This is a genomic window from Hyphomonas sp. L-53-1-40, assembly GCF_000682775.1.
GTDB lineage: Bacteria > Pseudomonadota > Alphaproteobacteria > Caulobacterales > Hyphomonadaceae > Hyphomonas.
Genome location: NZ_AWFI01000020.1, coordinates 1 through 110,097, shown reverse-complemented (window position 1 = coordinate 110,097; position 110,097 = coordinate 1). Strand labels below are relative to the sequence as shown.

Here is a 110,097-nt window from a genome sequence, read left to right as displayed (position 1 = left end):
AATTCCTGCTGCCTTGAAATGCCCGGCAATCCCCGCAGCATGGCGGTTTTCCTTCACCGCCTGCATCTCGTCGAGATAGTGCGCCTCACTCGCCACACCTTCCTTGCCATACTTGGCGTGCCAGTTTTCATCGTGGACGGACATTCCGGTTATGACTTCATCGCCCACGCAATACGCGGCAAGCTTGCGGAACAAGCCATCCTCAATAGGCTCGGCGCAATATTCCACAAACATCAGATCTGACAGGCAAAGCCCCGATCTGACGAGTTCGTCGAGCGCAGACCTAGCCTCTTCCGGTGTCGTCAGCAATTCGGTCTGCGTACCGCGATGGGCCGCGCGTGTGCGCAGGAATACCGGATACCGATCCGGCAAGCCATCCACCTCCGCGTCCCATACCGAAAAGCTGTTCAGGCCTTCGCCTTGGAGTTTCTTGAGCATTGGCAACCGGTTGCGCGCGCTGGCCGGATCATTCAGCGCCCTTGCATTGTTGGCCGTGAGGCAGCGATAGGCTTTGGCGGCCAGTTCGCGCGTCCAGAAATCAATGCGGTCAAAATCGGTGAAGACGTAGGTGGCGCGAGGCAAGGACTTCTTGCGAAGCAATTGGTTGTACGACATCAGATCGATCTTCGGCATGCCGGGAACGTCGCGCAGCTCGCGCACAGCGTATTTGTGCGATCCGGATGTGATAAAGCAGATCAATTATTCGTCCCCGTCTGTCAGATTTCAGATCGCGTCTTCAACGCTGTCATGATGGTTTCGGAACCAGGTCATCCCCTCCCGGATTTCCCTGACTTGCCGCGCTCCAATCAAAAACATGAGCGCACCATAGGCCACAATACCGGTCACAACCATCACGGCAATGACAACGGCATCGGGCCATCCGGCCAGCAGGAATTTCTGAACCATCCATACTGCACCGGCCATGCCGAGCGCGCTGAGCAGTGCCTGCCAGCCAACGATCAGCTGGTGCAGCGCCGAGTAGCCTGCGGCTCGCTGTACCAGCAAGGCCGAGAGCGGCCATGTGAGAAAAGTCCGCAGGGCGATCAGCGCCGCAATACCGACAACACCATATGGCATCAGGAAAGGTGCCATCGCGCCCAGAAGGACGATACCGATCGAAAGGATCAACAGAGGAGACTTGCTGTCGCCTACACCCCTCAGGATCGCAATATTGAAATTGCCTGTGGCGTCCCGGATCCCCAGAACAAGAAAAATCTGTATCGGCAACACCGCCGCCACCCATTCATCCCCCACGACAAGCGGCACAAGCAAAGGTGCCACCATTGCAAGGCCCAGGGTCGCCGGATAGATGGCTGCTGTCGTCATGGCGAATACACGGTCCAGCAGATCATGCACCGTCTTGCGACTGGACTGCAGACGCGCAACGACGTTCATCGCGATCTCATTGAATGGTCCCATCAACAATTCCGTCAGCATGCCGGATACATTGCCTGCCATCGCCAACAGGCCGACCGCGCGTTCGCCGCCGATCATGCTGAGCAGGAAGCGCGGAATGGCATCATCAACATAGCCGAGCAGATAGGTCAGTACGGTATCGCGATTGAACGCAAACAGTTCGCGAAAAGCGTTCCGGCTCACGGCAAATCCGGGTCGCCACTTCGCGGCATAGATGATGCCCGCTGCCGAGATCACCGTGCCAACCGCCATGCTGAGGACAAGCGCCCAAACGCCGAAGCCGAGAATTGCCAACACAAGTGCCGCGCCGGTTGAGACCACTTCCGAAACCGTCTCGATCAGAACCACTTTATCATTTTCCAGACGCCGCTGGAGCAGTGCTCCCGGCACCCCCTCAACGCTACCCAATACCATGAGCAGGCTGAGCGCAGGCAGGACATCCGCTACGGCGGGAGCGCCGATCAGGTTGGCGAGAGGTTTTGCCAGCAAGGCGATGATGAGGGAAAACAGAACCGTCAGACCTGAATTCAACCAGAAGGTCGTATCCAGGTGTGCATCACTGAGGTCTTCTCGTTGCTGCAGGCTTTCGGTCAAAGGCGGGCCGACAAAGATGCCCACCAGGCCAAATATCAGACTGGCGAGCGCCATGATGCCATACGGCTCCGGTCCCAGAATGCGCGCCATGATCGCGAAGCTGACAAGGCCGAAGATCGCCGAGCCCCAGGAATGCGCGAACATCCATACAAGGTTGCGCATGGCCCGGCGTATGATGAAGGAGGCCGTCATGTCAGACGGAAATCGGCAACTTGCCTGACCCATCCATGAAATCAGTCATCGCCTGCAGCACGCTCTTGCCCGTCTCGGTCAAACGTCCCTCGCGCCGGACAATGTCTGCAGAGTCCCGCTGGATGGCTTCGGCTTCCTTCAGGATTTTCCTGAGTCGGCGGCGCTCGAACCAACCGAATTCATCGCCAGCCAGCATGTGCTTCAACACCCAAATCATCCTTGCAGATACAAACGATGCGTGAAAAATACCTTCCAGCGGGCGTTCGGTTCGGCGGATGGGCGACCAGAACAATTCTGAATCCGGATTTTCCACAAGCATTTCATTCTTGCAGGCACCGAACAGGGCCGCATGGCCTTCCTCGTGTGCCAGTGTGACAATCAGATCGGCCACAGACGCCTTACGCTCTGCATTCAGGGCAATGGCACCCCAGAGGCGGAAACAGGTGCCGCCTTCAAACTCGAGCGAGCCTTCCGCCGGCCCCACCAGGATCAACTCCCCCAGCAGTGCATTCATCTCATCGTGCAACTCGGGCAGGTTGTGCTCTATCCAGCCAATTGCCTCTTCCAGCTTCGCGGAGAAGCGGTCGGCTTGCGACGGGTCTGGCTGAGTTACGCCTGCAGCGCCCGTTTCGGGAGCACCCATGAAAGTTTGAATTCGGCGACTGTCAGCGTCTGTATAGTCACGTCCCAAAACAGTGATCTTCGTGCTCCGCGCCACGGGATGTTCCGTTAGAATGCGCTGAATAAGCGCCACACCTGTGTCGGTGTCACCGGCTTGGAGAGCTTCCACAGCGTCGTAGTAGGTTCCGAATACCGCTGATGATACGCGCTGAGCTGGTCCGATTTTCTCGCGCCAGGCTTCAAATGCAGCGGGCAGTGTCGGCGCTTTGTCGCTCAGTTCGCCTGCCAGATATCGAAGGCTGTCATACAGGCCATCATGCATGGCCTGATTGGTCGTGATGGCGTCGCTGGAGTTCGGAATGAAGCGGAACGGCATTTTCAACGAATCTCCCGGCATACGCTGTTTGGGTGCACGTTCGCTAGCGCTGGTATACTACCAAAACTTGAAGAATTTTCTTCCGCCGCGCCGGCGTTTGTTGCGACCTCCCTTGCAGCCGACCATCGTGTCGTTTTTCGCGTCACGAAGGTTGCTGAAGCCGAGGAGCATATCTTTCTTGAGATTCATAAGAGTACTCCCTTGTTTCCCGCCGTCATTGACGGGACTACGCATCTTGCAGATTCCGTGCAACTTTCCAGCAGAATCTCGCTAGGCGCGAAAAAATTAATGAATCAAATAGCCACATTAATGGATGTACATCTGCATGGGACGAATCTCACGAATTCCCGCAGGAATGGGCCCCGTCTCCGCGCTGAGAGAGACCTGACACAGTTCTTGGAAAACTCGTAAAACGCCTGAAATTATGACGTAAATACGCGACTTGGCTCGAAACGCCCGGCGCGGACATCCCCCAAGGCCACAGCTTTTCCGTCGCAAACGGCGATCGCTGCCCGGTCGTCTGGATCGTCAGACGTTTCTTCCTTCCATCGCTCAATTATGTGCGGCAGTAGAACAATCGTCCGTCCGTGGCGGATGTTTCCTGCTTCCTCGCGTGTGATGTCCACACTTGGCACATTCTCGAGCATGGCATGGATCGGCTGAAGAAACCCCATCAGGGTTTCCATATCCTCAGCTTCCTCAATCATTGCCAGCGGGATCGCCGCAGGGGCGCCGAACTGGCCGACACGTGTGCGCCGCAACTGACTGATATGGCCTTCGCATTCGAGATCAAATGCCAGGTCCCGTGCCATGGCGCGGACATAGAATCCCTTGCCCGACGTGACATGGATCACGGTATGGTCTGCGTCCGGCATACCAATCACACTGGCCGTGAACACGTCGACTTCGCGCGAGGTAAGTTCGAACTCCTCCCCTTCCCGTGCGAGGTCATAAGCGCGCTGGCCATCGACTTTGATCGCAGAGAATTTCGGCGGCACCTGCTCAATGGTCCCCAGATAGCCTTTCAGAAGCTCTTCAACTTGCTCACGCGTTGGCCGCGCTTCGGAGGTTGCGGTCACTTCGCCTTCGGCATCCTGACTTTCCGTCGAGATGCCCCAGCGAATGGTAAAGACATATTCCTTCTGGGCATCCATCGCCCACTGCACCGTCTTGGTCGCCTCGCCGAAAGCAATTGGCAGGATACCGTCGGCCAGCGGGTCCAGTGTTCCGCCATGACCGACCTTTTGAGCATTGTACTTCCGCTTCAGGATCGCGACGGCCTGGGTTGATGTGATATCGACAGGTTTGAACAGGTTGAGCCACCCGTTGATCGGGTCGCCTTTGCGCTTTCTTTGACGGGCCAAGTTTCAGAACTCTCTGGTTGCGCCAGCACGCGGTTCGAACGCGGGCGGCGGTGTGTCGGAAAAGGATTAAGGCGCGGCCATACGCAGCCCGCTCATGTGCGTCAAGCCAGTGCGGCCAGCCCTGCGACAATCGAGGTCAGGACGCGTCGCGGACGATCTCGGGATCCTGATCGAACAGGACCTCGGTTTCGGTCTCGGAGGGTCCAGCCGGAACGACTGGCTCTCTTGGCGACGCAATCGTCTTTTGCGGCTCGGTCGGCAAGTTGAGGTTTACAAGATCCAGATCGAGATCAAACTCGCCGCGGATGGCACGCTCACCGGAATCCATCTTGTGACGGACAACGTCCCGAATACGCATCAACACGTCACGATTATTATCCACCAGCGGGATCTGCCGCCCATCCGATGCGCCGATCACGAGCCGGTAATAAGGCTGGCGCGTCTTCATGCGACGCGCGATCAACGCCGCGCGAATGCCAAGGATAAACCCCAGCAACGTCAGCACGCCGCCCACCAACAGCGCGACCATGCTGGAGCCGTTCCCCGGAAACAGGCCGCCCCAGGCGAGCGCCATCAGACCGAAGAACAGATTGATTACGAAGAAGGACGCATAAAGGCTCTGGGTTCGCTTGTTCGCGGGCGTCTCCCAAGGCGCAAACTCCTTGGACTCCACAGACATGGTGGCTATGCATTGGATGGCGATCGTGTCTTCGCCCATCTGAAGCGACGCCGCAGAAATCTCTCCCCGGCGAGCCCCTTCCATGTCGAGCGTCTGGCGATCCATCCGTGCGGGCCCCTGATTGCGATCAATCAACGCTCGCAATCTGGTGCAGGCGAGTCAACTTACAACCTGTCCAGAGACAGCTGACCAGATGCTATTCCTGGTCCAGATCGCGTCTCACGCGAGGATCTGCCAGCAAGCGGTCAATCGCGGTCGCCTCATCATAGGATTTGTCGGCAATGAAATGGAGCTGCGGCGTGAATTTCAGCTCAATTTCCCGGCCAAGTTTTCCTCTCAGGAAACTCGCCGCGCGGTTCAGGGCTTCCGCAAGTTTGGTACGCCCCTCTTCGCTGTCATTGCCCAAGGGTGACACAAAGATGTTTGCATGGCGCAGGTCGGGGGAACAGCGCACTTCGCCGACTGTCACAATGACGCCGATAAGGTCCGGGTCGCGAAAATCTTCTCGGGCAAGAATGTCCGAGATCGCATGACGCACAAGTTCGCCCGCGCGCAACTGGCGCTGGCTCGGAAGCCCCGGAGAGGATGATTTGCGTGCCATCAGACACCTGCTTTCTGTTTGAGGCGCTCCACGAAATTGCGGCGCGCCTGCTTGTCCTTGTTGAACCATTCGTCGGGAATGATCAGCGCATCTGCGCCTTGTATTTGTACCGATGTGAACCCGCGACCGGATTTGACGGCCGCAACGCTGGCCCAGTCTACTCGGGTTTCGATACCGCCTCGTCGGACTTTCAGATATTCGTCCATCACACTGATTTCGGTTTCCAGAGGCGAGGCTCCAAACACATCAACCGGAGACCGGTATGACCAGCGAATGAAAATGAGATACCATGAAATCCCAGCAAACGCGGCGACAAGCGCCGATAGGAACCATTGCCAATAAGGGCTGAGGCCGGCCATCTCAGTCGCATTGCGCATCATGACCGACATGCTGGCCGATATGATCGGCGCCGTCACACCCGCATAGTATATTGCGGTCGGCCCGACTGCGCCTCGCCTGGAAAGACGGATCAGGCGCTTCTGGTCTTTTTCACCCAGAAGGCCGGAGATTTGATCAGGCGCAGTCATCTGTTCCCGGCTTATTCAAGCGACCTTGCGATTTCCTCAACCTGGAAGCACTCGATCTTGTCGCCGACACGCATGTCGTCATAGCGCTCGAACGCCATACCGCACTCCATGCCAGAGCTGACCTCGATGACTTCATCCTTGAAGCGCTTCAGCGTTTTCAGCTTGCCTTCATGGATGACAACATCATCCCGCAGCAGGCGAACACCACAACCGCGAAGAACCTTGCCTTCGGACACACGGCAACCGGCAACCTTGCCGACTTTGGTGATGTTGAAGACTTCCAGAATTTCGGCATAGCCGATGAAGGTCTCGCGCTTCTCTGGGGCCAGCATGCCCGACAGCGTGGATTTCACATCGTCGATCAGGTCGTAGATCACCGAATAATAGCGGATCTCGACGCCTTCTTTCTCTGCGAGGTCACGCGCCTGCTTGTTTGCACGCACATTGAACGCAAAAATCGGAGCTTCGGAGGACTGGGCGAGCAGGACATCGCTTTCGGAAATACCGCCGACCGCACCGTGAATAACCCGTGCACGAACTTCGTCGGTTGATATCTTGTCCAGAGACTGGCTGATCGCCTCAACGGAGCCCTGAACGTCACCCTTGACGACCACTGGCAGTTCCGACGTCTCGACAGACCCGTCCTTCAACTTGCTGAGCAGCTGATCGAGCGATGCCCGTGCGGCTGCACCAGCTTTGCCGGAAACCTGACGCTTCTGGCGAACACGGTACTCGGTGACTTCACGAGCACGCGCTTCGGTATCGACCACAACGAACTGATCACCCGGGTCTGGCGCACCATCAAGGCCAAGCACCTCGACAGGCAGGGACGGACCAGCATCTTTCAATTGCTGGCCACGCTCGTCGACGAGCGCACGAACCTTGCCCCACTGAGCGCCGGCAACAACAATATCGCCGCGCTTGAGCGTGCCGCGCTTGACCAGAACCGTCGCGACCGGGCCGCGACCCTTGTCGAGTTGGCTTTCGATCACGGTACCGTCTGCAGGACGGGCCGGGTTGGCCTTCAATTCCAGAAGCTCAGCCTGAAGCGTGATGGCGTCCGTCAGCTCGTCCAGTCCGGCGCCAGTCAGCGCAGATACTTTCACGGCCTGGGTCGAACCACCCATGCTTTCAACCTGCACATCATGCTGAAGCAAATCGGTCAGCACCTTGTCGGCATTCGCATCCGGAAGGTCGCTCTTGTTGACGGCGACGATGATCGGAACGCCTGCAGCCTTGGCATGGTTGATGGATTCAATCGTCTGCGGCATCACCGAGTCATCGGCTGCGACCACAAGGATTGCGATGTCAGTTGCGGTCGCGCCGCGGGCACGCATCGCCGTGAAGGCTGCGTGGCCTGGCGTATCCAGGAAGGTGATCTTGTCACCGGATTTCAGCTTCACCTGATAGGCACCGATATGCTGCGTAATGCCGCCAGCTTCGCCTGCCACAACATCTGTCTTGCGCAAGGCATCCAGAAGCGACGTCTTGCCGTGATCAACATGGCCCATGATCGTCACGATCGGCGCGCGCGGCTTGAGGTCTTTTGCATCATCCTCGCCGCCTTCAAGGCCGATCTCGACGTCGGCTTCAGACACGCGCTTCACGGTGTGGCCGAATTCCTCGGCGATCAGTTCAGCCGTATCGGCATCGATAATATCGTTTCCGCGGAGCATTTCGCCCTGCTGGATCATGAACTTCACGACGTCTCCGACACGTTCGTTCATGCGCTGGGCAAGATCCTGCAGCGTGATGGTCTCTGGCAGAGTGACCTCAACGGACATCTTTTCGCGCTGGTCATTGCCGCCTGTACGGCGCTCACGTTCGCGCTCTCGGGCGCGGCGCAGCGAGGCGAGCGAGCGCTGGCGATCAGCGTCATCACCGAGCGCAGAAGAAATCGTTAACTTGCCACGGCGACGTTCGCCACCACCACCGCCACCGCGTGAACTGCGGTTCTGTGAGTCGCGGCTGGCACGATCACGGTCATCACGACCGGACTTGCCGCGCTTGGCACGTGCGGGGCTGTCATCAACGGGTGGGGTCGCCGCTGGCGCGGCTGCATCCGTCTTCCCGCGAGCCTTGGGCGCGCGATCCGCACGTTCTTTCGCGGCGGCTTCCTCGACCTTGCGGGCTTCTTCCTCAGCCTTGCGGCGAGCTTCAGCCTCTTCGCGTTCCTTGACTTCCTGGAGCTTCTTTTCCTGCTCCGAGCGCAAGCGATCCTGAGCGGCCTTCTGGGTCTGCTCTTCCTTGGCGCGGCTGGCCTCTTCCTGTTTGCGCTCATACAGCGCTTTCTGGCGGGCTTTCAGCTCGTTGACCGTGATACCAAGTTTCTTGGCGGTCGCGACGAGGCGGGCTTCGAGGGAGTCTGAAGCCGCTTTCGAAGCATCACCACCTGGCGCAGCAGCCGAACCGCTCGGTCCTACAGACCGGCGCTTCTTGGTTTCAACAACCACCTGCTTGGAGCGGCCGTGACTGAAGCTCTGCTTCACCGTGCCGGATGATTTCCGTGCAACAGTGAGCGGCTTGCGTCCGCCCGTATTACCACCAGTGTCTTTCGTATCGCTCATACGTTCTTCATACCACGTTTCTTACCGATCCGCGCCCATGCGCCTCGGCCTTGTTTTCCGCTACCGATCCTGATCCGGGAACCAGTCCAGTTCGGGCCTTGCTCGAAATCCGGCTAGCCGCTGATAAGCAAGCTCTGTCGCCTTCGCAATTGGACCCTTGCGGACGAGACCGTGTATCACACGCTCACGTCCAAAAGCCACGCCCAATTCCTCCGAACTGAGCGCACCGGCCATTTTCACGTTGCTATATAATGCTTTGGCGAGGAAATACACCTTTGAACGGCCATCTTCTGCACCATCAGCGGCTTCCAGAAGCAAGCCAGGCCGCTTCTTCTGCAACGCATCTCGCACCTGGTCGAAGCCAAGCACGATATCCCCTGCCTTCTTCCCCATGCCCAGCAGGCCGGTCAGCCTCTGCAGCAGCAAGGTCTCTACGGTGCCAGAAAGTCCTTCCGGGACAATGACCTGTTGCTTGAAGCCGCGCGCAAAGGCGCCCTTCTTCACGGCCGTTTCCAACGTCTCACGGTCCGAATGGACCCAGACGCCACGGCCAGGCAACTTGCCTGAAATATCCGGGGTCACAACATTGTCTGGCGACAGCGCAAATCGCACCATCGCATCCTGCGGAAGCTTTTCCCGGGTTACGGCGCATTGCCGGACGGGGCTCTCCCCGTCCGCAACACGACCTTCAGTAGCGGTTACCCGCGCTTCACTCTTGCGGTGCGGCCTCTTCGTCATCACCGCCCTCCGCTGCCAGGGCATCGAGATCAAACTCGAGCTCTTCAAGAGCTTCGTCCACCGCATCTGGTGAGGGGTTGTTACCCAGTTCACCGAGTGCCAGGAGCGCACGCTCTTCCTCGGTAAGTTCAGGGGCTTCCTCTTCGGCTTTCTCGGCCAGCATCTGCTCGATGGCGTCCGGCTCGATCCATCCTGCGGCAACCCGTGCGCGCATGATGAACATCTGCGCGTCATCCTTGCGCATCTCGCCCTTCTTCAGAACACCTTCGACCCAGACCGGCTTGCCGTCAGGGCCGGGCTCACGCCAACCGGTGATGTCGTCCGGCACAAGGCCCGCCACATCGTCCAGTGTCTGCACACCCTCTTCGCCGAGACGGACCGCGAAGGAAGGCGTCATGCCTTCCAATTCCATCACGGGGTCCTCAACACCGAGTTCCTTGCGCTTAGCATCATTCTCAGCGGCAAGACGCTCAAGGAATTCCCGGGCGCGCTCCTGAAGCTCTTCTGCCACGTCGGCGTCAAAGCCTTCGATCGTGATAAAGTCTTCCGGCGCAACATAGGCAATCTCTTCGACCGTCTCGAAGCCTTCAGATGCCAGCAGCTGGGCCAACGTCTCGTCGGCATCAAGCGCCTTCATGAAGAGGTCGGTACGCTCCTGGAACTCGCGCTGGTAACGCTCGGAATCGGCGCTCTCGGTCACGAGGTCGATCTGCCAGCCGGTCAGCTGGGAGGCGAGACGCACATTCTGTCCACGACGGCCAATGGCCAGCGGGAACTGATCGTCAGCCACCACGACTTCGACGCGGCGCTCTTCTTCGTCCAGCACCACTTTCGACACTTCGGCCGGCTGCAGCGCGTTCACGATGAAGGTCGCGTCGTCATAATTCCAAGGAATGATGTCGATCTTCTCACCCGACAATTCGCCGACCACCGCCTGGACACGCGCACCGCGCATACCCACACACGCACCGACCGGGTCGATAGAGGAATCATTGGAGATCACGCCGATCTTGGCGCGGCTGCCCGCATCGCGCGAACAGGCCTTGATCTCAATCACGCCTTCATAAACTTCCGGCACTTCCTGAGCGAACAGCTTGACCATGAAGTCTGGTGCAGAGCGCGACAGGAAGATTTGCGGACCCTTGGTCTCGCGGCTCACCTTGTAGAGATAGGCGCGGACACGATCATTGGTCTGGAAGTTCTCGCGCGGGATACCGTCATTGCGACGGATAATGCCTTCAGCGCGGCCGAGGTCCACGATGACATGGCCATATTCGACGCGCTTGACGACACCGGAGATGACTTCGCCGACACGGTCCTTGTACTCATTGTACTGGCGCTCGCGCTCGGCATCGCGAACCTTCTGCATGATGACCTGTTTGGCCGTCTGGGCAGCAACACGGCCGAAATCGAAAGGCGGAAGCTCTTCCTTCAGCTCGTCACCTGCCACCAGGTTCTCATCAATCTTCTTGGCCTCGGACAGGCGCAGTTCCTTCGACTCGTCCTCGAACTCCTCGTCCGCCACAACGGTCTGGATGCGCCACAGCGTCTGCTCGCCTGTCACAGAATCGATCTTCGCACGAATGTCGTGCTCCTGGCCGTATTTCGCTTTAGCGGCCTTCTCGATTGCTTCCTGCATGGCCTCGATGACAATCGACTGATCGATTGCCTTCTCTTCGGCGACCGCTTTCGCGATCTGCAGGATTTCCAGCCTGTTGGCTGAAACGCCGATGGTGTTCATGTGACGTCTCCCGTCTCTTCGTTTGTATCGGTGTCTTCGTCCGTCTCGTCGATCTCCAGATCGCCAAGGTCGTCTTCGTCTGGCTGCGGCGGCAGGGTGCCAGCCGCGCGCGCTGCATCAATCAATTCGTCGGTCAGGATCAGGCTGGCGCGGCTCATCTCATGGACATGGGCAACGAGTTCAGTCTCATCGTCCAGCTCGATATGCGCGCCATCCTCGTCCTCGCCCCGGATCACACCGGAAAACCGCCGACGGCCATCAATCGGCCGGGACAGTTCAATCTTTGCCGCATGGCCAATCCAGCGACCGAAATCCCCTTCCCGCGTCAGGGGACGGTCGATGCCAGGCGTGGACACTTCCAGCGTGTAGGCCTCGCTGATCGGGTCAGCCTCATCCATCAAGGGCGCGATTGCGCGCGACAAGCTGGCGCAATCCTCGACATTGGTTGGGGCGCCGCCGGCGCGCTCTGCCATGATCTGCAGCTGTGGGCGCCGCCCGCCCTGCACGCGCAGGCGAACGATTTCCATGCCAAGCGACTCTGCCACGGGCGTGACGAGCGCGAGAATCTGGCGTTCCTGTTCGGTCAGGGCAATCATCGGAGAAAGGGACTATTCCGGGTTGCCGGAACCGCCGCCGATATGTTTCGACTTGGGAGTGCATATACTCCCTGCAGTGCGGCGTGTCGAGAGATGGGGTGCGGTAAGCATAGAAAAACGGCGGTCCCGTTGCCGGAACCGCCGCCTTGAACCCAGAAAGGGTAATTCGTGCTTACAGAACCTTCAGGTCCACAGCCGAGGTCTTGCCACGGCGTTCGTCCTTGAAGAGTTCGTAAGATACTGCCTGGTCTTCAGCCAGCGTACGCAGGCCGGAGCGCTCAACGGCCGAAATGTGTACAAAAACGTCCGCGCCGCCCTCATCAGGTTTGATGAAGCCAAAGCCCTTCTGGTCGTTGAACCATTTCACTTTGCCAGTTGCCATTACTTGTAGTCCTTTACGTTAGATAGAAGCGTCCCGGCTCGGATTTGAACCAGGTCCACTTATCGAAACGGGTAGGAAGAAAGTCATGGCCGCCGGTCTGACGGGGTCTTGAAGTTTCAGACCGACCGAATTCGATGGCAATATAAACGCATGGGTGCGACAATCGGTCAAGTGAATGTCTTGTGTCAGCTGCGAACGAAGTCCAGCCAAACCGGGGCGCAATCGCCCAATTTCTTGCGCTCATAGCGCGTTGTGAGGTGATCTTCTGGCGGACGCCGCCAATCATCGGCACAGTTCACCCCCCAGTCGAATCCTCCATGTTCCAGAAACCGGGCAAGCGCTTCGTCAGCATAGCTCTTGACGTCAGTCGCGAAACGGATCTGCGCGCCGGGACGACAGATACGATACAGTTCATCCAGAAATTCCGGCTGGATCAGGCGGCGCTTTTGCTGCCGCTTTTTCGGCCACGGATCCGGGAAAAGGATAAAGGCGCGCGCAATGCTCTGATCCTTCAGCGCCGCCATAACCGGCCGCGCATCGTCCATGACGAGCCGAACATTGCCGAGGTCATGATCCTTGATACCCGTCAGCGCCTTGGCCATGCCCTCCACGAAGGGCTCACAACCGATGAACCCAACTTCCGGGTGCAATCCGGCCTGACCAACAAGATGCTCCCCGCCCCCGAAGCCGATCTCCAGCCAGATGTCACGATCACCCCCGAACATGCCTGACGGATTCAAGGCGCCCGGCTCCGCCGACGGGACTTCCAGCTCAGGCAGGAGATTGTCGATCAGGTCCTGCTGGCGTGCGGATAGCGCCCGCCCACCCGTTCGGCCAAACGTGCGCAATGGGCGTGATTTCAAGGAAGGGGTATCGTCGGTCATCGCGGCGTCTGATGCCTCAGTGATCGAAGGGGATCAATCCTCGTCCTGCTGCTTTCCGTCAAACGCGGTTGCAGCGGCCTGAATGGTTCCAAGCAGGGATTTGCGCAGCGACTGGTCTTCGATCTTCTGGAAGGCGGCAATCAGGTCCAGGATTTCCGACGTCATCACAGGCGCATGGATTGCGTCACCGTCTTCGGCGACATACCCGGCATCATGATCAAGAAAGGTCTCTGCGCCGTCGAAGAAGTAGGTGATGGGGACACCCATGGCGGTGGACATCTCAAACAGACGCCCCGCAGAAACCCGGTTCACCCCCTTTTCGTATTTCTGGACTTGTTGAAAGGTCAGGCCGAGCAGCTCTCCCAGCTTTTCCTGGGTCAGCTTCAGCTCCTTGCGCCGCCACCGGATACGCTGGCCGACGACGCGATCAATACCGCTGGGTAGCTTGTTGTCGGCCATGTCCCCCCCTGTTTCTGTATGTCGCTTGTACTTTTTCTATCTTCGCCACGTAAGGAAGGCCAGTCCGACGAACAGGAACAGGGACAGCCAGAACAGGATTAGGCCAATCCGGGTCTGGAACAGGGTAACAGGCTCGGGCAATGGAAGTCGTCCACGGCCAAAGCTGGTATTCCACCCACTCGGGGCGTCTGCGACCGGCGCCGCACGCAGCACTTCCCTGCCCAAACCATCGACAATGGCTGACGCCCCCCGGCTTGCAACACGTGCCATGGGCAAGCCTGTCTCGATCGATCGATACCGGTTTTGCGCATAGTGCTGGGCCGGGCCCATGCCACCCCCAAACCAGGCATCGTTCGAAATCAGGACCAGCCAGTCCGCCCGCGCCCCCAAATTGGCGTTTCGCGGGATCGATGGATAGAGCCCCTCATAGCAGATCATCGCGACGAAAGGCGGAATGTCATCGGCATAGATGACTGCCGGGCCAAGGCCGGGCCGGAACCCGTCACTGGCCATGCGCTGTATTGCGCCCGGCAAGATGCCGGACATGGCCTGCCCGAACGGAATGATGCGCGTGGCCGGCAGCTCTCCAAAAGGCACCAGGCGATGTTTGTCGTACAGCGCCACAGGGCCAGAGCGGATCGCATTCTCATCGATCACGGTCAGGCTGTTATAATAATCGCGCATGTCCTTGCCGGTGATCTCGTACCGGGTTGTGCCAGCGATCAGCTTGCGGGGGCCAAGATACGCGCCCACAGCGTCGAGGGCGTTCGCATCCTGTAACAAGGTCGTCGGCAACGCCCCTTCCGGCCAGAGGACAATGTCCCCTGCCTCCCCTTCCTGCGTCGACAACATGCGCAAGTATTCGATCAGGATCGGATCGGGGCCGATCTCCCATTTCTCACTCTGTGGCACACCGGAATCCATCAGCACCACAAACTGATCTGACTGGGCCGATGGCTGGGCGATGCGTTGGGCGCCCCAGGTCCAACCAAGCGCAATCAGGATCGCGGCGGCAAAGGACGGCGCCATACGCACCGCCAATTGGCGGGACTCTCGCGTGTCCACAAGCGCGGCCGGCGCCGACATGATGAAGACCGTCAACAGCGTCAGCCAGTAGACCCCTCCAATCGACGCCGTCTGGGACAAGGCGCCGCCCGGAATCCAGGTCGTACCGGGCAAGTTCCATGGGAACCCGCCGAACAGATGACCGCGCACGAACTCGGCGAGTGCAAAGAACAGCGCGAAAATGAAAATGCGTGAGGGTGAAGAAGACCAGAACGCGCCCGCCATCGCGCCGAAGACGCCCCAGATGATCGCCATCCCACCTGGCAACAGGATCAGCGGCATCCACAGGAAAATGGCGTGCTTTTCCGGCTCAACCAAGAAGGGCGCCGCCGTCCAATGCATGCTGATCAGGAAAAATCCGGCACCAAAAGCCCAACTGCGCAGGAAGATCGCCTTGCCCCACTTACGGTGACTGCGGGCCCCATCCAGCATCCAGATCAGACCGGTGAATGAAATCACCAGGACCACGCTGAAATGAAACGGCGCAAAAGCAACCGCCGAAAAAGCGCCCAGCAACAAGCTGGTGATCACTGCCGGCCAGCCGGTCAGGCGGGCAAAGGCTTCATGCAGGGGCCCAAGCGCTGTGAACCCGTGGCTTCGCACCGGATGAGTCATGACTTACTCCTGATGTGCAGGGGCAGGCATTTCCGGGGTGCGAAGGCGAACGCGGCGAATGCGCCGGGCGTCGGCTTCCATGATTTCGATCTCGACACCGGTCGGGTGCTCCAGCACTTCTCCGCGCACAGGGACTTTTCCGGCCAGCGCGAAGGCAACCCCGCCAAGCGTGTCGAAATCCGTGTCGTTGTCCTCAAGTGCGAGGTCAATGCCCGTTTCGTCTGCAAAATCGTCAATCTCCGTGCGGGCGTCCGCCTCCCAGATTCTCTGGCTTCGGCGCACGAACATGGCTTCTTCATCATCGTGTTCGTCTTCGATGTCACCGACGATTTCTTCGACAAGGTCTTCCAGGCTGACCAACCCATCCGTACCGCCATACTCGTCCACGACCAACGCCAGATGAATACGGGTCGACTGCATTTTCACAAGCAAATCGGTCAACTTCATGGATGGCGGCACATAGAGCACTTCACGATGCAGCCGTTCGAGCGGCCGCTTGGCTGGCTCTCCCCCCTTTGCCAGTTCGCTAACCACATCCTTCATGTGCACAAAGCCGATCGGATCATCGAGCGACTCCCTGAACACCGGCAGTCGTGAATGCGTGACCTCGGCGAAATATTTCAGAAGCTCCGGAAACTCGATCCCGACCTCTACGGCCTTGATCTCGGCGCGCGGGACCATGACGTCTTCCACACGCAAATCCTGGAATTCGGCAAGGCGCAGGCGCATCTCGTGCGGATTGTGCGGGGGCGTTTCCCCATTGGTGGCGGCGGACACCGGTTCCACAGGAGCTGGCTTCCGGCGGAAACCGAAAAAGCTACGTAATCGGCCGCTTGGCGGCGCGTCAGAAGGGTCAGGGTCGCTCATGGCCTCAGGTGATTCAGTTCATCAAATATGGATTATCAATGCCCAGCGATGCAAGCGCCTTTATTTCGAGGCCCTCCATCGTCTCGGCATCATGGGTGATTTCATGGTCGTGCCCCAACAAGTGGAGATAACCATGAATTAGAAGATGGGTCAGGTGATCGGCAAGCGACTTGCCTTGCGCTCTGGCATCAGCCTCGGCGACGCCAAAGGCCACCGCAATATCGCCCAGCAGGGGCCGGTCCATCGGATCGGCCGGGAATGAGAGCACATCCGTCGGCTTGTCCTTGGCCCGAAACTGCAGGTTCAGCGCCTGTAGCGCGTCATTATCAGCCAATAGCAGGGACACGACACCCTTCGCTGGCTCAACAGTCGCGCCAGCCTTGAACGCCGTCTGGCACACAGCTTCCAGATCAGGAATTGCCGACCAGCGATCCTCTTCGATGATAAGATCAAGTTCGATCATGCGCGCGGCGATCAACCCTCTCCGTGGGCGGCGTAGGCATCAATGATGCGGCTGACCAGCCCGTGACGGACAACATCCGCCGCGGTAAGCGTGTGGACATTGACACCTTCGACATCCGACAGGATTTGCAAGGCGTGCTTGAGGCCCGATGGCTGGCTGCCCGGCAAATCCACCTGGCCCGGATCGCCCGTAATCACCATGCGGCTGTCACGGCCCAGCCGCGTCAGCACCATCTTCATCTGCGGCACGGTTGTGTTCTGCGCTTCATCCACGATGACGAAGGCATTCTTCAGCGTACGTCCACGCATGAAGGCGAGCGGCGCAACTTCAATCTCGCCGCGCGCCATGCGGCGCTCCATCTGTTCCTGTCCCATCAACTCGCGCAGCGAGTCCCAGATCGGCAGCATGTAGGGATCAACTTTTTCTTCCAGCGTCCCCGGCAGGAAGCCGAGCTTCTCACCAGCCTCGACAGCGGGCCGTGTCACGATCAGGCGCTGGCGCGTGCCGGAAAGAAGTTCGGACACCCCCGCCGCGACCGCGAGAAAGGTCTTGCCCGTTCCGGCCGGACCGACCCCGAAGATCATCGCATTGTCAGGATTGGCCAACAGGTCGATATAGCGGGACTGGCCGCGCGTTTGTGGGGTGATCGGCTTCTTCAGCGAGCGGAAGGTTCCAAAGGTCTGCGACGGCGTCTGCGCGGCTTCCACAGCGCCATCGACATCCATATCGGAAATTTCCGCGCCCGTGCGCAATCGACGCTCGAGTTCTGCAAGCACCGCCTCGGCAATCGACACGCCCTCGGCCTTGCCGACAAGCAGGATGCCCCCGCCCTGACTTTCGGCCTTCAGGCCATAATCGGCCAGGCGTGTCTCCAAAAGCTGGAGGTGGCGGTGATGCGGGCCACAGATGTCCCGCAGCCATTCCGCATTGCGGACTTCGAAGATACGGCTGACAGGAGCTTCAGGCGAAGCGGACGGACGACGTTTCACGCTCAAAGCGCCACCTCATGTTGGCGCACAAGATCGCCGGTGAGCGAACTCATCGTTGCGCCATTCACTTTCACATCGACAATCTGACCCGTCAGTTCTTCCGGTCCCTGGAAGTGAACGGATTGCATCCACGGAGACCGCCCATGCGCCTGCCCTTCAAGGCGTCCACGCCCTGTGACAAGCACGGGCACGGTCTGGCCGATCTTGGACTCGTTGAACTCGGTCTGCTGGTCACGGAGCAGTTTCTGCAAGGCTTGCAGGCGCACATCCTTCACGTCTTCCGGCACCTGACCGAACATCTCTGCCGCCGGCGTGCCTGGTCGCTGCGAATATTTGAATGAATAGGCCACCGCATAATTCACATCGCGCACGAGTTGCATGGTCGCTTCGAAGTCCTCGTCGCTCTCTCCCGGAAAGCCGACAATGAAATCTGAAGCTATGGCGATATCTGGCTGGGCCGCGCGCACTTTGCGAATGATCTCCCTATACGCGTCTGCCGTGTGGCTACGGTTCATGGCCTTCAGGATACGGTCAGACCCCGACTGAACGGGCAAATGCAGGAAGGGTTGCATCTGTGGCGTGTCGCCATGTGCCGCGATCAGATCGTCTTCCATGTCGCGCGGATGGCTCGTCGTATAGCGGATACGTTCAATGCCGCCGATCTTCGCAATGTGGCGACAAAGCTGGCCCAGCGTCCAGTCGTCTCCCCCTTCAACGGCCGGCGCAGCACCATGGAATGCGTTCACATTCTGGCCCAGCAAAGTGATCTCCCGCACGCCCTGCGCGGCCAGATTGCGCGCCTCCATCACGATGTCGTCCACAGAGCGGGAAAGCTCAGCGCCACGCGTATAGGGCACGACACAGAAAGTGCAGAACTTGTCGCAACCTTCCTGCACCGAGAGGAAGGCGGTCGGGCCATCCGCCTCACGGACTTTGGGCAGCGCGTCGAACTTTTCGAGCGTGTCGAATTCGGTTTCCAGCCGGTCACCCACAGCGCGGCTGGCGCGGGCAATCATCTCCGGCAGCTTGTGATAGGCCTGCGGTCCCAGCACGAGGTCGACCAGCGGCTGGCGGCGCATGATCTCTTCGCCTTCGGCCTGCGCAACACAGCCAGCCACGGCGATTGTCATGTTGCGACCGGTCTTGCGCTTCATGCGCTTCAACTGGCCGAGTTCGGAATAGACTTTTTCGGTGGCCTTTTCACGAATATGGCACGTGTTCAGCACAACGAGGTCTGCCGCTTCCGGCGTATCAACCGGCGCATAGCCGAGCGGACGCAATACGTCCCGCATGCGCTCGGAGTCATAGACATTCATCTGGCACCCATAGGTCTTGATGAAGAGACCCTTGGTGTTCGGTTTCGCCTCTGGTGTGGTCATGCGCGGGCTTATGCCTGAAAATGACTGTCGCTGCCAGAACCTTGTGCGCCTCGCCTGCAGCCGCGGCAAAGGCGTGCCGAACCTGCGACAAAAGCTTCACAGCGCCGGAAAGCTAGCTAGGGTGCGCCCACGCAATCAAAGGAGCCGGGGAGGCCCATGGATATCATTAAGCTTATCGAGAACGTCTCAGGATTTATCTGGGGAGGAACTTGGGGAGATGCCGTCGTCATTCCGGGCCAGATCGGCCCGCTTGCCGTTGTCCTCCTGGGCACCGGCCTGTTCATGATGGTTCGCTTGGGCGCGCGCCCGGTGCGCCGGTTCGTGCCGGCGGTGGTCGAAGTCTGGCGAGGCCGCAAGGCACAAGGCGAAGACGGCGCCATCACACCCTGGCAGGCGCTCTCCACAGCCCTGTCCGGTCAGGTCGGCACGGGGAACCTCGCCGGTGTGGCCACGGCCATCACATTGGGCGGTCCCGGCGCGATTTTCTGGATGTGGGTGGTTGCCCTGTTCGGCATGGCGCTGGCCTTCTCGGAAAGCTCGCTTGCCATCAAGTATCGTGAGACCGACGAATATGGCCGCATCAATGGCGGTCCGATGTATTATATCAAGAACGGCCTGGGCAAAGGCTGGGGGTGGCTCGCCGTCATTTTCTGTCTCGGCACGCTGTTCTCCGCCATGGCAACCGGCTCGATGATCCAGGCCAATTCCATCACCGAAGCTGCGCTGGAAACCGGCTCCCATATGGGCGTCAGCATTCCGAACTGGAGCGTGGGCATTATCCTGTCTGTCCTGGTCTTCGCGGTCATTATCGGCGGCATCAAATCCATTGGCTCATTCGCCGGCAAGGTCGTGCCGGTCATGGCTGGCCTCTATGTGCTGGTCGCCTTCATTGTGCTCGTGATCAATGCGGACAAGGTGCCGGGTGCCTTCATGCAGATCATCGGCACAGCGTTTGGCTGGAAAGAAGCTGCCGGCGGCGCGGCTGGTTACGGCGTCATGCAGGCGGTTCGTTACGGTATCGCCCGGGGCCTGTTCTCGAACGAAGCCGGTCAGGGTTCCGCCCCGATTGCCCATGCTGCTGCCCAGACCAAAAACCCGGTCATGCAGGGCGAAATCGCCATGATCGGCGTGTTCATCGACACGATCATCATCTGCACCATGACTGCGCTGGTCATCCTGACAGTTCAGGGAGACTTCAAGAAAAGCCCTGCCCTGATGGCGGCCAATGCCTGTTTTGATGCAGGCATTGAAATGCCGGCGAATCCGGACGCGGCTGACGGCGCCAAATACGGTGTGGCGGACCTGTTCCCTTCTGCTTATGAAGATGGCCGCAAAGCGAAGATCGCTACTGTGGGACCGACAGCCCAGTCCTACCTACTGGCCTGCCAGGCATCTGGTCAGGTCGAAGTCACTCAGCAAGCGCTCGACTCGTCCGGTAATCCGGAAGTTCTGATGGATGTGGACCACGCCTGGGAAACAGATGCGAACTCGGCTGCCGTCACCACGCGCGCCTATGCCGCCGCCATTCCGGTGGTGGGCCCGTGGATCGTGCCAGTTGCACTGTTCTTCTTCGCCTTCACCACCATCATTGGCTGGTCCTACTATGGCGAACAGGCCGTGACGTATCTGATCGGCGAATGGGCGACACACCCGTTCCGCTATATCTGGGTCGTGGTCGTATTCCTCGGCTCGGTTGCCGCGGCTGACTGGCTCTGGCTGCTGGGGGACATCGCAAATGCCTCAATGGCGTTCCCGAACCTGATCGCCATCCTTGCCCTGTCAGGCGTCGTCGCCGCCATGCACAAATCGAATGGCGATCCGGACAAGGGTCATCCTGTGCATGACTACCGAGAGGAGGAGCGCCATCCTGAAAAGGAATAGGCGCTGACCCCACCGAAATGAAAAGCCCCGCCCGGTTTAGACCAGGCGGGGCTTTTTCTGTCCGGGTGTATTTGGACACAAAGCCCATATATGCGGGCACTTTATGGACAGTTTATGGGCTGGTTTATGGACCAGCGCTTCGGGACGGGGCCTACCAGGCGCCGATATTCTCTGCGCTCGCCCACGGCTCTTTCGGTGACAGCGGCTCACCCTTTTGCAGCAATTCGACCGAGATGCCGTCTGGCGAACGAATAAATGCCATACGCCCATCGCGCGGCGGCCGGTTGATGGTCACGCCAATTCCCTGCAGCCGCTCCACCGCGCCGTAAATGTCGTCGACCATATACGCCAGATGGCCGAAATTGCGGCCACCTGCATATTCTTCGGGGTCCCAATTATAGGTGAGCTCCACCATCGGAATGTCGGTCTGGGTCGGGCTGACGCCATCCGGCATGCCGCCCATACGCTCGACATCTTCCGGCGTGGCCAGAAAAACGAGCGTGAACCGCCCCGCTTCGCTGTCCATCCGGCTGACCTCTTTCAGGCCCAGGCCATCGCAGAAAAATTTCAGCGACGCGTCAATGTCACTGACGCGCACCATTGTGTGCAGATACTGAATGCTCATGACTGGCCTCCATTAAGGTCCCGAATGACATGTTTGAAACTAGGCGGCATCAGCGCGTAGTACCGCCGCATAGCGATGGCCAGCAGGCCGATCGATGCCAGCATGAAGGCGATGAAAACCGAAAATGTATGAATCAGTGTTCCTGTTTCGAAAACAGGTGACTGGCCGCTCAGCCGCCAGATCATTCGCCAGACCTGATTGAAGCCCGCCACGAAAGGCGCCAGCAGAACAAAAACGATCGCAGCGCAGACGAAGAAATAGGTCGCGGCGCGCGGACCCTCACTGCGCAGATAGAGATCCGTGAACTCGGCATCGCTGACATCTTCCGGCACTTCTCCGGCTGCCTTGCGCACCGCCAGAACTTCCGGCGCGAAGTCCCGCGTCTGCTTCCAGCGCCAGGCAAGGTGAGCCCCCCAGGCGACAAGACCAGCGAGTATGATCAGGAAAAGTATCATGGGCGGTGCGGAATCCAGCTTGGGCGGCGGGGGCCGACTGCCCACCGCCTGGTTCAGGCTGCGCAGGCGCGTTCAAGGGTCAGCATGGCACGCTTGCGCGCCACACCCCAATGATAATTATGGAGCCGGCCGTCCGCTGCAAGGGCACGGTGACAGGGAATGAACCAGCTAATCGGATTTGCGCCAACTGCAGCACCGACAGCGCGGGCCGCCTTCGGATTGCCGCTGGCCTTCGCCAAGGCCCCATAAGTCGACACCGAACCGACAGGAATTTCCAGCAAGGCCCGCCAGATCTGGCGGCGAAACGGCGTACCATAAAGCGCAACCGGGAGCGGCTCACCGGATTCAAACACCCGGCGCGCCAGAGTCTCGGCCTCGTGGTCATCCCGGCGAATGCTGGCATCCGGATACCGCGCCGCAAGATCGGCAAAGGCCTGCTCTTCATTGCGTCCCTGGTGTTCAAAACCGGTGCGTTCCGGGGCGTTCTCGTCAACAAAGCCTAGCGCCACCAAGCCGCGCGATGACATGAGCCAAGCCCCTTCCCCGAATGGAGTCGGTGCCCGGCCAAGCACCAGATCCGCCCCCTTGCCACCTGCCTTGGCTTCACCGGGAGAGAGGCCTTCATGCGCGACGAACAAATCATGCAAGCGTCCCGGCCCGGACAAGCCTGCCTCCAGGGTCGCGTCCAGAACACTTGCCCCCTCTCTCAACAGATCACCTGTCGCAGAATGGGCCAGTGCTGACTGGTACTGTTTTGGGCTGATCCCTGCCCAGCGGGTAAATTCTCGCTGAAAATGACTCGGCGACAGGCCCACGGCCCTTGCCGCAGTCGAAAGGTCCGGCCACTCCTGCCAGGTGTCCCCCAGATAAGACAGGGCATTGGCCATGCGCTCATAGGCGACAGCGCGTTCATCAAGGGGCGAAGCTAGATTGATCATGTAAGAATAATGCCGCGCCGCGGAGCCTGTCGCCACCCGTTTCTTGCGGCTTGTCAGACCAATTGAGGCTTTCCAGCGCCTGAAAAGCCCGGCAAGAATAGGGACCAATAAAAAGACGGCTGGGAGAAATAGAATGGCAGATGCGCGCAGTATTATCCTGCATGAATATCCCACGTCACCCTATGCAGAGAAAATCCGCCTCGCGCTGCGCCTGAAGAATCTCGCCTATAGCCGGGTCGAAATTCCAGTCATCATGCCTCGGCCAGACCTGATGCCGCTGACGGGGGGCTATCGCCGGACACCCGTCCTTCAGATCGGCGCTGACATTTTTTGCGATACCGCCATCATCCTGCGTGAACTCGAAGCCCGCTTCCCCATGCCGGCACTCAAATTGCCCGGTCATGAGGGCCTCGCCCAAATGGTCGCCGGCTGGACCGATGGGCGCTGGTTCCAAAGCTCGGTCGCGGTCATCTTTGGTGAGCGAGGCGACAGCGTACCGGATGCGTTCCGGAAGGACCGCGAAGCCTTGTCGGGTCGTCCCTTCGATACCAATGCAATGAAAGCTGTTGCCCCCATGATGCGCGACCAATGGCGGGCCCGACTCATGCTGCTGGAAGAGCGCCTGCAGGGCGGCAAGGGCGCTGGGTCCGGCATCTATCTCGTCGGTATGAAACCGGGGCTTGTGGACATTCACGCCTACATGAATGTCTGGTTCATGCACCAGAATTTGCCGGAGTTCGTTGAGAAATGTTTCGAAACCGCCGATCTCACAAAAGCGTGGTTTGAACGCCTGAAAGAGTTTGAAGGCCAGACTCCTGAAACGATCTCCTCCGCGCAAGCCCTCGAAATCGGCAAGAATGCAGCGCCACGCCTCGTCGCTGCGACCACGCGCAACGAATCGCAACAGTTCGCACCAGGAGAGAACGTAGCGGTCGCGCCCGACGATTATGGACAAGTCTGGGTCCAGGGCGAATTGGTTCACGCGGACTCCCAGCGCGTCATCCTGCAACGCACATCACCGGAAGCAGAAACTGTACATGTCCATTTCCCGCGCGCAGGCTTTCTTGTGCGGCGTGTCTAGTGTGCCTTGCATGGTAGGCCTGCCTCGGTAGTCTCGTCGACATCAGCAATTCGGACGGAGATGGCCATGGACCGGCGACTTTGCCTTATTACAGGCGCCTCAGCGGGCATTGGGGCTGAGTTTGCCCGCCAGTATGCCGCATTGGGCTGGGACGTTGCGCTCACCGCGCGCCGTGAAGATCGCCTGACGAACCTGGCCGCAGCGCTGGAAGAGACATATGGCGTTCACGCAATTTGCATCGTGCAAGATCTCGCCCGCGCAAATTCCGCCGACAAGATCATCTCGGCCCTGTCCGAACAGGGCCGCCACGTCGATGCTCTGATCAACAATGCCGGTTACGGCCTGCCGGGCACCTTCTTCAATACGAGTTGGAAGTCACAGGCAGAGTTCATTCGCGTGCTTTACACCGCGCCGATCGAGCTTGCGCACAAAGTGCTGCCGGGTATGGCGGATCGCGGCTATGGCCGGATCATCAATGTGGCATCCTTGGCGGGCTATGCCGCAGGCAGCACCGGGCACACGCTATATGCCAGTGTAAAGGCTGGCATGATCAAATTCTCCGAGAGCCTGAACTCTGAGTGTGACGCGTTTGAAGGCGCAGACATCCATTGTACGGCCCTCTGCCCGGGCTTCACCTATAGCGAGTTCCACGATGTCACAGGCACCCGCGAGCAAATGAACAAGATGAGCAAGCGCATGTGGATGGAGGCGGCCCCCGTGGTCAAAGCTGGCATAGATGCCGTCAATCGCGGCCAGCCGGTCGTGGTTCCTGGTCTCATCAATAAAGGCCTGGCTACATTAACCCGCATAATTCCCGAGCCGCTTGGCCGGGCCATGATCAGAGGCCAGAGCCGCAAATACCGTCGGCAGGACTAGTCGGAAGAAGCTGAAAACTCATCGCGAATGCGATCAGCCGTCGGCGTGGTGTCCGATTTCCGCCAATCCTTCGCGCCACGCTGACGCAGGATTTCGACTTTGCCGGATCGCTTGGCCTCTCCGGAATCGGACCTGTCGCTATCGCGGGCAATTGTCACAATTGGCCCCTCGAAAAAGGCCGACCAATATTTGGACAGTACGTCCCGACGGCCCTCAAGGGAGCGCAGCTGTCGGCGCTCTTTCCAGGATGTCAGCTTGATACCTTCTGTCTTGATGCGCTTGTCCACACCCGCCATTTGCAAGCAGCCGGCATACCGGCGCGGGGCGCCTCCGGTCAGATCAAACTGAATCTCACCAAAACCCTCGGCTTGTCGGCCCGAATCGGATGGCAAGGTTTCGCGGAACTTGAAGTCCAGCCTAGGCCAGCTGATTTGGTGGAATTCTGCATGCAGACCGCTCTCGATCTCGCCCATACGAGTCAGGCTGGAGGAGGTCACGAGGATGCCGTGGTATACAGGCTTCATTGAAACGATGGCCAGGCGTGGGCCATTTGGGCCACCGCGTTCAGCCTGAATCCAACTGCCTTCCACGAAAGCACGGCCAAGGACCCATCGACGTAACACCCCCATCTTTAGAATACCCGGAAGGAGGACACCCGACAGAACAGACCAGATCACGAGCAGCACCATACCCGAGCCTATCAGTCCGGCCCACTGTGCGACTTGGCTGGAACCGGCGGCGTCAACAATGGTCGGGCGCACAACCGGGCCGAATGCCACGACACTCGCGAGCACCACGCTGGACGCCAGGAAGCCCGACACAATGCGGAAACGTTCATAAGGGTTCATATGTGAGGCGGCTCCATTAGGAAGTGGCGGTAGAAAGGGCCATTTAGAAAGCCGGAACCGAAGTTTCGGTTAACGCAAGGATACCCGGTGTGATCCTTCATTTTTTTCATGACATCGAACCGAGACGTTTTGTTGCAGCGCACAAAATATATATGACTTGCCGCCACCTGCGCCCTATACTCAACAAAAATAAAGTCCAGTGGAGGAAATTCGAATGGATGGTGCTGTTGAGGGTCCGGCCCTGAATTCTGCGATAATTCCAAACCTTGTTGCCGTCATCAAGGATGCGAGCGCAGCCGTCGACGCCTATGTAGACGTCGCACGCGGCAAATGCCGCGAAGCGCTGACCAAGGCGGATGGCCGTCCTGACCGGGCTGCACTCGAACGCCAGCAACATATGGCCCACGGCCTGTCTTGGCTGGGCACATATGCTGAAACGCTACGCCAGACAGCCGAATGGGCCGCGCGTCTGGAGCAAGAGGGCAAATTCAGCACGACCGAAGCGCTCCTGACGCAAATTCTCTTTAGCGAATACTGCGCTCAACTGATTGGTGGAGTACCCATGAATCAGGGCGAAGTGATCCGCCCTCACGAATTGGGCATCGTTGCGGAAGCTGATGCCCTGTTCGCGACGCCGGTCGTCCAGCAGCTGATTATTGATGGAAAAACCCCTGCTGTGATGGCTGCTGCGGCTGAATGCCTACCTGACGCCCTAAGCCGGAACACGGTTGAAGAAACCGGTCTGGACGAAACCATGTCGATGGTTCGCGAACAATTTTCCAAATACGCGTCCGACAAGATCAAACCCCATGCCCATGAGTGGCACTTGAAGAATGAGTACATTCCGATGGAGGTCGTCAATGAAATGGCCGAGCTTGGTGTGTTTGGCCTGACCATCCCTGAGGAGTTTGGCGGGTTTGGCATGGGCAAGATTGCCATGTGTGTAGTCTCAGAGGAACTGTCTCGGGGATACATCGGCACCGGCTCTCTCGGCACCCGGTCAGAGATCGCGGCGGAGCTGATCCTGATTGGCGGAACGGACGACCAGAAGACCCATTGGTTGCCGCAAATAGCCAGCGGAGAAATCCTGCCAACGGCCGTCTTCACTGAACCTAATACCGGCTCTGACCTTGGCTCGCTGCGGACACGCGCCGTGAAGTCCGACGACGGCTCTCATTACAGTGTCACAGGCAACAAGACATGGATCACGCATCCCGTGCGAGCCGATCTGATGACACTGCTGGCTCGGACTGATCCCGCCACAAACAATTTCTCTGGTCTCTCCATGCTGCTTGCGGAGAAGCCGCGCGGAACAGACGACGCCCCCTTCCCTGCTGACGGCATGACCGGCGGCGAGATCGAAGTCCTCGGCTATCGCGGGATGAAGGAATACGAAATCGGCTTCGATGATTTCAAGGTAAAATCCGAAAACCTGCTCGGCGGCGTTGAAGGTCAAGGCTTCAAGCACCTGATGGCGACCTTTGAAAGCGCTCGCATCCAGACTGCCGCTCGCGCCATTGGAGTTGCGCAAAATGCGTTTGAAACCGGTCTTCAGTATGCGCTAGATCGCAACCAGTTTGGCAAACAGATCTTCGACTTCCCGCGCGTTTCAAACAAGCTGGTTATGATGGCCGCGGAACTGGTGGGTGTACGTCAGCTGACCTATTTCTCGGCGCGCCAGAAGGATGGCGGAAAGCGCTGCGACCTAGAAGCCGGCATGGCGAAACTTCTCGCGGCACGTATCGCCTGGGCTGCAGCTGACAATGCTCTCCAAATCCATGGCGGAAACGGATTTGCGTTGGAATACCCAATCAGCCGCATCCTGCAAGACGCACGCATCCTCAATATTTTCGAAGGGGCTGGCGAGGTTCAAGCGATGGTTATTGCCCGTCGCCTGATCGAAAGCGGAAACTAGAATACGCCATAGGGTGCCTCGCACCCTATGGCGTCTCCCGTTCATACACTCGGACCCAGTCGACCAGAAAGCGGTCAGGCAAGCGTTTGTTATCCGGTACGTTGGACCACCATTTGTGGGCCACTGTGGACTGTGTGCTTATCTCACCGGACAGCTTCACCCATAAGGGCACTTTCGACACGCCGCCCGCAGCGCTTTGCCAAACCTGCTCACCGTCCACGAACCATGTATACTCCGTCTCAGTCCATTCGAGCGCGAAGACGTGCCACCCACTCCGAATCCCCGGATGAAACTCGCGCTTGCTCTTGGTCTTGTGGCGTTTTCCGTACCCATCCCAATGAAGCGCATAGCTGATCTTGTCAGTCCAGCCAAAGGCTTCAACGATGTCGATCTCGGTACCGTCCTCACCTGACCCATCCACTCGGTGGACTTCGTCCGCAAACAGCCAGAAAGCGAGCCACCAGCCCGGATCCTGTGGTAACTTTATGCGGGCCTCATACCTGCCGAACGTCGTTTCGAACTTGCCTTCGGTCGACACCATGCCGGATGCGTAGTCATAGGGGTCGTCGTCCTCTTCAGGATTGCGGTTCGGGATTTGCGTCGCGCTGATTTCGAGCTGGCCCCATCCTGTCAGACTGACATTGTCCTTGAGCCACCAGCCATCCGGGCCGTCGGGATTTTTCTTGCGGTTATACTCCTGTGATATCCATTTTTCAGGATCAGGCTTTCCGTGTCCATTGAATTCATCCCGGAAAACCAGCGACCACCCCGAATTGGGCTGGTCCAGCGCCGAATAGGAATTGGTCGCAGTTGAGCACGACGCGACCATGACGATGGCCGCAACGATTGGAAACGACTTCAAACGAAATCTCACCGAATTTTACCTTCGAGGGGGTCAATGTCCGCAGGTTCATGCTGGATGATGACCTTTGCGCCCAGGGCATCCGCACGCGCCTCAAATGCCTCCATTGACGACACGGTCATGGCCTCGTCGGAGTTGAACCGGGGAACGCGCTTCAGCTCGCGGCTTTCAGCACGATGGTAGAGGTCTCCGGTCAGCAGGACCGGACCCGTTTCCGGCATCATCAATTGCAAGGATGTATGGCCCGGCGTGTGTCCGGGCGTTTCAAAGATCACAACGCTCCCATCACCAAAGACATCAAGTTCGCCTTCGAAGACTTTCTGCTCCATGGGGGCAAACAATGAAAACAGCGCCTGCTGCTCCTGGGCAATTTCGGTCCCTTCCCCAAACATGGCGTCGAGTTCTTTCTGGCTCACCAGCCAAGTCGAACCCGCGACCTGATCGGCCTGGCCGATATGATCGAAGTGGCTGTGCGAGATGGACACGTAGTCGATATCGCCCGGGGACATCCCCCTGTCTGCCAATTGTTCGGTAATTGTCTGCTCGAGCGAAACGGTGAAGATCTGCTGCGTTTGCGGGCCCGCAATCGCCAGCACTCCTGGCAAGCCAAGATCCCAGAGCAAATTGCCGTCGGGATGCCTCACGAGAAAACAGGAATCGGTGAACGTATCAGTCTCACCGGCATAGTCGCCCGCAGACGAAAATGCGTCGAGATCAGACACCTCAATCGTTCCGCAATCCAGCACATCGACTTCCAGCGCCGCTTCCTGCTGTGCTTCAGGTGACGATTCTGGTGTTGTCTCGGTTGATACAGGCGATTCTGACCCGCATGCGCTCGCGAGCACCAATACCGATACTGCCGCAGTTATAGTGATAAGACGCATGCCAGAGGCCCCCTTCTGTCTTCCAGCAAATTCAATCTCAAGTATCAGTTGTTGGCAACAGACAGACTGCGTCCATCTTGAGACAAAATCCTGTAGAAACAGCTGGGTCGCCCTGTATGGCACGCACCTCCTGTCTGGTTGACCTTCAGGAGGACAGCATCCTGATCGCAATCAATTCGGATCTCGATGACTTCCTGGACATGGCCGGAAGTCTCACCCTTGACCCACAGCGCGCCGCGCGAGCGAGACCAGTAGGTTGCCCGCCCGGTCTCAACCGTCGCCGCAAGCGCATCAGCATTCATCCAGGCGAGCATCAACACTTCGCCGCTTTCAGCATCCTGCGCGATGGCGGCAACCAGGCCGTCCGCATTGAATTTCGGGCGCAACTCAAGCGTCTCGTCCTGTGCACTGCCTGAAAGGGGATCGGGATAATCGGTCATGAGGGCGGCTTAATCGAAATGACGCCGGTGAGCCAGTGAAGATTCGCGCTAGATGACGCCCTGCACGCGCAGCGCCGCCTGCTGGTCCGCGCTGTAACCAAGCTGCGCTAGAACGTCTTCCGTATGTTCGCTCAGGCTGGGGGACGTGCCCTCCACGCCGCCGGGCGTATCCGACAGTTTCGGAAAGACGCCCTGCATCGGCACGTCTCCAAGCACAGGATGAGCCACGCGGATGATCGCATCTCGCGCGGCAATGTGCGCATCCTCAAGCATCTCCTTGGCGCGGTTCACCGGCCCGCAGGGAATGCCATTCTCTTCGCAAGTCGCCAGCACGTCGGCCATTTTGCGCTGTTTCGTCCAGTTCGAAATCATTTCATCCAGTTCCAACTGGTTCTCACCGCGTGCATCGTGCGTTGCATAGCGTGCATCATCTGACCATTTCGTTCCGCACATGGCCGAGAGGCGCCGAAACAGGGAGTCCTGATTGGCGCCGATGATGACCATGCCATCGGAACAGGGATAGACGCCCGACGGTGCAATGCGCGGCAGGATCGGCCCGCTGCGCTCGCGCGTATGCCCCATCAGGGCGTATTCGGGGATCAGGCTTTCCATGAAGGCCATGACGGTTTCGTAGATTGCCGCATCGACCACCTGCCCCTTCCCCGATTTCTCGCGGGCAAACAGTGCCATCATCGTGCCGAGCGCAGCGAATGTGCCCGTCATCGTGTCGCCGAGCGAAACTCCGGCCCGCGCCGGCAACCGGTCCGGTTCGCCGATCAGGTAGCGCAACCCGCCCTTGGCCTCGCCCACGCTGGCATAGCCCGCTTTGTGGCTTTCCGGTCCCGTCTGGCCGTATCCTGAGACACGCGTGATTACGAGACGCGGATTGAGTTCGTGCAGTACATCTGGCCCAAGCCCCCAACGTTCCAATGTGCCCGGCCGGAAATTCTCGACCAGAACATCGGCAGTTTTCACCAACTCGCGCAGAATCGCCTGCCCCTCCTCGACGCGGAGGTTCAGCGTTACGGATTTCTTGTTGCGACCAATGATTGGCCAGAACAGACCGATGTCTTCCTTCTTGACCGCGCCCCAGCCGCGGGCCGGATCCGGTAGGCCCGGCGCCTCGACCTTGATCACTTCGGCACCAAAGTCACCGAGCAATTGTCCGCAGAAAGGACCAGCAATCAGCTGGCCAAGTTCGATGACGCGCAGGCCATCCAGGGGGCGTTTTGAGTCTGTCATTCGTCCTCAATGCACACTACATAGGCATTATGACAAGACGTATCGACATTGTAGAAGTCGGCCCGCGCGACGGGCTGCAGAATGATCCCGCCGACCTGACGACCGAACAGAAGCTGGAATTCATCGCCCGCCTCGAAGAGGCTGGCGTTCGGCGCATGGAATCCGGCAGCTTTGTCAGCCCCAAGGCCGTGCCGAAGATGGCGGATTCTGCTGCGGTCTTTGCAGGGGTCGACCGATCAAAACCGACGCGCCACATTGCGCTGGCCCTCAACGAAAAAGGCGTGCGCCGCGCCATTGATGCCGGGGCCGACGAGATCAATTTTGTGCTCGTAGCCTCGGAAACCTTCGGCATGCGCAATCAGGGCATGACCCCGCAGGACAGCGCGGACGCCTTGCTGCAAATTGCCCCGCTCGCACTCGAAGCCGGCATCCCTCTGTCCGCCACGATATCGGTTGCCTTCGGTGATCCGTTCGACGGCGAAGTCGACAACAAGCTGGTCGGTAATCTCGCCGCGCAGGCCCAGCGCGCTGGCGTCAGCGAACTGGCGCTCGGCGACACGATTGGCGTGGCGGACCCGTGGGATGTCCGCAAACGGATAGAGCGTGTGCGCATGGAAGCACCGGATGTCTATTTGCGTATGCACTTCCACGACACACGTGGCGCAGCACTGGCCAATGTCGCGGCAGCCGTGGATTCGGGCGTCGATGTCATCGATGCCAGCTGTGGCGGCATCGGCGGCTGTCCGTTTGCACCAGCGGCAACAGGTAATGTGGCCACCGAAGATGTGGTCTATATGCTTGAGCGCGGTGGCTTCGAAACAGGACTGGACCTCAGCAAGCTGATCGAGACATCGCATTGGCTGGAAAAAGTGCTGGGCCACCCGATTGCGTCGTCACTCAGCAAGGCGGGCAAATTTCCCAATTGACCCTACTTCTTGGGGCCCTTCACTTCAGTAAGTGTCGTCGCCTTCACAGCACGACCGAGATCGACTTTCTTGCCATAACTTGGCGCGCCGCTGGTGGCGCCTGAGACGGCGCTGCCGCCGCGCACAGTCTTGTTCGTCAGAGGCGGAATGGCCATCGCCTTGGGCTCCGGCGCGTTCTCGTCGAACAAGCTGGCCAATTGTTCCGTCATCGCACCACCGAGCTGCTCGGCGTCCACGATGGTAACGGCGCGCTTGTAGTAGCGCGTCACATCATGGCCGATGCCGATGGCGATTAGTTCCACAGGGCTCTTGGTTTCGATCTCTTCGATCACCTGCCGCAAATGCCGTTCAAGATAGTTGCCAACATTAACGTTCAGCGTGGAATCATCCACCGGCGCGCCGTCAGAAATCACCATCAGGATCTTGCGCTGTTCTGGTCGCCCGAGCATCCGATCGTGCGCCCATAGCAAGGCCTCGCCGTCGATGTTTTCCTTCAGCAGACCCTCGCGCATCATCAGGCCGAGGTTCCGGCGCGCCCGGCGCCATGGGGCGTCAGCCTGTTTGTAAACGATATGGCGAATGTCATTCAGCCGCCCCGGTCCGGCGGGCTTACCGGCCTTGACCCAGTCCTCCCGCGAAAGGCCACCCTTCCACGCCTTTGTCGTAAAGCCGAGGATCTCCGTTTTCACGCCACAACGCTCCAGTGTGCGGGCCAGAATGTCCGCACACAGCGCCGCGACCATAATTGGTCGCCCGCGCATGGATCCGGAATTATCAAGCAATAGCGTTACAATCGTATCTCGGAACTCGGAATCATCTTCCTGCTTGAAAGACAACGGCGCGGTCGGATCGGTGATCACGCGTGTCAGGCGGGCCGTATCCAGCACACCTTCTTCGAGGTCAAAACTCCAGGAGCGATTTTGCTGCGCCATCAAACGGCGCTGCAGCTTGTTCGCAAGTTTCGAGACCGCGCCCTGCAGCCCCTGCAACTGGTGATCAAGGTAGGCGCGCAACCGCGTCAGTTCCTCGGCGTCACAGAGGTCTGGCGCATTGGCCACTTCATCATTCTCGCGCGTGAAGACATTATAGTTGAACCGGTTGCGATCATCGCCATCCTTGAAGTTCGGACGCAGCGGCTTGGTGCCGTCTTCCTCATCGTCGGGCGTATCATCGGCCTCGGCGTCGACATCCATGTCGACGCTGACATTGGACTCCTCGCCCTCCATTTCCTCGGTGTCGCCCGCATCCATCTGCTCGGCGGAAGAACCCATCTGCTCGTCGGACTCCATGTCCTGATCGCCTTCAGAGGGTTGCTCATTCTCTTCGGATTGTTCCGAATCGTCCTGTTCCTGCGTTTCCACGTCTTCACCCGGCGCATCGGAGGCAGTCAGGTCCCGGATCATGTCGCGTACCGTGCGCGCAAAGCCAGGCTGATCGTGCAATTGCGCGATCAGACGGTCAATTGCGCCCCCGGTTTCGGCTTCGACCCGTTCTCGCCAGACGTCGGCCACGCGTTTCGCGCTGTCGGGCAAGGCTCGTCCGGTCAGCTTCTCGCGCAGCAGAAATTCGAGCGCGGGCGCGAGCACCGCCTCTGCGTCTTCCGCGCCCATCGCGAATTCGCCGGACTGGCAGCGATAGTCCAGGACAGCGTCGAGATTGTCGGCCGTGCCGCGCATGGCATTGGCGCCAAGGCTTTCGATGCGCGCCTGTTCAGCCGCGTCATAGACCTTGCGAGGCAAATCCCCGCCGGGACGATGCGCGAAATGTGCCTCAGCATTGTGGTGCGCACGACGCAGGGCAATGGCGTCTGCCTCGCCGCGAATGCGCGCAGCGGTATGAGGTTCCAGCTGTAGCGGCGGCGTGCGCAGGGTGATTGTCTCACCGTCCCCGCCCACATCATTGCCAAAGCCGACCTCGACATCACGGTCTGCACTCATCGCTTTCGTGGTGGTGGCCAGCGCCTGCTTGAACAATTCCTGAGGAGAGGTGTCTTTGGACATGGCTGTGACTTAGCGCGGGGCTCCGGCTCAGGCGACCCTCACCATGAGGGCGCTTTCAGGCAGTTCCTCAGCGAAGCAGCGCTGGTACATTTCCGCCACCAGAGGCCGCTCCAGCTCGTCGCACTTGTTCAGGAACGTCATCCGGAACGCATGGCCAAGATCACCAAAGATGGCGAAGTTTTCAGCCCAGGTGATCACGGTCCGCGGGCTCATCACCGTAGAGAGGTCGCCGCTCATGAACGCGTTCCGGGTCAGGTCGGCCAGCGTCACCATCTTGGCGAGCGTGTCATCATCCACGCCGGTCGCCTTGGACTTCACGATTTCCACTTCAGCATCATGTTCCAGATAGTTCAGCGTGGTTACGATGCTCCACCGGTCCATCTGGCCCTGGTTCAGCTGTTGCGTGCCGTGATAGAGGCCCGTCGTGTCGCCCAAACCAACCGTATTGGTCGTGGCGAACAGGCGGAAATACGGATTTGGCTCGATGACGCGGTTCTGGTCGAGCAGGGTCAGCTTGCCGCTGGCCTCCAGCACGCGCTGGATCACGAACATCACGTCCGGCCGGCCGGCATCATACTCGTCGAACGTGATCGCAACCGGGCGCTGCAGCGCCCATGGCAGGATGCCTTCGCGGAATTCGGTGATCTGCGCGCCATCCTTCAGGACAATGGCATCCTTGCCGACCATGTCGATCCGGCTGACATGGCTGTCGAGATTGACCCGGATCATCGGCCAGTTCAAGCGCGCGGCAACTTGCTCGATATGCGTCGATTTCCCTGTGCCGTGATAGCCTTGCACCATGACGCGGCGATTGTGCTGGAACCCCGCCAGGATCGCCATCGTCGTCTGAGGGTCGAAGCGATAGGCCTCGTCAATCGCTGGCACATATTCTGTGCGTGTCTTGAACCCATGTACGACCATGTCCGTGTCGAGGCCGAAAACCTCGCGGACATTGATTTCTACAGTCGGCTCCATGCCGTCCAGCACATCGGTATCACTCATCACAGTCATGGCTTGCGTCTCGTCATCTATTGCATTGATGGACCTATCACACCTGACGCTTCCGCCAAGCGTGACATAGGGTCAAATGTGGGTTTGGTCCGCCGCGCGGCAACTCATTCAGCAGCTTGCCACACGATTTCGCCCCCAATGATGGTCATCTGGGCCTGTGCCTCAAGGATTTCGGCGGCAGGGATCGTCATCAAATCCCGGTCGAATACGGAGAAATCCGCGATCTTGCCGATTTCAATTGTGCCGAGGTCATCCTCCTGGAAAGCTGCGAAGGCGGCCGCGGACGTGAACAGGGCCAACGCCTCGTCTCGCGAGAGGGCCTGTTCAGGATGCCATCCCTCCCCCGCATTGCCGTCGAGGTCCTGCCGGGCCACCGCCGCATAAAACTCGATCAGGGGTGAGCCGACTTCAACCGGTGCATCCGATCCCCCCGCGACGACCGCGCCGCCAGCCAGCATGTCCTGCCAGGCATAAGCCCCCGCCAGCCGGTCCATGCCCAGGCGGGACGGCGCGAATTTCAGGTCGCCAATCGCATGAGATGGCTGCATGGAGGCGATCAAGCCCAGCTCTCCGACGCGCGCGACATCCTCCGGCGCGAAGATCTGCGCATGCTCAATCCGCCAGCGCAGCTCGTCGCCATACCCGAGCGCCTCGAAGGTTTCGAGAATATGCCGGTTGGCGAGGTCCCCGATGGCATGAATAGCCAACTGGACGCCTGTGCCCTCGGCTTTCATCATCAGGTCGTAGAGCGACTTCGTATCGAGCAGTGGGAGACCATTTGTGTCCGGCTGATCTGAATAGGGCGCAATGAGTAGCGCGCCCCGGCTGCCGAGCGCGCCGTCCATGTAGAGCTTCACGGCACGATTGGTGACCTTGTCAGTCTCGAATTGGCGGGACTCCGCTATATCGAACGCTTCGACGTCGAAGGCATTGTAAATGCGTAGCGGCAGGCGCCCTTCCCCGTCGAGGCGCGCCATGATGGGCGCCTGGGGTGCGCTGACGCTCATATTGTGAACCCCGGTCCAGCCCCGGCTGGCATAGGTCTTCGCGCCGACCTCCAAGGCTGTCTCGACATCTTCTTCCGTTGGGGCGGCGAGCAGCTGGAACACAGGCCCCATCGCATTGTCGATCACAATGCCCGTCGCTTTGCCGCTGTCATCCCGCTCTACCCGGCCGCCCGAAGGGTCTTCGGTCAAATCGTAAATGCCGGCCGCCTTCAGCCCGGCCGTATTGGCCACGAGGGCATGACCGTCGGCGCGTGTATAGATCACGGGATTATCGGGACTGACCGCATCAAGGTCTGCGGCGGAGGGCATGCGCCCTTCCGGCCAGCCCGTTTCAATCCAGCCGCGCCCGAACAGGATTTCCCCGGGAGCCTTGCCCTGGATCTCCGCTTCTGTGCGGGTGACGAGCTCATCTACCGATGCTGTGCCTTCAAGATTAAGGGTCAGTTCCCGCTGGCCAATCCCCATCAGGTGCGCATGGGCATCCGTGAATCCCGGAAACATGACTGCGCCTCCGAGGTCAACAATCGTGACCTCGTCTTCGCTCCAGTCGGCCGAGGCCGGCGGAACGACCGCAACGATGTGGCCATCCGGGCCCACCACGACAGCGTCAGCGGTGGGCTGGTCAGCAACCCCGGTATAGATCGTGCCCCCGGTGAACACGGTAAGCGCTTGCGCCTCATCCGTTTCAGACGGCGGAGCCCCGCCCGGGTGGCACGCCGCCAGAATGCCCAACGCCAGTGCAAAACCGAGTATCCGCATGATCATGTTCCCTCCAATACGGGACCATGTGTGGCACGCACGGGCGACCGCCAGCCTGTGCTGCGCGCGCTCTCAAATCTCATCTGCCCAAAAGGGCCAGACCTTAGGCGACAGCTTTCTTTTCGATGTCGCGCTTGATCTTCAGGGCCTTGGAAGACAGGGCATCTTCCTTTGCCTTCGCCAGGAATGCATCCAGACCGCCGAGCTTGTCGACAGTGCGCAGGGCTTTCGCCGCGATGCGCATGCGGAAATTCTGGCCCAGTGCATCGGAATGCAGCGTAACCTGTACGAGGTTAGGGCGGAAAATCCGCTTGGTTTTCATTTGCGAGTGGCTCACATTGTGGCCAGTCATCGGCTTGGTGCCGGTAAGTTCACATTCGCGGGACATGGCCTCGCTCCGAATAGGTCTATAGGGATCTCGAAGGCGCGTCGTTACAGGGCAGATGGCCCCCGTGTCAACTCTGAGGATCAGGCATTTCGGCAGTTTTCCGGTTGTAGGTGTCATCCGCTGTCATACTTGTTGAATGCAAACTCCATCCGAATGAGGCATGATCAGGGCATGACTGTTCAGGTCGTGTTGGACAAGACGGGGTATAGGGGACGTTGTAACCTAGTGCTCCGGAAAGGATTCTGGTTCAGATGAAACGCGCCTTACTTCTTGCTACCGCTGCAGGACTCGCCCTCGCGGGCATTTCTGCCGCCGATACGGCACCCAGCTCTGCGGCCCCCGCTGTCCTCGCCAATGTGAAGGCCGGTGAGACCACACGCATGGTCTATGAATTGGAGGCAAAAGCCTATCTCCTGTTCATTCCTGCCACCGGCCGCGCGCATTTCGACGTCGAAATGCGTCCCGATACGTATAATATCAAATCACGCGTCAAGGTGACGGGCATTGCCGACTGGTTCGTGAATTACGACATGCACTTGCAGGCATCTGGCTACACACGCGGCAATGAGCTGAAGACATACAATTACGTTTCGCAAAACCGGGACGGCAAAAAGAACCGCCGGGTCAATCTCACAATCACGGATGATGATTTCTCCATGACCGCCAATCCGGTCTTTGGGAATTTGGGCGAGCCACCCGCCACAGTTGAGCAAGTGCTCAAGACCAATGACCCGATCACCGCGCTCATCACATTCGCGCTCGAGCCCCGCGCGCCGGGCGCTGACCCTTGTGGCGGCCCGATCCGCCTGTTTGATGGTCGCCAGTTGACCTATCTGCACCTTGAAAATGCCGGCACGAAACAGATTGATGTGAAGGCTTGGTCTGGCCAAGCCATCGAGTGTCACATCACGATGGAAAAGGTCGCTGGCTACAAGAAGGACAAGTCTGACAATGACAATCTGTCTGGCATCGACGGCCCGCTACGCATGTGGCTCGCACCCCTGCCAAATGGTGCGACCGTTCCGGTGAAAATCCAGGCCGATACAGACAAGATCGGCAAAGTCACCCTTCAAGCCTCGAAACTCTATTTTGAGCCGGTTGTAACATCAGAAGCCGCGCTGAATTCTGACGGCGGCTAAACTCGTTACTTTTCGATGGGCAGGCTTCGCAGCGCATCGATCAGCTCAGACATGTCTTTTGGAAGAGGCGCTTCAAACCGAAGCGCCTCTTTCGTTATGGGATGCACAAAGCCGAGCACAGCGGCGTGCAAGGCCTGACGCGGAAAGGCGCGCGCCGCATTGGTCCCCGCGATGTGCGCATCGCTTTGCCCATGGACTGTAATCCCTTTGTGACGTCCATAAACCGGGTCACCAATCAGCGGTGCACCGATATGCGCCATGTGCACCCGTATCTGGTGGGTCCGGCCAGTTTCGAGCTTGCATTCCATCAGCGCCGCTGCAGGCAGCCGAGTGCCCTTGTCCCTGGTCCCGAACGTTTCGAGCGCCCGGTAGTGCGTGACGGCGTTGCGGCCAACACCGCTTTCGGGATTGCGCACCACCGCCATCTTCTTCCGGTCTGCAGTGGACCGGGCGATCGGCGTATCCACCGTACCAGACAATGGCCGCGGCGCGCCCCGCGTCACCGCAAGGTATTTGCGTTCAATATCGTGTTTCTGGAACAGTTCAGACAGGCCGAGATGCGCCGCCTCGGTCTTGGCCGCGACCAGAACGCCGGTCGTCAACTTATCGATCCGGTGAACAATGCCCGGCCGCTCTACCCCGCCAATTCCCGAGAGTTGTCCCCGGCAATGATGGAGCAGCGCGTTGACCAACGTGCCGTCCCAGCTGCCGGGTGCCGGGTGGACTGCCATACCGGATGGCTTGTTGATGAGGATCAGGTGCTCGTCCTCAAACAGGACGTCGAGCGGGATGTCTTCCGGGTCTGGTGTTGCAGGAACAGGCTCCGGCAGCTTTATCAGATAGCTGGCACCGGCGACGGCACTGCGCTTCGGGTCCAGCACGGCCTCCCCGTCGAGCGTAACCGCGCCTTCAAGAATCAACGCTTTCACGCGCGAGCGCGACAATTGCTCAGCCTTTGAGGCGAGAAAAGTATCAAGCCGGGTGCCGGTATCGTCCGCAGTAGCAGTAATTTTCAGGGTGTCCATTGTGGCGCTTATAGACGAACTTCCGTCTGATCGTCATGCTATTGTCAACAGACCGGACTAGGGGAGGTTCGGAACACGGGAGAGAACCATGACCAAGATCACTCGACGCGGCCTGCTGGGCGCTGCTGCTACCGGAACCCTGAGTGTTGCCGCCTGCGCAACCACGGCTACCAATGTTGCGCCAAAGCCGGCGCCATATGCCGGCGAGGTTGAGTTCCTCCATGGAGTCGCATCCGGTGACCCACTCAGTGATCGGGTCATTATCTGGACCCGCGCCACCCCCAAGACCGGCACTGGCCCCATCCCTGTCTCCTACAGCGTTACCGATCCCGAAAATCCTTCCGCCCCACCTATCACCGGCACAGCTATGGCAAGTGCATCGCGAGATTATTGCGTGAAGGTCGACGTTGCCGGGCTCAAGCCGGGCAAGGCCTATACCTACGCTTTCAGCGTTGCGACCGAAGCGGGCAATGTCGACTCGCCGGAAGGTCGCCTGAAAACAACGGCGCTTCATGGGGACGCCCCCGTGCGCATGGGCGTAGTTTCCTGCTCAAACTGGCAGTTTGGATATTTCAACGCCTATGAAGCGTTGTCGAAGGAAGAAGACCTAGACGTCATCCTTCATCTTGGTGACTATCTGTACGAATATGGCGTGGATGGCTACGGGGCTGAAGTCGCGACCGAAATTGGCCGCGTTCATGATCCGATTACGGAAATGGTCACGCTCGCCGATTACCGCATGCGCCACGCGCAATACAGGAGCGACCCTGCCCTGCAGGCTGCACATGCGCTCGCACCATGGATTTGCACATGGGATGATCATGAAAGCACAAACAATTCCTATCGGACGGGCGCCCAAAACCATAATCCCGAGGAAGGCGAAGGCGATTGGTCGGATCGCAAACAGGCTGCCATTCAAGCCTACTTCGAGTGGATTCCATTGCGTGAGCCCGCTGCGGGCGAAATCACATCCGCCGTCTGGCGGAGTTTCACCTTTGGAGATGTCGCCACCATCCATGCCCTGGAAAGCCGCCTGACGGGGCGCTCACCCGATGTCAGCTGGTTTGATGCGCTCACCGGCGTTACCGACCAGGACGTCATGATGCAACGCGTCGCCGAGACCCTGGAGACAATCAACGATCCGGCCCGCACCATGCTTGGATCAGAGCAGGAAGCTTGGCTGTCCGGCGAGCTCAAAAGCTCGGTCGAGCGCGGCAAGGCCTGGCAGGTTCTCGCCAACCAAGTCGTGATGGCCCGGACAAAACTGCCGAATTTCCAGGAAACTCTGACGCCTGAACAACTCGCCGCGCAAGACAACGGCTTTGTCCAGACCATGGTTGGCTTTTCGGCGTTGGGCCTGCCATTCAACCTTGATGCATGGTCCGGGTTCCCAGCCGCTCGCGAACGGCTTTACGCAGGCGCCGCTGCGGCAGATGCGAAACTGGTTACGCTGGCCGGAGACACACACACGGCTTGGGCGAACACACTCTATGACGCCGAGGGCGACAAACGCGGCGTCGAGTTCGGGTGCACCTCGATTACTTCACCGGGCACAGGCGCCTACATAAAGGGGATCCCCGACCTGGGCGAGCAATTCGCCGACGCGAACCCGGAAGTGAATTGGCACGATCCGTTTAATCGTGGTTACACAATCGTCACCCTGTCGAAAGACACGGCGCGCGCAGAGTATCGCACCGTGTCGAACATCCTGAGCCGCGACTATGCGGTTGAAACGGTGGCTGTGTACGAAACAAGCCAGGAAAATGGTACACTGAGCGATCTCGTAAGCGTCGCCTAGTCGAGGATACCGGCGAGGTTGGAGCGGCCACCGTCCAACTTCAGCAGCTCGCCGGTAACAATGGCGGCCTCTGGGGAAGACAGATACCGGGCAGCATCTGCAATTTCATCAGCAATCGCGGCGCGCCCCAGCGGGGTGCGCCGGGTTGTCCAGCTTTCAATACGCTCTTCACGAGGACGGATGGCGATAATGCCGTTGACGCGTATCTGATGTTCCGCCAGCTCCACAGCGCCGGCCTTGATGACACCCAGCACAGCAGATTGGGTAATCGTCTCCGTAAACCGTCCTGGCATGGTCGCCATGGCCGAATAGGACAGGACGAACGTGACGGCCCCCTTCTGGCGGATGCGTTCAACGCCGGACTCAGGCAGGTCTTCCTGCTCAGAAATTCGTTCGGAAAAGACCTTCAATGCCAAGGCAGCGCCGCGCGTTGCCTTGGCCACCGCCTTGTCGAATTTCTCCTGCGCGAAATCTTCCAATGAATCTGCAGCTTCAATATCTGGAATGACGATCAGATTGTCGACACGGCCAAACGCCTCGACCGCCACGGTTAGCGCGTTGCGCAGGCCGAGCCGCGTATGCAACTCACCATGATGGAGCAATACTTCGTCTGGCACGGCCTTGCGTGAGGCGGCTATCCGATCATCGGACGGGTCCGCCGCAACGACATGATGACCAAACTTGCTGAACCGACGTGCGACAGCATCTCCGACCTCGCGGCCGAGACCCAGGATAACCGTAACGGGTTGCGCCATAGCCCCTAGGCCCTGGTATCTGTTGTTGGATGAGCGGCAGGTTGGCTACGCCTTGTCCGGATGTCATCTCCGACCACGGACAGACGGTCATTCAATCGGTGTAGCGCTGCCAGAATTTCAGCCAATAAACGTAGGACCATGTACAGAAAGCCCAGCGCAGCCAAGCTGGCGACGATACGCCCGATTCCATGAAAGACATGACCGCTGAAGATATGTCCCAATCCTGATAGTACAGCGAATGCTGCGGCTATCAGAAACAGTATGGCGAGGACGCCCGTAGCCTGTTTGACGGCTCCAAGCGTCATCGCTCTTTGCTGATCGAAAATCTCGCGCATGCGTTTTCCTTATGCCTGCTGAAACTCAGGCTAGGGCATAAAGATGAAGGCGAGGTTTCAAGGCCCTAGCTCGCTTCCAATACGTGAAGCTGTTGCTTGATCTGCAGTTTTTCGCGCTTAAGGCGTTTTAATCGAAGGGCATCTGCCGACGGTCGTTTCTGTTCCTCGTGGATAATCTCATCGAGTTTGCGGTGCTTGTTGGCGAGCTCATTGATCCGGCCCTTAAGCGACATGGCAGTCTCCTTCTTGCTGTTAAGTTGTTGTGTCTTAACGGCCACAGTAAATCACAAGAGGTTGGGGGCGTCACGGGGGGCGGCCCCCGGAATCGGGCCCGGCGGCATGAATTATTATTTATCTGCCTGCAGGCTGGTTTTCCTGCGCGCTTTCTGGGCGAACATGTCCTGGTCGGCCAGTGCCAGCAGGCTTTCAGCGTTCTGGCCGACCTGCCACTCCACAACCCCGCAGGACGCGCCAATCCGCACACCAGGATGCGTCATATCCGCATGATTGCGAACCACCAGCTGGTCAACTTCCTGCGTGAGCTGTTCTGCCTTCAGACGACTGTCCGCCGCATTGGCCTGCGCCAGCACTATGCCAAACTCGTCGCCACCAAGTCGGCCGACAATGTCGGTATCGCGCGTATGGAGCAGCAGCAACTCGGCAATCCTGATCAAGACTTCATCGCCCGCCGCATGCCCGAACACATCATTGACCTGTTTGAAGTGATCGAGATCGATATAGATCACTGAAAGCGGTGTTCGAAACCGCGCCGCAAGGGCGATTTCACGCCGGATCTCCCGTTCGAAGGCCCGCCGGTTGAAGACGGGACACAGTGCGTCATTGTCGGCGAGTGAAACCGCCTCATCAAGCGCGCAGCGCAACTCATCTGCGTCTTCGCGCAATACCAACACTTCATCACAGAGGGCCTCAATGGCGGCACGGGCCCTGAAATCCAATGCTGATAGGTCCACGCCCAGTACATCCAGTAGGGCCAATCGCTCCGTCGCCTTGGGAGTGTAGAAGTCATCCGCCATGTCGGAAGGTTAAGCAAATATTACACCGAGATACAGTCATTCCTGCCGCGTGCGCCAACACGCTAGTAGTTGACGCCGCAACCCGCTTACTTATGTTGCGCGCTTTCCAGCGGCGAGGCTTCCCATGACGGACACAGATTCCCCACAGGTCGGCATTATCATGGGTAGCCAGTCTGACTGGCCTGTGATGCGTCTGACCGCCGAAATCCTCGAGGAATTGGGTGTCACGCATGAAACCCGCATCGTCTCCGCCCACCGCACACCTGAGCGGTTGGTTGAGTATGCGAAATCCGCGCGTGGACGCGGCATGAAGGTCATTATCGCTGGCGCTGGCGGCGCTGCCCACTTGCCCGGCATGGCCGCGTCGATGACGCCCCTTCCCGTCCTTGGTGTGCCAGTTCAGTCACGGGCCTTGTCCGGCATGGATAGCCTGCTCTCCATTGTTCAGATGCCGAAAGGTGTGCCCGTCGGCACGCTGGCCATCGGTGAGGCTGGCGCGACGAATGCCGGACTGCTGGCTGCGTCGATCATCGCCCTTCAGGATTCTGTCGTCGCAGACAAGCTGGATGCGTTCCGCCAGGCCCAGACGGACAAGATAGGCGAGTCTCCAGAGGCATGACGATGATCGCGCCCGGTCGCACCATCGGGATACTGGGTGGCGGCCAGCTCGGCCGGATGCTGGCCAGTGCCGCGAACCAGCTTGGCTTTGATGTCCACATTTTTTGCCCGGAAACGGACTCCCCGGCGTCGCGCGGTGCGCGCAAGACTTGGAATGCCGATTATCTCGACGCCGATGCAATGCGTGAATTCGCAAAATCCTGCGACGTCGTCACACTCGAGTTCGAGAACATCCCGGTCGAGGCAACAGACCTGATTGCGTCATGCGGAGTCCCGCTGCATCCTGGCCCGAAATCTCTGGCCATTTCGCAGGATCGCGCTGATGAAAAGGCATTCCTGAACCGAATCGGCATTCCTACGGCCCCATACGAAGTCATCAGGTCGGCAGGTGATATTCCTCCTGCCCTGGAGCGTGTCGGAGGCACGGGCGTCCTGAAGACCCGCCGCGATGGATATGACGGCAAGGGACAGACTTGGGTCCGTGCGGCTGACGAGGCCCAAGCGGCATGGTCCGCCATTGGAGAGGCCCCAGCAGTGCTGGAAGCAGCCATCCCCTTCGAGTGTGAAATTTCAGTCATTGTCGCCCGTTCCAGCGCCGGTCAAACGCTGAGTTGGGCACCCCCACGCAACATGCATGAAGACGGCATTCTGGCCCGGTCGGTCGCGCCATCCGGTCTCAGCAAAGCCGTTGAAACCGAAGCTCGCGAAAAGGCCATGAAACTGGTCGACGCCCTCGACCATGTCGGCGTCCTCGCCCTTGAATTCTTTGTACTTTCAGACGGGACGCTTCTGGCCAACGAGTTCGCCCCAAGGGTTCACAATTCTGGTCATTGGACACCGGAAGCCTGCCAGACAGGCCAGTTCGAACAGCATATCCGCGCCATCTGCGGCTGGCCCCTCGGCGATACCCGCCGCCTCCATGACGCAGAGATGCGAAATCTGATCGGTAATGAAGGCTTGGTTGACCCGACGAAGCTGAGCGCCGATGAGACTCTGACCCTGTACGGAAAGAGAGACGCCCGACCCGGCCGCAAGATGGGACACATCACGCGCCGGATTGCCCCCAGAAAGGACTGAATGCATGCTGCTTCCCGTTTCGACCTGGACTGATATCGAAACCTGGCTGAAGACGTCCAAGACAATCGTCATCCCGATTGGATCCATGGAACAGCATGGGCCGAATGGTTTCATCGGCACGGATGCGCTGTGCCCCGAAATCATTGCCCGCGAAGCTGAAAAGCTTGCGCCGGAGGACATGCTCGTCGGTCCAACCTTTAGCGTCGGCTGTGCCCAGCACCATCTCGGCTTTCCTGGAACAATCACTTTGCGTCCCTCGACCATGATTGCTGCCATGGCGGACTGGACCGAAAGCCTGATGCGTCACGGCTTTGAGCGCATCTACTGGCTGAACGGCCATGGGGGAAACATCGCAACGATTGAAGCGGCCTTCTCTGAAATTCACGCCCGGCGCAGCTTTGACCCGCGGGGCGAGGATAATCGTCACGGCCTGACCCTGAAACGCCGTGACTGGTGGGACTTCAAATCCATCATGTCCTTGTGCAACCAGCTCTATCCGGTTGGTCATGGCAGCCACGCCACCGCATCGGAAGTGTCGGTGACATATTACGGCTACCCCGATCATGCTCGCACCGATGTGGAAATGACGCCGAAAATCGCCCCGAACGGCAAGATTGGCGACGCTGTTCAATATCGTCGCGACTTTCCGGATGGCCGTATCGGATCGGACCCCACACAATCGAATGTCGCCGATGGCGGAAAGATCGTGGCGGCCGCCGCGCAGGCCGTGCTGGACGAGGTACGCCGCTTCTCCGCATAGTGCGGGTCGCTCCTACTTTAGGCCACTGGCCAGACTCGCATAAGAACGGTATCACGAGGCTCCCGGGAAAGGACCTGTCGCGAAGAATGCTGGACATTCAGAAGCTGGAAAAATCCTTTGGTGAAAAGCGGGCCGTGCAGGGCCTGTCCTTCACCGTAGAAAAGGGAACCGTGCTCGGTTTTCTCGGCCCGAACGGGGCGGGCAAATCGACCACGATGCGTATGATTGCGGGTGTGTTGGAGCCGGACTCCGGCGATGCGACGATTGACGGCAAGTCAATCGTTTCAGCCCGTCGCGAGGCACAGGCCGCTTTGGGCTACCTGCCCGAAGGCGCGCCGCTGTATGACGACATGACCCCACCGGAATTCCTCGCCTTCATGGCGGCTGCTCGGTCCCTCCCCCGGTCCGAACGTAAATCGGCAATCGAACGCGCCATTGCGGACTCTCGCATTTCCACCGTTTGCGGACAAAGGATCGGATCGCTCTCCAAGGGCTATCGCCGCCGTGTCGGCCTGGCCGGCGCCATCCTGCATGATCCACCTGTCTTGCTTCTGGACGAGCCCACCGATGGCCTCGACCCAAACCAGAAGCGAGCTGTGCGCGCCCTGATCGCGCGTATGGCGCCGCGCAAGGCAATTGTCATCTCCACGCACACGCTGACCGAAGTTCCGGCCATGTGCACACGCGCCATTGTTGTGGATCGCGGCCGTATTGTTGCCGATGAGACGCCCGAAGGCCTGTTGAAGCAATCTGCAGATGGCACGCTTGAAAGCGCCTTTACGCGGCTAACCGACCAGGCAGAGGCCGAATCCGCATGAACCGGTTCCGTCAACAATTCGACAGTTTCCTGCCGACCTTCCGGCGTGAGCTTGGCGCATACTTCGCAACGCCAATGGCCTATGTTTTTCTCGCGGTTTTCCTGCTTTCGATCGGCATGTTCACATGGGAGGCCGCCCGCTTCTTTGATACAGGCACTGCAGACCTGTCCCCCTTCTTCGTCTGGCATCCCTGGATCTACATGATCTTCCTGCCAGCGCTCGCCATGCGCCTCTGGGCAGATGAAACCAGTGCCGGAACCGACGAGCTGCTGCTTTCCCTGCCCCTCGGCATGCCGGGCCTGGTGCTGGGAAAGCTCTGCGCCGCATGGACCGTCGCGGCTGTCGGGCTGGTCCTGACGCTACCGATGTGGATCACCGTCAATTATCTCGGCAATCCGGACAATGCTGCCATCGCGCTGACCTATTTTGTCAGCCTTCTGATGGCTGGCTCCTACCTCTCCATTGGGGCCGCTATCTCCGCCCTCACCCGCAGTCAGGTCACCGCCTTTGTTATGAGTGTTGTCGTGGCCTTCGTGTTCACAGCCGCTGGATGGCCCCTCGTCTTGTCCGGTGTGAAGAGCCTGTTCGGCGCGGGCCTTGCCGACCTGGTGGCCCAGTTCTCATTCCTGTCGCATTTTGAGGCTGCACAGCGCGGCGTGCTGGAATTGCGCGCTGTGCTATTCTTCGTCGGCTTCATGACGCTGTGGACCATCCTCAACGGCCTGTGGGCATCTCGTCAGAGGCTCGGCTGACATGAAGGCGAAACACTACCTCATCATCGCAACAGCGCTCACGGCAATCATTTTCGTTGCGGCAAACCTTCTTGTACAGAAGGTCTTCACTGGCGCGCGCATCGATTTTACCGAGAACAATCTCTACACACTCTCGGACGCGACAAAGTCGACATTGAAGACCGTGGCAGAACCAGTCGATCTGACTTTTGTCTACACACGTAGCGCCGGGCAGGATTTCCCGGCCATCCGCGCCTATGCCGCGCGTGTACGCGAATTGCTGCAAGTCTATGAGAGTCAGTCAGGTGGTAAAGTCCGCGTGACAGAGATTGACCCTCTTCCCTTCTCCCCAGCCGAAGACCAGGCGCTCGCCGCGGGCATCACTGCGATCGATACAAACGGCAGTGATCCGCTCTATTTCGGCATCATCGGTCGCAACTCAATTGACGACCAGCGGGTCATTCCCTTCCTCGCACCGGAACGGGAGGTGACACTTGAATATGACCTGACCCGTATGGTTGCGAGGCTGGACGATCCAGACCCGCCCAGAGTCGGGATCCTGTCTTCCCTGCCCGGCATGACCGCACCCGGAGGAGAAGGCGGGTACACGCTCCTGCGCGACATACACAAATCGTTCGATGTCGAACCAATCGCGGAGACCTTTCAGTCATTGCCGGAAGACCTGGATGTCTTGCTCATCGCTCAGCCGCCACTCCTCTCCCCGCGCCAGGAATGGCTGATCGATCAGTTTATCCTGCGAACAGGTCGCGCCGTGTTTCTCGTGGACCCCGCCGCCAAGACGGTCGCAAGCACGGGTCCGTTCAACATGAGTGACGCGGCCACGTCCTCCTCCCTCATGGCTTGGGGAAATGCCTGGGGTGTGGAACTGTCGACCGCCGCAGTCGCTGACGCCGCCAGCGCCCTGCCCGTTCCGGTCGATACCGGTGGCGGACGCATAGAGGAACTGGCGCATCCGCTGTTTCTCGGCATACCAGCCGGAGACATGAATCAGGATGACCTGATTACCGCAGACCTCAGCCGAGCAGTCAATTTCGGCGCACCGGGAGCTTTCTCTACTGAAGACTTGGCCGCGACGCTTGAGATGACGCCCTTGCTCTCCACAGGGCCAAGCCCTTCCTTCATTGATGCATCGGACGCCATCACCGACATGGCGCCCCAGCAGGTGCTGCGTCAGTATCAAACTGAGCCAGCCCCGCTCGTCCTAGCCGCAAGACTGTCCGGCAGGCTGAGCACGGCCTTCCCGCAAGGTGCGCCGGCTTTCGATGAACCGTCCGATCCAATGCTGGCAGAGATCGCTCGCGCTGAAGCCGCCGCGGCCCTGCCCCACATTTCGCAAAGTGAAACCGATGCACAAATCGTCCTCGTCGCTGATGTCGATTTCATTGCAGATGACTTCTACATAATTCCCAACGAACAGATCGTAGTTGCCGACAATGGCGCGCTGGTCCTGAATGCGTTGGACGCACTGGCTGGGAGTGGAGAACTCTCACGCCTCCGGTCGCGTGCGCCCAGCCTGCGCCGCATGGAGCGAATAGACCGTATGCGGGAAAATGCCGAGGCGATCTATTTCCGTCAGCAATCAGCTCTGCAGGATAATCTCCAGACGGCGCAGGCGCGATTGGAAGAGTTGCAGGCCATCGGTGCGACAGATGGATTTTTCTCCGGCGACCTGGAAACCGATCTGACGGAAGCCGAACGCACGGAACTTTTGGACCTCCGCCAGAAGATCGTCGAGTTGCGCGCCCAATTGCGGGAAATCGAGCGCAACTACCGGCGCGACATCGACCGTCTCGAAGGCACGCTCAAAGCCATCAATATCTGGGGCGGCCCATTTCTGGTCTGTTTGATCGGACTATTCGTCTGGTATCGCCAGAAGCGGAAGGCGACAGCATGAGCGATGTGAGATCGAAACAGCGTATTCGTCGCCTCCAGATTATGGGAGGCATTGCGATTGGCCTGACCGCAGTGACATTCACTGCCTATAGCTTTCACGGCCCATCTGTGCGATCGTCTGAACGCGACGGCCAGCGGGTGATCCCCGATTTTGCCGCCATTCGCGCCGATGCCAGTGAAATTCGTGTGACCTTGTCTGATGAAGCCTACACGCTGGCCAACACGCAGGATGGCTGGAAAATGGGAGGCCCGGACGGTTATCCAATCCGCCCTGACCGGCTGGCAGAACTTGCAACGGGCCTTGAAGGCCTGAGCTGGGGCGAAGGCCGCACCCGCGACCCCGACAAGCTGAATCGCATCGGTCTTGGTGACCCGCGAGACGGCGGCACGGGTGCGTTGGTCGAAATTCTGGATGAGGATGGCAAGATCACGGCCGCTCTGATTACGGGGCGTAAGGACAGCCGCGTCTATGGTCGCCTGCCAAGCGAGGAACAGGCCTTTCAGGTCAACGGTGACCTGCCGCCGCTTTATAGTCATGACGCTTGGCTCGATTTCGATATTCTGGACATCAATTCAGACGCCATCTCGGCCGTAAGGCTCTTCGATTCCATGGGCGAGAGTCTGTATTTGCAGCGCTCGGTCGGATCGAGCGATCGCAGCTTTGTCCCTGGTCCGCCTTTTCAGGATTTCAGATTGGTCAGCCGTCTCGCGGCCTCTACACCCGCCCTCGCCCTGACGCGGTTCGCACCCATTGGGGTGAAGCCAGCCAGCGAACTGCAGACGCGCACCGTCGCGCGCCATATCACCGAAACCCATGACGGACTGGAAGTCGAGCTGCGCGCTTTCAGAGAGCCTGATGGATATTTCGTGACCCTGCGGGCCATTGAGGCAGGCGAAGGCGCCCATCGCGGCAGCACGATCAATGACAAGGCCGAAGGCTGGGCCTATCAGCTGGCAGAGTATGACTGGAACGAATTCACGCCGCGCGTGTCCTCGATTGTGAGAGCCCCGGTCATGGCTATCGAAACTGGGCAACCTGCCCAGCCCTGATCAGGGCGCGATCACCATTGTTTCGAGAACAGGGCCGAAACCAGCTTCCTGGACAATGATCGCACAACCAGATTCGCAATGCGGAACGTTGAGTTCGACTGGATTTCCCAACCACGGCCCAAGTGCTGATACCCGCGTTACCGGATGGAGCATATCTGTCGTGTTGGCCTCACCGGACAGGTAATCCACAAGCCAGATATCAGCCAGATCCGGCACATGCCCTGACAGACGAATCTTGTCGCCGGTACGTACAAGCTGGACATCGAAATCCGGCTTGTCTTGGATCTTTGCAAGCGCACGCTCGACATAGTGGCGCTTGTTGCCTGCACATTGCTCCTGTCCATTATACACCGTTTGCGGCGTATAAGGGCCGCGCAATCGGAAGCGATCAGTATAGCCCCGCTGTCGATCCTTGGACTCCGTCATCGCCATCGGGTCCTTGTCGCCAAGATAGTCCCAATAGTCGACGGACCAGGTCAGCACGAGCAGGTCATCGCGCTCGGCATTCACCGCCTTCAACGTTTTGTGGGCTTTTGGGCAGGCGCGGCAATTCTGGGACGCAAACAGCTCCACCAATACCGGACCTTCGGCAAAGGCGGGTGCCACCATGAGTTCCATGGCAAGCAGGAGGGAAAGCACAATTCGTATCATTTCAGTCCCAGTTTATAGAGCCAACTCCGCTCCCGTGACAGTCACAGGGATGTGAGGGCTGCAAAAAAGCCCCCACAGCACGCTGCAGGGGCTCTCTGATCAGAAATCGCGAACCGCTCAGGCTGCTGCGCGGGCGAGGTTCCGCAGCACATAGTGCAGGATGCCGCCATTGCGGTAATAGTCGAGTTCGTTCTCGGTATCGATGCGGACCGTCGTATTGGCGGTGAAGCTCGTACCGTCTTCGCGTGTGATCTCCACAGCGAGCGTCTGGCGCGGCTTGATTGAATCGATTCCCTTGATGGTCACCTGCTCTTTGCCCGTCAGGCCAAGCGATGCGGCACTCTCCCCATCAGCAAATTCGAGTGGCAGAACACCCATGCCGATCAGGTTTGACCGGTGGATGCGCTCAAAACTGCCCGCGATGACGGCGCGAACGCCCAGTAGGACCGTACCCTTGGCCGCCCAGTCACGGGACGACCCGTTGCCGTAGAGGTCGCCAGCAAACACAACCAGCGGCGTGCCTTCGGCTTCATACTTCATGGCCGCATCATAGATCGGCATCTGCTCACCATCCGGGTAGTGAACTGTCACGCCACCTTCGACCCCAGGGACCATCTGGTTCTTGATACGGATGTTAGCGAATGTACCGCGCATCATGACTTCATGGTTGCCGCGGCGCGAGCCGTAGGAGTTGAAGTCCAGCGGAGATACCTGGTGTTCCTGCAAGTACACACCAGCCGGGCTGGATGCCTTGATCGATCCGGCCGGAGAGATGTGATCGGTCGTGATGGAATCACCAAACAGTGCCAGGACGCGCGCATTCTCGACGTCCGCCGGCGCGTCGATATCCAGACCCATGCCTTCAAAGTAAGGCGGGTTCTGAACATAGGTGGAGGCTGGGGGCCAGCTATAGGTCTGGCCACCGGACACTTCGATGCCCTGCCAGTGCTCGTCGCCCTTGAAGACGTCGGAATAGCGCTCGGCAAACATCTGCGGCGTCACGGCTTTCGACATGATCTCGGCAATCTCATGCGAGGTTGGCCAGATGTCTTTCAGGAAGACGTCATTGCCGTTCTTGTCCTTGCCCAGCGGATCCGTGGTCAGGTTCACACGCAGCGAGCCTGCGATGGCATAGGCGACGACCAGCGGTGGAGAGGCGAGATAGTTGGCCTTGATATCCGGGCCGATCCGGCCTTCAAAGTTCCGGTTACCTGAAAGCACCGAACAGGACACGAGATCGTCATCGGCGATCGCTTTCGCGAGCGGGGCTTCAAGTGGACCAGAGTTACCGATACAGGTCGTGCAACCATATCCGACCAGGTTGAAGCCGAGCGCGTCGAGTTCGTCGGACAGGCCTGCCTTGTCGAGATAGTCCGTGACAACCTGCGAGCCCGGCGCAAGGGATGTCTTCACCCAGGGCTTGCGGTTCAGGCCCAATTCGCGCGCTTTCTTGGCCACAAGGCCAGCAGCAATGAGAACGGACGGGTTGGACGTATTCGTACAAGATGTAATCGCCGCGATGAACACGTCGCCATGCGTGACGGTGTAGTCCTTGCCTTCGACCACGATTGGTTCAGCGGCATCGGCTGCCTTGCTGAATTCCTTCGCCATGGCTTCGGCAAAGGCGGTGTCGCCTTCGGACAGCAGGACGCGGTCTTGCGGACGCTTTGGTCCGGAGATCGACGGCACGACTGCGCCAAGGTCAAGTTCCAGCGTATCAGTGAAGATCGGCTCAGCCTGTTCCGGACGCCAGTAGCCCTGTGCCTTGGCATAGGCCTCGACGAGGGCAACACGCTCGGCGTCACGGCCGGTATTGGTGAGGTATTTGACGGTGTCTTCATCAACCGGGAAGAAGCCACAGGTCGCACCATATTCCGGCGCCATGTTGGAGATCGTCGCCTGGTCTTCGAGGGTCAGGTTCGACAGGCCCGGGCCGTAGAATTCGACGAATTTGCCGACGACGCCCTTGGCGCGCAGCATTTGCACAACTGTCAGCACGAGGTCGGTCGCGGTCGCGCCTTCTGCCATCTTGCCGTCAAGACGGAAGCCGATGACTTCCGGGATCAGCATGGAGACCGGCTGACCCAGCATGGCTGCTTCGGCTTCAATGCCGCCAACGCCCCAACCGAGCACGGCGAGGCCGTTGATCATGGTCGTGTGCGAGTCGGTGCCGACGCAGGTGTCAGGATAGGCAACGGTTTCGCCGTCTTCATCCTTCGTCCAGACCGTCTGACCTAGATATTCGAGGTTCACCTGGTGGCAGATGCCGGTGCCCGGTGGCACAACGCGGAAATTCTTGAACGCCGTGGAGCCCCAACGCAGGAACTCATACCGTTCCTGGTTGCGCTGGTATTCGATTTCGACGTTCTTTTCGAAGCTGTTCTCTCCGCCAAAGCTGTCGACCATGACCGAGTGGTCGATGACAAGGTCGACCGGGACTTGCGGGTTGATCGCGTCTGCTGACGCGCCGAGCTTCTGCGCGGCATCGCGCATGGCTGCAAGGTCAACCACAGCCGGGACCCCGGTGAAGTCCTGCATCAGCACGCGAGCCGGACGGTAGGCGATCTCGTGGCTGACACCGCCCTTGTTCTCAAGCCAGGATTTGAATGCGAGAATGTCGTCCTTGGTGACGGTCTTGCCGTCCTCATGGCGCAACATGTTCTCAAGCAGGACCTTGAGGGACGCAGGCAGGCGGGAAACGTCGCCAAGACCGTTTTCTGCGGCTGCGGACAGCGAGAAATACGTGTAGGTCTTGCTACCGACGGTGAGTGTGCGTTTTGACTTGAAGCTGTCGAGGGACGGCATGGGGAGGGAACCTCGCGTCTGAAATTATCGATCTGCGGCGATGAGCCGCCGCGCTGGTCTGTCTCATATAGGCCCTAGTGCATTGAGGCAATTGGGACAAAGGGTCTAAACGGGACATATGAGCGCCAGCGCCCTCCTTTCCGCAGCCGATATCGGCATGATCCGCGGCGAACGCCTCCTGTTCCGGGGCGTGTCGCTGACTCTCGGGCCCGGTGAAGCAATTCTCCTGCGCGGGCAAAATGGCGCTGGAAAGACGACCCTGCTGCGAATCCTGGCGGGTTTGACGCAGCCCGAGACAGGGTCCGTCGTTCGCGCCGCGCCACACCATTGGATTGCCCACCGCGACGGGCTGAAACCGCATGAAACGCCGCGGGGGCATTTGACCCTCTGGGCACGCGCATGGGGACAATCCACAACAGCCATCGAGCCTCTCCTGGACAAAATGGAGCTTTCGCGTCCGTCAGATGTGCCCGCCAAGCATCTGTCTGCCGGACAGCGCCAGCGGACTGCCCTTGCGCGTCTGCATCTGGAAAACCGCCCGGTCTGGCTGCTGGACGAGCCGCTAACCGCACTCGATGGTCACGGAAAGACACTTTTGCTCGACATGATCGCCGCCCATCGCGAACAGGGTGGCGGGATTATTGCAGCCATTCACGGCGACGCTGAGTTTGAAATTGATATGCAGGTGGATATTTGACCCCCGCACCCATCCTCTCCGCCTTCCGGCAAGCGCTGGGCGAAGCCTGGGCGGGCGGCGCGGGCGCGCTGCTGCCGGTGGGCTTCTTCGCAGGCGCCGCAGTTCTCGTGCCACTGGGTGTCGGAACCGATCCGGAAACCCTGCGCACCATTGGCCCCGGTATTCTGTGGGTCTCGCTGGCGCTTTCCAGCCTCGTGACGCTCGAACGCATCTTTCAGGCGGACGCCGAAGACGGGTCGCTGGATCTCTGGCTGCAGACCGGTGCACCCGCCGCGTCCATTGCCGCAGCAAAGACACTTGCGCACTGGCTGACCGCCGGCCTGCCCCTCGCTCTGCTGTCCCCCTTCCTGCTCCTGATGTTCCAGGCCCAGATTGGCGGCGCATTGCTTGAGAACATGCTGTACTATGCGTTTGGTGGGTTGGCCTTCTATTTCTGGGGCGGCGTGAGCGCCGCGCTCGCCGCGACCGTACGCCGAGGCGGACTGCTGATCAGCCTCATCGCCCTGCCCCTCTATGTTCCAACCGCCATATTTGGCGCCCTCGCCATGGGAGACGGCCCAAGCAGCGCCGCCGCCCCATTATTTCTCGCCGCCTCTACGCTGTTTGCGCTGGCTGTCGCACCATTCGCCATGGGTGCAGCCCTGCGCTTGGCGGCAGACTGAGGGAAGGGTATTCCAAACGCGATGTTTTCCTGGTTCGCTAATCCGCACCGTTTCCTGATGCTGTCCAGCTGGCTCGCGCCCCTGTTCTATGCGGCCGCAGCACTGTTGATTGCATGGGGGCTCTGGCAAGGCCTCTGGATGGTCCCGAAGGATGACTATCAAGGCGGCGACATCATGCGGGTCATGTTCATTCATGTCCCGGCCGCATGGCTTGCAATGGCCAGCTATCTGGGCATGGCCGTAATGAGTTTCGTCTGGTTTATCTGGCGCCACGAGGTTGCCGACATTGCCGCCAAGGCGATCGCCCCGCTCGGCGCGACATGGACAGCACTTTGCCTTGCCACGGGCGCGATCTGGGGAAAGCCGACTTGGGGCACATGGTGGCAATGGGACGACGCCCGGATGATGTCTGTCCTTTTCATGTTTTTCCTTTTCCTCGGCTACATCGCCCTGCGCGCTGCCATGGATACGCGCCAAAAGGCCGCGCGCGCTGGCGCGATCCTTGCCATGGTGGGCGCACTGAACGTGCCACTGATCAAGTTTTCTGTGGACCTCTTCACATCTCTTCATCAGGACGCCAGCGTCATCACGACGGAAGGCCCGAAAATGGCCGCCGTCTATCTCTGGCCGCTGCTGATCAGCTCAGTTGGCCATTCGCTACTGTTTGCCGCCCTTGTCATGACGCTGATGCGGGCCGAAATATGGACCAGACGCGCTGCCCAGTCTCGGGCTCGCCTGATGACAGGAGACTGATCCCATGCTGCCAGATTTTGATTCCAATGCCGCATTCATCTGGGCGAGCTATTCCGTTGGGCTCGTCCTCATCGGCGGCGCGATGGCGAGTGTCTGGCTGAAGGCCCGCGCGGCCAAGACTGAATTGATCCGTATCGAAGCGCGCGTTCGGGATCACAAACGCGGATGAAGCGCTGGCTCGCAATTGTTCCGGTCGGGGCGCTCGTCGCTTTCGGTGTGATTGCGGCCGGACAATTGATTAATCCCGAAAAAGGCGACTTCAAGCGCAATTTGCGCAGCGCGCCCGACACGACATTCCCAACCCTCGATTCGGAACCCCTCAGCTTCGCCCCCTCGCCGACCGGCGGCGCTATTGCCGTAAACCTGTTCGCGAGTTGGTGCGCGCCCTGTGAAGCCGAGCACAAATACATTTCCGAACTGTCCGCAGCATATCCAGACCAAGTATTCGGCGTGCTCTACAAGGACAAACTGGACGACGGCCTCGCCTTCCTGGACCGGCTTGGCAATCCCTACACGCGGATTGCACTTGATCCGGACGGTCAGGGAGGACTCGATTTCGGCCTGACCGGTGTGCCGGAAACCTTCGTTATCTCAGCTGACGGTGAGGTCATTGACCATGTCCAGGGTCCGCTGGACGGAGATTCGGTCAAAAAAATAGGCGAGGCGCTGAAAAGCGCCCCGCCGAATTAGATCCGTTTCCGGAACCTTACTTTTTCGTCGCTTTGCGAGCTTTCTTCACCGGGGCCTTTTTGACGGCCTTGGTTGTCGTGGCTGGCTTCGCTTTCGGTGCTGCTTTCGCTTTCGCTTTAGGCGCAGCTTTCTTGGCTGGCGCTTTTTTCACCGCAGGCTTTGGAGCGGCTTTTGCAGCTGGAGCTTTCTTGGCGGCGGGCTTTTTAGCCGGAGCCTTCTTTGCAGCAGGCTTCTTAGCTGGTGCTTTCTTCACTGCCGGCTTCGGAGCAGCTTTTGCGGACGGCGCGGGAGCAGCAGGCTTTGGCGCAACAGCAGCTTCAGCCTTGTCAGCCTCGGCAACCATATCCTTCAGACCGGATACCAGCGTGGCTTGCTTGGTTTTCGGCAGGGCTTCGAAGATGGCCGCATCAGCCTTCTCAACAGCTGGAAGAGCTTTCTCGTAAGCTTTCTTGCCTTTCGCCATCAGCGAAACGACCTTGGCGCGCTTGTCCGTTTTGGAAGCGACGCGCTTGATGAGGCCAGCCTTTTCCATACGAGCGACCATGTCGGCCAGCGTCGAACGGTCGATGCCGGTTGCGTTGACGAGGTCGGACTGGCTGACGCCATCATTGCCTGAGAGAGCGGCAAGGACAGAGAACTGGCGCAGGGTGATACCTGCTGCGGCAAGCGCAGAAGCCGATTCATTGGCGGCAATTTGCTGGGCACGATGGAGCAGATGGCTCGGCGAGGTTTTAAGATTGTAGGTCATGATGGTAGTCTTTCTGTGTTTATTTAGGCGTTGGGCGCGATGGATAATCCGGTTATTGGTCTGTTAAGTATACGACCCGTGTGCGGATCAACATTCACCCCAATACAAGCAAGAGGCTTAAGGTTCGATGACGGAGGAATTATCAAATGGTTTCTTTTCTCAAGATTTCAAACTGAAAATACCTGCTGGCGACGACCGAATACGCCGTGTTTGCTCACATTGCCAGTTCGTAGACTACATAAATCCGAAAATTATTGCAGCTTCAGTTGCGACAAAAGGTGACAAAATCCTGCTTTGCAGGCGCGCGATTGATCCGCGTAAGGGATTCTGGACGCTTCCAGCCGGGTTCATGGAGGTTGGGGAGACCGTTGAAGACGCCGCTAAACGAGAGGCTCGGGAAGAGGCAAATGCCGATATCAGCCTGGGTCAAGTTCTTGCCGTCTACTCCGTTCCCCGCATTGCGCAAGTCCATGTCATGTTCAGAGCAGAGTTGGTGTCGGAGATTTCGCCTGGGCCCGAGAGTGAGGAAGTCGCCCTGTTTGACTGGAAAGACCTGCCGTGGGCGAATCTTGCCTTTCCGACCGTCGTCTGGGCCTTGACCCATTTTTCCAGCGTTCGAAACCGCGCGGCATTCGTGCCGTTCTCAAATCCGCCCGGCACCGAGCAATTGACCCGCTAGGTATCTGCGTCCTCGGGCTTTCGCATATGCTTCAGCGTATACGGCGTATTCGCCAGCGCAAATACCACACCGATCACGATGTTGCCGAGCTTCCAGTTCGCCCACGTCGCCTCGGAAAAGTTACGCCAGAGAAATTCGTTCCACGCTGCCATAGCAACAAAATAGAGCCCCCAGCGAATGGCCAGGGTTTTCCAGGCGTGATCTGGCAGATCAAATACGGTGTGAAACAACATTTTCCAGATATTCCGTCCCACAGCGAGTCCGCCAAAGATCACGCCTGCATAAAGCAGATTGATGATCGTCGGCTTGATAAACAGGAACAGCTTCGACTGAAGCAGGATTCCTGCTGTACCAAACGCCCCAATCAAGGCGGATGATACAATCAGGAATGGCGGAATTCTTTCGCCGCGGATCAATTTCTGGACAATCACAAAAGCGGTGAAGACGATGAGAACGCCGGTCGCCCAATAAAGGGCGGTATCCTTGGTGAACAGCCCTTCGCCTTCCGGGAATCTCAACATGACGTTGTAGATACCGATAAACGCCAGCGTCGGGCCGAGTTCGGTCCAGATGCTGCCAGCTTTGGCCGTCGCATCGCTTAGCTCAACTGAGCCTTCCGTGTTCTGTTTCTCTGTCATCACTTCTCTACGCGTCTCGGCTGCTGCTGGATTGGTCACAAGCTGTAGCCCCCCTCAGACAATAGTCGACCTAATAAATCACGAACGCAGATGCAGCGATCTGAAACAGGCTATGCCCCGACTTGCATGGAGAGGAGCCCGGCGGCCAGCAAAGCTGCGGCACATATTCGTCTGTACCCGAATCCCTCCTTCAGAAATATAGCCCCAAGGGCCGCAGCGAACACGACAGATGTTTCCCGCAAGGCGGTTACAATGGCGGCATCTGTCAGTGTGTAGGCATAGATGGCGAGCGCATATGAGAACGTGCCCAAAATCCCACCTGCGAGCCCTCCCTTCCATTGTTTCGCAATGGCAGCGCGTATACGTCCCCTGCGCTGCATGCAAGCGACGACGGTTACGCCGATCCAGTCCAGCAGGAATAGCCAAACCACAAAAGTCATCGGATTAGGCATAGCGCGAGCGGCGCGCGTGTCCGCCACAGCATAAAGACCAACGCCCAGCGCAGTGAGCACGGCCCAGATCAGGGCGTGCCGATCAAGCCGCCGCGTTGAGGCTGTCGTTCCCGTCGGCAAGGCGAACAGAATGATGGCAAAGCTGGCCACGGCCAGCCCGGCCATCTGGAGTGCCGTCAGATGCTCGTGCAACGCAAAGACAGCAAAGCAGGCGGTCGCGAGCGGCGCCAGGCCTCGCATCACGGGGAAGACCAGAGACAAGTCGCCCCTGTGTAGCGCTCGTACGAGACAGAACTGGTAAATCCAGTGAACCACGACCGAAACGCAAATGAGCGGCCAGGTCTCTCTCGGCGGGGTGGGAACAAAGGGCGCAAAGGGCAGGACGCTTAGCCCCATGACGATCGCGACCGCCATGCGCGCTGTCAGGACGTCGCCGCCCCGCTTCACGAACATGTTGGTGGCGGCAACCGTTACTGCAGACAAAAGGCACAGAACCACAGGCAGAAGCGTCATCGACATTGCGGCGACCTATGCACGACTTGCTGACGCGTGGGAAGGATTTGACTCTTGGCTCGTTGAAGGCCTGACTCGCGCCAAACAAGAAACGCGAGAGGGAATGTATCATGACGCACGAACTGGTGTTGCGCGGGGGGACCATAATCGACGGAACGGGCGGCGAGAGCTTCGACGGTGACGTAGCCGTTTCAAATGGAATGATTACGGAAGTTGGCAAAGTAACTGGCCGCGGCATCGAGGAAATCGACGCGCGCGGAAAAATCGTGACGCCCGGCTTTGTCGATGTCCACACACATTATGATGGTCAGGCAACCTGGACCGGATCAATCAGCCCATCCTCCCTGCATGGAGTCACGACAGTGGTGATGGGAAATTGCGGCGTCGGATTCGCCCCGTGCAAGCCAGAAGATCATGATCGACTCATTCGTCTGATGGAAGGCGTTGAGGACATCCCCTTCCCCGTCTTGGCCGAAGGCCTGCCTTGGAACTGGGAGAGCTTTCCCGACTATCTCGACAGCCTGTCGAATGGACAATTCGACGCTGACATCTGTGCGCAGCTGCCTCATGCGGCCCTGCGGGTCTATGTGATGGGCGAACGCGGCGCCAATCGGGAGCCGGCCACTGAGGACGACATCCGCCAGATGCGGGCTTTGGCAACCGAGGCTATCCGCGCAGGCGCGATCGGTTTTTCGACCTCCCGCACACTGAACCACCGTACCAGCGACGGTCAGCCTACGCCCACCCTCACGGCAAGCGAAGCCGAACTCACAGGCATCGCGCAAGGCGTGGCAGACGCCGGGCGCGGCGTGCTGCAATTCGTGTCGGATTTTGATGATCCGGAAAAAGAGGCAGCCATGCTTCGCCGGATTGTTGAAGCAACTGGTCGGCCCTTGTCGGTGTCTCTGGCCCAGGCCGATGTCGCCCCGAATGGCTGGCGACAATTGCTGACGGCTATTGAACAGGCCGTCGAGGACGGTCTTCCAATGCGGGCTCAGGTTGCGCCGCGACCGGTCGGCGTCTTGCTGGGGTTCGAGCTGACGCTGAATCCCTTCAGCGCCTACCCTGTCTATCGTGAAATCGCACATCTGCCGTTCGAGGAACGGATCGATTTGCTGCGTACAACAGATTTCCGAAAGCACCTGCTCGCAGACGCGCCCGACACGAACAATCCCTTCTTGAAGGTGATGTTGCGCAGCTTCGGCAAGATTTTCCAGCTCAATGCACCCGTCAATTACGAGCCGACCCAGGACCATACGCTGGAGGCTATCGCTGCCCGGAGAAGTGTATCACCCGAAGAGGCCGCGCTCGACCTCATGTTGGAACGCGATGGGCGCGGCATGCTCTACCTGCCATTTCTGAACTACGCGACAGGCTCGCTCGACCCCTCATATGACATGATGCTCAGCCCGGCCACACTGCCGGGTCTGTCTGACGGCGGAGCGCATGTTGGCATGATCTGCGATGGGTCATTCACAACGACAATGCTGACCCATTGGGTCCGCGACCGTACGCGCGGACCGCGTATTCCCATTGAGCATATCGTACGGCGCCAGGCTCGTTCAACAGCCGAATGGATCGGCTTGCATGATCGCGGCCTGATCGCGCCTGGCTACCGGGCGGACCTGAATGTGATTGATCTGGCGAAGTTGACGCTGCACCTGCCAGAGGTGATCCACGATTTGCCCGCTGGCGGGCGTCGCCTGATGCAAAGGGCGTCTGGCTATACGGCCACGATCCTGAAGGGCCGGATCACCCATCGGGATGGCGACCCAACCGGCGCGCGGCCCGGTCGTCTGGTACGGGGTCCACAGCAAACGGCGATATCGGCCATTGCAGCAGAATAGCGCTGTTGTAAAGGCTACTTGACACTGTAAAGCTCGCTTGTCATATTGTCATGGTAACTTGACACACACAGGAGCTCTGACAATGTCCAGCACACGTGGTTTCCGCGCAGCAAACAGGCGATACAAATATCTCTTTTGGCCGCTTATGGCTGTCTATGTGGCGGTGATAATCGGCGCGAAACTGTTCATTGATGATGAGGTAGCACCCGCCTGGTTGAATGTGGCAGGCGCCCTGGCCGCGACCTTGCCCGTGGTCGGAACTTTGTATGCTATTCGCCGTCAGACTGATGAAACAGACGAGTATACCCGAATGAACCAGCTGCTGGCGCTGAGAGATGGTGGCATGGTGACTGCCAGCATCGCATTCCTGATCGGCTTTTTGCAGATCTTCAACGTGGTGGGAGCGATTGATGTCTTCTGGTTCGGCGCCTTGTTCTTTTTTGCATTCGGCTTGGCAAGCCTGAAACATTGTATCGGTCGGACAGTCTGAGCTGCGATGAAAAATAGTATTCGCGCACTCAGAGCCGAGAAGGGGTGGAGTCAGGCGGTGCTGGCAGACCGGCTGGATGTATCCAGACAATCCGTCAACGCCATCGAAACAGGCAAGTACGATCCATCCCTACCCCTGGCCTTTGCAATCGCCCGTCTTTTCGAACGCCGCATCGAGGACATCTTCGATGATGAGCCGGAGCCATGTCCGCGCGAACCCGGTGATCAGTCCTGAACACCCACCAATGCCTTTGAGAAGGCCTCCGCACTGAACGGACGAAGGTCCTCTGCCTTCTCACCAATACCGATGAAGTGAATTGGCAAATCGTAGGCTTCGGCAATGGCCACGAGCACACCTCCCTTGGCTGTTCCGTCCAGCTTTGTCATGACAAGACCGGTCACACCCGCCGTATTCTTGAACGCCTCGACCTGTGACAATGCATTCTGGCCCACCGTCGCATCCAGCACGAGAATGACATCATGGGGCGCGCTCGGGTCGAGCTTGCGCACAACACGGACAACTTTTTCCAGCTCGGCCATGAGCTCGGCCTTGTTTTGCAGGCGCCCGGCGGTGTCGACCAGCACAAGGTCAAGATCGTCAGCCTTCGCCTTTTCCATCGCCTCGTATACAAGTCCGGCCGCATCCGCGCCGGTCGGTTTGGACATGACCGGAATTCCGGCCCGGTCGCCCCAGACGGTCAATTGCTCGATCGCCGCTGCCCGGAACGTGTCGCCTGCAACGAGTAGCGCCTTTGCCCCCTGTTCGGTCAGCTTGGATGCGATCTTGCCGATTGTGGTCGTTTTACCGGAGCCGTTGACCCCGACGAACAGGACAATGCGCGGACGCGGACCGTCTGAGAAGTCCACGATCTTTTCGCGCGGCTTGAGAACATCCGTGATTTCATTCGCGAGCGCATGACGTATTTCGTCTTCACTGATTTCCTTGTCAAAGCGCTCCTTGGCAAGATTACCCGTCACGCGCATGGCAACCTTTGCGCCCAGGTCCGATGTGATCAGAAGGTCTTCGAGTTCTTCAAGCGTCTCATCATCAAGTTTCCGCCGGCCGAAGACCGCGAGGCCAGAGGTCAATCGCGCCGAAGACCGGGACAGGCCAGATCCGAGCTTGGCCACGAACCCCGGATCGTTGGCTTCCGCTTCCATGGCCGCCCGCGCAGCAGCTTCGCGCTCAGCGCGCATACGTTCGGCTTCGCGCCGATCTTCGAGCAGTTTGAGTTCAGCGGCGGCCTTGGCTTGGGCAGCTTCGCGTTCTTCCTTGGCCTTGCGGACACGTTCGGCTTCTTCCGCAAGACGCGCGGCCTCCGCATCATCGGCACGCGCCTGAGCGGCGGCACGATCCTCATCAGCTCTACGGACTTCCTCATCCAGCCGCTTTGCTTCTGCGGCCGCTTCCTCAGCTTCCCGCGCCTGACGTTCTTCCCACGCCTTGTTGGCTTCAGCGACCTTGCGTTCGATCTCTTCCTGTTCGGCAACCTTGCGCGCGGCCTCTGCCTCTTGCGCAGCAATTTCTTCGGCAGAAAGCTCGGGCGACTCCATCGCCGCGCCGGCCGCTTTCAGCTCTTCTTCTTTTTTCTTTTTTCCGAACCAAAGGATCATGCGGTCAGCGCTCCGATCAGCTGTTTTCCATCCTGCCGGACTATACGTGCGCGTACCGGGCGTCCAGCTTCGCCCGGATCACTCTCGAACTGCACAGGGGTGAAGTCCGGCAGACGTGCAGAGTTCCCGCGCTCGACCAGCGCCTCAACGGTCTGGCCGTCATATTTTCTGAGATGCTGCTCCAACGCGGTCGCCCCGACGTCTCTCAGACGCGCGGCGCGGTCTTTCACCATTGCCTTGTCGAGTTGCGGCATGCGCGCAGCCGGGGTGCCGGGACGGGGCGAATATGGAAAGACGTGCAGGAAAGACAAGCCGCACTCTTCCACAAGCCGGGCCGAATTCTCAAAATGGGCTTCGGTCTCAGTCGGGAAACCGGCAATGATGTCCGCGCCAAAAGCAATGTCAGGTCGGACAGCGCGGAGACGGTCTGTCAGCGCGATAGCATCGGCGCGCAGATGCCGCCGTTTCATTCGCTTCAGGATCAAATCGTCTCCGTGCTGAAGGGACAGATGCATGAAAGGCGCAAGTCGAGGTTCCGCCATGGTCTCCATCAAGGCATCATCTATCTCGATGGCGTCGATGGAGGAAATGCGTAACTGCTTCAGCTCCGGCACCAGTTTCAAGATGCGTTGGATAAGATTGCCGAGTTCCGGCGCGCCGGGCAAATCAGCACCCCAACTGGTCAAATCCACGCCAGTCAGCACAACTTCATAATGGCCGGTCTCGACGAGGCGTCGAACCTGATTGACCACCTCCCCTGCCGGGACAGACCGGGAATTCCCACGGCCATAAGGAATAATGCAGAACGTGCAGCGATGGTCACATCCATTTTGGACCTGGACATAAGCGCGGGCGCGACCTTCCATGCCATCAATCAGGTGTGCAGCGGTTTCCCGCACTGACATGATGTCATTCACGCGGACCTTTTCGTGTCCGCCCAGCAATTCGGCTGGCCGCCAGGTTTCCGCCTGCATCTTTTCATGATTGCCGATGACGCGCGTGACTTCCGGCATCTTTGCGAACATGTCCGGATCGATCTGCGCCGCACACCCCGTCACGAGGATCGGTGCATCCGGATTGTCCTTTGCTGCCCGCCGAATGGTCTGGCGCGCGCTGCGGACGGCCTCGGACGTGACCGCACATGTATTGATGATCACGGCATCATTCAGGCCAGCATCGGTCGCATGCCCGCGCATCACCTCGGATTCATAGGTGTTCAGGCGGCATCCGAGCGTGATCAGCTGCGGGCTGGAAGGGGATTTGGTCTCAGTCATCGCGATGTGTTGCAGCGGACATCGCGCCTAACAGAACGGGAATCAAGGTGTTCCACCAGTTAGAGGGTCGAGCAAGCGCAAAAAGTGGACTACAATTTTGTTGGATTGTGAGGAGAACCTTCATTGCTGTTCAGGGTAGCGTCCGTTTCAGATGCGCGGGCAATCGCAAGGCTTCACAGGGCCTCACGTGAAGCTGCCATGCCCTGGTTGCCTGTTATCCATTTCCCGGATGAAGAACTCGAATTCTTCCGCAATCAGGTATTGCCAGATCAAACCGTCATCGTTGCTGATAATATGGACCAATTAGCCGGGTTCGCTGCATACACGCATGGTTGGCTAAACCATCTTTATGTGGCTCCGGATGCGTGGAGAGACGGTATCGGTTCGGAATTGCTCGCCGGGTCCAAGCCGCTTCCAGCAGCCTGCAACTCTGGACGTTCCAAGGCAATACTACCGCACGCAGGTTTTATGCGCGGTTCCGGTTCCAGGAAGTCGAATTCACAGATGGTCGCCGGAACGAAGAGAAAATGCCTGATGTGCGGATGGTCTGGCGTCAGACTTGATGACCTCAGATCTCGGTCTCGAATTCCAGCTCCACGGGCCCGGTCATGTAGACCCGGTCATCGGATTCCTGCCAGTCGATGATGAGCGTGCCACCATCGAGAATGAGGTTGGCGCGGCGGTCGGTGAGCTTTGCCCGTGCCGCGCAAACCAATGCCGCGCACGCGCCGGTGCCACACGCCTTGGTCAGGCCGGCCCCCCGCTCCCAGACGCGAAGGCGAATGTTCTGCCGGTCAATGACCTGCGCGAACCCGACATTCACCCCCTCAGGAAAGGTCGGATGCCATTCAACAAGCGGCCCGATGGCCGGAATGTCGTAATCGTCGATATTCTTCACGAAAAACACGGCGTGCGGATTGCCCATCGAGACCACTGCCGGACGGGAGAGCCAGGGATTGTCGATCGGTCCGACTTTCACATCAACGCCGCGAACGTCCATTTTCTCGGAAAGCGGAATGTCTTCCCACCCCATCAGGGGCGAACCCATGTCGACGGTTATCTGGCCATCCTCTGCGGCAAATGCTTTCAGAACATCCGCTTCGGTCTGGATGGACACCCGATCCTTGCCGGTTTCAGCCAGTAACAGTTTGCCTACACAACGGGAGGCGTTGCCACAGGCAAAGACTTCGCTGCCATCGGCGTTCCAGATGCGCATGAATACGTCGCGCGCGACATCACGCTCCAGCGCAATGATCTGATCGGCTTTTAGGTCTTCGGCAATCTGGCGCACCTGGACGGTGCTCGGCACGAACGCAGTCGAGCGGGCGTCGAATATGGCAAACGCGTTGCCAGCACCATTCATCTTCCAGACTTTCATTCGCCTGCCCTTAAAGGGTTTCCCCCGTCCCGAAAAGCGGAACTTCGTCAGATATTTCGCGCGTCTATTTGGGCAGCCCGAAGGACACAATCCATCCAGCGACCTGGATGACCAGCGCTGCCACCAGCCCCGCCCCGACAAAGGGATGCGACACGAAGATGGCGAGCGCCACAATGCCCAGACACGCATAGTCGACAATATCGCTCGACATCAGCCATCCCTGAGGTTGCCGGAAGCGCCGCACATCAAAGAGTGTGACCGTGCGCCAGACGCGGCCCATGTCGGGCGGGCCAAAGGCTTCCTGTAGCTTCTTGGGATCCCGGATACCGGTCATCTCCGCAAGATCGGCCACGGTCGCCTCGCCAAGCGCGACATTCCGCTTGCGAGCGGACGTGCCGATCAGGCTGACAATTGCCGACAGCACCACCGCAATTGCGATGGCGAACAGCGTGAAATCATCGAAAGGCCCATACCCGCTCATGCCGCATCACATAGGGAGCGCGCGCCGAAACAGAAGCGCCTTACCGCTTGCATGGAATGGCGGCCCAATAGTCGAAGTCGAGCAGAACACCATCGGCATACTTCCCGTCCTCGCCCTTATAGGCGAACACGCCCGGGTCCTGGTCCTTCACTGCCACGAGGCGCAAGCGCAATGCGCCAACCTTGTCGGACAGCTCAGCTTTCTCAAGCACTTCGCTCCACGCATAGATCGTGTCACCGGCAAATAGCGGACTGACATGGCTGCCGGCATTGATCGCCAGCACATGCCCCGCATTGGCGAGGCCGTTGAACGACAGCGACCGGGCGATGGAAATTACCACACCGCCATAGATCAGGCGCTTGCCGAACCGGCTGGATTTCTGGCCATGCGCATCGAAATGAACCTTGGCGGTGTTCTGGTAGAGGCGTGTCGCAATCTGGTGCTCCGCCTCTTCCACGGTCATGCCGTCGACATGATTGATCTTCTCGCCAACCGCATAGTCTTCGAACATGTATTCGCTGCCGGCGAGGGATGTGTCCCAAGCCTCCATGGAAGCAAATCCGGACAATTCGGCCCCGGGCACACTCTTCGGCAGGTCGGGGATCACCACGTCTGGCGCGGGTGAGTTGGCATCCCGCTTGTTGACCATGACCCAGCGCACAAAGGACATGACTTCTTCGCCGCGCTGATTGGTGCCGCGCGTGCGCACCCAGACGACGCCGGTCTTGCCATTGGAGTTTTCTTTGACGCCGATCACTTCCGAAACCGTGTTCAGCGTATCGCCTGGCAGGACGGGTTGAGAGAAGCGACCATCGGCATAGCCAAGGTTTGCCACCGCATTCAACGAAACATCCGGCACGGACTTGCCGAACACGACATGGAAAGCGTGTAGCGGATCAATCGTGAGGCCGGGATAGCCGGCGGCTTTGGCGAATTCAGATGAGGAATACTGGACAAACCGGCCGCCGGTCAGCGCGCGATAGAGGGCGATGTCGCCTTCAGTCAGCGTCTGCGGCGTCGCATGCGCGAGGGGCATGCCCACGAAAAAATCTTCGAAGAAATGGCCGGGATTGGATTTCGATGTGCTGGTCATGCGCCCCTCAGATGAAAAAAAGGGGCAAGACTTCCCGGCGTCAGGCCTGGATTTGCCCCATATACAGATCAGCCAGCACCTGACCGTCACTGGGCGAGGAAATCAAGGCGGGTGAGACGAAGGGCAGCAGGAAAAGTGCGATGATCGCGGCCCCCAACAGGCCAGCCATCATTTGCTGCTCACGGTTCTCGGAGAACTCATCGAGCATGCGTGGTCCCGCCAACATGTACGGCACCCCAAGAGTGCAAAATGCAGAAAAGGCGATCAACACCGCCGCAAGAGTCATGAACACGATCATGTCCACAACCTTGCCATGCAGATATTGAATCTTCGCGTGAGAGATCGATGAAATTTCATCGATCTCCCCGCAATATCAGCCGTGTAATACTATTTCAGCTCGAGCAGTTTCTCGATCGGACGGCCCAGCACGGCCTGCTTGCCGACAATGCCGATGGGGCGCTGGATGATCTTTGGATTGGCGGCCATCGCCTGGAAGATCTCGTCATCTGTCGAAGTCGCATCGATGCCGAATTCGGCAGCATTCTTGTCACGCAAGAACTCGCGCGGCGAACTGGCACCCATCTTTTTGGCGATGTCCTTCAGCTCATCCAGGCTGAGTTGCTCGGAAGCATTCATGTATTTCCGGACCTCCGGCTCGACGCCGTTCTCCTGCAACAAGGCGAGCCCCTTGCGCGACGTGCTGCAGCCGGAATGGTGAAGGAGAGTGTAGGTCATGCGTATTCCTGAATGTGTTGGTTTACCATATGAATGCCCGAGAGCATTGAGGATCAGCTCTCAAAAGCCCGGATGGCTTCATCCATGGCGACCGTCCGGCGGGCTTCGTCGAGATGGAGCAATTCGGTCATCTTGCCGTTTACCTTCAACACGCCCTTGCCGGCATTCTGAGGGTCTGCGAACGCTTCGATCACGGCCTGTGCATGTTCCACATCATGCGGGCTCGGCGCGAAGACGCGGTTGGCCGTGTCGAGCTGTGAGGGATGGATCAGCGTCTTGCCGTCGAAGCCGAGGTCACGCCCCTGTTCACACTCGTCGATCAGGCCCTGCTCGTTCTTGATGTCATTGTAGACGCCATCAATCGCGACGATGTTGTAGGCGCGGGCCGCAGCCATGCTAATGCCCAGAGCCGTCTGGAAAGCCAGCCGGTCCGGCGTCATCCGCGCGCGGTATTCCTTGGCGAGATCGTTCGTTCCCATCACGAACGTCGTCATACGGGTGCGGCCAACGGCTTCGGCAATGTCCTGGATGTTCAGGATCGCCTTGGGCATCTCGATCATCACCCAAAGCCCCATCTCGGCCGGGGCGCCGGCGCGGCTCATCGCGTCGTCGAGACGATCAATGTCGCTGCCATCAATCACTTTGGGTGCAAGCAGCGCATGTGCGCCCGCTTCAACCGCCATCTTGAGGTCGGCTTGGCCCCATTCGGTATCCAGCCCGTTCATCCGGACCACGATTTCACGGTGGCCATAACCCCCTGCGGTCACGGCCGCGCGGATCGTATCACGCGCGGTCTCCTTGGCTTCCGGCGCCACGGCATCTTCCAGGTCCATGATGACCGTGTCCGCGGGTAGCGTTTTCGCCTTTTCCAAGGCGCGCTCATTGGCGCCGGGCATGTAGAGGCAGGATCGGCGGGGACGGTGGACGTGGGACATATGTGACAACTCCTTGACCTGAACTGTCCATTTGATGCGTGATTGCGAGCCGAATACTCGTCCCGCACTGCACCGAGATGGATCAATGATGTTTCGCCTGCTCTTACTGGCTCAAATCTTCCTGTTTTGCGAGCCTGCCTTTGCGAAACCCATTACGCTGATCGAGTTTCGCAACCAATTCCTCATACGCGAATTCCAGTCCGTCAAAATCGGGTATATCGACACGCACCCCACAATGTCCGCAGCGATGGACAAACAGGGGTTCGAGGCCGTGCTTCGGGAGTGCTCCCAGATCGACGGCACCTGCCAGACGGCCCGCTTTACGGCCTGCCGGGACCTGCCTGGTTATTCGCGACTGGAAACGCTGGAACTTGCCAATCAGATGAATGAGGGCTTCAACCCCGGAACCGCCTACGCGAAAAAGGGTCCTTCTCCGAGTGGGATATGCGTGAGATTCCACGTCTCCTTTAGGGGAGAGGATCAGTTCGGCCTCAGGCAGATCTTCGAATGGCAGCAGGCGCTCGAGGATTTTACAGCCTCCGTCGACAGCGACCTCACCAGCCGTGTTGCCGCCGATGTGCGGGCCTTGGTTCAGCCGTAACGCTTGTCGGCCAGTTCGGTTTATGCGAGCCAACACCGATGACTGATACAACATCTGACAGCTGGCCAATGGCCGGACATGCCGACAGCGGATTCGAATCTGTTCGCCGCGTCTTCGAAAAAAACTTCGAGAATGGCGAGGAGCTCGGCGCCGGATTCGCCGTCATCAAGGACGGCAAGGTCGTCGTGAACCTGGTCGGCGGCTGGGCTGACCGGAAGAAGGAACACCCATGGTCAGACACCACCCTCGTCCCGGTCTATTCGACCACCAAAGGTATCGCAGCCATCGTCCTGGCCCATCTGGTGGAGCGCCTGCCGGGCGGCTTTGAGACGCCCGTGGCCGATGTATGGCCCGAATTTGCAGCCAATGGAAAAGACGCGGTCACAATTGCCGAAGTTGCGAGTCACCAAGCCGGCCTGCCCGGCTTTCCAGAAGAGATTGACCCTGAGCTCTGGCTCGACCCGCCTGCCTGCGCCGCTGCCTTGGCAGAATTGGCTCCGATGTGGCCGCCCGGCAGCGCGCATGGCTACCATCCCCTGAGCTGGGGTTATCTCGTCGGTGAGATTGCCCGGCGTATCAGCGGCGAGTCGCTCGGTACCACGCTGAATTCCCTGTTCCCCAAAGTCGACTTCATGATCGGCACACCCGCCAGTGAACATGATCGCTGTGCCGACATCCAGCGCCCGCGCGAACTGGCTGAACTTGGAGAGATTACCCCGCCGCGACGCGCAGCATTTGTCAGCAAATGGGCAGCCCCAAATCGCGGTGGAGCCATTTGGCGCGAGATCGAAATCCCATCGGCAAACGGCCACGGAACAGCGCTGGCGGTCGCGCAACTCTATGAGACTTACACGACCGATGGCGATGGTGTCATGAGCGACGTCACTTTCGAAGCACTCAGCACGGCGCGAACGCATGGACCGGATCTTGTTCTGCCCATGATCACCAGCTTCGGCGCTGGCATCATGCTCAACACCCACGGCATGTTCGGACCCGAACCGACCACGCTCGGCCATTGTGGCTGGGGGGGCTCTATGGCAATCGCCGATCAGCGCAATGGTTTGACTTGCGCCTATGTCATGAACAAGCAATCCAATATTCTCGTGGGTGACCCGCGTGCCGTACGACTGGTTGAAGCGGTCTATGACTGCCTCTGATCCATGCTGAGCCATATTGACTGGGCCGCGTTCCTGATTGCCATGGCGGCAGTGGAATTGACGCCCGGCCCCAATATGGGATGGCTCGCCGCGCTGTCGGCGCAGCAGGGCCGCACAGCGGGAATGCGCGCTGTCGCAGGCATAACATTGGGGCTGGCGGCCCAATTGGTGGCTGCGGCCACGGGCCTGTCGGCTCTGCTCGCAGGAATGCCGATGCTTTACGACACGCTCCGGTGGGCAGGCGTCGCATTCATGGTCTACCTCGCCGTTGAGGCTTGGCGGGATACCGGATCGGTCTCACCACTCAATCGAAACAAGGCGGCGGGCTTCTGGCGGGGTCTGGTTGCGAATTTGTTGAACCCCAAAGCGCTTGTGTTCTATCTCGTTGTCGTTGGGCAGTTCGCGAGTGACACTGCGGGACCAATCTGGTTGCAGATTGTTGCACTGGGCATCATCCATTTGGTGGTCGCGACGACAATCCATACGAGTATTGTACTGGCCGGGTCCCGTTTTGGCCAAAAATTGGAAGCTTATCGGACCGCTCCCCTCCTGCGCGGCACCTTTGCCATCATGCTGCTTGGAATCGCTGTGTGGATCGCCGTTTCGACCGGACGCTCAGTCCCCTGACTGGCACACGCCTTGCGAAGGTGAAATCGGAGGCAACTCCGATCATGCAAAACATCCTTATGCTCCGGTCGTTTACCACGCCGGAGCATTTTTTTATCAGACCACTCTTGCCGATCGCGCGAGACGTCGCGCCTTGGCTTCGCCCATCACACTGTCGGCTGTGAAGATGGCCAGCGCAGTCCAGATGAAGCCGAACGCGGTCGCATGGGTCCAGCCGAACGGTTCGCGGAACACCAGAACCGCGATCAGGAACTGCAGGGTCGGCCCGATATATTGCATCATGCCAATGGTCGAGAGCTTCAGGCGACGTGCTGACAAGGCAAACAAGATTAAAGGAATGGAGGTGATCGGCCCGGCTGCCACAAGCAGCGCCACATCCCATCCACCACCCCCGAACACGCGCGAACCTGCTTGTTGGGATATCCAGACCAGCCATGCCAGCGCCAGAGGTGCCAGCAGCAGGACCTCCATTAGGAAACCCGCACGGCTGTCGACCGCTACCTGCTTCCGGATTAAGGAATACGAGGCGAAAGTCATGCACAGGAACAAGGCGACCCACGGCACCTGTCCGTAGGCGAAGGTCATGATGCCAACGCCAATCGTGGCGATGCCGACCGCCAGCCACTGCGCAGCGCGCAAGCGCTCCGAAAAGAAGATCATCCCGAACAGGACGTTTACCAGCGGATTGATGTAATAGCCCAGCGAGGCTTCCATCGTCCTGTCCGCATTGATTGCCCAGATATAGCAGCCCCAATTCGCCCCTATCAGAGCGCCCGACAGGGCGAGCCACTTCAACTTGTCCCATTTCAGAGCGTTCCGGACATCCCGCCAGTTCGCGGCAATCGCAATGAAGATCAGCGCAGTCGGTATCGACCAGACCACGCGATGTGCCAGCAGATCCGCCGCACTGATGTGCTGCATCAGCCGGATGTAGAGCGGCAGGCTCCCCCAGATAAAAAAGGCCCCCAGGCCAGCAAAGAATCCGAGGCGAGTTTCAGTGTTCATGGCCCAGCGCGTAGCACTGAGCCATGAGGCAACGCCACCCAATTATTGCTGCGAAGCATTTCAGTTTGTCGAAACGGGCTTTTTTTCTGGCTTCAGGACGCCGCGATTGAGGAGTTCTTCGGCAATCTGGATTGCGTTGAGGGCGGCGCCTTTGCGCAGATTGTCGGAGACACACCAGAAGGCGATGCCATTTTCGACCGTCGGGTCCTTGCGGACGCGGGAGATATAGGTTGCCCATTCGCCGACGCATTCCTTCGGCGTGATGTAGAGCTCTTCTTCCGGATCGTCGACCAGCATGATGCCCGGGCTCTCGCGCAGGATTTCCTTGGCTTTCTTGGCGCTCAAGGGGCCGGCCAATTCGACGTTTACGGCTTCGGAATGGCCGACAAAGACCGGCACACGCACACAGGTCGCAACCAGTTCGATGGACTCGTCGAGGATCTTCTTGGTCTCGACGCGCATCTTCCACTCTTCCTTGGTGAAGCCATCTTCCATGAAGACGTCGATCTGAGGGATGACGTTGAAGGCAATTTCCTTCTGGAAGACTTCCGGGGTCGGCTCGTCATTGACGAACACGCCGCGTGTCTGGTTCCAGAGCTCGTCCATCGCCTCCTTGCCGGCGCCGGATACGGACTGGTAAGTCGAGCAGACAACGCGGGTGATGCCGACGGCATCATGCAGCGGCTTCAGCGCCACAACGAGCTGCGCAGTCGAGCAGTTCGGATTTGCGATGATCATCTTCTTTTCGTAACCCATCACGGCTTCGCCGTTACACTCTGGCACGACGAGCGGCACATCCGGATCCATCCGCCATGCGGACGAGTTGTCGATCGTGATCGCGCCCGCTTTGGCAATTTTCGGTGCCCATTCCTTGGCAGTGGAGCCACCGGCTGACATCAGGACGAGGTCAACCTGTGTGAAGTCGAATTGTTCAATATCGTGGCATTTCAGCGTGCGGTCGCCATAGGACACTTCCTTGCCGAGCGACCGGCGGGAAGCAACGGCAAAGACTTCGTCGGCTGGGAACATGCGTTCTTCCAGAATGTTCAGCAGTTCGCGTCCGACATTACCTGTTGCGCCGACGACTGCGATCCGAGTGGCCATGATATTTCTACTCCTGATATTGAACCGGGCTTATGACGCATCTTCGACGCCATTTAAAGCCTGTTGCCAACGTCTCGCTGCTGAGGCAGACCGGATTGAACCCGGAACTGGGAGCCGCCCTCGTGCTTGATGACGTAATCAACCGCTACCTTGCCTGTTACAATGCCCGTGATATCGACGGAATGCTCGATTGCGTGACGGAAGACGTGGTGTTCGAAAACATCTCCAATACGGGGCAGTCCATGCGTCTAGATGGCCGGGACATGATGCGGCAGGTCGCGGAATTGTCCGGCAATGCCTTCTCGTATCGCCGCCAGCGGCTGGTCAACATTGTGAGTGGAGGCGGCAAAGCTGCGGCCGAGATCGAATTTGAAGGCAAGGCCGCCGTAGACCTGCCCAATGGCATCAAGTCCGGCGAGACGGTAAAAGTACGCGGCGCGAGCTTTTTCGAGTTTCGCGGCAACCTGCTCTGCCGCATAGCGGATTACAGCTGATCTTCATGCAACAAGCCGCAGACTTCCTGGATGAATCGCTGGCCCTGTCCGAGTTGATCGCACCCCTGTCCGATACGGACTATCTGCAGGGAACCGCATTCAAGGGCTGGACCATCGACATGGTTCTCCGCCACCTGCATTTCTGGAACACTGCAGCCCTCCTGTCGGTAAAAGACGAGGCTGCATTTCGAGCCCTTGTATCCGGCCTGACAGACGCGCTGCGCGAAGGCGTACTTACAGATCATGAAGATGCGTATTTCGAGGGCCTGTCAGGCCGCGCCTTGCGGGAGGACTGGCTGGCCATGGCAGACCGCACTGCAGATGTCTTCGCTCTAACCGATCCATCGCAGCGCCTGCAATGGGTGGGCCCAAGCATGAGCGCGCGGTCTTCGATCACGGCGCGACTTATGGAAACCTGGGCGCATGGTCAGGAAGTCTATGACCAGCTAGGCGTCGTCCGTGAGAATAGCGACCGTATCCGCAATATCGTGGTGCTGGGCGTGAACACCTATGGGTGGACTTTTGCCAACCGGAAACTCCCGGCTCCAGGGCCAATGCCCTTCCTGTCCCTTACCGCGCCGTCCGGCGAAATCTGGACGTATGGCGAAGAACAAGATGATGAGCGTATTGCAGGCCGCGCAGAAGAATTCTGCCAAGTCGTAACGCAGGTACGCAACGTGGCGGACACAAGTCTTTCCGTATCCGGAAAGACTGCTCAATCCTGGATGGCACAAGCGCAGTGCTTTGCGGGCCCTCCGCAGCCGCCACCAGCGGTCGGGACACGGAAGACGCGCACGGCCTAGAGCGCTGCGATAATTGCATCCGTCATCTGGTGAGTCTTGAGCTCTCCCCCAAGATCTCGCGTACGGGCGCCATCTTCCAAAGCCTTGCCCACTGCTGCGAACAGCCTGTCGGCGATTTTTTCACGCCCCAGAGACCAGCGGAGGGCCATTTCGAGCGACAGAATGGCTGCACACGGATTTGCGATACCCTGTCCCGCAATGTCCGGCGCCGAACCGTGCACCGGCTCATAGAGGCCCGGCGTACCATCCGCCCCAAGGGACGCTGAGGGCAGCATTCCGATGGACCCGGTCAGCATGGCGGCTTCGTCAGAGAGAATATCCCCGAACAGATTACCGGCAAGAATCACATCGAACTGTTTCGGCGCTCGGACGAGCTCCATTGCACAAGCGTCCGCATACATGTGGCTGAGTTCGACGCCAGCGCCGAACTCGGCATGCGCCAATGTGACTTCCTGACGCCAGAACAGGCCGGTCTCCATGACGTTCGATTTTTCCACCGAACAGACACGGCCATCCCTGCCACGCGCGATTTCGAAAGCAACACGCGTAACACGTTCGACTTCCGGGTGCGTGTAGATCGACGTGTCATACCCCCGGCGCAGTCCGCCTTTCTCATCAATGCCGCGCGGCGTGCCGAAATAGACACCCCCTGTCAGCTCTCGGACGATCATGATGTCCAGGCCTTCGACCACTTCAGGCTTCAGGCTGGAGGCGCTGACCAATGCCGGGAAACAGAAAGCGGGCCGCAAGTTCGCAAAAACATCGAGGCCTTTGCGCAAAGCCAGCAGGCCAGCTTCCGGGCGCTTGTCGCGCGCCGTACCCGCCCATTTCGGCCCACCAACCGCGCCGAGCAGAACCGCATCCGATCGACGGGCCTGCTCCAGCGTATCCTCGTTCAACGGCGTCCCGTGGGCATCAAAGGATGCTCCGCCAACAAGCCCCTCTTCCAACAGGAGATCTGGAACCAGAACGTCCACCAAGCGCCGAACTTCGGCCACAACTTCTGGGCCAATCCCGTCTCCTGGCAATAACAGTAAGGTCTGTCTCACTTCCGCGCTCCACTCATGTTCAGACAAGTTTGTTTTGTGGCACCTAGTAGCCACCACAACACAACCGAGCAATACTGTCGCGTGTGGTCGGCGGCCGGGCCAGGTCGACCTGGGAAAGTTGAGCCACCCGAGAGTGGAAGGGCCTACATGCCGGGTTCGCGTGGTATGGGTGTGTAGCGGCTATCAATCTTGTCCTTGAATTCCTTGGCCTGTTCTTCGTTCCGCTCATCTATGTCGGCCCAGGTTGCCTTGTTGTTGCAAACCCGTTTTGGTAGCATCGAGCCGAACTCCTTGATGGAGCGGCACTCTCTTTCGGCGCCTTCCGCCAATGTCATTTCCTCAGACCCGGTTGAACTCGCGCAGCCCGCGAGAGAAACCATCAATCCAGCTGCAAGCACAGAACCCGCAAATTTCATCTTTATCTCCCAAAGTGTGCAATTCAGAACCGCGTCCACCACTAACGGTTGTAACCAGCGGGCGCAACGCCTTCTACGTCTCCACCAAACTAGAACGAAACCCGCTCGTGCGACTCTCAGGTCTCGGGGTCACGCTTTTCTTCGGTTGAGGCGCCCGCTTCGTCGGACGGCGAGGACTGAGCCTCTGGCAGGGTGACATTGACTTCAGGCTGCGTGCCGAATGGATCCGTATGACAGGCCGCGACAGACGCCAGCACCAATCCGCCCAGAATTGTCAGGCTCAATTTCTTCATAACCATCCTCTTCGCTTTCCGGGTCAGCTGGCCTTCTCGAGCCATGGCATGGAGACGCGTCGACGCGCTTCGAACGTGTCGATCTCGCTTGCGGCAGTCATTGAACTGCCAATCTCGTCTAGGCCTTCCATGAGGTTTGCCTTACGGCCCGCGTCCACCTCAAATGCATACACTTCGCCATCTGGTCCGGTGACGATCTGGGCCTCAAGATCCACAGTGAAGACATGGTTCGCCCCCCCCGCCTGATCGGCCAGCTTCTGGCAGACGTCGACTGGCAGGCGAACTGGCAAGATGCCATTCTTGTAGCAGTTGTTGTGGAAGATATCGGCGAAGCTCGGCGCGATCACACAAGTAATACCCTGATCCAACAGAGCCCAGGGCGCATGCTCACGCGACGAGCCACAGCCGAAGTTTTCGCCTGCAATCAGGATACTCGCCGTCGCGTATTCAGGCCGATTCAACACGAAATCGGGTCTGGGAGAGCCATCCGAGAGCGTTTTCAGATCATGAAACAGTCCTGTCGACAGACCGGTGCGTTCGGTCGTCTTCAGGAATTGCTTGGGAATGATCATGTCGGTGTCGACATTCGACATCGGCTTGCCCTTTTCGAGCAGCGGCGCAGCGGTTCCGGTGAGTTGGGTAAAGGCTTTCATGAGGCGTGTTCTACCTTGAAGAATGCGCGATGAACAGGGTCGGCACGCCCAATGTGCCGTCCCTTATAGTGAAAACGGTAGACCCCGGTTTGCGACCTGTCCGTTGCTCGGAAACATTGAAACCAGCCTCCGTGAGGCGTGCATGTGCCGCCGAAAGATCATCGACGGTCCATGTCAGGCCCCAGATACTGTCCGGCGCGCCAGGGTCATGGTCCTCCCCGAGGCGGTTGATGACCTCAAAGGTCAGCCCGCCCGTGCGGAAGAACAAAAAGCGCGTCATCCACTCTTCCCGCGTCCGGTCGAGCGCCAGATCCAACCCCAGCCGTGCCCCATAAAGCCCCAATGCCCGATCAGGGTTACGTGTGTTGATGACAATATGATCCAGCGATGTGACACAGCCAGACGGCGCGTCCGCCACGGGCAAGGCTTGTTCCGGCGAGATGATGAAAGTCTTCACGCCAGCAGTTTGCACGTCCGCGCACCGGAAGCGCGTCCATTTCCGGGTTTCGCCGTTGATTGCGTTTGTGCTGCTTCCATCACTGATCTCGCCCGGCATCAGGCCACGACGGGTCAGCTTGTGATGCGCGGCGGAAATATCTCCCGTTCCAAAGGCAAGGCTTTTCAGGCCGGGGCCTTCGTCGGAGATGATTTCCCGCAAACGGTCGGCCACCGCTCCCTTCCCGTCCGGGGCCATCAGTTCAAGACTGGTATTCTCCAATTGGAAAATTGCTGTTGCGGCGCCGTCGGCTGAGGCGTGCCAATCTGCCGGCCGCCCGAGCAGTTGCTCATAGACGGCCGTCGCGGAGTTGATCTCCGGACAGACCAGAACGAAATGGTCGAGACCCGTAATCATACTGATTTAGAGACCCTCAAACAGGGCTGTCGATACATACCGTTCGGCGAAGCTCGGCAGGATGACGACGAGGGTCTTGTCGGCCATGTCGTCACGCGCGCCAACCTTGGCCGCCGCAGCCGCTGCCGCGCCGGAGGAGATACCGCCGGGTATGCCTTCGAGCCGCGCGAGTTTGCGGGCCGTGGCAAAAGATTCCTCATTCGACACTTTCACGACTTCATCAATCAGGCCCGTGTCCGCGTTGCCGGGGATAAAGCCTGCGCCGATGCCCTGGATCATGTGCGGACCGGGCTCACCCCCGGAGAGGACCGGGCTGCCCTCCGGTTCGATCGCCATCATTTTCAGGCCCGGCTTGCGGGCCTTCAATACGCGGCCTGTACCCGTAAAGGTCCCACCAGTGCCTATGCCAGACAGGACAGCGTCGACCGCACCGTCTGTGTCCGCCCAGATTTCTTCTGCTGTGGTCAGCTCATGGATGGCCGGATTGGCGGGATTGTCGAACTGGCTTGGCATCACCGCGCCGGGCGTCGCCTCCAGGATTTCCTTCGCCTTCGCGATAGCACCGCCCATGCCCTTCTCTTTTGGCGTCAGGACCAGTTCTGCGCCCAGATAAGCCAGCATCTTGCGACGCTCGATCGACATGGATTCCGGCATGGCCGCCGCAAAGGCCAGGCCGATGCCGGTATTGCCTGAGGTCGGCTCAACCAAAACGCCGCCGGGCTTCAGCTTGCCATCGGCTTCCAGCTGCAACACCATGTTCAGGCCGATCCGGTCTTTCACGCTGGCGAGTGGATTGAAGAATTCGCATTTGAACAGCAGGTTCGCCTTGATGCCTTCGGCCTCGGCGAACTTCGGCGCAGCAACCAGCGGCGTCGATCCGACCGTTTCGAGGATAGACGCGTAGGTACGACCGCGCGGGCCATCCAGCGAAACGTTTCCGGGCAGGCTGACAGTATTGCTCATGGGTCCACTCCATTTGTTGCAGGGCAAGGTTGGCCGGACTATCTGCCCTCCCTGCTCCAGACGCAACTGAAGGATCGATTTAGCCGATCACGCCCTGGATCGCAGCGCGCGCTGCGAGGGTAGGGCTCATCAGATGGGTGCGGCCGTCGCGGCCCTGACGGCCTTCGAAGTTCCGGTTGGAGGTGGACGCGCACCGCTCGCCCGGCGCCAGCGTGTCGGGATTCATGCCGAGACACATGGAACAGCCCGGCTCGCGCCATTCAAACCCGGCCTCCAGAAACACTTGGTCTAGCCCTTCTGATTCCGCTTGCGCACGCACAAGGCCGGAGCCTGGCACGACCATGGCGCGAACGCCTTCAGCGACCGTGTGGCCCTTGGCGACTTCAGCGGCGGCGCGAAGATCTTCGATCCGGCTGTTCGTGCACGAGCCGATGAAGACGCGCTGCACCGGTGTGCCCTTAATCGGTGTACCACCTTCAAGGCCCATATAGGCCAGTGCGCGCTCACACGCACCTGCCTTGATTGGATCACTGAAATCTTCCGGCTTCGGAATAATACCCGACAACGGAATCGCCTGTTCCGGGCTCGTACCCCAGGTCAATGTCGGCTCGACCGCTTCGCCCTTGATGTGGACGACTTCATCAAATACGGCATCCTCATCGGAATAGAGCGTCGTCCAAAAAGATTTCGCGACATCCCATGCGCCACCCTTGGGCGCGGCCGGGCGGCCCTTGATGTATTCGAACGTCGTCTCGTCTGGAGCCACCAGACCCGCACGGGCACCGCCCTCAATGGCGAGATTGCACAGCGTCATGCGCCCTTCCATGGAGAGGCTCCGAACTGCGTCACCGCGATACTCCATGACGTATCCCGTGCCACCGGCCGTACCGATGACGGAAATTATGTGAAGGGCGAGATCCTTGGCGGTCACGCCTTCTTTCAAGCTGCCAGATACTTCGATTGCCATATTCTTGGATTTCTGCGCACGCAAGGTCTGCGTGGCGAGCACATGCTCAACTTCCGATGTGCCGATACCATGCGCCAGCGCGCCGAACGCGCCATGCGTGGACGTGTGGCTATCACCGCAGACAATCGTCATGCCGGGCTGGGTGCGCCCCTGCTCCGGCCCCACGACATGGACGATGCCATTGCGGATGTCGCCCATCGGGAAGTACTCGATATCGTGCTCGGCCACATTGCGGGTCAGCGTTTCCAGCTGGTTGCGCGCATCGGGGTCTGTCACGCCAGCAAGGCCGGCGGCCTGGTTCTCGGTCGGCGTGTTGTGGTCAGCGACGGCCAGGGTCAGGTCCCGGCGGCGCACGCCGCGTCCGGCCGCTTTCAGTCCGGCAAAAGCCTGGGGCGTCGTCACTTCGTGAATCAGGTGGAGATCGATATAAAGCAGGCTTTCACCGCCCTCATCGGTGTGCACCACATGTGCGTCCCAGATCTTGTCGTAAAGTGTCTTGCCAGCCATGGGGCCTCTTCCTGTCATATCGCGGCGCACCATAGCGGCGCGCGCCCGGCTGGAAAGGGGTCAATTGGCGATTGGCGACTCTTGATCACAGGGCGGAGACAGGCGCACGGCCAGCGCCTTCAGCTCGTCCATCTCGAAATCGCCGGAAACGAGTATTTCACCGCCTGTGATCCGTTCCAGCACTCTGGGAGACATGATGGTTTCCTCGTCCACCCGCAAGGGGAGGACTTCACCCATATTGGCCACCGTGAGGGCTTCCAGCTTGGATGCGCCGGACTCGTCCATACGGATGGAAAGCGCCGGTCGACCCGCCGAATCCGTCACGGCCGAAGCCTGAACCTGATAGGGTGCAAAGCGGGTATCACCGATGAAGAGAATACCCTGCGCTATGTCAGGCGGGCGGCAAGCCGGCATTGTGAGGCGCAGCGTGTCGTCGGCGGGTTCGCAGGCAGCAAGCAATGAAACGGCGAAGAGTGTGAGACAGAGGCGTTTCATGCGTCCGAACGTGCCACAGAAATACCAGCCCCAAAAGTGAAAACGCCCCAACCAAGAGGCGGGGCGTTTCTTCAATTCCTGACTAAAGTGTCGGGACGTCTATTCTTCAGCAGCGCCTTCGTCAGCGGAGGCAGCAGCAGCTGCAGCCTCTTCAGCGGCTTTCGCCTTGGCAGCCTCTTCGCGAGCCTTGGCAGCAGCTTCCTTGCGGGCGGCTTTCTCTGCATCTTTCTGGCGGCGGCGCTCGGTTTTCGACACGGCAATTTCGACCGTTTCGATGCCGTGGCCGGTGGTACGCTCAGCGATACGGGCAGACTTACCGCGACGATCGCGCAGATAGTAGAGTTTCGCACGGCGCACGCGACCCTTGCGCTTCACTTCGATGCTCTCGATCATCGGGGAAGCCAGCGGGAAAACGCGCTCGACGCCTTCACCAAAGGAAATCTTGCGAACCGTGAAGCTCTCATTGATGCCACCGCCTGCGCGGGCAATACAGACGCCTTCAAAGCGCTGGACGCGCTCACGGTCGCCTTCCGTGATGCGGACGTTCACGGCCAGCGTGTCACCCGGTGAAAAATCCGGGATGTTCTTGTCGCCGACAACGCGGGAAAACTCTTCCGCTTCGAGCTGTTCAATCATGTTCATCGCCTGTCTCCGGCGGTTGTAATTCGTTGGTATCTGAGTAAGCGGCGTATAAATCGGGGCGGCGGTCAATTGTCAACGACTTTGCGCTGTTAAACCGCCATTCTTGTATGCGTTTATGATCCCCCGACAGCAGAACCTCCGGAGTCGGGTGGCCTTCCCACTCCCGGGGCAGCGTATACTGGTCGTGTTCCAGCAATCCGGTCTCGAAAGATTCCTCTTCAAGGGAGGCCTGGTTCCCCGCAACTCCGGGCAACAAACGCACAACCGCCTCGGTCATCGCCATGGCTGCGACCTCACCCCCAGCCAGCACAAAATCCCCGATGGAAACCTCGCGCAGGCCGCGCGCGCGGATCACCCGCTCGTCCAGCCCCTCGAACCGGCCACACATCATCACCATGCCCGGGCCGCCTGCCAGGTCCCGCGCCAGTTTCTGTGAAAACGGCTCTCCGCGCGGCGACAGATAGATCAGCGGCTTGCCGTCTGTGTCGATACTGTCCAGCGCCGCAGCCGTCACATCCGGTCGCAACACCATGCCTGCGCCGCCCCCCGCCGGCGGGGCGTCGACATTCTGATGCTTTCCGAGGCCGAAATCGCGCAGCTGGACGGTTTCATAGTCCCAGATGCCTTCGCGACGCGCGCGCTCCAGGATGGAGACGCCGAGTGGGCCGGGAAACGCTTCGGGAAACAGGGTGATGAAACTTGCCTTGAACATGCGCCGAGCCTTTAGCCTACCGCGTGCGCTCCGTCACGTCTCGCCAGGCCGTTACCCAAATGGCTGGCCGTCTTCCTGCCCCCCAAGAGAAGAACGCCAAACGACAGCGGTCGACAAAAGTTGACGCATGTGTCATTTTTTTCTGGGAGGAATAAAATGACAAAAGCACTGCCGGGTCTCACACCCGAAGAAATTGGCCGTGTCCGCAAGCCTCTGGAACAAGCCTATACCCTGCCCCCAGCCGCCTATCTCGACGAGGATCTGTACGCGCGCGAAACCGACCAGATCCTGCGCAAGAGCTGGCTGCCGCTGGCACGCATCGACCAGATAGCCACGCCGGGCGATTTCGTTTCGCTGGACCTGTTCGGCCAACCGGTCATGGTGGTTCACGGACATGATGGCGAAGTCCGTGTCATGTCGCGCACATGCCTGCACCGCGCAGCCCTGCTGGCAGACGGAAACGGCAATCGCAAGCTATTCACATGCCCCTACCACGCCTGGAGCTATGACACGTCGGGCCAGCTTGTCCGGGCGCCCCTGATGGATGGTGCAGAACAGTTTGCTGAATCCAATTGCCGGCTGCCCCAGCTCCGCATGGAAATCTGGGAGGGCTTTGTCCTCGCCAATTTCGACCCCGACGCAGCGCCCTTCGCCCCGCCGGTCGAGACGTTCCGCAAGTATTTCGAGAAATTCCGCCTCGCCGACGTGAAGGTCGTTCACACGCTGGAATTCGACAGCGACTGGAACTGGAAAGTGCTGGTGGAGAATTTCATGGAAGCTTACCACCACATCGCCACGCATTCCGAGACGTTTGAGCCCGCCTATCATGCCCGCGACTCCCACGTGCCGGACAATGATGGCCCGTGGTCCATCCTGCACATGCCGGCGGCCCATGAGGAACTGCCGCCCGGCCTGCCGCCACTCGAAGGTCTTGAAGACTGGCAGGCGCGCGACCTGTTCGCGACCGCCATCTTTCCGCACTTCCTGCTGGGCATTCAGGGCAGTGTCGTCACCTGGTACCAGGTCTTTCCGCAAGGTGCTGGCAAGCTGCACCTGAAGATCCATATTTGCGTTCCAGCCGCTTTCAGCGAGATGGAAGGCTTTGACGAGATTGCGGAAGGCATGGCCCTGATGGTCTCGGCGATCCATCACGAGGATATCGGCGCGAATGATCTTGTCTGGCAGGGCCTCAACGCGCCGATGACACGGCAAGGCCGCCTCTCTCCACTTGAGAAGGCCATCTGGCAGTACAATCAATGGTGGCTCGACAAGATGGAAGCGCCCTAGGCGGCCCCATCCCAGTCCGGCCAGTCGCGGAACAGGCCGAACTTGATGTTGGTGACCATGGCATTCGCGCTGAAGTGCAGCGTATCGGTCTCACCGGACCGCGCGGCCGCAGCGCGAAAAGCGGTGTCGAGCTGGGCGAGGTCGCGCGTCTCGATCATGATGTGGAACTCGCGCACATCGTCCGGCCGCAGGCCCAGCTTGCAGCGCATCATGCGCCAGGACTCGATGCGGCCATCGGATTTCATGTGATCCAGAAAGGCAGGCAATGCTTTGGCAAAGGCCCGCTCATCTGTTCCAGGCTTCAGATCAAACCAGATATGATAGATATCCATGCTGCACTCCCCTGCTAGCTCGCCTTGTCCATCTATCGCGAAGCGATGACAATTGGCATAAGGCCCTTTAGACGAGGCAGCCGGGAGAATTGTGACATGGGTATCATCGCGACAGTCGCAGCCTTTATCGGCCGTAAGCCACACACGGCCCCGAAGCGAGAACTGCCGGAGGTCTACAAATCCATGAGCGCCGCCGAATTGAAGGACCGCGCCATGGCCGGCGATATCCAGGCCGAAACCGCGCTGCGCCAGCGCGCAGCTTCAGCAGGTAAATGACACTGGACCGCCCCCGCGCCAACCTCTACTCCAAACCTATGCCCCAAAGCCCAGCCCTCTCCGTCCTGATCCCGTTCTTCAACGAAGCAGGAAATGTGCACCCCGTGATCGACGAGGTCCATGAGCAGCTGGCCGGCATCAGTTTTGAGATTGTCTGCGTCAATGATTGCTCGTCCGATGCGACAGAGCAGGAACTCGCCGAAGCAAAGGCGAAACATCCCGAGACCGTGGTCGTGTTCAACCATGTCGCGCGCAAGGGAAAATCCGCCGCGCTATTCACGGGGCTCAAATCCGTGCGCGGCCAGTGGGTACAATTGCTTGATGGGGACGGGCAGAACGATCCCGCTGATACGGCCCGTCTCTGGAAAGAGATCATTTTGCCGGGCGCATCCCCCAGCCTCGGCATCATTGCAGGCAAGCGCAACAGCCGGAATGATTCCGGATTCAAATGGGTGCAGTCCCGCGTCGCCAATGGGGTACGCCGCTTCGTGCTTCAGGACGATGCAACGGATACCGGATGCGGATGGAAACTGATCCGGACCGAAGCTTTTCGCGATCTGCCCTTCTTTGCCTCGATGCACCGCTTCTTGCCCGCCCTGATCAAGCGCGCAGGCTGGGATGTGCGCGAGGAGCGCGTGAATGATCGCAAGCGTCTGGCTGGAGAGTCGAAATACGGATTCCTCGGTAGGCTTGGCGCGGGCATCTTCGACCTGATCGGCATGTTCTGGCTGATCCGCCGGGGTGGCTACGGCATCGCGCGCGAATGGCATGATCCGCGCGCGAACTGAGCCGCAGCACCGCTAGTCCTTGTGAACTTCACCACCCCGATTGCGCAAGGCTTTCGGCATATTGTTTGACCGTTGCTGTTGCGGACGAGGCGTGGCCCGTTGTTGGGGCTTTGCCCGAGCCGGCTGGCGCTGAGCCTGTGGCCGAGCTTGCCGTTGCGGCTGTGCCTGTTTGCGCGCTTGTGGGGCAGGACGGACTTGCGGGCGCGCCGGTTGCCTCACCTGCTGTCTGGTCTGCTGTTGGGGACGGACCGTCTTTTGCTGGCGCGTCTGGGTTTGAGGGCGCTGCTGAGCCTCACGGCGTTGCGTTTGAGTGTTCCTCAGGGCCTTGGGCCGCGAAGTATTCATGTCCACTTTTTGCCTGGGCCGCGGTGTGGCTGTGGGCCTGCGCTCGGTTTGCACGCGGTTGCGCTGTGTTGCCGCCGGTTGCACCTGGCGCGTCTGCGGTCTCTGGGTGGTCGAACGGTTGGGCTGAATGGTCCGCACATTAGGACGCGGACGGTCTTCAGAGCCAATATTGGCGCGTTGCGGGCGACCTGGCAGAGCGTGTGGGCGACGTTGCTGAGTCACGTCCCGCGCCTTCGGCCCGCCGGCAAGCGGGTTTGCCGCTGTCGGCGCAACTGTCTGCACATTTCCATTTCGTCCGCCGCCACGATTGCCATTCCGGCCATCATCCCGGCGACCGCGGTCTGCGTGACCCCCATCATTTCGGCCACCGCGATCTCCGCGTTGACCATCTCCCCGGCCGCCGCGCGGGCTGTCACCCACCGGCCGAATGGACGAGATGTTGTCGTTCAGACGAATACCATTCAGCCGGTCCGTCGAGGCATCGACGATCTGACAGCGCCCTTTATAGTTCGCATGCTCGCAAACTTCCCATTTCCCGGAACGGATTTGCAGCGACGATATATTGTCATTGAAGCGATAGCGACTGAGGTCGGAAACGCCCTTGTTGAGGCCAAGCGAGGCACCGCGTTCATAGGAATCCGTGTAGAGCGTCACCGCGCCATTGCGCGCGCCATAATGCCCTTTCAGCGGGCGCTGTTGCTTGCGGTAATGACGCCCATAGTGCGGATTCGCGCCATGACGCGTCCAGCCGAAGCCATAGGGGCCGTGGCCGAGACGCGGACTGTAATAACCGTGGGATCGATAGCTCGGCGAATAGCCATAATGGTAGACGCTGACACTCGTGCTGGAGCTATAGCCGTGTGAGTAATTGTCGTACCCGTAACGGGCATTGTCAGCGTAGCGGATATAGCCCGACTGATCGCGGGTAAACATCAACCCGTGCTCGGCTTCGGTATACTCGTAAATCGGGCGCACCGACGTTAGCTCTCGATCAAGGCCGTACCAGTCGAGGTCCTGGACATCGCCACGGATGAAGACACAGCGGCCGGTGAAATCGCTATGCTCGCACAGCTCCCAGGCGCCGGACAGGACCGCAACGGATTGCGCGCGATCATTGAAATAATAGTCGTTCAGGGAATAGACGGAATCGAAGACTTCCCGCACTTCCCCGCGAAAATCCTCGCCGCTGAACAACATCAGGCCCGCCGGTTGTTCATTGCCTTCATACTGCGCGGCTGCAGCGCCCACTACAGTTAGCGGAAGGGCAAGAGCAGCGCCGAAGCGGATTAATCTGGCAAACATGGGCAGTTACCTCATTCTTAACCTACCCTTTATGACAGGTGGCGTCTGAACAAGCGGCAACATGGGTCAATCAGTGGGTTCAGCCTCATCCCCGGGCGCCGTCCATTCGGCGAGATCCGGAATGATGATGCGGGATGTGGCAAGGTCCACGGTCGGCACATCGGCCAGCGTGAAGGGCACGAGAACCGTATCGCCCCGGTCCGCCAAACGGATTTCGAGCAAATCATCTGCGCCGAAATTCTGCACGGCTTTCACGGTGCCCGCAGGCTCATTCCCGCCCGCGAACACCTGAAGACCGACAAGGTCCTCGATGTAGAACTCGTCGTCATCTGTTTCCGGAAGTTTCGCGCGCGGGACATGCAATAGCGTGCCACGCATCGCGTCCCATTCTTCTTTTTGCTTCTGTTCCTTGGGGCGAACGATGAAATGGTCCTTGCCGGGCCGGGCCGATTGCGGCGTCAGCACGGGCCTCCCGGCTTCATCAGTCAGCGCACCATAGGTGAACACATCATCCGGGTCGGCAGTGAAGCTTTTCACTCGCACATCACCGCGTACGCCGTGGGCGCCCTTGATGACGCCCACAACAATAAGTTTCTCAGTATTCGATTTGCCGTTCATGCCGCTTCTCTAGCGGCCGATTGGCGAAGCGCAAGCGGGCAAGCGCCGTATCAGCGCCAGCCGTCATAGGCTCGGATGGAGGAAATATTGTCATTCATGCGGATTGGCTTCAGATCGCCCGCGCCGCCCTGCAATACTTCGCACCGCCCCCGATAGTTCGCATGCTCGCAGACCAGCCAACTGCCGCCCGTCACGAGGAAGGAGCTTGCGCGGTCATTGAAACGATACTGACCGAGATCCGGCACATCGTGGCTGATTTCGATGGCCTGCCCGCGCTGGGCAGAATCCTGGAACAGAACAAGGTCACCATACCCTCCTCCGCGACGGCCTTTCCCCGGCCGGTCGCGATAGGCGACGGGACGAAGGGAGGAAACATTGTCATTGAGGCGATATGCGTTCAATCGACCTGTGCTCGCATCGACGATTTCGCACCGGCCTCTGAAATTCGCGTCCGTACACAGCTCCCATGCACCAGCGCGAATGGTAATAGACGAGGCCCGGTCATTGAAGTGCAGGCGGGCGAGGTCCGGCTCGGCGCCCTGAATGCGAAGGCCTTCGCCGGAAAACCCGGAATCGGCGTGAAGCACCGCGCCATTCCCGCCGCCACGATATGACGTATCGTAGTAGCGACCCCGGTCTGCGCTGGCAGGAAGGGCGAGCGCCGCAATTCCAAGCGCTGCAATGGGCAGAATTCTGAAAAGTTCGGCCTTGGACATCTGGGATCTCCTCTCGTGTCGCGCTCTTTCTAGAGAAAGCGACCTGAACGGCGATTTGGTTCCCTGTTGCCCGGCATTCAGCCTCAGGCCTTGCGTTCACGAAAAAGGCCGGCACCCCGAAGGGCACCGGCCATATCCCGAGACTGGCAAGCCAGTCTTATTCCGAAGTAGCTTCCTCAGCGGGCGCTTCTTCAGCGGCCGGAGCTTCTTCTTCAGCTGGAGCCGCAGCAGCTTCAGCCGCCGCTTTTGCCTTTTCGGCTTTCTCTTCAGCGCGTTCCTGAGCTTTCTTGCCTGGCTCGCCCTTGTTCGGGTTGTTGCCATGCGCCCATTCTACGAGCGGCTTGCCGTCCAGTTCGATCTTGGACAGGAAGCGTGCCACGCGTTCGGTCGGCTGGGCACCCTTGCGGAGCCATTCGGACGCTTTCTCGGCGTCGATCTGGACGCGGAATTCCGAATCTTTCGGGAGGCGTGGATCGTAGGAACCGATTTTCTCGACGAAACGACCGTCGCGTGGTGCGCGGGCATCCGCGATGACCACGGAATAGAAAGGGCGTTTCTTGGACCCGCCACGGGCGAGTCGAATCTTGAGGGCCATATGTGTATCTCCTGTAAGTCTGGCGTCTCGGGGTGGTAACTCAGTCGTCGGTCTCAAGACCGCGAATGTGCTCATGATGGCGGATGACTTCCGCCACGATGAAATTCAGTAGTTTCTCGGCGAAGGCGGGATCGAGCCCGCTTTCCTGTGCCAGCTGGCGCAGGCGTTCGATCTGTCTGGCCTCGCGGTCCTTGTCCGCAGGCGGCATATTATGCACCGCTTTCAGCTTGCCGACTTCCTGCGTCGCCTTGAAGCGCTCAGCCAGGGTGTGGATGATGATCGCATCCAGATTGTCGATGCTGGATCGCAACTTGGTCAGTTGCAGCAGGGCGAAGGCATCGCTTTGCTCATTGGTCATTTCTTTTTCCCTCCGCCGAGGCCGGGAAGGCCGCCCATGCCCGGTGGCAGTCCGCCGCCACCAAGACCGGGCAGGCCGCCTGCGCCGCCGCCCATCTTGGCAAGGTCGCCCGGCGAGATGCCTGCGGCCTGGGCCATGTTCATCATGTTCTTCATGCCGCCCTTCTGGCGCATCTTCTTCATCATGCCGGCCATCTGCTGGTGCATCTTCAGCACCTTGTTGACCTCTTGCACGGTCACGCCAGCGCCAGCGGCAATCCGCTTGCGGCGAGACGCATTCAGGATGGCCGGTTTGCGGCGTTCCTTGCGCGTCATCGACAGGATGATCGCTTCCTGGCGCTTCAGCACATTGTCGTCGAGATTGGCCGAATCCATCGCGGCCTTTGCCTTGCGCGCGCCGGGCAACATGCCCATCAGGCCGCCAAGACCGCCCATGCGCTGCATCTGACGGAACTGGTCGGCCATGTCTTCAAGGTCGAATTCGCCCTTGCGGAGTTTCTCCGCCATGCGCTCGGCCTTTTCGGCGTCCATCTGCTCGGCGGCCTTTTCGACCAGCGAGACAATGTCGCCCTGTCCGAGAATCCGGCCAGCCACCCGCTTGGCATCGAAGGCATCAAGGCCGTCGAGCTTTTCGCCGACGCCCATGAACTTGATCGGCAGACTCGTAACGGCGCGCATGGAAAGCGCCGCGCCGCCGCGGCCATCGCCATCCATCCGTGTCAGGACAAGGCCGGTCAGCGGCAGGCGAGCGTGGAAGCGGCTGGCGGTTTCGACGGCGTCCTGGCCCGTCAGGGCATCAGCCACGAGCAGCGTTTCAGACGGGTTCGCGATCTGCGCGATCTCCGCCACTTCATTCATCATCTGCTCGTCGATCGTCGTGCGACCGGCCGTATCGAGGATGAGGACGTCATAGCCGCTGATCTTCGCGGCGTTCAGGGCGCGACGGGCAATATCAGCCGGCAACTGGCCCTGAATGATCGGCAGGGCGCTGACATTTTCGTTGCACTGATCGGCAAGGATGGCGAGCTGTTCCATCGCGGCCGGACGACGCGTATCGAGCGAGGCCAGCAGGACGCGCTTGCGGTCTTTCTCCGACAAACGCTTGGCAAGTTTTCCGGTCGTCGTCGTTTTACCTGAGCCTTGCAGACCGGCCATCATGATAATGGCCGGCGGGCTGTCGATGCGCAGGCTGGTATCGGCCTCTTCACCGCCAAGCATTTCCACAAGACCGTCATAGACAATCTTGATGACTTGCTGACCGGGTTTGACCGAACGAATGACTTCCTCACCCACTGCGCGGGCGCGCACGCTGTCGATGAATTCCTTCACGACAGGCAGGGCGACGTCCGCCTCAAGCAAGGCGACCCGAATCTCGCGCAGGGCCGCGTTCACGTCCTTTTCGGACAGTGCACCGCGACCGGTCAGGCCGTCGAAAATTCCTCCAAGGCGTTCGCTCAGCGTGTCGAACATCTTTGTCGCTCCTTTGCCGTTTGCCAGATGTGTCTGACATAGGCGATCAAACCCATTGCACAAAGCAGAAGAGCCCCGCTGAGCGACACTTCGCCGGGCGGGGGGCCTCGCTGACCTCATGGATCAGTCAAAGCGCGCTTTTCAAATTTGCGCAGATGTTGGCGCGCCTAAAGCATGCGGGAGCCGCGGCGTCAAGCGAGCTGAAGCGCGCGCACCCGGTCTCGCAACACGGCAATCGCCGCCTTGATCTCGTCCCCGACCAGGCTGAGGACAACCATATTGGCCCATGTGCCCCCGGCCGTACGCATATAGTTCCGGATCAAGCCCTCGCGCTGGGCGCCCATTTTGCTGAAGGCACGAATGGCGCGCTCATTCTGTTCCGGTACGAAATACGAAATTCGCCGGAAACGCGCCTCATGGGCGCGAGTCAGAAGCGCCAGTTGGGTTGCGGGCACAATGGCTGTGCCGCGATACTTCTCTGGATGCCAGACAAAGCCGATTTCGAGCCGGCGATGCGTGCGCGACACCCGCTCGAATGCGGCAAGACCCGCGAACTCACCTGTCGCCTTATCGACCACATAGAAAGGATGGAAGGCGTCCGTCCCTTTCATGTCCAGACTATGGTCCATATACGCTTCGAGGCTGGTGCCAGTGGGCATTACGGGCATCCACTGCCACATGGATTCAGCCACCGGAGTCGCCAGCACGACCTCTTTATGGTCCGCCGTGAGCGTATCCAGACGAACAACGTCATTTTCCGGGGGCGGCTCCGCAAGGTTCATGATTTAGATCATTAGGCCGGAGACTGATCGAGGCAAGAAAAACCGAAGTCAGGAGTTCCAGTTCTATTTTCAGACCCGTTAAAAGTTCCTATTTGGAACCTTCTTGTCAATTTGTCCGGCCTAGCCGCTTGGTCAGGTAGGTGAATTCCAGAGCAGACCGCTTGGCGCGCTCCTTCTGGTTCGCCGCTGCCGAATGCCCGCCATCAATGTTCTCATAATAGTAGAATGGCAGGCCCGCCGCCTCGAACTTCGCGGCCATCTTGCGCGCGTGACCGGGATGGACGCGGTCATCCTTGGTCGAGGTAACGAAGAAGGGCACCGGATAGTCCTTCGTGGCATCAAAGTTCTGGTAGGGCGAAATCGTCTCGAGAAAGGCACGTTCGTCCGGCACTTCTGGCGATCCGTATTCGTCTACCCACGAGGCACCTGCCAGCAATAAGTGGTAGCGCATCATGTCGAGCAGCGGCACTTGCACGACGACCGCGTTCCAGAGGTCTGGCCGCTGGTTCAGCATGACGCCCATGAGCAGGCCACCATTTGAGCCACCCATGATGCCGAGATGCTCCGGTGATGTAACGCCTCGTGCAATCAGATCCTCACCGACCGAAATGAAGTCATCATAGATGCGCTGGCGATTCTGCTTCAGGCCCGCCTGATGCCATTCGGGGCCGAACTCGCCCCCGCCGCGGATGTTCGCCAACACATAAGCACCCCCTTGTTCCAGCCACAGACGACCTGTGACAGCGCTGTAGGACGGATTCAGCGAGACCTGGAACCCGCCATACCCGTATAGAAGCGTCGGCGTGGAACCGTCGAGCGGCAGATCTGCTTTGCTTACGAGGAAATAAGGCACGCGCGTGCCGTCCTTCGACGTCGCAAAATGCTGCGTGACACTCAGGCCTGTTGCATCAAATTTCGGCGGCAGACTCTTGAGGGTTTTTACGTCCCCCGTCGAGGCACTGTAGGAGAGCAGCGAATCTGGCGTCAGGAAATCCTCATAGTTGATGAAGACCGTATCCTCTTCATCGCTGGCAAATGCGACGCTGGCCTGGCCCGTGCCGGGAAGGGAAATGGGTTCCAGCATCCAGCCGGCATCGCTCGCGGCGGCGCGCATGACCTTGCCAACCGCCGTATCACTTACCCCCAGAAGCAGGGCGCCCTTTGCAGTGGACACGCCTTTCAAGGCCTGCGTTTCGCTCGGGTGAAACACAAGTGAAACCGGCGGCAATGCGCGGGTCTCCATGAAGGTCTCCACATCGAAGGCGACGAGATCACCAGATTTGAACGTCGTCTCCTGACCCGCCGGAGTCCAATCCTGCTTCAACGAAACAAGCAATCGGCCTTCATGGATTCCTTCTGGTGAGGACTTTGGCGGGATGGGCCACTGTACCGGCTCGCCCTCTCCATCGGGGAACCACCAATAGCGCGTCGTGAAGAAAGTGTCGGCCTGAGCCGCGCCCTGCAGAATGCGCCCATCCTCAAGCTCCAGCGTCATTGGCCAGACGCCGACATCATCCACCTCGCCGCGGATCACCTCTTCGGCGGCGTCCAGTGGCGTACCGCGGTCCCAGCGTTTCACAATGAAAGGATAGCCGGACGCGGTCAGTGTTTCCTCGCCCCAATCGGTTGCGATCAACAAAGTGTCAGGGCTGGCCCAGGCACCGCCCTGCTTGGCCTCTGGCGTGACGAAGCCGTCATCAACGAATTGCTTGGTCGCAAGATCGAATTCGCGGCGGACAATCGCGTCCTTGCCGCCATTCGACAGGGAGATCATGCATTTGTAGCCAATATCGCTGCCCTTGGGCCGGAAACAGTCTGCGCCCTTGTAGACCCAGTTCTTGCCTTCTTCTTCCGCAAGCTTGTCGAAATCGAGAATGGTTTCCCACTTCGGCGTGTCACTGGCATAGCTTTCCAGCGTTGTCCGACGCCACAGACCGCGCACATGCGTTTCGTCCTGCCAGAAATTGTAGACCATCCCGTCACGAATTGATCCGTAGGGAATACGCTCTGCCGAGGTCAGCGCCTCCATCGCGGCCGCTTCATATCCCGCATAATCAGGATCTGCCTTCAGCACTTTCAGCGAGCGGTCATTCTGATTGCGCACCCAGTCAAGCGCTGCCTCACCTTCAACTTCTTCCAGCCAGAGATAGGGGTCCTCTTCGGGTGCCTCGGATGCACGGGACGGAGAAAGTGTGTCTGCCAAGGAAGTCTCCAATAGTGTTTGTGTTCCACAGGCCACGAGCGCCAAAAGGCTGAGCGGAGCGAAAAATTTGCGCATGGTATCTCTTACGTAGAAAAAGTCGTGTCGGGCATCCGGCTGCCCGTCTCAGAAAAAAGTCGGGCTTCCCCAGATTTAGGGGCCCAGCTTTCCCTGCCAAGCGCGGCACTCTGTCATGCGAACGGCTTATTCAATGCGCTCGAAGGTGACACTTTCGACCAGAAGGGCTCGTGACTTTTCAGGCACCACCGGGCGTATGGCAAAATAGTCAAAACCCTGGTCGCCAACATGTTCGGGAACGACATATTCGAAACTGAAATCCTCAAAATCCGAGACGAGGTCGAAAACCTGCCAACCGGAATCGCCTTCCCGCCCCACGGAATAGTTCACCTTGGCCTGCATGGCGCCGCGCTGATCTGCAGGACGCATGCGGACGGTGCAGCGAACGCGATGCCCCGAGAACTGTACTTCAAGATCGCTGGCGAGGCGGAAATGCGGGCCGTCCTCGGGCTCCGGCCCCAGCAAGCCGGCCTGGGCTCCGATATAGAGCAAATAGTCACCGCCCCGATTGCGCACGAGTTCGGTCGTGGCGTCGCCGCCGGCAAGAATCTTGTTCAGAAATTGCCCGCTGACCGTGACACGATCATAATTGGTACCATCGCCCGTTATGGGGCCATCCGGCAAGCGACCGATAGCGGGCCAGATGGCCAGTACAACCATGCCGACCACCAGCAGGAGGGCCAGAGGGAAGAAGATCCGGTCTTTCATGAACGATGAGCTCTTTCACAGTTCGGCGGTGGCACCCGCTAGCCAAGGACTGGCACTCCTGTTAGCAGGAAGCCACGCGGTTTGGCGAGCCGTAGACGCTGCCATGCATGCAATTAACGGGGGCGAGTTCCATGTCGAAAGCGGCATTGAAGCGGCGAGCCAAGGAAGCTCGCCACTGGCTTTTTGAAGCGTGCTTCCCTCTTTGGAGTGAGCGCGGAGTCGGCGAGTCTGGCCTGTTTCGAGAAACACTGTCTCTCGATCACGCGCCGATCCAGGACGAGATCACACGCATTCGCGTGCAAGCCCGGCAAACCTATGTCTTCGCACAGGCCGCCCTGCTCGGCTGGAAACCGGACATATCACAGGATCTGGTTCACCAAGGTGTGCGCACCCTCAGCGGTACGGCTCGGCGGGAAGATGGCCTTGTGGGTCGCACGCTCAACGCAGATAGCCACGAATATGTCGACGATACGCCCGACACGTATGATCTCGCCTTCACGCTCTACGCGCTCGCCGTGGCCAGTGAAGCTCTGGACGACGGAAGCGGCGCGATCGCTTCGGCAAGGGCGCTGCTGGATGCGCTGGACGGGCGGATGAAAGACCGGATCAATGGCGGCTATGCCGAAAGCTTGCCGCCGCCATCCCAGCGCAGCCAAAATCCGCATATGCATTTGCTGGAAGCGTGCATGGCCCTGCACCGGGCCGACCCTGAAGGGGACCATCTCACCCGCGCCAGCGAACTCATCTCCCTGTTTCAGGCAAAATTCACCGCAGGCCCAGGCGGCCTGCTGGGAGAATTTTTTGCCCCGGACTGGGCAGAAGGCGCAGGCGATGCCGCGCGCATTGTCGAGCCGGGTCACCAGTTCGAGTGGATCTGGCTATTGAGCCAGCACGCCCGCGCAACCGACCAGCCAATTCCGCCCATTGCCGGTCGCTTGTACAGCTTCGCCACCAGCACGCTGGATCCAGACGGGCGCGCCATTCTGGAAGTCACCCGCGACGGCGCACCCCACAATGCGGGGCGACGCACCTGGTCGCAGACCGAAGCGCTCAAAGCGCATCTGGCAATGCTGAATCTGACTGATGACGACGCCATCGCTGCCGCGGCCTGCCAGAGCTTCGACATCCTCATGGATGAATACCTGACCCCGGAGGGTGGGTGGGTCGACCAGTATGATGGCGATGACCACATCGTCTCAACCAACATGCCAGCGTCCACCGGCTACCATGTCGCGCTCGCATTTTCAGAGCTAATCCGGGCGATGGAAGCTTGAACCCGGACCCTTTTACGCTGAAAAGGGCCCGCAACAGACCAAAAAGGAATTTTTCATGCCCAGATTAGCGCTTGTCCGCCACGGCCAATCCGAATGGAACCTGCAAAACCGGTTCACCGGCTGGTGGGATGCCGACCTGACCGAGAAGGGCGAAGCCGAAGCCAAAAAGTCCGGTGAAATGCTGAAAACCTGCGACGCCGATTTCCGCGCCGCGTTCACCAGCGTTCAGACCCGTGCCATCCGTACGCTCTGGATCGCCCTGACGGAGATGGACCGCGTATGGATGCCGGTGACCAAGCATTGGCGCCTGAATGAGCGCCACTATGGTGGACTGACTGGTCTCAACAAGGCAGAGACTGCCGCCAAACATGGCGAAGATCAGGTTCATATCTGGCGCCGTTCCTACGACATTCCCCCACCGCCGATGGAATCTGGCAGCGAGTTCGATCTGGCAGGCGACCCCCGCTACAAGGGCATCGATATCCCGAACACCGAAAGTCTGAAGCTGACACTGGAACGTGTGCTGCCCTATTGGGAAGAAGCGATCACACCCGTGCTCAAATCCGGAACGGACGTCGTCATTGCAGCACATGGTAACTCCCTGCGCGCCCTGGTGAAACATCTGTTCCAGGTGCCGGATGAGTCCATTACCGGGATCGAGATTCCAACCGGTAATCCGCTCTACATTGATCTGGATGACACGCTCAAGCCAGTCTCCGTTCGTTATTTGGATGCTGATCGCAGCAAGCCGCTTCCTGAACTGCCATGAGCTTTCGCCCGTCCCGACGGCGCGACCGGCGCATGATGGGACGGGCCCACAGCCTGGCTCGGCTCAACCAAGGCCTCACCGGGATAAACCCGTCGGTCGGATGTGTCATCCTGGATGCTGACGGGCATGTCGTTGGCGCCGGGGTAACCGGCCTGGGCGGGCGTCCTCATGCCGAGGAGGTTGCATTGGATGAAGCCGGAGACGCCGCGCGAGGTGGTACCGCCTATGTCACACTGGAGCCCTGCCGCGAGCGATCCCAGGGCGGAAAATCCTGCTCCGTGAAATTGCTGGAGGCTGGCATCGCCCGCGTCGTCTGCGCCATAGACGACCCCCACCCCGTCGCCAATGGGGGCATCCGCGCCCTCAGGGACGCTGGAATTGAAGTCCGGATCGGGCTTGGCCAGCGCGAGAGCCGCCGACTTTACCGAAAATTCTTCGCAAGCCTGCTCTAGCCAGTGAATGGCCCGGCATGCGCGATGATCTTTTCATACAGCGCCACGGAATCGCGCTGGAACGCGGCCTTGTTGAACTGCTGCTCATATGAGGCTCGGCCACCTTCGACCAGCTTTGCCGCGAGCGCCTTGTCCGAGATCACCCGGCTGAGCGCCGTGGCGAGCGCATCGACATCATTTTTCGGAATCAACAGCCCGTTCACTTCATTCTTCACATAGGCTGCCGGGCCAACCGCATCTGCCGCAACCAGCGGACGGGACGCTGCCCATGCGTCGACGGTCACCGTGCCGAACGGCTCGTAGCGGGACGGGAAGGCCACCACATCGCAGGCCGCGAGCAGCGCGCCGCGATCATTGCGCCAGCCTAGGAAGCGAACCCGATCATCCAGCCCAAGTTTGGTACACTGCGCCTTCAGCTCGGCCTCGATGGGGCCGTCGCCGGCGATCCAGACATAAAGACCAGGCACCTTTGCCGTGGCATCCAGCAGCGTGTCGAGGCCCTTCTTCTCATGCAGGCGGGCCAACGCCAGGGCGACGGGCGCATCCTCGGGCGTATCCAGCGCTGCGCGGCTAGCAGGATCAGTGCCTTCAAAATCGGCATAAGTGTGAACGATGGCAGAGCGATCATCCGGGACGCCCTGTTCGCGGATGTGACGCAGCAGGTCGATGGTCAGGCCAACATGCCACTCACAGTTCACAAAACGCGCAAGTTTGTAATAGCCGCCATACCAACCAATCGAACGATTGCGGTATTCCTTCGGGGCGTATTGCCCGGCGCGGCCCATCCAGTACTCGATAACATCCGGTTTGAAGACCTTGATGGCATCGCCAATCACGCGGCGTGTCGGAAACGGCCATGTATTGTTGAAGGCGGCGACATCGACGCCGATGCCGGCCTCGCGGAATTTCTGGACGCGGAACTGGTTATCCGGCCGCGTGACCACATGCTGGGTCAGACCGGCTTCCGCCAGTGCCAGCACGGATTCCAGCATGATGTTCTCTGCGCCGCCTTCTCGGGCGCCCGCCATCACGTGCATGATCCGCATCTGCCGCTCCTTTCAGTGTCCAACAAGTTCTGACCGAGCGCATACCCATTATCATCAGCTGCGGCAAACGCTCCTTGGCAGTGCGCGCTGAAATGCCTACAGACAGGGCCAAACACAATGAAAGCCGCATGCCCATGTCCGATTATCGCCTCTTCGGCGCAGATACCTCGCCCTATTCCCAGAAAGTGCGGTCGTTCCTGCGCTACAAGAATATTGATTTCGACTGGGTATCCCGCTCACGCGAGAATGAGGAAGAATTCCAGGCATTGGCGCGCGTGGCCTCCGTGCCGCTGCTGGTCTCCCCTTCGCGATCGGCAAATCAGGATTCCACGGCGATCATTTCAGCCCTTGAGGAAGACCATCCGGAGCCTACAGCCGTTCCTGACGACGTCGCCACATCGACCCTTGCGCTGATCCTCGAAGACTATGCGGATGAATGGCTGAACAAGATCATGTTCCTTGAGCGCTGGAGCCAGAAGCCCGACCGCGAAGACGCTGCCCTGCGTGTGCTGGTCCAGCTCTATGGCGGCAAGCGCCCCCGCGCCTACAAGAAGGCCCAGAAGCAAATTGCCGAACGCATGGCCGACCGTCTGAATCTGGTTGGCGCCGACAGCGCAAATGCAGACATGCTGAAAGCCTCGTTCGAACGCTTTGCAACACTTCTCAACGCGCATTTGACCGATCAACTCTATATCTTCGGCGGTCGTCCGTCTGCGGCCGATTTTGCCCTTGCCGCGCAATTCCAGCAGATGATGATGGACAAGACCCCGGCCGAGTGGCTGAAGAAGCACGCTCCCTTTGTGGTTGCCTGGATCGAGAATATGGAAGATCCCAAACCGGGCGCGCCTTTCGCGTCGCTGGAAGTGCTTGCGCCCACGCTGACGCCGCTGTTTGCCGAGGAAGTCTCGAAAACCTATCTGCCCTGGGCCAAGGCCAATTCAAAAGCCGCCGAACGCGGTGACAAGAACGTTTCCGCATCCATTGAGGGCGGCAGCTTTGAACAGACCACGCAAACCTATGCTGCCCGCGCCTATGATTCCGTCCGCAAGGCGGTCGGCGCTTCGCTCAGCGACGACGCTCTCAAAGGCTTCCTGTCGGAAGCCGGTTGCTCGAAATTCTTCGGCTAGCCGCCAGAGACAATTCGCAAATAGAAAAACGGCGCGCCCATCTCTGGACGCGCCGTTCTCTTATCTGATCAGAACTCGGCGTTTAGGCCGCGTTGCTGGCCGATTTCTTGCCAATCAGTTTCGGCTCCGACTTTGCCGGGGCGCCAATCTCGATCTTGCGAGGTTTCTTCTCTTCAGGAAGCTCGCGAATAAGGTCGATCCGCAGCACGCCGTGCTGCAGGTTCGCGCCGGTCACGATGACATGGTCAGCCAGCTGATACCGCCGGATGAAGCTGCGCTGGGCAATGCCGCGATGCAGATAGTTGCGGCCCTCGCCGTCTTCATTCTCGCCGCGCTTGCCGGCCACAGTCAGCAAGCCTTCTTTCGTCTCGATCTCGAGGTCATCTTCGGTAAATCCCGCGACCGCGATCTCGATGGCGAAGGCGTTTTCGTCAACGCGTTCGATATTGTATGGGGGATAGCCTTGTGACCCGTCGAGGCGAGACGCCTGATCAATCATGCCCGCAAGCCGGTCAAAGCCGACAACGGTACGGTAAAGGGGGGTAAGGTCGATATTGCTCATGTGTTCAGTCCTCTTAAATCAAGCAACTGCGGGCAACCCGTTCGGGGAGCGCCCGGATGGATGTTCAGCACCTGAAAAGAACCAACCCGAATTCGGCGTTGGGACAGATACTGGTCACAGCCCGATTTACGGCACCGTGACATGATCTATGTGGGTAGCGTAAGGAGAGGTTCAAGAGGCCTGTTGAGGAGACACCCTGTGAAGCAATTGACCCCGATGATCGCCCTGTCTGCACTGGTTCTGGCAGCTTGCGGCCAGCCAGAGACACCCGCATCAGAGACACCCGCCCCCGAAACCCCGCCGGTCGAGACAGCCTCGACCGAAGCCTCGCCGCTGGACGCCGCGATCGCTGGCGAACACCGCACGGATGCCGAAAAGGCGCGCGACGCCTGGCGTCACCCGAAAGAAACGCTCGAATTCTTCGGGGTGGAAGCGGATGACAAAGTGGTGCGGCGGCTGGTACACAAATGTCATCGCGCCCTATCTTGCCAGTGGCGGTGGCACACTGGTCGCAGCCTATTTCGACCCGAATATTGGTGATGAAGACCGTCGCGCCCGCATCGCCGAGCGCCTTGCAGAATTCCAGGCGAATTATGACGACCCGAAATTCGGCACCATCGAATACAGCGCCTTTTCGTCCGAGAGTGGCCCGCTGACCGAGGTGGGAACAGCCGACGTCGTGCTGACCTTCCGCAACCTCCACAATTGGATGAGCGGCGGATACACCGAGAAATTTTTCACGGACGCCTATACCGCTCTGAAGCCCGGCGGCGTGTTGGGCGTGGTCGAACATCGCCTGCCTTCAACGGCCACACAGGACCCGACGGCCTCTTCGGGTTACGTCCATGAGGATTATGTCAAATCCCTCGCCGAAGCGGCCGGGTTCGAGTTTGTCGAAGCCAGCGAAATCAATGCCAATCCGGCCGATACTGCGGATCACCCGTTTGGGGTCTGGACGCTGCCCCCGGTCAACGCCACGCAGGACCGGGAAGGCAACACTCCGGACGGTTTTGACGCTGCCGCCTATGCCGAAATCGGCGAAAGTGACCGCATGACGCTGAAATTCGTCAAGCCTGCCGAATAGGCCCGGCCAAGTTCTGAAGATGAGCCCGCGACCTTGCAGAAGGTGGCGGGCTCTTTCTTTTGCGCCTTGCTCCGCCTAAAGAGCGGCCCATGACCACAAAGACCCTCTTCCCCACTTTGGTGCGGACCCAGCCCGTTGGCGATAGCGATCTGGCGACACGGCTCGAACATGTCTGCTGGGTGCTGGCCGAGGATGACGCCGCGGGGAATGCGTGGTGCGAGACCGAAGGCTATGGCGGGTACACATCCTACGCATCTCTCGACGACTTGCCGGACCGGTTCCCGGAATTTGCGGAGCTGAAAGCCTTGCTCGATGCCGTCGCGGCTGACTTTGCGACGGAACTCGACTGGGACATGGAGGGCTTCACCCTGGAACTCGACGCGATCTGGGTGAATATTCTGGAGCCCGGCTTTGGCCACTCCAATCATATCCACCCCGGCAGCGTGATTTCAGGAACCTATTACGTCTCCACGCCAGACGGCGCGTCTCGGCTGAAACTGGAAGACCCGCGCCTGTCGCGCATGATGGCCGCGCCGCAATTGCGCGATGACGCGCCAGAAGACCGCCGCCGCTTTGTCTATCTTGAGCCCGAAGTCGGCCACGCCATCCTGTGGGAAAGCTGGCTGCGCCATGAAGTCCCCGCCAATATGGGCGAGGAACCGCGACTCTCGATCAGTTTCAATTACGCCCTGAAGCGCGTTTGACGGGCGCCTACAGCACTTTTCCAATCACCATGATCGCCAGCGCCAGTCCGCCAACATAGGTGACGAGCGCACCCAAGGCTTTAAGCGGATGCGGCTTTTCCAGCGTTGCACAGATCAGGCAGCCGAGCGCATGCAGAAAACGGGACAGGGTGATCGCCACCACAAGGCTCGTCACGGCGATTCCAAGGTCGCGCCCCGCATAGGCAAAGCCGGTGATGACAAAAAGCCCGATCAGAAGCGCAGTATATTCAGCGGCATTTCCATGCGCCCGCTCGGCTTTCATCATCGGCCCCGTCGGATCTGTCGCTGCGCCATAGGCGATGGTCTTGGTGCGCCCCCGCGTGATCGAAACCCAAAAGCCCAGCAACAGGGTCAGAATGACCAGCGCCGCGCTACAAAGAATAAGAGTTGAATGCATTTGGTGTACCTCCCAGACGGCAGAGTAACCCCATTTGGGCGAGTGGGAAGCATTCGGGCACAAAAGCTGCATTAACCCTCCCGCGTCACTGCCACTCTTGACGCAATCTGTTTCAGGCGTCATCGCCACCCCACACCGTGTTTCAACCTTCCAGCCAGATGCGAGCCGTCTTATGGACCTTTCCAAAATCAAAACCGGCGACAATCCGCCAGACGACATCAATGTGCTCATCGAGGTCCCGCTTGGCGGCGACCCGATCAAATACGAGATCGACAAGGATTCCGGCGCGATGTTCGTGGACCGCTATCTCTACACCGAGATGCGCTATCCCTGTAATTACGGCTTCGTGCCGCACACACTCAGCCTCGACGGCGACCCGATCGACGTGATGGTTGTCGGCAATCGTCCACTGGTGCCGGGCTCGGTCGTGCGCGCCCGTCCCGTCGGCGTTCTAATGATGACCGACGACAAGGGCCCGGACGAGAAGATCCTCGCCGTGCCGCACAACAAGCTGACGTCATACTACGACAAGATCGCGACCTATCACGACCTGCCGCAGACCCTGATCGACAAGACCGCCCACTTCTTCGAGCACTACAAGGATCTCGAAAAAGGCAAGTGGACCCGGATCGAAGGCTGGTACGGCATCGAGAAAGCCCGCGAACTGATCGAAGCCGCCGTCAAGCGCGGCCAGGCAGAAGGCGCCTGATCGCAGCGGCGGGATGCAAATGTTTGAACGCCTGTTCGCACTTTGCCTGATCCTGCCGCTTTTTGCTTGCACCCAATTGCAAGACCGGCCGTCGGCGCTGCATGCACCGGCGGCCGATCTGTATGACGCCTCAGCGCCCGATCTCGGCCTCTCGCCCCTGCCCGGCGCGAAGACCATCACCGTATTTCGGCCCGGCCCCGGCACGGACCAGTTCAGCAATGGCGCCGTGCCCATCGCCTTCAAGGGCCGCGTCTTCGTACAATGGCAAAGCTCGGCCCGCGATGAAGACGCCCCGGACACATGGGTTGCCTATTCAGTCAGCGACGACAATGGCGATCAATGGAGCGCGCCGCGTCCCCTGACCACACCGTCTGATGGCGAGGAGATCCGCTCCAGCGGCGGCTGGTGGACCGATGGCGAAACGCTCATAGCCTTCATCAATGTCTGGCCGGACTACACCGCCTATCGCCTCAGCCATGACGGCGAAACCTGGTCCGAGCCCCGCCCCGTGCTCGGCGCAGACGGAATGCCGGTGAATGGCGTGATCGAGCAGGATCCGCACCTGTATGACGGCCGCCTTCACACCGCCTTCCATGTGCGACCCGGTATCCGGGCGCGCCCCTTCTACACCGACAACCCGCTCGGATTGACGGGATGGCAGGCTGGCGCGTTCGAGAACCTTCCCTCTGACCCGCCCATGAGCCGGGAGCTGGAACCCAGCCTGTTTCAACGCGGCGACTGTCTTGTCATGGTCTTCCGCGATCAGGCGTCGAGCTTTCGCCAGCTTGCATCGGAAAGCTGCGACCGCGGAGCAAGCTGGAGCCATCCGCAGCTGACTTCCATGCCTGACGCACGCACGAAGCAAAGCGCGGGCAATTTACCCGGTGGCACCGCCTTTCTCGTTCACGCGCCAAAAGGCGACAAACTGCGCATTCCCCTCGTCCTGTCGCTGTCAGAAGATGGCCACGTGTTCGACCGCGCCTTTCTCCTGCGCGGCGCCGATGACCTGCAGCCCCTGCGCACCGAGGGCCTCTACAAGCGGCCGGGCTATCATTATCCGAAAAGCTGGGTCGCAGGCGACTTCCTCTTCATTGCCTACACCGCAAACAAGGAAGACGTCGAACTGACCCGAATTCCCCTTTCCGCGCTGGAGGCGCGCTGAATGGACCTGTCAGTCTGGCTCGCGCTGATGGCGCTGTTCTTCGCTGGCGGCCTGACCCCCGGCCCGGCCGTCATGATGGTGATGAGCGCATCCTTGCGCTATGGCGCGCCGACCGCGCTGGTCCCTGCCGCAGGCGTATCCGCCGCCAACCTTGTCTGGATTTCCCTCGCCGCAACCGGCATCGCCACCTTTGCGGCGCAGGCCCCGCTCGTGCTGACGGGCCTGAAGATTGCCGGCATCTGCTTCATTGCCTGGCTGGCCTGGACTATGGCCACCGCAGACCCGCACCGGCCTCGCGCCCGCGCAGATCAGGCGCCTGCGAAGTCCAATTTGTTTGGTCGCGGCGTTGGCCTGCAATTGCTCAACCCGAATGCGCTCGTCTTCTTCGGACTGTTGCTGCCAAGCTATTTCGATCCGGACAAGCCGGTCGTCCAGCAAGCCTTGCTGATCATGCTGACCGTGACCATCACCGAAATGTTCGGCCTCGCCTTCTATGCCTGGCTTGCAGACGCCATGAACCGCCGGTTCCAGTCGCCCGTCTTCACGAAATGGTTCAATCGCCTGGCCGCGTCCGCCATGCTGGTATCGGCCCTGTTCGCGGCGCTTATGACCAGTGGAAACTGACCGCCACTCCGGGGCGAATCAGGGCTCGATCACCTCAAACCGGCTGGTTTTCGGGTTCCGCCAGTGCAGTTCGCCATGCTTGATCGCAAACCAGGCGCCATGCAGTTCCAACTCGCCCGCCTCGACCGCCCGCTTCACGAATGGAAACGACATCAGGTTTCCAAGAGACGTTTCGACACCTTCCAATTCGAGGGCAAATTGCGGATTGACCGATCCGCTTTCCACAACGCGCGCGCGGGCCGCTTCCAGCAAGCGTACCCAAGGCGTCACGAACTCGCCGATTTCCGGTGTGCCTTCCCCGGCCAAAGAGGCCGCGACACCGCCGCATCCGCCATGTCCCATCACCACGATATGCTCTATCTTCAACACGTTGACCGCATATTCGAGGGCGGCGCTCACGCCGTGCAGGCCGTCATCCGGCTGATAGGGCGGCACGAGATTGGCAACGTTACGGACGACGAACAATTGGCCCGGCGCGGCATTGAAAATGTCCGAAGGCTCGGCCCGGCTATCCGCGCAAGCAATCAGCATGATGCGGGGATTCTGGCCTTCGCCCAGCTCCCGATACAATGCAGCCTGTTTTGAATAGATTCCTTTTCGGAAGCTGCGATACCCCTGCAGCAGATCCTCGACCGTATTCATGCCAACAACTCCTGTTTCTCTGTAGGACTGACTAGTGCATATTGCAGTGGCGGCAAGCGGAAACGGGAGTTTGTTTACTACTTCACCCTTATGCTTGGCTGACAAAAGCTGTACTTAGTGCAGCGCAGCATTCAAGAAACTGGAGTTGTTCATGCCCACGCCCTCGGAGACCAGCAAGTCTTCCCGGAAGGGGCCGACGCGCAGTGAAGCGTCCAAGGCCGCCATTCTGGACGCAACACGCATAGAGATGGCGGAGAATGGCTGGCGCGGCTTCAGCGTAGATGGCGTCGCCAAACGTGCCAGCGCATCCAAACAGACCATCTACAAATGGTGGCCCTCAATCGGCGCGATGTGTGTCGACGCCGCACTGGCCCTGATTCCAGACAGCCCGGATGGTGGGCGCGATCCACAAGAGCGGATCACCACACTCATCGTGCCGCTGGAGGCCGCCGCACGCACCGGAGCCGGGCACGCCGTTCTGCGAGTCGCCTTGACGGCAGCCGCTGACGACAAGGATGCTGGCGAACTGTGGCGCGCATGGATGAACCGCGACATTCGTATGCCGATGCGCATGCTCCTCGCCGAATTGGCCGGAAAACGCGTGATTCGACGTGATTTCGATCTTGATGAGGCAATTGAAGAAATGCTGGGGCCCCTTTGGCACCGTATTTTGATCATGCGCGCGCCCGTGCGGGAGGGCTTTTGTAGTGCCCAGTCCGCAAACTTCCTTAAAGTGTACGCCGTCAGCTGATTTCGCGCATGGCGTGAAATTTGCAGAGTTGCTCCTGAAGTTTTCGGGGGCATTCCATGTCTGCTACACGCATAAATTGGGTCGATTACGCCAAGGGTCTCTGCATTATCGGGTTCGTACTGGCGCAGTCTGTATATGGATACGTCGCAATGACGGGCCAGCCCAGCTGGATGCACTTTGCCGCCGCCTGGGCAGCCCCCATCATCCTGCCGACGCTGTTCATCGTGTCCGGCTTGTTCCTTCCCCGCACGCTATTCGGATCGAAATCGACGTTTTTCGATCGGAAAGTGCTCCGATTCATCTACTTCTATGTCGTTTGGCTGATCATCCAGACGGTCATTCTCTATACGCCGCACGTCGCTTCAAGCCCGCTTGCCATTGCGAGTGCATTGCTGAGCGGTCTGGCCCAGCCCACATCGGGGCTTTGGATCCTGCCCATGCTGGCCCTGTTTCACCTCGCCACATGGCTCACACGTCGTAGCGCACCGACGAGAATCCTGCTCGTGGCCGCCCTGCTCCAGACGGCCCATGCGGCCGGCATGATCCAGACGGGTTGGCTGGTGATAGATGCTTTCGCCCAGTATTTCGTGTTCTTCTTCGCAGGCTGTCACGGGGCAGAATTGTTCCGCCGGTTTGCCGTCCGCTTGTCCGAGGGCTTCTCGGATGTACCGGCCGCATTGATCATCTGGGCCGCCATCAACACGGTCCTGGTCGCGCAGGGTACGGCCACATTGCCCATCATCAGCCTTGTACTTGGCTTTGCTGGCGCGTTCGCTCTGATCGCCCTGGCGACACGCCTGGCCAACACGCGGCATGGCGCCGCCATGCAATATATCGGGCGCGCGCAGTTCGTGATCTATCTGACCTATTTCCTGCCCATGACGGCCGCGCAAACCCTGCTGGCCCGGAGTGGTCTCCTGCCAGAGCCCGGGCTTACCAGCCTGGCGATTGGCCTGATCGCGATCGCCCTGTCATTGGCGTTTCACCGGCTCGTGCGTCGGACCCCGCTCAAGGCGCTCTATCGTCGACCGATGCGGTTCCGCCTAAAGGGCGCTGAACTCAGCCGGGGCGGCCAGCTGCTCGGATCCGCCACCGACAGGGTCGAAGAAGCCTGATTGGAAAAGGTGCGCCTTATTTGGCGCGGTGCCACACCATCAACGGGTCAAACGCGCCAGTTTCGGCAGCGCGCTGCAATTGGCTGATCTGATCGATCACCGGATTGGCGGCCATCGGCTTGCGGGACTGGCCATAGAGCGCGTCATCCAGTCTGCAAATCTGCTCGAACAGGGCTTCCGACCGCGCAACCAGATCCAGGAACCGCGTAGGCAAGCCCAGACCTTGCTGCGCCGCCGCGTCCAGCGCCGGCTCCTCGCGGCGGATTCGGTACTTGCGGGCCGCGGCCTCGTCGCGACGCATTTCGCCATCGCGCACAGCTTTCTGCATCACCAGCCAACTCGCCGCCTGCATAAGGCGCGTCGTCAGTTCCATGCTCCAGGCCGAATAGGTCAGCCCAGCTTCGCGAGGCAGGGTCGTCGCAGCCTCGCGCCCCGGACCGTCCAGATAGGAGGCCGTCTCTTCAACAAGTGCCATGCCGCGCGCAAAAACCGTGTCAAACAGCTTGCCGCCGGTAAACCCGTCCTGAGTGTCGAGCTGATCGTCTGGTGACGTGTCTGTCGCCATGAATGATACCTCTATGCGCCGGGGTGGAAATTTGGACTTTATCAATCCAGCCTTTCCACCCGCTTAATTGCCGCCCCCGAACAGGGCATCCGCCGCAGATTTCTGCGACTTCTTCTTCTCGATCTCCGCCTCGCAGGCTGCGATGCCTGCCTGGAGCACTTCTATGCGTTCATGCAATTCCTGCACCGACATCTGCTCCAGCGTCTGTGGTGTGTTGACCAGAATTGGCTCTTCATCAGATGCGGCCATGGGGGTCACCCTTCAATTCGTGTTACAGCCCTTATCAAAGCAGAAACGCTGCCTAGATGCGACTCTGGAGTCAGAAGGGAAAACACAAGCGACATGGCAACAGAAATGATGAAAGCCGTCCTGGTTGAAGAGGGCGCGCCGCTCAAGCTCGGCGATTTTGAGAAACCGAACCTGAAGCCGAGTGAAGTGCTGGTCAAAGTGGCCGCTTCGGGTCTCAATCGGGCAGATTTGGTTCAGCGCCGCGGCGCCTATCCGCCGCCCCCCGGCGCCTCCCCCATCATGGGTCTGGAAATTTCCGGCACTGTTGTGGAAACGTCAGATGGCACCAGCCGATTCAAGACTGGCGACCGGGTTGCAGGCCTTCTCGCCGGAGGCGGCTATGCCGAGTTTGCGGCGGTCGACGAAGGCTCGCTTTTCCCCATTCCAGACGGCATGGACATGGTAAATGCTGCCTGCTTCCCGGAAGCGCTGATGACGGTATGGGCGAACGTATTCGACCGGGTTCACTTCCAGAAGGGTGAAGCATTCCTGTGTCATGGCGGAACCAGCGGGATCGGCGTCATGGCGCTGCAAATGACCAAGATCGCCGGCGCATCAAAAATCTATGCAACCGCCGGATCAGATGACAAATGCGCGCTCTCCAGAGAGCTCGGCGCAGATCGCGCGATCAATTACAAAACCGAAGATTTCGAGAAAGTCGTCAAGGAAGATGGCGGTGTTGACGTCACGCTCGACATGGTGGGCGGGGATTACATCCAGAAGAATATCTCGGTTTCCCGCCCGGACGGCCGGATCATCAATATCGCCTATATGAACGGCTTCACGGCAGAGGTGAATTTCGCGCCCGTCCTGATGAAACGCCTGACCCTTGCCGCCACGACCCTGCGAGCCCGGCCGGTCGAGGAGAAGCGCCGCATCCGCGATGCGGTCGAGCAGGATTTCTGGCCCCATGTCGTCTCCGGCAAAATCCGGCCAATGCTGGAACAGGCGTTCCCGGTGGCCGAAGCCGAAGCCGCTCAGGCCCTGATGGCCAAGGGCGGCCATTCCGGCAAGATTGTGCTGGTCTGGTGAAGCGCACGGCTTTCAATTTCCCAGACATGGCATTATAAGGCCAGCAAGGTTTAAGGCACGTCTGAAACCCGACCGCCCGGCACGATGTGTCGGGCGGCTGCATTTTCGGCGGCCATTTCATTCAGGGAGTTCCCCATGTCAGATATTCTGATGCCCAAGGCGACCGCCGTCTGGCTGCTCGACAATACCAGCCTCACCTTTACGCAAATCGCAGATTTTTGCGGCCTCCACTATCTGGAAGTCAAAGGCATCGCCGATGGCGACGTGGCCGAGAACATGCGCGGCGTTGACCCGATTGCGGGCGGCATGCTGTCGCGCGAAGAAATCCGCAAGGGCGAAGGCGATGACGGGTACAAGCTGAAGAAGGCTGCCTCCAAGATCGCTCATATCCCACAGCCAAAGCGCAAGGGCAGCCGCTATACACCGGTCATCCGCCGTCAGGACAAGCCCGACGCCGTGGCATGGTTCATTCGCAACCACCCGGAAGTCTCTGACGCTCAAATTTCAAAGCTGATTGGCACAACCAAGTCGACCATCAACAATGTGCGTGACAAATCCCACTGGAACTCACCGAACATCCGTCCGGTCGATCCGGTGACGCTCGGCCTCTGTACACAGATCGAACTTGATGAAGTGATCGCAAAATCGGCTGACAAGCGCCGCAAACTCGAAGCCGAGAAAGCCGAGAAGTTTGAAGGCCCGGGCCTTGCGCCGGCACAGGACGAGGCGAGCGCCTACGAAGCCGAAGAAAAGCCCGCCGAGGACAATGGCGGCAACGTGTCCGCAGACGACATCTTCAAGAATTTCAGCTAGGCACGCCCTCGCAGAACAAACTCGAAAAGGCCGGCCTCAGCGCCGGCCTTTTTTTGTGGAGTGGGAGGCCAGTCTCCTCTCCCCACTTCTCCGGCGCATGCCGGAGTCTCGCGCGGCTGGCTCCGTGTCCTGACAGCAGGAGACCCCGGCATGCGCCGAGGATACGGTTCGTCGCAGAGAGACCCCCCCGACGCGCAGCGTCTGGGGGCCCATCACGGAACAGAGCCACCAAGCGAGTCCTGCGCGGTTCGGGGGATCATTCTTCACCTTCCTCTTTGTTCCCTGCCGCGCCGTCCGGAGATGGGCCCCCGGATGGCCTTTGGC

124 protein-coding genes (1 of these 124 only partly in view) are annotated in these 110,097 nt (G+C 59.4%); 46 read left to right on the top strand and 78 right to left on the bottom strand.

Annotated elements, in window-relative coordinates; genetic code table 11:
• From L53_RS15485 to miaB, 20 genes are all read right to left on the bottom strand, one after another.
• Positions 1 to 699 carry the 5' portion of a hypothetical protein gene (locus tag L53_RS15485; protein ID WP_051608038.1) on the bottom strand. Its footprint begins 264 nt before the window's first position, so only the first 699 of its 963 coding nucleotides appear in the window; its start codon is at positions 697 to 699; the stop codon falls past the left edge of the window.
• Positions 700 to 723: 24 nt separating this feature from the next.
• Positions 724 to 2,202 carry an oligosaccharide flippase family protein gene (locus L53_RS15480; protein ID WP_034817412.1) on the bottom strand — a complete coding sequence of 493 codons (1,479 nt, stop codon included), beginning with the start codon at positions 2,200 to 2,202 and terminating at the stop codon, positions 724 to 726.
• A 1-nt stretch (position 2,203) separates the two neighbouring features.
• Positions 2,204 to 3,199 carry an HEXXH motif domain-containing protein gene (locus tag L53_RS15475; RefSeq protein WP_034817410.1) on the bottom strand — a complete coding sequence of 332 codons (996 nt, stop codon included), beginning with the start codon at positions 3,197 to 3,199 and terminating at the stop codon, positions 2,204 to 2,206.
• Between the two features lie 57 nt (positions 3,200 to 3,256).
• Positions 3,257 to 3,388, bottom strand: coding sequence for a hypothetical protein (locus tag L53_RS17640; protein ID WP_255342031.1), 132 nt, complete (start codon positions 3,386 to 3,388; stop codon positions 3,257 to 3,259).
• A gap of 233 nt (positions 3,389 to 3,621) precedes the next feature.
• Complete coding sequence (gene truB / locus L53_RS15470; protein WP_034817408.1) at positions 3,622 to 4,563, bottom strand: tRNA pseudouridine(55) synthase TruB; 942 nt, start codon at positions 4,561 to 4,563, stop codon at positions 3,622 to 3,624.
• A 136-nt stretch (positions 4,564 to 4,699) separates the two neighbouring features.
• Complete coding sequence (locus L53_RS15465) at positions 4,700 to 5,347, bottom strand: hypothetical protein (protein WP_034817407.1); 648 nt, start codon at positions 5,345 to 5,347, stop codon at positions 4,700 to 4,702.
• 91 nt (positions 5,348 to 5,438) lie between these two features.
• On the bottom strand, positions 5,439 to 5,843 hold the full coding sequence (gene rbfA / locus L53_RS15460; protein ID WP_034817406.1) for a 30S ribosome-binding factor RbfA: 405 nt from the start codon (positions 5,841 to 5,843) through the stop codon (positions 5,439 to 5,441).
• The gene (locus tag L53_RS16645; RefSeq protein ID WP_051608037.1) at positions 5,843 to 6,370 is read right to left on the bottom strand and encodes a YcxB family protein; all 528 of its coding nucleotides are present in this window, start codon (positions 6,368 to 6,370) and stop codon (positions 5,843 to 5,845) included. Before L53_RS16645 ends, rbfA begins: the two co-directional genes overlap by 1 nt.
• A gap of 11 nt (positions 6,371 to 6,381) precedes the next feature.
• Entirely contained in the window at positions 6,382 to 8,937 is a 2,556-nt protein-coding gene (infB, locus tag L53_RS15450) for a translation initiation factor IF-2 (protein ID WP_034817404.1), read from the bottom strand.
• 60 nt (positions 8,938 to 8,997) lie between these two features.
• Positions 8,998 to 9,675, bottom strand: a complete 678-nt coding sequence (locus L53_RS15445; RefSeq protein WP_034817402.1) for an RNA-binding protein — start codon at positions 9,673 to 9,675, stop codon at positions 8,998 to 9,000.
• Positions 9,647 to 11,416, bottom strand: coding sequence for a transcription termination factor NusA (gene nusA, locus L53_RS15440; protein ID WP_034817399.1), 1,770 nt, complete (start codon positions 11,414 to 11,416; stop codon positions 9,647 to 9,649). Before nusA ends, L53_RS15445 begins: the two co-directional genes overlap by 29 nt.
• Entirely contained in the window at positions 11,413 to 12,012 is a 600-nt protein-coding gene (gene rimP / locus L53_RS15435; RefSeq protein ID WP_034817397.1) for a ribosome maturation factor RimP, read from the bottom strand. The genes nusA and rimP overlap by 4 nt, the downstream gene beginning before the upstream one ends.
• 172 nt (positions 12,013 to 12,184) lie before the next feature.
• On the bottom strand, positions 12,185 to 12,394 hold the full coding sequence (locus tag L53_RS15430; RefSeq protein ID WP_034817395.1) for a cold-shock protein: 210 nt from the start codon (positions 12,392 to 12,394) through the stop codon (positions 12,185 to 12,187).
• A gap of 185 nt (positions 12,395 to 12,579) precedes the next feature.
• Entirely contained in the window at positions 12,580 to 13,278 is a 699-nt protein-coding gene (gene trmB / locus L53_RS15425) for a tRNA (guanosine(46)-N7)-methyltransferase TrmB (protein WP_034817393.1), read from the bottom strand.
• Between the two features lie 33 nt (positions 13,279 to 13,311).
• Entirely contained in the window at positions 13,312 to 13,737 is a 426-nt protein-coding gene (locus tag L53_RS15420) for a helix-turn-helix domain-containing protein (protein ID WP_034817391.1), read from the bottom strand.
• Positions 13,738 to 13,773: 36 nt separating this feature from the next.
• Positions 13,774 to 15,417 (bottom strand): apolipoprotein N-acyltransferase, encoded by a 1,644-nt coding sequence (gene lnt / locus L53_RS15415; protein ID WP_034817388.1) that lies wholly within the window; start codon positions 15,415 to 15,417, stop codon positions 13,774 to 13,776.
• Between the two features lie 3 nt (positions 15,418 to 15,420).
• Complete coding sequence (locus tag L53_RS15410; RefSeq protein ID WP_034817386.1) at positions 15,421 to 16,284, bottom strand: transporter associated domain-containing protein; 864 nt, start codon at positions 16,282 to 16,284, stop codon at positions 15,421 to 15,423.
• Between the two features lie 13 nt (positions 16,285 to 16,297).
• Positions 16,298 to 16,747 carry an rRNA maturation RNase YbeY gene (ybeY, locus tag L53_RS15405; RefSeq protein ID WP_034817476.1) on the bottom strand — a complete coding sequence of 150 codons (450 nt, stop codon included), beginning with the start codon at positions 16,745 to 16,747 and terminating at the stop codon, positions 16,298 to 16,300.
• Positions 16,748 to 16,758: 11 nt separating this feature from the next.
• Positions 16,759 to 17,736, bottom strand: a complete 978-nt coding sequence (locus L53_RS15400) for a PhoH family protein (RefSeq protein WP_084333532.1) — start codon at positions 17,734 to 17,736, stop codon at positions 16,759 to 16,761.
• A 2-nt stretch (positions 17,737 to 17,738) separates the two neighbouring features.
• Entirely contained in the window at positions 17,739 to 19,115 is a 1,377-nt protein-coding gene (miaB, locus tag L53_RS15395; protein WP_034817383.1) for a tRNA (N6-isopentenyl adenosine(37)-C2)-methylthiotransferase MiaB, read from the bottom strand.
• A 156-nt stretch (positions 19,116 to 19,271) separates the two neighbouring features.
• Between miaB and L53_RS16640 the strand changes: the two genes are divergently transcribed.
• Positions 19,272 to 20,996, top strand: a complete 1,725-nt coding sequence (locus L53_RS16640) for a sodium:alanine symporter family protein (protein ID WP_051608036.1) — start codon at positions 19,272 to 19,274, stop codon at positions 20,994 to 20,996.
• A 151-nt stretch (positions 20,997 to 21,147) separates the two neighbouring features.
• Here the strand turns inward: L53_RS16640 and L53_RS15385 are convergent, their stop codons facing one another.
• From L53_RS15385 to L53_RS15375, 3 genes are read right to left on the bottom strand one after another with little or no spacing between them, the layout of a single operon-like run.
• On the bottom strand, positions 21,148 to 21,615 hold the full coding sequence (locus L53_RS15385; RefSeq protein ID WP_199285737.1) for a VOC family protein: 468 nt from the start codon (positions 21,613 to 21,615) through the stop codon (positions 21,148 to 21,150).
• Positions 21,616 to 21,617: 2 nt separating this feature from the next.
• Positions 21,618 to 22,076: a hypothetical protein gene (locus L53_RS15380; protein ID WP_034817378.1), complete on the bottom strand. Its 459-nt coding sequence runs from the start codon at positions 22,074 to 22,076 to the stop codon at positions 21,618 to 21,620.
• Positions 22,077 to 22,129: 53 nt separating this feature from the next.
• Positions 22,130 to 23,014 carry a methylated-DNA--[protein]-cysteine S-methyltransferase gene (locus L53_RS15375; protein ID WP_034817468.1) on the bottom strand — a complete coding sequence of 295 codons (885 nt, stop codon included), beginning with the start codon at positions 23,012 to 23,014 and terminating at the stop codon, positions 22,130 to 22,132.
• Positions 23,015 to 23,147: 133 nt separating this feature from the next.
• Between L53_RS15375 and L53_RS15370 the strand changes: the two genes are divergently transcribed.
• Complete coding sequence (locus L53_RS15370) at positions 23,148 to 24,095, top strand: glutathione S-transferase family protein (protein WP_034817375.1); 948 nt, start codon at positions 23,148 to 23,150, stop codon at positions 24,093 to 24,095.
• A 66-nt stretch (positions 24,096 to 24,161) separates the two neighbouring features.
• Positions 24,162 to 24,971: an SDR family oxidoreductase gene (locus tag L53_RS15365; protein WP_034817466.1), complete on the top strand. Its 810-nt coding sequence runs from the start codon at positions 24,162 to 24,164 to the stop codon at positions 24,969 to 24,971.
• On the opposite strand, the gene L53_RS15360 is transcribed toward L53_RS15365, so the two are convergent.
• Entirely contained in the window at positions 24,968 to 25,819 is an 852-nt protein-coding gene (locus tag L53_RS15360; protein WP_034817373.1) for a hypothetical protein, read from the bottom strand. The genes L53_RS15365 and L53_RS15360 overlap by 4 nt on opposite strands.
• A gap of 214 nt (positions 25,820 to 26,033) precedes the next feature.
• Here L53_RS15360 and L53_RS15355 point away from each other — a divergent pair, with 214 nt between their 5' ends.
• Positions 26,034 to 27,734, top strand: a complete 1,701-nt coding sequence (locus tag L53_RS15355; RefSeq protein ID WP_034817369.1) for an acyl-CoA dehydrogenase family protein — start codon at positions 26,034 to 26,036, stop codon at positions 27,732 to 27,734.
• 25 nt (positions 27,735 to 27,759) lie between these two features.
• Here L53_RS15355 and L53_RS15350 read toward each other — a convergent pair whose 3' ends face one another.
• From L53_RS15350 to L53_RS15335, 4 genes are read right to left on the bottom strand one after another with little or no spacing between them, the layout of a single operon-like run.
• Positions 27,760 to 28,596, bottom strand: coding sequence for a family 16 glycosylhydrolase (locus tag L53_RS15350; protein WP_034817366.1), 837 nt, complete (start codon positions 28,594 to 28,596; stop codon positions 27,760 to 27,762).
• A gap of 8 nt (positions 28,597 to 28,604) precedes the next feature.
• Positions 28,605 to 29,480, bottom strand: coding sequence for an N-acyl homoserine lactonase family protein (locus tag L53_RS15345; protein WP_034817364.1), 876 nt, complete (start codon positions 29,478 to 29,480; stop codon positions 28,605 to 28,607).
• Between the two features lie 44 nt (positions 29,481 to 29,524).
• Positions 29,525 to 29,920 (bottom strand): phosphoribosyl-AMP cyclohydrolase, encoded by a 396-nt coding sequence (gene hisI / locus L53_RS15340; RefSeq protein ID WP_051608035.1) that lies wholly within the window; start codon positions 29,918 to 29,920, stop codon positions 29,525 to 29,527.
• Positions 29,921 to 29,968: 48 nt separating this feature from the next.
• Complete coding sequence (locus L53_RS15335) at positions 29,969 to 31,162, bottom strand: CaiB/BaiF CoA-transferase family protein (RefSeq protein WP_034817362.1); 1,194 nt, start codon at positions 31,160 to 31,162, stop codon at positions 29,969 to 29,971.
• Positions 31,163 to 31,191: 29 nt separating this feature from the next.
• On the opposite strand from L53_RS15335, the gene L53_RS15330 reads away from it, so the two are divergent.
• Positions 31,192 to 32,088, top strand: a complete 897-nt coding sequence (locus L53_RS15330; RefSeq protein ID WP_034817359.1) for a hydroxymethylglutaryl-CoA lyase — start codon at positions 31,192 to 31,194, stop codon at positions 32,086 to 32,088.
• 2 nt (positions 32,089 to 32,090) lie between these two features.
• Here L53_RS15330 and cobT read toward each other — a convergent pair whose 3' ends face one another.
• From cobT to rpmB, 4 genes are all read right to left on the bottom strand, one after another.
• Entirely contained in the window at positions 32,091 to 34,088 is a 1,998-nt protein-coding gene (gene cobT / locus L53_RS15325) for a cobaltochelatase subunit CobT (protein ID WP_034817356.1), read from the bottom strand.
• Between the two features lie 27 nt (positions 34,089 to 34,115).
• On the bottom strand, positions 34,116 to 35,099 hold the full coding sequence (gene cobS, locus L53_RS15320; RefSeq protein WP_198019831.1) for a cobaltochelatase subunit CobS: 984 nt from the start codon (positions 35,097 to 35,099) through the stop codon (positions 34,116 to 34,118).
• A gap of 104 nt (positions 35,100 to 35,203) precedes the next feature.
• Entirely contained in the window at positions 35,204 to 36,871 is a 1,668-nt protein-coding gene (locus L53_RS15315) for an amidohydrolase (RefSeq protein ID WP_233347875.1), read from the bottom strand.
• Positions 36,872 to 36,968: 97 nt separating this feature from the next.
• The gene (gene rpmB, locus L53_RS15310; protein WP_034817354.1) at positions 36,969 to 37,253 is read right to left on the bottom strand and encodes a 50S ribosomal protein L28; all 285 of its coding nucleotides are present in this window, start codon (positions 37,251 to 37,253) and stop codon (positions 36,969 to 36,971) included.
• A gap of 251 nt (positions 37,254 to 37,504) precedes the next feature.
• Between rpmB and L53_RS15305 the strand changes: the two genes are divergently transcribed.
• Positions 37,505 to 38,392, top strand: coding sequence for a DUF3108 domain-containing protein (locus L53_RS15305; protein WP_034817351.1), 888 nt, complete (start codon positions 37,505 to 37,507; stop codon positions 38,390 to 38,392).
• A gap of 5 nt (positions 38,393 to 38,397) precedes the next feature.
• Here L53_RS15305 and L53_RS15300 read toward each other — a convergent pair whose 3' ends face one another.
• Entirely contained in the window at positions 38,398 to 39,417 is a 1,020-nt protein-coding gene (locus tag L53_RS15300) for an RluA family pseudouridine synthase (RefSeq protein ID WP_034817348.1), read from the bottom strand.
• 88 nt (positions 39,418 to 39,505) lie between these two features.
• On the opposite strand from L53_RS15300, the gene L53_RS15295 reads away from it, so the two are divergent.
• Positions 39,506 to 41,215, top strand: a complete 1,710-nt coding sequence (locus tag L53_RS15295) for an alkaline phosphatase (protein WP_034817346.1) — start codon at positions 39,506 to 39,508, stop codon at positions 41,213 to 41,215.
• Here the strand turns inward: L53_RS15295 and L53_RS15290 are convergent.
• The 4 genes from L53_RS15290 to L53_RS15275 all read right to left on the bottom strand — a co-directional run bounded on the left by L53_RS15290 (position 41,212) and on the right by L53_RS15275 (position 43,339).
• The gene (locus L53_RS15290) at positions 41,212 to 41,970 is read right to left on the bottom strand and encodes an SDR family oxidoreductase (protein WP_034817344.1); all 759 of its coding nucleotides are present in this window, start codon (positions 41,968 to 41,970) and stop codon (positions 41,212 to 41,214) included. The two genes, L53_RS15295 and L53_RS15290, sit on opposite strands and share 4 nt — an antisense overlap.
• Positions 41,971 to 41,975: 5 nt before the next feature.
• The gene (locus L53_RS15285) at positions 41,976 to 42,305 is read right to left on the bottom strand and encodes a hypothetical protein (RefSeq protein WP_034817342.1); all 330 of its coding nucleotides are present in this window, start codon (positions 42,303 to 42,305) and stop codon (positions 41,976 to 41,978) included.
• A gap of 65 nt (positions 42,306 to 42,370) precedes the next feature.
• On the bottom strand, positions 42,371 to 42,538 hold the full coding sequence (locus tag L53_RS15280; RefSeq protein WP_034817340.1) for a YdcH family protein: 168 nt from the start codon (positions 42,536 to 42,538) through the stop codon (positions 42,371 to 42,373).
• A 114-nt stretch (positions 42,539 to 42,652) separates the two neighbouring features.
• Positions 42,653 to 43,339 (bottom strand): GGDEF domain-containing protein, encoded by a 687-nt coding sequence (locus L53_RS15275; RefSeq protein WP_051608034.1) that lies wholly within the window; start codon positions 43,337 to 43,339, stop codon positions 42,653 to 42,655.
• 124 nt (positions 43,340 to 43,463) lie between these two features.
• Between L53_RS15275 and purE the strand changes: the two genes are divergently transcribed.
• From purE to L53_RS15240, 7 genes are all read left to right on the top strand, one after another.
• Positions 43,464 to 43,958 (top strand): 5-(carboxyamino)imidazole ribonucleotide mutase, encoded by a 495-nt coding sequence (gene purE / locus L53_RS15270; RefSeq protein ID WP_034817337.1) that lies wholly within the window; start codon positions 43,464 to 43,466, stop codon positions 43,956 to 43,958.
• On the top strand, positions 43,955 to 45,034 hold the full coding sequence (locus L53_RS15265; protein ID WP_034817334.1) for a 5-(carboxyamino)imidazole ribonucleotide synthase: 1,080 nt from the start codon (positions 43,955 to 43,957) through the stop codon (positions 45,032 to 45,034). Before purE ends, L53_RS15265 begins: the two co-directional genes overlap by 4 nt.
• Before the next feature lie 4 nt (positions 45,035 to 45,038).
• The gene (locus L53_RS15260) at positions 45,039 to 45,794 is read left to right on the top strand and encodes a creatininase family protein (protein WP_034817331.1); all 756 of its coding nucleotides are present in this window, start codon (positions 45,039 to 45,041) and stop codon (positions 45,792 to 45,794) included.
• Positions 45,795 to 45,880: 86 nt separating this feature from the next.
• Positions 45,881 to 46,612: an ABC transporter ATP-binding protein gene (locus tag L53_RS15255; protein WP_034817328.1), complete on the top strand. Its 732-nt coding sequence runs from the start codon at positions 45,881 to 45,883 to the stop codon at positions 46,610 to 46,612.
• A complete protein-coding gene (locus L53_RS15250) occupies positions 46,609 to 47,364 on the top strand; it encodes an ABC transporter permease subunit (RefSeq protein WP_051608033.1) in 756 nt (251 codons plus the stop codon). Before L53_RS15255 ends, L53_RS15250 begins: the two co-directional genes overlap by 4 nt.
• Before the next feature lies 1 nt (position 47,365).
• Complete coding sequence (locus L53_RS15245; RefSeq protein WP_034817325.1) at positions 47,366 to 49,258, top strand: GldG family protein; 1,893 nt, start codon at positions 47,366 to 47,368, stop codon at positions 49,256 to 49,258.
• Positions 49,255 to 50,307 (top strand): DUF4340 domain-containing protein, encoded by a 1,053-nt coding sequence (locus L53_RS15240; protein ID WP_034817323.1) that lies wholly within the window; start codon positions 49,255 to 49,257, stop codon positions 50,305 to 50,307. The genes L53_RS15245 and L53_RS15240 overlap by 4 nt, the downstream gene beginning before the upstream one ends.
• On the opposite strand, the gene L53_RS15235 is transcribed toward L53_RS15240, so the two are convergent.
• Both L53_RS15235 and acnA read right to left on the bottom strand, forming a co-directional pair.
• Positions 50,308 to 50,946, bottom strand: coding sequence for a DUF1223 domain-containing protein (locus L53_RS15235; protein ID WP_198019830.1), 639 nt, complete (start codon positions 50,944 to 50,946; stop codon positions 50,308 to 50,310).
• Between the two features lie 129 nt (positions 50,947 to 51,075).
• Positions 51,076 to 53,763 carry an aconitate hydratase AcnA gene (gene acnA, locus L53_RS15230; protein ID WP_034817321.1) on the bottom strand — a complete coding sequence of 896 codons (2,688 nt, stop codon included), beginning with the start codon at positions 53,761 to 53,763 and terminating at the stop codon, positions 51,076 to 51,078.
• Between the two features lie 118 nt (positions 53,764 to 53,881).
• On the opposite strand from acnA, the gene ccmA reads away from it, so the two are divergent.
• Genes ccmA through L53_RS15210 form a run of 5 tightly spaced genes read left to right on the top strand, consistent with a single transcriptional unit; the run spans position 53,882 to position 56,565 of the window.
• Positions 53,882 to 54,460: a heme ABC exporter ATP-binding protein CcmA gene (gene ccmA, locus L53_RS15225; protein ID WP_034817319.1), complete on the top strand. Its 579-nt coding sequence runs from the start codon at positions 53,882 to 53,884 to the stop codon at positions 54,458 to 54,460.
• A complete protein-coding gene (ccmB, locus tag L53_RS15220; RefSeq protein WP_051608031.1) occupies positions 54,457 to 55,122 on the top strand; it encodes a heme exporter protein CcmB in 666 nt (221 codons plus the stop codon). The genes ccmA and ccmB overlap by 4 nt, the downstream gene beginning before the upstream one ends.
• A 21-nt stretch (positions 55,123 to 55,143) precedes the next feature.
• Entirely contained in the window at positions 55,144 to 55,875 is a 732-nt protein-coding gene (gene ccmC, locus L53_RS15215; RefSeq protein WP_034817318.1) for a heme ABC transporter permease CcmC, read from the top strand.
• Positions 55,876 to 55,879: 4 nt separating this feature from the next.
• Positions 55,880 to 56,044, top strand: coding sequence for a heme exporter protein CcmD (locus tag L53_RS17075; protein ID WP_156947950.1), 165 nt, complete (start codon positions 55,880 to 55,882; stop codon positions 56,042 to 56,044).
• A complete protein-coding gene (locus tag L53_RS15210; protein WP_034817314.1) occupies positions 56,041 to 56,565 on the top strand; it encodes a redoxin family protein in 525 nt (174 codons plus the stop codon). Before L53_RS17075 ends, L53_RS15210 begins: the two co-directional genes overlap by 4 nt.
• A 16-nt stretch (positions 56,566 to 56,581) precedes the next feature.
• Here the strand turns inward: L53_RS15210 and L53_RS15205 are convergent, their stop codons facing one another.
• Positions 56,582 to 57,313: a MarR family winged helix-turn-helix transcriptional regulator gene (locus tag L53_RS15205; RefSeq protein ID WP_051608030.1), complete on the bottom strand. Its 732-nt coding sequence runs from the start codon at positions 57,311 to 57,313 to the stop codon at positions 56,582 to 56,584.
• Positions 57,314 to 57,440: 127 nt separating this feature from the next.
• On the opposite strand from L53_RS15205, the gene L53_RS15200 reads away from it, so the two are divergent.
• Positions 57,441 to 57,992 carry an NUDIX domain-containing protein gene (locus tag L53_RS15200; protein ID WP_034817311.1) on the top strand — a complete coding sequence of 184 codons (552 nt, stop codon included), beginning with the start codon at positions 57,441 to 57,443 and terminating at the stop codon, positions 57,990 to 57,992.
• On the opposite strand, the gene L53_RS15195 is transcribed toward L53_RS15200, so the two are convergent.
• Positions 57,989 to 58,630 carry an inner membrane-spanning protein YciB gene (locus tag L53_RS15195; RefSeq protein ID WP_034817309.1) on the bottom strand — a complete coding sequence of 214 codons (642 nt, stop codon included), beginning with the start codon at positions 58,628 to 58,630 and terminating at the stop codon, positions 57,989 to 57,991. The genes L53_RS15200 and L53_RS15195 overlap by 4 nt on opposite strands.
• A gap of 110 nt (positions 58,631 to 58,740) precedes the next feature.
• Positions 58,741 to 59,601: a DMT family transporter gene (locus L53_RS15190; protein ID WP_034817307.1), complete on the bottom strand. Its 861-nt coding sequence runs from the start codon at positions 59,599 to 59,601 to the stop codon at positions 58,741 to 58,743.
• A gap of 104 nt (positions 59,602 to 59,705) precedes the next feature.
• Here L53_RS15190 and L53_RS15185 point away from each other — a divergent pair, with 104 nt between their 5' ends.
• The 3 genes from L53_RS15185 (at position 59,706) to L53_RS15175 (ending at position 62,166) form a co-directional block, all read left to right on the top strand.
• Entirely contained in the window at positions 59,706 to 61,442 is a 1,737-nt protein-coding gene (locus L53_RS15185; RefSeq protein ID WP_034817306.1) for an amidohydrolase family protein, read from the top strand.
• A gap of 82 nt (positions 61,443 to 61,524) precedes the next feature.
• A complete protein-coding gene (locus L53_RS15180; protein WP_034817304.1) occupies positions 61,525 to 61,932 on the top strand; it encodes a hypothetical protein in 408 nt (135 codons plus the stop codon).
• A gap of 6 nt (positions 61,933 to 61,938) precedes the next feature.
• Complete coding sequence (locus L53_RS15175) at positions 61,939 to 62,166, top strand: helix-turn-helix transcriptional regulator (RefSeq protein ID WP_051608029.1); 228 nt, start codon at positions 61,939 to 61,941, stop codon at positions 62,164 to 62,166.
• Here the strand turns inward: L53_RS15175 and ftsY are convergent.
• Both ftsY and mtaB read right to left on the bottom strand, forming a co-directional pair.
• Positions 62,157 to 63,545, bottom strand: a complete 1,389-nt coding sequence (gene ftsY, locus L53_RS15170) for a signal recognition particle-docking protein FtsY (RefSeq protein ID WP_034817302.1) — start codon at positions 63,543 to 63,545, stop codon at positions 62,157 to 62,159. The two genes, L53_RS15175 and ftsY, sit on opposite strands and share 10 nt — an antisense overlap.
• Positions 63,542 to 64,819 carry a tRNA (N(6)-L-threonylcarbamoyladenosine(37)-C(2))-methylthiotransferase MtaB gene (gene mtaB / locus L53_RS15165; RefSeq protein WP_034817300.1) on the bottom strand — a complete coding sequence of 426 codons (1,278 nt, stop codon included), beginning with the start codon at positions 64,817 to 64,819 and terminating at the stop codon, positions 63,542 to 63,544. Before mtaB ends, ftsY begins: the two co-directional genes overlap by 4 nt.
• A 198-nt stretch (positions 64,820 to 65,017) precedes the next feature.
• On the opposite strand from mtaB, the gene L53_RS17800 reads away from it, so the two are divergent.
• Complete coding sequence (locus tag L53_RS17800) at positions 65,018 to 65,464, top strand: GNAT family N-acetyltransferase (RefSeq protein ID WP_084333522.1); 447 nt, start codon at positions 65,018 to 65,020, stop codon at positions 65,462 to 65,464.
• Here the strand turns inward: L53_RS17800 and dapF are convergent.
• The 6 genes from dapF to L53_RS15135 form a co-directional block, all read right to left on the bottom strand.
• The gene (gene dapF / locus L53_RS15160; RefSeq protein WP_034817299.1) at positions 65,388 to 66,197 is read right to left on the bottom strand and encodes a diaminopimelate epimerase; all 810 of its coding nucleotides are present in this window, start codon (positions 66,195 to 66,197) and stop codon (positions 65,388 to 65,390) included. The genes L53_RS17800 and dapF overlap by 77 nt on opposite strands.
• 64 nt (positions 66,198 to 66,261) lie before the next feature.
• On the bottom strand, positions 66,262 to 66,678 hold the full coding sequence (locus L53_RS15155; protein ID WP_034817298.1) for a hypothetical protein: 417 nt from the start codon (positions 66,676 to 66,678) through the stop codon (positions 66,262 to 66,264).
• A 40-nt stretch (positions 66,679 to 66,718) separates the two neighbouring features.
• A complete protein-coding gene (locus tag L53_RS15150) occupies positions 66,719 to 67,771 on the bottom strand; it encodes a MaoC family dehydratase (RefSeq protein WP_034817297.1) in 1,053 nt (350 codons plus the stop codon).
• Between the two features lie 40 nt (positions 67,772 to 67,811).
• Entirely contained in the window at positions 67,812 to 68,069 is a 258-nt protein-coding gene (locus tag L53_RS15145) for a hypothetical protein (RefSeq protein ID WP_034817295.1), read from the bottom strand.
• 89 nt (positions 68,070 to 68,158) lie between these two features.
• A complete protein-coding gene (locus L53_RS15140) occupies positions 68,159 to 68,506 on the bottom strand; it encodes an ArsC/Spx/MgsR family protein (RefSeq protein ID WP_034817294.1) in 348 nt (115 codons plus the stop codon).
• 53 nt (positions 68,507 to 68,559) lie between these two features.
• On the bottom strand, positions 68,560 to 69,441 hold the full coding sequence (locus tag L53_RS15135; protein ID WP_034817293.1) for a CoA ester lyase: 882 nt from the start codon (positions 69,439 to 69,441) through the stop codon (positions 68,560 to 68,562).
• An 85-nt stretch (positions 69,442 to 69,526) separates the two neighbouring features.
• Between L53_RS15135 and L53_RS15130 the strand changes: the two genes are divergently transcribed.
• Genes L53_RS15130 through L53_RS15120 form a run of 3 tightly spaced genes read left to right on the top strand, consistent with a single transcriptional unit; the run spans position 69,527 to position 71,826 of the window.
• The gene (locus tag L53_RS15130) at positions 69,527 to 70,042 is read left to right on the top strand and encodes a hypothetical protein (protein WP_034817292.1); all 516 of its coding nucleotides are present in this window, start codon (positions 69,527 to 69,529) and stop codon (positions 70,040 to 70,042) included.
• A 38-nt stretch (positions 70,043 to 70,080) separates the two neighbouring features.
• Positions 70,081 to 71,199, top strand: coding sequence for a serine hydrolase domain-containing protein (locus L53_RS15125; protein ID WP_084333520.1), 1,119 nt, complete (start codon positions 70,081 to 70,083; stop codon positions 71,197 to 71,199).
• A gap of 3 nt (positions 71,200 to 71,202) precedes the next feature.
• The gene (locus tag L53_RS15120) at positions 71,203 to 71,826 is read left to right on the top strand and encodes a LysE family translocator (RefSeq protein WP_051608028.1); all 624 of its coding nucleotides are present in this window, start codon (positions 71,203 to 71,205) and stop codon (positions 71,824 to 71,826) included.
• Between the two features lie 96 nt (positions 71,827 to 71,922).
• Here the strand turns inward: L53_RS15120 and rarD are convergent, their stop codons facing one another.
• Positions 71,923 to 72,831: an EamA family transporter RarD gene (gene rarD, locus L53_RS15115; RefSeq protein WP_034817437.1), complete on the bottom strand. Its 909-nt coding sequence runs from the start codon at positions 72,829 to 72,831 to the stop codon at positions 71,923 to 71,925.
• A gap of 60 nt (positions 72,832 to 72,891) precedes the next feature.
• Entirely contained in the window at positions 72,892 to 73,935 is a 1,044-nt protein-coding gene (locus L53_RS15110) for an aspartate-semialdehyde dehydrogenase (RefSeq protein ID WP_034817290.1), read from the bottom strand.
• Positions 73,936 to 74,057: 122 nt separating this feature from the next.
• On the opposite strand from L53_RS15110, the gene L53_RS15105 reads away from it, so the two are divergent.
• The gene (locus L53_RS15105; RefSeq protein WP_034817434.1) at positions 74,058 to 74,429 is read left to right on the top strand and encodes a nuclear transport factor 2 family protein; all 372 of its coding nucleotides are present in this window, start codon (positions 74,058 to 74,060) and stop codon (positions 74,427 to 74,429) included.
• A 5-nt stretch (positions 74,430 to 74,434) separates the two neighbouring features.
• The gene (locus L53_RS15100; RefSeq protein WP_034817287.1) at positions 74,435 to 75,232 is read left to right on the top strand and encodes a TIGR03084 family metal-binding protein; all 798 of its coding nucleotides are present in this window, start codon (positions 74,435 to 74,437) and stop codon (positions 75,230 to 75,232) included.
• Here the strand turns inward: L53_RS15100 and leuB are convergent.
• The 10 genes from leuB to trmD all read right to left on the bottom strand — a co-directional run bounded on the left by leuB (position 75,229) and on the right by trmD (position 82,782).
• Positions 75,229 to 76,281, bottom strand: coding sequence for a 3-isopropylmalate dehydrogenase (leuB, locus tag L53_RS15095; protein WP_034817431.1), 1,053 nt, complete (start codon positions 76,279 to 76,281; stop codon positions 75,229 to 75,231). The two genes, L53_RS15100 and leuB, sit on opposite strands and share 4 nt — an antisense overlap.
• 143 nt (positions 76,282 to 76,424) lie before the next feature.
• Positions 76,425 to 76,697, bottom strand: a complete 273-nt coding sequence (locus L53_RS15090; RefSeq protein ID WP_034817284.1) for a hypothetical protein — start codon at positions 76,695 to 76,697, stop codon at positions 76,425 to 76,427.
• Between the two features lie 116 nt (positions 76,698 to 76,813).
• Entirely contained in the window at positions 76,814 to 76,990 is a 177-nt protein-coding gene (locus L53_RS17070) for a hypothetical protein (protein WP_156947949.1), read from the bottom strand.
• Between the two features lie 23 nt (positions 76,991 to 77,013).
• Positions 77,014 to 77,643 (bottom strand): 3-isopropylmalate dehydratase small subunit, encoded by a 630-nt coding sequence (leuD, locus tag L53_RS15085; protein WP_034817281.1) that lies wholly within the window; start codon positions 77,641 to 77,643, stop codon positions 77,014 to 77,016.
• Between the two features lie 10 nt (positions 77,644 to 77,653).
• Complete coding sequence (locus tag L53_RS15080; protein WP_034817279.1) at positions 77,654 to 78,496, bottom strand: VOC family protein; 843 nt, start codon at positions 78,494 to 78,496, stop codon at positions 77,654 to 77,656.
• A 6-nt stretch (positions 78,497 to 78,502) separates the two neighbouring features.
• Entirely contained in the window at positions 78,503 to 79,459 is a 957-nt protein-coding gene (gene cysK, locus L53_RS15075) for a cysteine synthase A (protein ID WP_034817277.1), read from the bottom strand.
• 79 nt (positions 79,460 to 79,538) lie between these two features.
• The gene (gene leuC / locus L53_RS15070) at positions 79,539 to 80,933 is read right to left on the bottom strand and encodes a 3-isopropylmalate dehydratase large subunit (RefSeq protein WP_034817275.1); all 1,395 of its coding nucleotides are present in this window, start codon (positions 80,931 to 80,933) and stop codon (positions 79,539 to 79,541) included.
• Positions 80,934 to 80,993: 60 nt separating this feature from the next.
• Positions 80,994 to 81,428 carry a hypothetical protein gene (locus tag L53_RS16635; RefSeq protein WP_156947948.1) on the bottom strand — a complete coding sequence of 145 codons (435 nt, stop codon included), beginning with the start codon at positions 81,426 to 81,428 and terminating at the stop codon, positions 80,994 to 80,996.
• A 99-nt stretch (positions 81,429 to 81,527) separates the two neighbouring features.
• On the bottom strand, positions 81,528 to 82,070 hold the full coding sequence (gene rplS / locus L53_RS17795; protein ID WP_034817273.1) for a 50S ribosomal protein L19: 543 nt from the start codon (positions 82,068 to 82,070) through the stop codon (positions 81,528 to 81,530).
• Positions 82,057 to 82,782, bottom strand: coding sequence for a tRNA (guanosine(37)-N1)-methyltransferase TrmD (gene trmD, locus L53_RS15060; protein ID WP_034817271.1), 726 nt, complete (start codon positions 82,780 to 82,782; stop codon positions 82,057 to 82,059). Before trmD ends, rplS begins: the two co-directional genes overlap by 14 nt.
• A gap of 156 nt (positions 82,783 to 82,938) precedes the next feature.
• Between trmD and L53_RS16630 the strand changes: the two genes are divergently transcribed.
• A complete protein-coding gene (locus L53_RS16630) occupies positions 82,939 to 84,069 on the top strand; it encodes an aromatic ring-hydroxylating dioxygenase subunit alpha (protein WP_051608026.1) in 1,131 nt (376 codons plus the stop codon).
• Here the strand turns inward: L53_RS16630 and L53_RS15050 are convergent.
• A complete protein-coding gene (locus tag L53_RS15050; RefSeq protein WP_034817269.1) occupies positions 84,066 to 84,401 on the bottom strand; it encodes a DUF6614 family protein in 336 nt (111 codons plus the stop codon). The two genes, L53_RS16630 and L53_RS15050, sit on opposite strands and share 4 nt — an antisense overlap.
• 96 nt (positions 84,402 to 84,497) lie before the next feature.
• Between L53_RS15050 and L53_RS15045 the strand changes: the two genes are divergently transcribed.
• Positions 84,498 to 84,677, top strand: a complete 180-nt coding sequence (locus tag L53_RS15045; protein ID WP_034817267.1) for a hypothetical protein — start codon at positions 84,498 to 84,500, stop codon at positions 84,675 to 84,677.
• Positions 84,674 to 85,465, top strand: coding sequence for a glycosyltransferase family 2 protein (locus L53_RS15040; protein ID WP_233347874.1), 792 nt, complete (start codon positions 84,674 to 84,676; stop codon positions 85,463 to 85,465). The genes L53_RS15045 and L53_RS15040 overlap by 4 nt, the downstream gene beginning before the upstream one ends.
• Positions 85,466 to 85,477: 12 nt before the next feature.
• On the opposite strand, the gene L53_RS15035 is transcribed toward L53_RS15040, so the two are convergent.
• From L53_RS15035 to L53_RS14990, 9 genes are all read right to left on the bottom strand, one after another.
• On the bottom strand, positions 85,478 to 87,112 hold the full coding sequence (locus tag L53_RS15035) for a beta/gamma crystallin-related protein (RefSeq protein ID WP_034817263.1): 1,635 nt from the start codon (positions 87,110 to 87,112) through the stop codon (positions 85,478 to 85,480).
• A 66-nt stretch (positions 87,113 to 87,178) separates the two neighbouring features.
• A complete protein-coding gene (gene rimM / locus L53_RS15030; protein ID WP_051608025.1) occupies positions 87,179 to 87,730 on the bottom strand; it encodes a ribosome maturation factor RimM in 552 nt (183 codons plus the stop codon).
• 50 nt (positions 87,731 to 87,780) lie between these two features.
• Positions 87,781 to 88,446: a beta/gamma crystallin-related protein gene (locus tag L53_RS17185; protein ID WP_051608024.1), complete on the bottom strand. Its 666-nt coding sequence runs from the start codon at positions 88,444 to 88,446 to the stop codon at positions 87,781 to 87,783.
• A 157-nt stretch (positions 88,447 to 88,603) separates the two neighbouring features.
• On the bottom strand, positions 88,604 to 89,041 hold the full coding sequence (gene rpsP / locus L53_RS17655) for a 30S ribosomal protein S16 (RefSeq protein ID WP_034817261.1): 438 nt from the start codon (positions 89,039 to 89,041) through the stop codon (positions 88,604 to 88,606).
• A 40-nt stretch (positions 89,042 to 89,081) separates the two neighbouring features.
• Positions 89,082 to 89,399 carry a chorismate mutase gene (locus L53_RS15010; protein WP_034817259.1) on the bottom strand — a complete coding sequence of 106 codons (318 nt, stop codon included), beginning with the start codon at positions 89,397 to 89,399 and terminating at the stop codon, positions 89,082 to 89,084.
• The gene (gene ffh, locus L53_RS15005) at positions 89,396 to 90,868 is read right to left on the bottom strand and encodes a signal recognition particle protein (protein ID WP_034817256.1); all 1,473 of its coding nucleotides are present in this window, start codon (positions 90,866 to 90,868) and stop codon (positions 89,396 to 89,398) included. The genes L53_RS15010 and ffh overlap by 4 nt, the downstream gene beginning before the upstream one ends.
• A 191-nt stretch (positions 90,869 to 91,059) precedes the next feature.
• Positions 91,060 to 91,650 (bottom strand): GNAT family N-acetyltransferase, encoded by a 591-nt coding sequence (locus L53_RS15000; RefSeq protein WP_034817254.1) that lies wholly within the window; start codon positions 91,648 to 91,650, stop codon positions 91,060 to 91,062.
• A 106-nt stretch (positions 91,651 to 91,756) separates the two neighbouring features.
• Positions 91,757 to 93,853, bottom strand: a complete 2,097-nt coding sequence (locus L53_RS14995; RefSeq protein WP_233347873.1) for a prolyl oligopeptidase family protein — start codon at positions 93,851 to 93,853, stop codon at positions 91,757 to 91,759.
• Between the two features lie 201 nt (positions 93,854 to 94,054).
• Entirely contained in the window at positions 94,055 to 94,636 is a 582-nt protein-coding gene (locus L53_RS14990) for a hypothetical protein (protein ID WP_034817248.1), read from the bottom strand.
• A 131-nt stretch (positions 94,637 to 94,767) separates the two neighbouring features.
• On the opposite strand from L53_RS14990, the gene L53_RS14985 reads away from it, so the two are divergent.
• From L53_RS14985 to L53_RS14975, 3 genes are read left to right on the top strand one after another with little or no spacing between them, the layout of a single operon-like run.
• Positions 94,768 to 95,910, top strand: coding sequence for an AGE family epimerase/isomerase (locus L53_RS14985; RefSeq protein ID WP_034817244.1), 1,143 nt, complete (start codon positions 94,768 to 94,770; stop codon positions 95,908 to 95,910).
• 55 nt (positions 95,911 to 95,965) lie between these two features.
• Positions 95,966 to 96,679: a 2,3-diphosphoglycerate-dependent phosphoglycerate mutase gene (gene gpmA, locus L53_RS14980; protein WP_034817242.1), complete on the top strand. Its 714-nt coding sequence runs from the start codon at positions 95,966 to 95,968 to the stop codon at positions 96,677 to 96,679.
• Positions 96,676 to 97,131: a bifunctional diaminohydroxyphosphoribosylaminopyrimidine deaminase/5-amino-6-(5-phosphoribosylamino)uracil reductase RibD gene (locus L53_RS14975; RefSeq protein ID WP_034817240.1), complete on the top strand. Its 456-nt coding sequence runs from the start codon at positions 96,676 to 96,678 to the stop codon at positions 97,129 to 97,131. The genes gpmA and L53_RS14975 overlap by 4 nt, the downstream gene beginning before the upstream one ends.
• Here the strand turns inward: L53_RS14975 and L53_RS14970 are convergent.
• Positions 97,128 to 98,177, bottom strand: coding sequence for a glycosyltransferase (locus L53_RS14970; RefSeq protein ID WP_034817237.1), 1,050 nt, complete (start codon positions 98,175 to 98,177; stop codon positions 97,128 to 97,130). The genes L53_RS14975 and L53_RS14970 overlap by 4 nt on opposite strands.
• Positions 98,178 to 98,305: 128 nt before the next feature.
• Here L53_RS14970 and L53_RS14965 point away from each other — a divergent pair, with 128 nt between their 5' ends.
• Positions 98,306 to 99,304, top strand: coding sequence for a glutathione S-transferase family protein (locus tag L53_RS14965; RefSeq protein ID WP_233347872.1), 999 nt, complete (start codon positions 98,306 to 98,308; stop codon positions 99,302 to 99,304).
• A gap of 82 nt (positions 99,305 to 99,386) precedes the next feature.
• Here the strand turns inward: L53_RS14965 and L53_RS14960 are convergent, their stop codons facing one another.
• Positions 99,387 to 99,866, bottom strand: coding sequence for an Hsp20 family protein (locus L53_RS14960; protein WP_034817234.1), 480 nt, complete (start codon positions 99,864 to 99,866; stop codon positions 99,387 to 99,389).
• Between the two features lie 198 nt (positions 99,867 to 100,064).
• On the opposite strand from L53_RS14960, the gene L53_RS17430 reads away from it, so the two are divergent.
• The 3 genes from L53_RS17430 (at position 100,065) to L53_RS14950 (ending at position 101,654) form a co-directional block, all read left to right on the top strand.
• Positions 100,065 to 100,406, top strand: coding sequence for a hypothetical protein (locus tag L53_RS17430; RefSeq protein WP_233347871.1), 342 nt, complete (start codon positions 100,065 to 100,067; stop codon positions 100,404 to 100,406).
• Positions 100,303 to 100,950 (top strand): class I SAM-dependent methyltransferase, encoded by a 648-nt coding sequence (locus L53_RS14955; RefSeq protein WP_233347870.1) that lies wholly within the window; start codon positions 100,303 to 100,305, stop codon positions 100,948 to 100,950. Before L53_RS17430 ends, L53_RS14955 begins: the two co-directional genes overlap by 104 nt.
• 89 nt (positions 100,951 to 101,039) lie before the next feature.
• Positions 101,040 to 101,654, top strand: coding sequence for a TIGR02466 family protein (locus L53_RS14950; protein ID WP_034817231.1), 615 nt, complete (start codon positions 101,040 to 101,042; stop codon positions 101,652 to 101,654).
• A 7-nt stretch (positions 101,655 to 101,661) separates the two neighbouring features.
• On the opposite strand, the gene L53_RS17180 is transcribed toward L53_RS14950, so the two are convergent.
• On the bottom strand, positions 101,662 to 102,072 hold the full coding sequence (locus tag L53_RS17180) for an MAPEG family protein (RefSeq protein WP_034817229.1): 411 nt from the start codon (positions 102,070 to 102,072) through the stop codon (positions 101,662 to 101,664).
• Between the two features lie 172 nt (positions 102,073 to 102,244).
• On the opposite strand from L53_RS17180, the gene ppa reads away from it, so the two are divergent.
• From ppa to L53_RS14930, 3 genes are read left to right on the top strand one after another with little or no spacing between them, the layout of a single operon-like run.
• Positions 102,245 to 102,781: an inorganic diphosphatase gene (gene ppa / locus L53_RS14940; protein WP_034817227.1), complete on the top strand. Its 537-nt coding sequence runs from the start codon at positions 102,245 to 102,247 to the stop codon at positions 102,779 to 102,781.
• A 19-nt stretch (positions 102,782 to 102,800) separates the two neighbouring features.
• Positions 102,801 to 103,943, top strand: a complete 1,143-nt coding sequence (locus tag L53_RS14935; RefSeq protein ID WP_051608039.1) for a sialidase family protein — start codon at positions 102,801 to 102,803, stop codon at positions 103,941 to 103,943.
• Entirely contained in the window at positions 103,944 to 104,567 is a 624-nt protein-coding gene (locus L53_RS14930; RefSeq protein WP_034817225.1) for a LysE family translocator, read from the top strand.
• Positions 104,568 to 104,585: 18 nt separating this feature from the next.
• Here the strand turns inward: L53_RS14930 and L53_RS14925 are convergent, their stop codons facing one another.
• Positions 104,586 to 105,209, bottom strand: coding sequence for a carbonic anhydrase (locus L53_RS14925; RefSeq protein WP_034817223.1), 624 nt, complete (start codon positions 105,207 to 105,209; stop codon positions 104,586 to 104,588).
• A gap of 151 nt (positions 105,210 to 105,360) precedes the next feature.
• Here L53_RS14925 and L53_RS14920 point away from each other — a divergent pair, with 151 nt between their 5' ends.
• Together L53_RS14920 and L53_RS14915 are read left to right on the top strand one after the other, a co-directional pair.
• Positions 105,361 to 105,960: a TetR/AcrR family transcriptional regulator gene (locus L53_RS14920; protein ID WP_034817221.1), complete on the top strand. Its 600-nt coding sequence runs from the start codon at positions 105,361 to 105,363 to the stop codon at positions 105,958 to 105,960.
• 56 nt (positions 105,961 to 106,016) lie between these two features.
• The gene (locus L53_RS14915; RefSeq protein WP_051608023.1) at positions 106,017 to 107,075 is read left to right on the top strand and encodes an acyltransferase family protein; all 1,059 of its coding nucleotides are present in this window, start codon (positions 106,017 to 106,019) and stop codon (positions 107,073 to 107,075) included.
• Positions 107,076 to 107,091: 16 nt separating this feature from the next.
• On the opposite strand, the gene L53_RS14910 is transcribed toward L53_RS14915, so the two are convergent.
• Positions 107,092 to 107,640 (bottom strand): DUF1465 family protein, encoded by a 549-nt coding sequence (locus tag L53_RS14910; RefSeq protein WP_034817219.1) that lies wholly within the window; start codon positions 107,638 to 107,640, stop codon positions 107,092 to 107,094.
• A gap of 63 nt (positions 107,641 to 107,703) precedes the next feature.
• Positions 107,704 to 107,889: a DUF1192 domain-containing protein gene (locus tag L53_RS14905; protein ID WP_034817216.1), complete on the bottom strand. Its 186-nt coding sequence runs from the start codon at positions 107,887 to 107,889 to the stop codon at positions 107,704 to 107,706.
• A 93-nt stretch (positions 107,890 to 107,982) separates the two neighbouring features.
• Here L53_RS14905 and L53_RS14900 point away from each other — a divergent pair, with 93 nt between their 5' ends.
• Together L53_RS14900 and L53_RS14895 are read left to right on the top strand one after the other, a co-directional pair.
• Positions 107,983 to 108,960, top strand: coding sequence for an NAD(P)H-quinone oxidoreductase (locus L53_RS14900; RefSeq protein ID WP_034817214.1), 978 nt, complete (start codon positions 107,983 to 107,985; stop codon positions 108,958 to 108,960).
• A gap of 135 nt (positions 108,961 to 109,095) precedes the next feature.
• Positions 109,096 to 109,773 (top strand): DUF1013 domain-containing protein, encoded by a 678-nt coding sequence (locus L53_RS14895; protein WP_034817212.1) that lies wholly within the window; start codon positions 109,096 to 109,098, stop codon positions 109,771 to 109,773.
• Positions 109,774 to 110,097 lie beyond the last annotated feature (324 nt).

Bases quoted from the DNA above. Each gene is read 5' to 3' on its own strand.
- L53_RS15480 (WP_034817412.1), bottom strand. From the start codon at position 2,202: ATGACGGCCTCCTTCATCATACGCCGGGCCATGCGCAACCTTGTATGG.
- L53_RS15475 (WP_034817410.1), bottom strand. From the start codon at position 3,199: ATGCCGTTCCGCTTCATTCCGAACTCCAGCGACGCCATCACGACCAAT.
- L53_RS17640 (WP_255342031.1), bottom strand. From the start codon at position 3,388: ATGAATCTCAAGAAAGATATGCTCCTCGGCTTCAGCAACCTTCGTGAC.
- L53_RS15465 (WP_034817407.1), bottom strand. From the start codon at position 5,347: ATGGATCGCCAGACGCTCGACATGGAAGGGGCTCGCCGGGGAGAGATT.
- rbfA (WP_034817406.1), bottom strand. From the start codon at position 5,843: ATGGCACGCAAATCATCCTCTCCGGGGCTTCCGAGCCAGCGCCAGTTG.
- L53_RS16645 (WP_051608037.1), bottom strand. From the start codon at position 6,370: ATGACTGCGCCTGATCAAATCTCCGGCCTTCTGGGTGAAAAAGACCAG.
- infB (WP_034817404.1), bottom strand. From the start codon at position 8,937: ATGAGCGATACGAAAGACACTGGTGGTAATACGGGCGGACGCAAGCCG.
- L53_RS15445 (WP_034817402.1), bottom strand. From the start codon at position 9,675: ATGACGAAGAGGCCGCACCGCAAGAGTGAAGCGCGGGTAACCGCTACT.
- nusA (WP_034817399.1), bottom strand. From the start codon at position 11,416: ATGAACACCATCGGCGTTTCAGCCAACAGGCTGGAAATCCTGCAGATC.
- rimP (WP_034817397.1), bottom strand. From the start codon at position 12,012: ATGATTGCCCTGACCGAACAGGAACGCCAGATTCTCGCGCTCGTCACG.
- L53_RS15430 (WP_034817395.1), bottom strand. From the start codon at position 12,394: ATGGCAACTGGCAAAGTGAAATGGTTCAACGACCAGAAGGGCTTTGGC.
- trmB (WP_034817393.1), bottom strand. From the start codon at position 13,278: ATGACCGACGATACCCCTTCCTTGAAATCACGCCCATTGCGCACGTTT.
- L53_RS15420 (WP_034817391.1), bottom strand. From the start codon at position 13,737: ATGGCCGACAACAAGCTACCCAGCGGTATTGATCGCGTCGTCGGCCAG.
- lnt (WP_034817388.1), bottom strand. From the start codon at position 15,417: ATGACTCATCCGGTGCGAAGCCACGGGTTCACAGCGCTTGGGCCCCTG.
- L53_RS15410 (WP_034817386.1), bottom strand. From the start codon at position 16,284: ATGAGCGACCCTGACCCTTCTGACGCGCCGCCAAGCGGCCGATTACGT.
- ybeY (WP_034817476.1), bottom strand. From the start codon at position 16,747: ATGATCGAACTTGATCTTATCATCGAAGAGGATCGCTGGTCGGCAATT.
- miaB (WP_034817383.1), bottom strand. From the start codon at position 19,115: ATGACCACACCAGAGGCGAAACCGAACACCAAGGGTCTCTTCATCAAG.
- L53_RS16640 (WP_051608036.1), top strand. From the start codon at position 19,272: ATGGATATCATTAAGCTTATCGAGAACGTCTCAGGATTTATCTGGGGA.
- L53_RS15380 (WP_034817378.1), bottom strand. From the start codon at position 22,076: ATGATACTTTTCCTGATCATACTCGCTGGTCTTGTCGCCTGGGGGGCT.
- L53_RS15375 (WP_034817468.1), bottom strand. From the start codon at position 23,014: ATGATCAATCTAGCTTCGCCCCTTGATGAACGCGCTGTCGCCTATGAG.
- L53_RS15370 (WP_034817375.1), top strand. From the start codon at position 23,148: ATGGCAGATGCGCGCAGTATTATCCTGCATGAATATCCCACGTCACCC.
- L53_RS15365 (WP_034817466.1), top strand. From the start codon at position 24,162: ATGGACCGGCGACTTTGCCTTATTACAGGCGCCTCAGCGGGCATTGGG.
- L53_RS15360 (WP_034817373.1), bottom strand. From the start codon at position 25,819: ATGAACCCTTATGAACGTTTCCGCATTGTGTCGGGCTTCCTGGCGTCC.
- L53_RS15355 (WP_034817369.1), top strand. From the start codon at position 26,034: ATGGATGGTGCTGTTGAGGGTCCGGCCCTGAATTCTGCGATAATTCCA.
- L53_RS15345 (WP_034817364.1), bottom strand. From the start codon at position 29,480: ATGCGTCTTATCACTATAACTGCGGCAGTATCGGTATTGGTGCTCGCG.
- hisI (WP_051608035.1), bottom strand. From the start codon at position 29,920: ATGACCGATTATCCCGATCCCCTTTCAGGCAGTGCACAGGACGAGACG.
- L53_RS15335 (WP_034817362.1), bottom strand. From the start codon at position 31,162: ATGACAGACTCAAAACGCCCCCTGGATGGCCTGCGCGTCATCGAACTT.
- L53_RS15330 (WP_034817359.1), top strand. From the start codon at position 31,192: ATGACAAGACGTATCGACATTGTAGAAGTCGGCCCGCGCGACGGGCTG.
- cobT (WP_034817356.1), bottom strand. From the start codon at position 34,088: ATGTCCAAAGACACCTCTCCTCAGGAATTGTTCAAGCAGGCGCTGGCC.
- cobS (WP_198019831.1), bottom strand. From the start codon at position 35,099: ATGACTGTGATGAGTGATACCGATGTGCTGGACGGCATGGAGCCGACT.
- L53_RS15315 (WP_233347875.1), bottom strand. From the start codon at position 36,871: ATGATCATGCGGATACTCGGTTTTGCACTGGCGTTGGGCATTCTGGCG.
- rpmB (WP_034817354.1), bottom strand. From the start codon at position 37,253: ATGTCCCGCGAATGTGAACTTACCGGCACCAAGCCGATGACTGGCCAC.
- L53_RS15305 (WP_034817351.1), top strand. From the start codon at position 37,505: ATGAAACGCGCCTTACTTCTTGCTACCGCTGCAGGACTCGCCCTCGCG.
- L53_RS15300 (WP_034817348.1), bottom strand. From the start codon at position 39,417: ATGGACACCCTGAAAATTACTGCTACTGCGGACGATACCGGCACCCGG.
- L53_RS15295 (WP_034817346.1), top strand. From the start codon at position 39,506: ATGACCAAGATCACTCGACGCGGCCTGCTGGGCGCTGCTGCTACCGGA.
- L53_RS15290 (WP_034817344.1), bottom strand. From the start codon at position 41,970: ATGGCGCAACCCGTTACGGTTATCCTGGGTCTCGGCCGCGAGGTCGGA.
- L53_RS15285 (WP_034817342.1), bottom strand. From the start codon at position 42,305: ATGCGCGAGATTTTCGATCAGCAAAGAGCGATGACGCTTGGAGCCGTC.
- L53_RS15280 (WP_034817340.1), bottom strand. From the start codon at position 42,538: ATGTCGCTTAAGGGCCGGATCAATGAGCTCGCCAACAAGCACCGCAAA.
- L53_RS15275 (WP_051608034.1), bottom strand. From the start codon at position 43,339: ATGGCGGATGACTTCTACACTCCCAAGGCGACGGAGCGATTGGCCCTA.
- purE (WP_034817337.1), top strand. From the start codon at position 43,464: ATGACGGACACAGATTCCCCACAGGTCGGCATTATCATGGGTAGCCAG.
- L53_RS15265 (WP_034817334.1), top strand. From the start codon at position 43,955: ATGACGATGATCGCGCCCGGTCGCACCATCGGGATACTGGGTGGCGGC.
- L53_RS15260 (WP_034817331.1), top strand. From the start codon at position 45,039: ATGCTGCTTCCCGTTTCGACCTGGACTGATATCGAAACCTGGCTGAAG.
- L53_RS15255 (WP_034817328.1), top strand. From the start codon at position 45,881: ATGCTGGACATTCAGAAGCTGGAAAAATCCTTTGGTGAAAAGCGGGCC.
- L53_RS15250 (WP_051608033.1), top strand. From the start codon at position 46,609: ATGAACCGGTTCCGTCAACAATTCGACAGTTTCCTGCCGACCTTCCGG.
- L53_RS15245 (WP_034817325.1), top strand. From the start codon at position 47,366: ATGAAGGCGAAACACTACCTCATCATCGCAACAGCGCTCACGGCAATC.
- L53_RS15240 (WP_034817323.1), top strand. From the start codon at position 49,255: ATGAGCGATGTGAGATCGAAACAGCGTATTCGTCGCCTCCAGATTATG.
- acnA (WP_034817321.1), bottom strand. From the start codon at position 53,763: ATGCCGTCCCTCGACAGCTTCAAGTCAAAACGCACACTCACCGTCGGT.
- ccmA (WP_034817319.1), top strand. From the start codon at position 53,882: ATGAGCGCCAGCGCCCTCCTTTCCGCAGCCGATATCGGCATGATCCGC.
- ccmC (WP_034817318.1), top strand. From the start codon at position 55,144: ATGTTTTCCTGGTTCGCTAATCCGCACCGTTTCCTGATGCTGTCCAGC.
- L53_RS17075 (WP_156947950.1), top strand. From the start codon at position 55,880: ATGCTGCCAGATTTTGATTCCAATGCCGCATTCATCTGGGCGAGCTAT.
- L53_RS15210 (WP_034817314.1), top strand. From the start codon at position 56,041: ATGAAGCGCTGGCTCGCAATTGTTCCGGTCGGGGCGCTCGTCGCTTTC.
- L53_RS15205 (WP_051608030.1), bottom strand. From the start codon at position 57,313: ATGACCTACAATCTTAAAACCTCGCCGAGCCATCTGCTCCATCGTGCC.
- L53_RS15200 (WP_034817311.1), top strand. From the start codon at position 57,441: ATGACGGAGGAATTATCAAATGGTTTCTTTTCTCAAGATTTCAAACTG.
- L53_RS15195 (WP_034817309.1), bottom strand. From the start codon at position 58,630: ATGACAGAGAAACAGAACACGGAAGGCTCAGTTGAGCTAAGCGATGCG.
- L53_RS15190 (WP_034817307.1), bottom strand. From the start codon at position 59,601: ATGTCGATGACGCTTCTGCCTGTGGTTCTGTGCCTTTTGTCTGCAGTA.
- L53_RS15185 (WP_034817306.1), top strand. From the start codon at position 59,706: ATGACGCACGAACTGGTGTTGCGCGGGGGGACCATAATCGACGGAACG.
- L53_RS15180 (WP_034817304.1), top strand. From the start codon at position 61,525: ATGTCCAGCACACGTGGTTTCCGCGCAGCAAACAGGCGATACAAATAT.
- L53_RS15175 (WP_051608029.1), top strand. From the start codon at position 61,939: ATGAAAAATAGTATTCGCGCACTCAGAGCCGAGAAGGGGTGGAGTCAG.
- ftsY (WP_034817302.1), bottom strand. From the start codon at position 63,545: ATGATCCTTTGGTTCGGAAAAAAGAAAAAAGAAGAAGAGCTGAAAGCG.
- mtaB (WP_034817300.1), bottom strand. From the start codon at position 64,819: ATGACTGAGACCAAATCCCCTTCCAGCCCGCAGCTGATCACGCTCGGA.
- L53_RS17800 (WP_084333522.1), top strand. From the start codon at position 65,018: ATGCCCTGGTTGCCTGTTATCCATTTCCCGGATGAAGAACTCGAATTC.
- dapF (WP_034817299.1), bottom strand. From the start codon at position 66,197: ATGAAAGTCTGGAAGATGAATGGTGCTGGCAACGCGTTTGCCATATTC.
- L53_RS15155 (WP_034817298.1), bottom strand. From the start codon at position 66,678: ATGAGCGGGTATGGGCCTTTCGATGATTTCACGCTGTTCGCCATCGCA.
- L53_RS15150 (WP_034817297.1), bottom strand. From the start codon at position 67,771: ATGACCAGCACATCGAAATCCAATCCCGGCCATTTCTTCGAAGATTTT.
- L53_RS15145 (WP_034817295.1), bottom strand. From the start codon at position 68,069: ATGATCGTGTTCATGACTCTTGCGGCGGTGTTGATCGCCTTTTCTGCA.
- L53_RS15140 (WP_034817294.1), bottom strand. From the start codon at position 68,506: ATGACCTACACTCTCCTTCACCATTCCGGCTGCAGCACGTCGCGCAAG.
- L53_RS15135 (WP_034817293.1), bottom strand. From the start codon at position 69,441: ATGTCCCACGTCCACCGTCCCCGCCGATCCTGCCTCTACATGCCCGGC.
- L53_RS15130 (WP_034817292.1), top strand. From the start codon at position 69,527: ATGATGTTTCGCCTGCTCTTACTGGCTCAAATCTTCCTGTTTTGCGAG.
- L53_RS15125 (WP_084333520.1), top strand. From the start codon at position 70,081: ATGACTGATACAACATCTGACAGCTGGCCAATGGCCGGACATGCCGAC.
- L53_RS15120 (WP_051608028.1), top strand. From the start codon at position 71,203: ATGCTGAGCCATATTGACTGGGCCGCGTTCCTGATTGCCATGGCGGCA.
- rarD (WP_034817437.1), bottom strand. From the start codon at position 72,831: ATGAACACTGAAACTCGCCTCGGATTCTTTGCTGGCCTGGGGGCCTTT.
- L53_RS15110 (WP_034817290.1), bottom strand. From the start codon at position 73,935: ATGGCCACTCGGATCGCAGTCGTCGGCGCAACAGGTAATGTCGGACGC.
- L53_RS15100 (WP_034817287.1), top strand. From the start codon at position 74,435: ATGCAACAAGCCGCAGACTTCCTGGATGAATCGCTGGCCCTGTCCGAG.
- L53_RS15090 (WP_034817284.1), bottom strand. From the start codon at position 76,697: ATGAAATTTGCGGGTTCTGTGCTTGCAGCTGGATTGATGGTTTCTCTC.
- L53_RS17070 (WP_156947949.1), bottom strand. From the start codon at position 76,990: ATGAAGAAATTGAGCCTGACAATTCTGGGCGGATTGGTGCTGGCGTCT.
- leuD (WP_034817281.1), bottom strand. From the start codon at position 77,643: ATGAAAGCCTTTACCCAACTCACCGGAACCGCTGCGCCGCTGCTCGAA.
- L53_RS15080 (WP_034817279.1), bottom strand. From the start codon at position 78,496: ATGATTACGGGTCTCGACCATTTCGTTCTGGTCTGTCCGGAGATCAAC.
- cysK (WP_034817277.1), bottom strand. From the start codon at position 79,459: ATGAGCAATACTGTCAGCCTGCCCGGAAACGTTTCGCTGGATGGCCCG.
- leuC (WP_034817275.1), bottom strand. From the start codon at position 80,933: ATGGCTGGCAAGACACTTTACGACAAGATCTGGGACGCACATGTGGTG.
- L53_RS16635 (WP_156947948.1), bottom strand. From the start codon at position 81,428: ATGAAACGCCTCTGTCTCACACTCTTCGCCGTTTCATTGCTTGCTGCC.
- rplS (WP_034817273.1), bottom strand. From the start codon at position 82,070: ATGAACATGATTGAACAGCTCGAAGCGGAAGAGTTTTCCCGCGTTGTC.
- trmD (WP_034817271.1), bottom strand. From the start codon at position 82,782: ATGTTCAAGGCAAGTTTCATCACCCTGTTTCCCGAAGCGTTTCCCGGC.
- L53_RS16630 (WP_051608026.1), top strand. From the start codon at position 82,939: ATGACAAAAGCACTGCCGGGTCTCACACCCGAAGAAATTGGCCGTGTC.
- L53_RS15050 (WP_034817269.1), bottom strand. From the start codon at position 84,401: ATGGATATCTATCATATCTGGTTTGATCTGAAGCCTGGAACAGATGAG.
- L53_RS15045 (WP_034817267.1), top strand. From the start codon at position 84,498: ATGGGTATCATCGCGACAGTCGCAGCCTTTATCGGCCGTAAGCCACAC.
- L53_RS15040 (WP_233347874.1), top strand. From the start codon at position 84,674: ATGACACTGGACCGCCCCCGCGCCAACCTCTACTCCAAACCTATGCCC.
- L53_RS15035 (WP_034817263.1), bottom strand. From the start codon at position 87,112: ATGTTTGCCAGATTAATCCGCTTCGGCGCTGCTCTTGCCCTTCCGCTA.
- rimM (WP_051608025.1), bottom strand. From the start codon at position 87,730: ATGAACGGCAAATCGAATACTGAGAAACTTATTGTTGTGGGCGTCATC.
- L53_RS17185 (WP_051608024.1), bottom strand. From the start codon at position 88,446: ATGTCCAAGGCCGAACTTTTCAGAATTCTGCCCATTGCAGCGCTTGGA.
- rpsP (WP_034817261.1), bottom strand. From the start codon at position 89,041: ATGGCCCTCAAGATTCGACTCGCCCGTGGCGGGTCCAAGAAACGCCCT.
- L53_RS15010 (WP_034817259.1), bottom strand. From the start codon at position 89,399: ATGACCAATGAGCAAAGCGATGCCTTCGCCCTGCTGCAACTGACCAAG.
- ffh (WP_034817256.1), bottom strand. From the start codon at position 90,868: ATGTTCGACACGCTGAGCGAACGCCTTGGAGGAATTTTCGACGGCCTG.
- L53_RS15000 (WP_034817254.1), bottom strand. From the start codon at position 91,650: ATGAACCTTGCGGAGCCGCCCCCGGAAAATGACGTTGTTCGTCTGGAT.
- L53_RS14990 (WP_034817248.1), bottom strand. From the start codon at position 94,636: ATGAAAGACCGGATCTTCTTCCCTCTGGCCCTCCTGCTGGTGGTCGGC.
- L53_RS14985 (WP_034817244.1), top strand. From the start codon at position 94,768: ATGTCGAAAGCGGCATTGAAGCGGCGAGCCAAGGAAGCTCGCCACTGG.
- gpmA (WP_034817242.1), top strand. From the start codon at position 95,966: ATGCCCAGATTAGCGCTTGTCCGCCACGGCCAATCCGAATGGAACCTG.
- L53_RS14975 (WP_034817240.1), top strand. From the start codon at position 96,676: ATGAGCTTTCGCCCGTCCCGACGGCGCGACCGGCGCATGATGGGACGG.
- L53_RS14970 (WP_034817237.1), bottom strand. From the start codon at position 98,177: ATGCGGATCATGCACGTGATGGCGGGCGCCCGAGAAGGCGGCGCAGAG.
- L53_RS14965 (WP_233347872.1), top strand. From the start codon at position 98,306: ATGCCCATGTCCGATTATCGCCTCTTCGGCGCAGATACCTCGCCCTAT.
- L53_RS14960 (WP_034817234.1), bottom strand. From the start codon at position 99,866: ATGAGCAATATCGACCTTACCCCCCTTTACCGTACCGTTGTCGGCTTT.
- L53_RS14955 (WP_233347870.1), top strand. From the start codon at position 100,303: ATGACAAAGTGGTGCGGCGGCTGGTACACAAATGTCATCGCGCCCTAT.
- L53_RS14950 (WP_034817231.1), top strand. From the start codon at position 101,040: ATGACCACAAAGACCCTCTTCCCCACTTTGGTGCGGACCCAGCCCGTT.
- L53_RS17180 (WP_034817229.1), bottom strand. From the start codon at position 102,072: ATGCATTCAACTCTTATTCTTTGTAGCGCGGCGCTGGTCATTCTGACC.
- ppa (WP_034817227.1), top strand. From the start codon at position 102,245: ATGGACCTTTCCAAAATCAAAACCGGCGACAATCCGCCAGACGACATC.
- L53_RS14935 (WP_051608039.1), top strand. From the start codon at position 102,801: ATGTTTGAACGCCTGTTCGCACTTTGCCTGATCCTGCCGCTTTTTGCT.
- L53_RS14930 (WP_034817225.1), top strand. From the start codon at position 103,944: ATGGACCTGTCAGTCTGGCTCGCGCTGATGGCGCTGTTCTTCGCTGGC.
- L53_RS14925 (WP_034817223.1), bottom strand. From the start codon at position 105,209: ATGAATACGGTCGAGGATCTGCTGCAGGGGTATCGCAGCTTCCGAAAA.
- L53_RS14920 (WP_034817221.1), top strand. From the start codon at position 105,361: ATGCCCACGCCCTCGGAGACCAGCAAGTCTTCCCGGAAGGGGCCGACG.
- L53_RS14915 (WP_051608023.1), top strand. From the start codon at position 106,017: ATGTCTGCTACACGCATAAATTGGGTCGATTACGCCAAGGGTCTCTGC.
- L53_RS14910 (WP_034817219.1), bottom strand. From the start codon at position 107,640: ATGGCGACAGACACGTCACCAGACGATCAGCTCGACACTCAGGACGGG.
- L53_RS14905 (WP_034817216.1), bottom strand. From the start codon at position 107,889: ATGGCCGCATCTGATGAAGAGCCAATTCTGGTCAACACACCACAGACG.
- L53_RS14900 (WP_034817214.1), top strand. From the start codon at position 107,983: ATGGCAACAGAAATGATGAAAGCCGTCCTGGTTGAAGAGGGCGCGCCG.
- L53_RS14895 (WP_034817212.1), top strand. From the start codon at position 109,096: ATGTCAGATATTCTGATGCCCAAGGCGACCGCCGTCTGGCTGCTCGAC.